Origin of the sequence: Streptomyces rishiriensis, assembly GCF_003112535.1 — a bacterium.
GTDB lineage: Bacteria > Actinomycetota > Actinomycetes > Streptomycetales > Streptomycetaceae > Streptomyces > Streptomyces rishiriensis.
The window spans coordinates 113,443-225,453 of record NZ_BEWA01000004.1 but is presented as its reverse complement, the minus strand read 5'-3'; the positions used below and the strand labels follow the sequence as shown (position 1 = coordinate 225,453).

Below are 112,011 nucleotides of genomic sequence, written 5' to 3'. Positions count from 1 at the left end.
CGAGGTGCGCGCCATGCTCGGCGTCCTCGGTCTGGACCCGCTCGACGCCCACTGGGCCGGCGAGGAGAGCCGGGGCGAGGACCTGCACGGCGTGGTCGACAGCCTCGTACGCCTCGTTCTGGACCAGCGCCAGTCGGCCCGCGCGCGCAAGGACTGGGCGACCGCGGACGCCATCCGCGACCAGCTCACCCAGTCCGGCCTGACCATCGAGGACGGCCCGCAGGGCCCGCGCTGGACCCTGGGTCCGCGCTAGGACGGCCACGGGCCCGTCCTTGATCGACTGTGCCGCCCGGCCCCCCGGGCGGCACACTGCATAAGACGTTTGTACGAAGCTCACGGAGACGAGTGACTCATGGCAGCCAACAACCGCCGCATGTCCGGCAAGAAGGGCGCGCAGGTCGGCAGTGGCGGCCAGCGACGCAAGGGCCTGGAGGGCAGGGGTCCGACCCCGCCCGCCGAGATGCGCAAGAAGCACAAGGCGAACCGCATCGCGAACGCCAAGGCGAAGCAGGCCGCACGCCGGCCCGCGCCGCGCGGCCGCGGCGGCAAGGGCACGTCCGAGATGGTCGTCGGCCGTAACCCCGTCGTCGAGGCGCTGCGCGAGGGCGTCCCGGCGACGACGCTGTACGTCCAGCAGTTCATCGACAACGACGAGCGGGTGCGCGAGGCGCTCCAGCTCGTCGGCGAGCGCGGCGGCATCCACCTGATGGAGGCCCCCCGCCCCGAACTGGACCGCATGACCAACGGCCTCAACCACCAGGGCCTGGTCCTGCAGGTCCCGCCGTACGAGTACGCCCACCCCGAGGACCTGGCCGCCGCGGCCTACGACGGCGGCGAGGACCCGCTGATCGTCGCCCTCGACGGCGTCACCGACCCGCGCAACCTCGGCGCCGTCGTCCGCTCCGTCTCCGCCTTCGGCGGCCACGGCGTCGTCGTCCCCGAGCGCCGCGCGGCCGGGATGACCGCCGGCGCCTGGAAGACGTCCGCCGGCGCCGCCGCCCGCACCCCGGTCGCCCGCGCCACCAACCTCACCCGCGCCCTGGAGGCCTACAAGAAGGCCGGCATCGCGATCGTCGGCCTGGCCGCCGACGGGGAGCACGAGGTCGGCGAGCTGCCGGCCCTCGACGGTCCGGTCGTCATCGTCGTCGGCAGCGAGGGCAAGGGGCTCTCCCGGCTCGTCGGCGAGACCTGCGACTTCCGGGTGCGGATCCCCATGCCGGGCGGCGCCGAATCCCTCAACGCGGGTGTGGCGGCGGGCATCGTGCTCTACGAGGCGGCCCGGCGCAGGAGCTGACCGCGGTCCGGGGGAGCTTGCGGTCCGGGTGGGCTTGCGGACCGGGTGGGCTTGCGGACCGGGTGGGCTTGCGGACCGGGGCGCACGGATGTCCGCAAGCTCACCCGAACGGGTCAACCCCGGCGCGTAGTACAACCTTGACGGAGTCCGGACAGATCCGCCGAGTCAAAGCAGTGTCCTAACCACACGTCACTCGGTTAGATGAGTGTGGACACCAGAACACCCCGCACACCCACGGGGGACCGCTCGTCGGGATTCGACGACGCTCCCGCGCTGAGCATGGTGAAGGTGCCGAGCGACCCGGCGCAGATCATCGTCAGCCACGCGAGCTTCCGCGTGCAGCTCGGCGCGTCGGCGCGGCGTAACCAATCCCCGCGGATCGCCCGGCACGTGAGCGCCATCGATGACACCGCGCGCATGCCCCTCGTCGGGGCGGCGGGCAGAGCGGGCGCCGCTGCCGGAGGCCGCCGGCGGGCCGTCGTCTGGAGCGGCAAGTCCGCCCCGGACGACACCGGCGCCCACCGACTGCTGCAGGCCGTGCGGGCAGGCAGCGTCGGCCACGGCGAACCGCCGACGGCCGACGCCGGGGCCACCCAGGTCATCCCCCGCGTCGGCGCCGACGGCCGGGGCTACGACGGCCGACTCGCCGCCCAGACCCTGGAGACCCCGCTCGTCGGAGCCCAGCGCACGCCCGCCGCCGGCGAACACCGCCTCCTGCCGAACATGCGCACCGTAGGCAGCGCCTACGACGAACCCGCCTACGACGACGCCCAGTTCGAGGACTTCGGCGAGATCGGCCACGGCCGCGGCCCGGACGCCGAACCGACCCGGCGCAGCCGCCGCCAGAGCGACGACCCCGCCCGGCACGCCTACTACCCCGGCCGCCGGATGAACCTCGGCGTCGTCCTCCTCCCGCTGCGCGTCTTCCTCGGCTTCATCTCCATCTACGCCGGCATGGGCAAGCTGTGCGACCCCGTCTACTTCGACGGCGGCAAGCGCGGTTCCATGGTCAAGTGGCTCGACACCCTGCACCCCTGGGAAGTCGCCGAGCCCATGCGCCAGTTCGCCCTGCACCACCCCGTCGGCTCCGGCCTCGTCATCGCCTTCCTCCAGGTCGTCGTGGGCGTCCTCACGGTCCTGGGCTGCTGGCAGCGCGTCGCCGCGGTGCTCGGCGCCGGACTCTCGGCCGCGCTCATCGTCACCGTCAGCTGGAAGACCGTCCCGGTCTACGACACCCCCGACATCATCTACCTCGCCGCCTGGTCGCCGCTGATCATCGCCGGCGCCCCCGTCTACTCCGTCGACGGCCGGCTCGCCGCGGGCGCCTGGCGCCGTCTCGGCCCCCGCACCGACCTGTGGGAGCTGCGCCGCTACGTGCTGCGCCGCGGCGCCCTCGTCACCGCGATCGCCGTCGGCCTCACCCTGCTCGTCGGCTCCCTGCTCGGCGGCGCCGTCCGCGACGCCGACCGCGTGGTCGTGCCCGGCCCGGGCGAGCCCCCGCGCAACGAACTGCCCGGCTCGCCGCTCCCCGAGCAGTCCGGTTCGCACAAGGCCTCCCGGCAGCAGCCCTCCGCGTCCACCTCGCCCACCCACGGAGCCGCCTCGGCGTCCCCGACGGCCGGCACGGACAGCGAGCCCTCCAAGACCCACGACTCCGGCACCGCCGGCGGCTCCGGCGCGGGTGCGCCCAGCCAGACCCAGGGCACCGCGGGCGAGGCCCCGCACGAGCGGTCCACCCCGCAGGAGCACGCCCCGGCCACCGGCTCGGGCCCCTCCTCCGGCGGCTCGGCCTCCTCCGGCGGCTCCACGCACGGCGGCGGCAGCGGCTCTGACGGCGGCTCGTCGTCCTCGGGCCAGCCGGGCCTGGTGGGCGGCCTGCTCGGGTAGGGCGCCTGCTCGGGCAGAGCGGACGTCCAAGACGACCTGGGTGCCGTGCGCTGCACAGCGCACGGCACCCAGGTCGTTTTCACGCGGAACGCGGAACGCGGAACGCGGAATGCGGAATGCGAGGCGAGGCGCGGAACACGGGATTACGGGACGCGGGGCTGTGCCGATGTGCGGCATGGGGCGATGCGCGGCTCCGCCACGCGGCGGCGACCGGCCCCCTCACCGGACCGGCAGCCGAACACGACCCATCCCCCTCGACCCGCCCCCCGACCCGCCCCCCTCAAGGCCCGGCAGGGCGACGCTCAGCGACGAACCGCGGCCAGCTCCTTCGCCGCCTCGGTCAGATCCTTCGCCGTGTCGATGGCCCGCCAGTACGCCCCCTGCGGGAGCGGGAAGCCGGCCAGCCGCCGCACACGGGCCAGATGCGGGAACGTCGTCCGCTCATGATCGCCGCGTTCGGGCAGCAGCCCCGCGAACTCCGGCGAGAAGACGTACACGCCCGCGTTGATCTCGTACGTCGTGGGCGGCGCCTCGATGAAGTCGGTGATGTGACCGAACCCGTCCGTCTGCACCGCGCCCCACGGGATGCGCGGACGCGCCAGCGCCAGGGTCGCTATGGCGTCGCGCTCGGTGTGGAAGTCGGCCATCTCGCGCAGCGAGAAACGGGTCCAGATGTCGCCGTTGGTGGCGTACCAGGAACGGTCGGGGTGCGGGAGGCGCGCGGCCGCGTACTTCAGACCGCCGCCGCGGCCCAGAGGCTCGGTCTCCACGACGGTGGTGACCGCCACGGGTAGATCGGCCGACTTCAGCCAGTCCTGCAGCACCTCGGCGAGATGGCCGCAGGAGACGACGACGTCGGTCACGCCCTCCTCGGCGAGCCAGCGCAGCTGATGACCGATGATCGGCGTCCCCGTACCGGGGATCTCGACCATCGGCTTGGGCCGGTCGTCGGTGTACGGGCGCAGCCGCGACCCCTGGCCACCGGCCAGGATGACGGCTTGCGTGGGGCGGGACGCGGTGTGCGGATCGGTCATGCCCGCACTGTACGTGCCGCAAGAGCGGGACGTACGGTTCCCCCGGTGGATGAGGAGCCGCACGTCCCGGTACGGATGCCAGGGCCCGGCGACCGGGCCCTCTGCCTGGGATTCCTGCCTGGGATTCCTGCCTGAGCCGGCGCTTCAGCCCTGGACCCGGCCCTGCGCCCGGCCCCATGTCCGGCGCGCTGTCCGGGCTCCGGCCCCGCGCCTCAGCCCCGCGCCGCCAGAACGCCCGAGGCGAAGGCCGTGTCGCACACCGGGCGGGCGTACGACTGGGCGCGCGAGGGACCGTACATGCGGACCGCGGCGCGACCGAGGGCACGGGCGATGGAGGAGCAGTGTCTGGCCAGCGACGGCTTGCCGTTCACGGCGGCCTGGAGATGGGTCAGGGCGACGCCCGGATCCTTCTCCTGGAGCTCGGCCAGCAGCTGGTCGCGCAGGACGTCCTGCGGGGCCTTGGCGGCCTGGTGCGAGGACTGGTGCGCGGTGGAGACGTCGGAGGCGGTGAGCACCGAATCCGAGGGGTTCCCCGACCAGTTGACCCGGGTGACCGCGAGGGTCCCGGAGAGCACCATGACGACGGGCAGGACGAGGGCGAGCGAGCGGCCGATCCGGCGGGCTGGGCCGCCCCGGCCGCTGCGCGTGCGCTGGGTGGTGGAGTGGTTCGCGGAGTGCTTCACGCGTGAGAGGGTAGCGTGCAGTAATGATTTGGCGACATTTAGTCACCCGGACGGGGGATGATGTCGTGCCCTCCATTGGGTAAGGGGTTGACGAGCGCCCGGCGAAATGTCCGCTGTGCCGGGGATTCTGCGGACGCGGAAGAGGGCCCCGCAGCAGGCTGCGGGGCCCTCTTCGTCAATCCGGGTGAATCACCCGGATTCAATCCTGTGCGTCAGTCCGAAAGACGCGCGCCCGTCGACGTCGAGAACACGTGGGTCTCGCCCGCACGCGGGACGACGTGCAGCGTGCTGCCCTTCTCCGGGACGTCACGGCCGCCGACCCGGACCACGAGGTCCTTCGACTCGTCGCCCACCTTGGCGGTGCCGTACACGAACGCGTCCGAGCCGAGCTCCTCGACCACGTTCACCACGACCGCGAGACCCTGGTCCCCGTCGGGACCGGCCACGTCGAAGTGCTCCGGGCGGACGCCGACGGTGACCGTCTTGTCCGTGGCCGCGGACAGCGCGTCACGCTGCACCGGCACCACCGAGTTGCCGAACTTCACGCCGCCGTCGGCGATCGGCACCTCGACGAGGTTCATCGCCGGGGAGCCGATGAAGCCGGCCACGAAGAGGTTCGCGGGCCTGTCGTACATGTTGCGCGGGGTGTCGACCTGCTGGAGCAGACCGTCCTTGAGGACCGCCACACGGTCGCCCATGGTCAGGGCCTCGACCTGGTCGTGGGTGACGTACACGGTGGTGATGCCGAGACGGCGCTGCAGCGACGCGATCTGCGTACGCGTCGACACACGCAGCTTGGCGTCCAGGTTGGACAGCGGCTCGTCCATGAGGAACACCTGCGGCTCACGCACGATCGCACGGCCCATCGCCACACGCTGACGCTGACCGCCGGAGAGAGCCTTCGGCTTGCGGTCCAGGTACTCGGTGAGGTCGAGGATCTTCGCGGCCTCCTCGACCTTCTGCCGGATCTCCGCCTTGTTGACGCCGGCGATCTTGAGCGCGAAGCCCATGTTGTCGGCGACCGTCATGTGCGGGTACAGGGCGTAGTTCTGGAACACCATGGCGATGTCCCGGTCCTTCGGCGGCAGGTGCGTCACGTCACGGTCGCCGATGCGGATCGCACCGCCGTTGACGTCCTCGAGCCCCGCGAGCATCCGGAGCGAGGTGGACTTGCCGCAACCGGACGGACCGACCAGGACGAGGAACTCGCCGTCCGCGATCTCGATGTCGAGTCCGTCGACGGCGGGCTTGGTGGAGCCCGGGTAGACCCGGGTCGCCTTGTCGAAAGTGACAGTGGCCATGGCTCGAAGGCCCCCTTCTACCGGCAGGAACGTGCCGGACGATCCGTTGTAGGAAGGTGGTTGGTGTAGTCCACATGAGCGAACTGGGTCAGGACGGTACCTGGCGTTTCCCGGTCTGTCAGCACTTGAGGACATGTGAACTTCAGGGGAACTCCCGAACGAGGCAGAGCGCCGCACCTTTGCTGAGGGAGAAGTGCGTGGCCCGATGAACGGGGGCCTGTGTACAGTGGAGCCGCCTCGCGCGCGTGATGGCGTGCGGTGCCTCCTTAGCTCAGTCCGGCCCAGAGCGGCTGTCTTGTAAACAGCAGGTCGTCGGTTCGAATCCGACAGGGGGCTCGACGGGAAAGTCCAGGTCAGAACCTTTCTGGCCTGGGCTTTTTCTGTCTCTCTCCTTGGCTTTCCGTGGGCCGGTGCGGCTCTTGCCCCCGTGGGGGCGGATGGCGTCGGTGGTGAGGGCGGCCGGCGGGGCGGGCTCGCTGTTCTTTACCCGTTCTGTCGTCAGGGTGCCCGGAATGTCGGAATCTTCCGGACGATACTGGCTGGGTGAATCGGCTCACGGGGGTTTCCCGGGTTCGGCGGGCGGTGTGGGCGTACGTGCGCCGTGCGCCCGGCACCCATGTGTGGCTGGCGGTGCTGTTCGTCACGACGGTGGCGCTCCATCACATGTCCCCGGAGTTCGAGCAGGACTTTCTGCGGCAGCGGTCGACGAACATCCATGAGCTGTCGCGGCATCCGGTGCGGGTGCTGGTGGCGAGCGCGATGTGGATCGACGGCGGGCACTGGGTGCCGTATGTGGCGCTGTACTCCGTCTTCCACGCGCAGGCCGAGCGGTGGCTGGGGACGGCGCGGTGGCTGGCGGTGTGTGCGGCCGCGCATGTGCTGGCGACGTTGATCAGCGAGGGTGCGCTGGCGGTGGCCATCCAGGACGGACTGGCGCCGCGGTCGTCGGTCAACTCCTTGGACGTGGGGGTGAGCTATGCGCTGGCGGGGGTGGCGGCGGTACTGGTCTACCGGATCGGTTCGCCGTGGCGGTACGGGTATCTGGCGGGGCTCCTCGTCTTCTACGGGATTCCGCTGGCGGTCGCGCCGACCTTCACCGACTTCGGGCACTTCGTGTCCGTGCTGATCGGGCTGGGGTGTTATCCGCTGGTCAGGGGGCGGGAGACGGTGCGGGATCCGAAGGAGGCGGGGGCGGCTCCGACGGGTGGCTTCCGGCCATGAGCAGCCGGGCGGCCGGATGCGTCGGTGCTGGGGTCGCGTCTGTCGCGGGGGTCGCGGGGCTGCCTTCGCGGCGGGGATTGTCAGTGGTGGGGTGCAGCATGGGGGGCATGGCGAGGACTGGGGCCGGGAGGACCGGCGACACGGGCAGGACCGGGGGCAGGGCGGGTGCGGCCGTGAAGGGCGCCCGGCGTCCGGAGGTGCGGTTGCCTGCGTTGGAGCCGTTCGGGGGCGGGGGGCTGGAGCCCGACGGGGATTACGACGGTGTGGAGTGGCGCGATCTGGATCTCGCCGGGCAGGACGGCGGGGGAGCGCGCTTCATGGACTGCGCGCTGACGGGCTGCGCGCTGGATGGGACGAGACTGCGGCGCGCGCGTTTCCTCGACTCGGTTCTGACCGGTCCGCGGGGGGTGGGCACGGATCTGGCGGAGGCGACCCTGCGTGACGTCGAGCTGCTCGACGCGCGGCTGGGGGGCGCTCAGTTGTACGGGGCGGTGCTGGAGCGGGTCGTGGTGCGCGGTGGCAAGATCGACTACCTGAATCTGCGTCAGGCGCGGCTGCGGGACGTCGTCTTCGAGGGGTGTGTGCTGGTCGAGCCCGATTTCGGCGGTGCCCGGCTGGAGCGTGTCGAGTTCGTCGACTGCGCTCTGAAGGCGGCGGACTTCACGGCGGCGACGCTGACGGACGTGGACCTGCGCGGTGCGGCGGAGCTGGGGCTCGCGGGTGGTGTGGACCGGTTGTCGGGCGCGGTGATCAGTCCTGCCCAACTGCTCGACCTGGCGGCGGTGCTGGCGGCCGAGCTGGGGATCAGGGTGGAGGGCTGAGGCGGGCGGTGGTCCGTGGGTGCGGCGCCCGGCGCCGTCCGGCGCTCATCCCACCCGGGGGAAGCGTGCCTGCAGGGTCCAGACGGCCGGGTTCTCGCCGAGGTCCTCGTGCAGGTCGGTGAGGTCGGCGAGGAGGTCGTGGAGGAAGTCGCGTGCCTCGCGGCGGAGTTCGGCGTGGGAGAAGGTGAGCGGGGGTTCCTCGGGCGGCATCCAGTCGGCTTCGATGTCCACCCAGCCGAAGCGGCGCCGGAAGAGCATGCGGTCGGTGGACTCGGTGAAGTCCAGTTCCGCGTACTGGGGGCGGGAGGCGCGGGAGCCCGCCGGGTCCTGGTCGACGTTCTCCACGATGTCGCACAGCGCCCAGGCGAAGTCGAGCACCGGCACCCATCCCCAGGCTGTGGACAGCTCGCGGTCCGCCTTGGTGTCGGCGAGGTAGACGTCGCCGCAGAACAGGTCGTGGCGCAGGGTGTGGACGTCTGCGCGCCGGTAGTCCGTCTGGGGCGGGTCCGGGAAGCGGTTGGAGAGGGCGTAGCCGATGTCGAGCACGTAGGCGATGGTGTCACGCCCTCGCGTGGGTGTTGTCGGACGTCGCCATAGGATCGCCGGCATGCCCCGATCCGCACGTCTCGTCCCGGTCGCCGCGTTATTGGTCTGCGGTCTCGTCCTCGTCGCGTGCGATGGTGGCTCACCGGGCGGTTCGGGTGGCTCCGGGGGGTCCCGCGGCGCGGTCGGGGTCGGCGACCCGTATTTCCCGAAGGCGGGCAACGGCGGCTACGACGTCTCGCACTACGGTCTCACCCTTTCCTATGTGCCCGAGGGCGGCCGTCTGAGCGGAACCGCGGTCGTCACGGCCCGTGCGACCCAGGATCTGTCCGCGTTCGATCTGGATCTGGTGGGCATGGAGGTCGAGGAGGTGCGCGTCGACGGCGTCGGCGCGGAGTTCCGCCGGGACGGCCAGGAGCTGATCGTCCGCCCGTCGGAGGTGCTCGCCGGCGGGGAGACCTTCGAGGTGCGGGTCCGTTACTCCGGAAGCCCGCTGACGATCACGGATCCGGACGGTTCCGAGGAGGGCTGGCTGCGCACGGAGGACGGTGCGCTCGCTCTCGGCGAGCCGACGGGCTCGATGGCCTGGTTCCCCGGCTCTCATCACCCCGCCGACAAGGCGTCGTACGACGTCGCCGTCACCGTTCCGAAGGGGCTGACGGCCGTCTCCAACGGCGAGTTGCGCAGCGTGCGGGCCACGTCGGACGGGCGTACGACGTTCGTCTGGCACACCGCGGAGCCGATGGCGAGTTATGCGGCGACGCTGGCGATCGGCCGTTACACGGTCACCCGTCCGTCGATGGGGGACGGCCGGCCGGCGTATGTCGCGGTCGACCCCTCGCAGGCGGGCGCGAGCCGTGCGGTGCTCGCCCGGCTTCCCGAGGTCATGGAGTGGGCGCAGGAGAACTTCGGCCCCTATCCCTTCTCCTCCGTCGGCGCGATCGTGGACGGTCCGGACGATGCGGGGTACGCCCTGGAGACGCAGAACCGTCCCGTCTTCCCCGGGGCTCCTGACATGAGGACGTTCGTCCACGAGATCGCCCACCAGTGGTTCGGGGTCTCGGTCACGCCGAGGACCTGGCGGGACATGTGGCTCAGCGAGGGCCTCGCGACGTACGCCGAGTGGGTGTGGACGGAGGACGAGGGCGGGGCGACGGCGGAGGAGTCCTTCACGGAGCTGTACGAGGACGGCACGGAGACGTACGAGGACCTGTGGGACTTCCCGCCCGCGAAGCCCACGGGTGCCGCGTACATCTCGGAGTCCCCGGTCTACCAGCGGGGCGCGATGGTGATCCACCGCATCCGTCAGGTCCTCGGCGACGACGACGCCTTCTACGACCTTCTGTGGGGCTGGGCCGCCGCGCACCGTCACGGCAACGCCGATACGGACGACTTCACGGCGTACGTCGAGAAGCGGGCGCCGGATGTGGACTTCGGCGAGGTCTGGGCGGACTGGCTGTACGGGGAGGGAAGGCCGCCGCGCCCCTGAGGGCTCACGCCGGGTCGGGTCGGCGGCCCGTCTCCCACTCGTCGAGCAGCCGGGCGAGGCGGGAGGGCCATACCGGCTCCGGTTCCTCGGCGAGTTCCTCGCGGGTCCACCAGCGCCAGCCGAGGATGCCGTCCGTGGCGTGGGCGGCGGCCAGGCCGGGGCCGGCGGGTTCGCGGCGCGGGCCGGGGGTGACGTAGACGTCCTCGTTCTGGCGGACGACGACGCGGAGGGGCGTCCCCGTGCTCGTGCGAAGCCGGGCGTGGGTGCGGGTGAAGTCGTGTTGCCATGTGCACAGCAGGGGACCGGGCTCCAGGTCCGTCCACCCGGTCTCCTCGCGCAGTTCCCGCAGGGCGGCCTCGCGCGGCGACTCGCCCTCGACGAGGCCGCCGCCGGGCAGTGCCCAGTGCACCCCGGTGTCGTCGTTGTCGTAGCGGAAGAGGAACACGGACCTGTCGGGGGCGACGACGGCGATGCGGGCGGCGCGTCGGGGGATGACGAGCTGTTTGCGCAACACGGCGCAGGGGCGGCCGAGTTGCAGGTCGGGCCGGTGGTCGATGACCTCGTACCCGAGCGCGGTCCAGAACGCGAGGCCTGCGGGGTTGGCGTCGAGGACGGCGAGCCGGACGGCGTCGTGGCCGGCTGCGCGCAGGCGTTCCTCGACGCGCTCGGCGATGCGGCGTCCGAACCCCTGGCCCTGTACGGCGGCGTCGACCATCAGCAGCCCGATCCAGGGGTCGGGGTCCGCGCGGTCCGGGTGCTGTGCGAGCGTGACGGCGATGCCGACGAGCTGTCCGCGGCTGCGGGCGAGCAGCACCTCGGCGTGCGGGTCGGTGAGCTCCCCGGCGAGGGCCGCGGCCACCTGTTCCGGCCGGATGTCGTCCGGGTCCGGAAAGTCGCCGCTGAGGGCGTGGAACGCGCGGTGGGAGGCGTAGAGGGCGGTGAGTTCGGTGAGGAGGGGGGCGGGGATGTCGTGGTCCGGGGTGAGGCGCAGTGCGTCGAGGAGCATGGCCGCAGGCTAGGGGCATCGGTTCCGGGGCGGGGCCCGGACGCGGGCCGCCCCGCCCGGCGAGGTGCTGGGCGGGGCGGTCCGGGTGTCGCTGTGCGGCGGTGTCGCTGTGTGGCCTCGGGTGTCAGACGTTGACGCCGAAGTCCTGCGCGATGCCGACGAGGCCGGATGCGTAGCCCTGGCCGACCGCGCGGAACTTCCACTCGGCGCCGTTGCGGTAGAGCTCGCCGAAGACCATGGCCGTCTCGGTGGCGGCGTCCTCGGAGAGGTCGTAGCGGGCGATCTCGGCGCCGCCGGCCTGGTTGACGATGCGGATGTAGGCGTTGCGGACCTGGCCGAAGTTCTGCGAGCGGTTCTCCGCGTCGTAGATCGAGACCGGGAAGACGATCTTGTCGATGTCGGCGGGGAGGCCGGCCAGGTTGACGTTGATCGCCTCGTCGTCGCCCGCGCCCTCGCCGGTGCGGTTGTCGCCGGTGTGGACGATGGTCTGGTCCGGCGTCTGCTTGTTGTTGAAGAAGACGAAGTGGGCGTCGGAGTAGACCTTGCCCTGGGGGTTGACCGCGATCGCGGAGGCGTCGAGGTCGAAGTCCGTGCCGGTGGTGGTGCGGACGTCCCAGCCGAGGCCCACGGTGACGGCGGTCAGGCCCGGAGCCTCCTTGGTGAGCGAGACGTTGCCACCCTTGGACAGGCTTACAGCCATGGTTGGGAGTCCTTCCCTCGTTATGTACGGCTTCGCGGGCACGAAGCTACAGCTATCCCTATGAACGCAGCGGAGGCCGGTCAAGGTTCCCGGCGACCTGGCGTTTCTTTACTTTCTTTACCAAGGGATATTCGCGTGACTCGGGCCGGGCCGGAGCGGGAACATGGTGGGCATGTCTGGTCCCTATGTCGTCCGCGGCTCCGTCTCCCTTCCCGAGGCCGAGCTCATGTGGCGTTTCTCGCGGTCTTCGGGGCCGGGTGGGCAGCACGTCAACACCAGCGACTCGCAGGTGGAGCTCCGCTTCGACCTCGAGCGCACCGAGGCGCTGCCCGAGGTGTGGAAGGCGCGGGCGCTGGAGCGGCTGGCCGGGCGGCTCGTCGACGGCGTCGTCACGGTCCGGGCCTCCGAGCACCGCTCCCAGTGGCGCAACCGGGAGACCGCCGCGGTGCGCCTGGCCGCGCTGCTCGCCGAGGCGACCGCACCGCCGCCCAAGCCGCGCCGGCCGACGCGCATCCCGCGCGGGATCAACGAGCGCCGGCTGCGGCAGAAGAAGCAGCGCTCGGAGACGAAGCGGGGGAGGACCGGGCGCGACTGGGGCTGAGCCGTGTCCCGTCCGCCGCCCCCTGGGTTTTCTCGGTCCGTCACCTTTCATCCGTCACCTTTCATCCGTCACATTTCAGGAGCGCCGTGCGTCATCCCTGTGACTGACGACCACGCCGGCCGGGTTCGACGACCGCTGCCGGCGCCCGAACCGTGACGAGGGATGCGACCGATGACGACGACGGGCGACGACGACTTCCTCGCCGACTCCTTCGAGGCGCACCGCGGGCGGCTGCGCGCCGTGGCGCACCGCATGCTGGGCTCCGGCGCCGAGGCGGACGACGCCGTGCAGGAGGCGTGGGTGCGGCTCAGCCGGAGCGCCGGCCGGGGTGAGGCCGAGGGCATCGACAACCTCGGGGGGTGGCTGACGACGGTCGTCGGCCGGGTGTGCCTGGACATGCTGCGCTCGCGTCGTTCGCGTGCCGAGGAGCCGCTGGAGAGCTGGACGCCTGCCGCGTCGGCCGTGCCCGATCCGGCGCAGGACGCGCTGCTCGCGGACTCCGTGGGGGTGGCCCTCCTCGTCGTCCTGGACACCCTGACCCCGGCGGAGCGGCTGGCGTTCGTCCTGCACGATCTGTTCGGGGTCCCGTACGAGGAGGTGGCGGGGATCGTCGACCGGACCCCGGAGGCGGCCCGGCAGCTGGCCAGCAGGGGTCGGCGGCGGGTGCGCGGGGCCCGGGAGCCCGATGTCGACCCGGCCCGGCAGCGCAGGGTCGTGGACGCCTTCCTGGCCGCCGCCCGGGACGGGGACTTCGACGGGTTGCTCGCGGTGCTCGATCCGGACGTCATGGCCCGCTCGGGGGCCGTGGTGACCACGGGGGCGGCCGCGGTCGCACGCGGCGCGTCGGGCTTCGCCCGGCTCGCCGTCGTGGCCCGGCCCGCCCTGGTGGACGGGGCGACCGGAGTGGCGGTGCTGGTGGAGGGCCGGGTGGAGCGCACGCTCGCCTTCACCTTCGTCCGCGACCGGATCGCCCTGATCGACGTCACGTCCGATCCCGCGCGCCTGGCCCGGCTGGAGGTGACGCTGCTGCGGCCCGACGGCGGCCCCGACGGGGTCTAGTTCCTAGGACCCGAGCCGGTCCAGGGCGAGGACGCCGACGGCCTCGCCCTCGCTCCTCTCGCCGGTCTTGCGAAAGCCCAGCCGCAGATAGAAGTCCTCGGGGCCGTGCTCGCCCTCGTGCCAGGTCACGTACATCTCCGTGGCGCCGCGGCGGCGCAGTTCCGCGGCGACGGACTCCACGGCGAAACGGCCGTAGCCGCAGCCCTGTTCGGCGGCGGCGATGTTCAGCCGCCACAGGCCGGAGCGGATCAGGCTGCCGTCGCCGCGGCCGTTCCAGTCGATGTCGAGGAACGCCATGAGGAAGCCGACGGGCCGGTCGCCGTCCATGATCAGCCGCGGCCAGGCGACGCCCGGCGGATGGACGTAGGCCTCCGCGAGGGATTTCACGACCGGGCAGACCGCGAACTCCTGGTCGGGGTGGACGCGAATGCCCGTGGCCGCCTCGAAATTGCCGGGGGTTATCTCCACGAGGCGCAGGGGTGAACCCGTGGTGATCGCCTGGGCGCCGTCGACGCCTGTCATGCCTGTCATGCCCGGCACCCTAGGCGCGTCGTTCCCGGACCGGCCACGGCATTTCCGGCGGCGTCAGCCCAACTGCCGGTAACGGCCCCGGAAATAGACCAGCGGGCCGCCGTCCGCGCTCGGCGCCGACGCGGTCAGCACGCGGCCGATCACCAGGGTGTGGTCGCCCGCGGACACGCGTTGTTCGGTACGGCACTCCAGGGTGGCCAGCGCGCCGCCGACCAGGAGCGCGCCGCCGGCCTCGCCGCGGACGCAGGGGAGGTCCTCGAAGAGGAGCCGGTCGCTGATGCGTCCCTTCATGGCGAAGCGGCCGGCGATGTGGCGCTGGTTCTCCGAGAGCACCGACACCGCCCACAGCGGCTGTTCGTCGAGCAGGTCGTCCATGCGGGAGCCGGTGCGCAGCCCGACCAGGACCAGCGGCGGGTCGAGGGAGACCGACACGAAGGACGTCGCTGTCATGCCGACGTCCTCGCCGTCCGGGGCTGCGGGGTCGTCCGGGTCGAGGGAGGGTTCGCGCGCGGTCACCAGGACCACGCCGTCGGCCAGCCGGGACATGGCGGCGCGGAACTCGTCGTTGCTCACCCCCTCAGCATGCCCGGAGGGAGTCTTCGGCACGGTCTTGAGCACGTCGGGAGACACATCGAGGGACACACGGGGAACGCTAGTGTCCGATCGATGCGCCCCGCATCGGACCTCCGCCCGAGTAGGGTCTTAGGACCGCGGACCGATATCCGGTCTCTGTCCGTGTTCAGGAAACGCACAGGAAAAACGCGGAAACTCCACTCAAATGTTCATGTTCATCTGTGACTTGAGTCACAAGACGCATTAATTGTTGACCCTGTGTACCGAGTGAGCAGCGCGCTGTGATTCAGTGGCGGAGGCGTCACAAGGAGACACACACCGACAACAGAGCACCAGAAACGACGTTGCGCCGAAGACAACCCTTGATTCGCTGCGAAGTCTCGGGGGGAGGGCGAAACACATGGAGACCGAGTCGGAGCCTTACGTCCGTCTTGCGTCCCTGCGACAGCTGCACCAGGTCATGGCCGACATGAACACGGCCCGCAGCCTGGCCGACACACTGCAGACCGTCGCCGACGGCGTGGTCACGGCACTCGGGTACGAGCTGGCCTGCGTCAACCTCGTGCGTCCCGACGGCGATCTCGTGGTCGCCGCCTTCTCCGGCAATCCGGCCGCCGAGGCCCTCATCACGGGCCGGGTCGGCTCGCGCGACTCCTGGGAGCGCCGCCTCGCCATGGGCGAGACCTGGGGCGACCTCATCTTCATACCCCACACCGAGGGCTGGGTCCTCGACGACGACGACGTCCCGCAGTGGTACACCGACGGGCCCGCGCCCCGCTTCGAGGACGAGTGGCACCCCTCGGACCGGCTCTTCGCCCCCATGTACACGCCCGCCGCCCCCGGCAGCGGCGGCGCCTGCGGCGAACTGATCGGCGTCCTGTCCGTGGACCGGCCGCGCAACGGTCGTCGGCCGGGCGCATGGGGACGCGAAGCGCTCCAGATGTACACCTTCCAGGCCGCCATCGCGATCAGCAACGCGCGTCTACGTGCCAACATGCAGCGGGCACTGGTCAGGCTCGAACGCGAGCAGCAGGCCCTGCGCGCCAGTGAGGAATCCTTCCGGCAGGCCTTCGAGTACGCCCCCTCCGGCATGGCGATAGCCGAGATGGGCGGCGACCAGCACGGGCGCATACTCCGCACCAACGACGCCCTCTGCCGCCTGCTGGGCCGCCCCGCCTCCGCGATGCGCCGCTACTCGTTCTCCGACCTCGTCCACCCCGAGGACATAGGCACCCTGCTGCGCACCTCGGCGGAGGGCGGGCGCGCCGAACTCCGCCTCGGCCGCCGGGACGGCACCTACCTCTGGGTCAGCCTGCGCAACTCCGTGGTCGCCGACGCCGCCGACGGGCCGCGCTTCCTCCTCACCCACGTCGAGGACATAGAGGACCGCAAGCGCCGCGAGCTCCAGCTCGCCCACCGCGCCTCGCACGACTCCCTCACCGGCCTGCCGAACTCCGCGGAACTGCGCTCGCGTCTGTCCGCCCGGCTCTGCCAGCGCCCTCTGTCCACCCACCCCGCGGCCGTCGACGCCATGGACTCGGCCTACGGCCACGCCGCCTTCGACGCCAACGGCCACGGCTTCGACTACCGGCCCGGCGGCGCGGAAACCTTCGACGGCTACGACCACCATGTGCACACCGCCGCCCCCGAGGACGGCCGCGACGACGGCGCCAAGGGGCTCGCGGTCCTCTTCTGCGACCTCGACGGCTTCAAGTCGATCAACGACCGCTTCGGGCACAACGCGGGCGACGCGGTCCTCATCGAGGTCGCCCGCCGGCTCTCGCGCCAGGTCCGCGACGGCGACACGGTCGCCCGGCTCGGCGGCGACGAGTTCGTGATTCTCGCCGACGGCCTCGGCCGCGCCGACGCCGCCGACCTCGCCGTCCGGCTGCGCAACGAGATCATCCAGCCGATCCGCGCCGAGGGCCGGGCCGTGCGGGTGGGCGCCAGTTTCGGCATCGGCTGGGCACAATGCGGGATGACCGCGGACGAAGTGCTGAAGTCCGCCGACGAGCGCATGTACGTCGAGAAACGATCTCGTCCCAAACAGCACAGACGAGCGGGATGATCACCAGGTCAGCCGCCCCGCCCTCCTGCCGTTGCGATCCGAGTCACCCGTTCGGGGGGTGCGGACCGGGTAGGCTCGCAGTTCCCACACGTATGGATCCGCGTACGCGTGTTGCATCCGCCCCGCACTGTTGAGGAGTACGAAGGGATGACGCCCGGCAATAACGGCGCGAGCACGCCCGAGGACGACGACCCGTTCGGCTACCTCTACGCCGACGGCCAGGCCAACGGCGCGCAGCCGCCCTCCGGCGGCGGCTACGGCTACCCGAACTCGGTCAGCCGGGTGCGCGCGGTCGGCGAGCGCCGCAACGGACAGCAGTCGCAGCAGCAGACCGCGCAGTACGGGCAGCCGCCGACGGTCCCGCAGCAGCAGGGCGCGTACGGCCGGCCGAATGCGCACTACGCCGCGCCCGAGAACTTCGGCGGCGGCGGCCCCTCCACCGGCCGGCAGCCCGTGCAGAACGGCGGCGGCCGCGGTCGAGGCCCCAACACCAAGGGCCTGCTGATCGGCGCGGTCGCGGTGGTCGCCGCGGTCGTGATCGGCATCGCGGTGGCCATGGCGGGCGGCGACGACCAGAAGGACGACAAGGCGGGCGGCCAGCCGTCGTCCTCGGCCGCCGCGTCCGGAAGCCCTTCGCCCAGCCCGTCGGCCTCCGACGACGAGAGCAAGGACGAGCTGCCGAAGGCCGACGCGAAGGCGCTGAACTTGGGAGACGGTCTCACCACCTCTTCCGATGTCAAGGGAGCCAAGGCTGCCGGCGGGATCTACGTGACGGGCTTCAACCACGTGGGCGCCAAGGTCACCTGGACGGTCAACGGGATCGATAAGAAGGGCACGTACCGCCTGTACGTGCGCTACGGCATCCCTGGTGTGGACGCCAACGCCACTCTGGTGGTCAACGGAACCGCGAATGCGCAGGCCCTGAACATGAAGAACTTCGCCAAGTCCCCCCAGGGAGACTTGGAGCGGGGCTGGCAGGAGACCTGGGCCAACGTCAATCTGAACAAGGGCACCAACATTATCGAGATCGCCTGCAACGAAGGCAATCAGTGCGACGCGAACCTCGACCAGGTGTACCTCGTCAACTCCTGAGCCCCGGTTCAGGCCGCGGTGACGTCTCCGGTCACCGCGATCCGGCCCACCAGTTCCCCGTAGGCCGCCCGGTCGAACTCGCCGGCTGTCGGGGTCGGGACCGTCGCCGCGGACAGGGCTGTCGCGCGGGTCAGGCGGTCCGGCCAGGGGAGGCGTTCGACCAGGCCCGACAGCAGGCCCGCGCACACCGAGTCGCCGGCGCCCGTGGGGTTGCCGCGGACACGGGCCGGCGGGGTGGCGCGCCAGCGGCCCTCCGGGGTCGCCGCGACCAGGCCGTCGGCGCCGAGTGAGGCCACCACCGACCGGGCCCCGCGCCTTCGGGCGTCCTGGGTCGCGCGCAACGGCTCGTGGGAGCCGGTCAGTTCGGCCAGTTCGTCGGCGTTCGGTTTGACGATGTCCGGGCGGGCGGCGACCCCGCGGCGCAACGGCTCGCCGCTCGTGTCGAGCAGTACGGGGACGCCCGCGGCCCGTGCCGTGCGGACCAGGAGCGCGTACGCGCCCACCGGCACCCCCGGCGGCAGACTGCCGCACAGGGCCACCGCGTCGGCGTCGGCGAGCAGCCCCTCGTACGCCTCCTGGAAGGCGGACCACTCGGCCGGCGCGACGACCGGGCCGGGTTCGTTGAGCTGGGTGGCGTCGCCCGCGCCGGCGTCGACGACGGCGATCGTGCGGCGGGTCGCCCCGGCGACGGGCACGAGCGCGTCCGCCACCCCGGCGGTGTCGGCGAGCAGTTCCTGCACGCGCCGGCCGGTGGCGCCGCCCGTGAAGCCGGTCACCGTCACCTCGTGGCCGAGGGCGGCCAGCACCCGGGCGACGTTCAGCCCCTTGCCGCCGGGCCGCTCCCGTACGTCGGTCACCCGGTGCGAGGCGTGCGGCCGCAGGGCGGGCACGTGATACGTGAGGTCGAGAGCGGTGTTCAGGGTGACGGTGAGGATCACTGGGCCGACCTCCCTCGACGGGCACGGGTGCAGGGCTCGGATCCGCCGTCTTCGCGATTCCGGAGGCCTGATCATGCCAAAGAGACGGCGACCGGCCCAGTACTCGGGTCGGCCACCGTCCCGGTGCGGGCGGACGTTTCAGGCCAGTTGGGGATCCACCACCCAAACCCCCTGGCGCATCACGCCCTTGACCTCGAAGTCCTCGTCCAGCAGGACCAGGTCGGCGTCCTTGCCGGGCTCCAGGGAGCCGACCCTGTCGTCGATGCCCAGCAGGCGCGCCGGGTTGGCGGACAGGGCCGCGACCACGTCCTCGACCGGGATGCGGTCGATCGTCACCGCGCGCTGGAAGGCGCGGTCCAGGGTGAGGGTGGAGCCGGCGATCGAGCCGCCCTCCACGAGGCGGGCCACGCCCTCGCTGACCTCGACCTCCAGCGGGCCGAGCAGATAGCGGCCGTCGCCGATGCCAGCGGCGTCCATGGCGTCGGTGATGAACGCGACCCGGCCCGGGCCCGCGTGACGGAACGCCAGTTCCAGGGCGGCCGGGTGCAGATGGGTGCCGTCGTTGATGAGCTCGACGGTCACCCGCTCGTCCTCCAGCAGGGCGGCGATCGGCCCGGGGGCGCGATGCCCGAGGGGCGGCATCGCGTTGAAGAGGTGGGTGGCGACGGTGGCTCCCGCCTCGATGGCCTGAACGGTCTGCTCGTACGTGGCGTCCGTGTGCCCGACGGCGGCGATCACGCCGTGTTCGGCGAGCAGACGTACGGAGTCCAGGCCGCCGGGGAGTTCCGTCGCCAGCGTGAGCATCCTGGCCTGGCCGCGCGCCGCGTCGATCAGCTTGCGGACCTCGGCCGGGTCCGGGTCGCGCAGCAGCGCCTCGGAGTGCGCGCCCTTGCGGCACGGGGAGATGAACGGGCCCTCGAAGTGGATGCCGGCCAGGTCGCCCTGTTCGGCCAGCTCGCTCAGCAGGCCGGCCTGGCGGACGAGGACGTCCATGTCGTCGGTGACGGTCGAGGCGACGAGGGTGGTGGTGCCGTGCAGACGGTGGGTGTGGACGGCCTTCTGGACGTCCTGCGCCGAGCCGGAGAAGGAGGCTCCGCCGCCGCCGTGGTTGTGCAGGTCGACGAAGCCGGGCACCAGCCAGTGGCCGGAGACGTCGACGAGGGTTCCTCGCGGGTCCCCGTGCGGGGCCTCGGCGGCGATCTTCGTGCCGTCGATCGCCACGCGGCCGGCGGCCACGGTGCCGGTGGGGAGCACCACCCGGGCGCCGGTCAGCACCTGCCTGCGTGCGCCGGTCGAGGGCAGCGGGTGCGTGGTGGCCGGTCGCGTGCTCGCGGCGGGGCCGCTCGGTGTCGCGTCCCGCGCCCCTAGGGGGGTGGCCATCAGGGGGTTACCTCCGTACGGTCGGTCGAGTCGATGAGATCCCGGGCGAGCAGGCCCGCGCCCAGGCAGCCGGCGCTGTCGCCCAGGGCCGCGGGGACGATCTCCGGAAGTCTCTGGAAGGTCACCCGTCGGCGGACCGCTTCGCGCAGCGGCGTGAACAGGGTTTCCCCGGCCTGCGCGAGCCCGCCGCCGATGACGAGCGTGCGCGGGTCCAGCAGGGTGACGGCGGTGATCAGGCCGTCGGCGAGGGCGTCCACGGCCCGCTGCCAGACCCGGACGGCGTCGGGGTCGTCGGCGGCCACGGCCTTCGCGCAGTGCGCGGCGTCCGCGTCCGGGTCGCCGCTCGCCGCCGCCCATGCCTCGCCGACGGCGGCCGCCGACGCGTACCGCTCCAGGCAGCCGTGCTGCCCGCACGGGCACGGGGTTCCGCCGGGGCGTACGACGACGTGGCCGATCTCGCCGGCGAAGCCGTGCGCGCCCGCCTCCACCCGGCCGTCGACGCCGATCGCGCCGGCGATGCCGGTGCCCAGGGCCACGAACAGGAACCGGTCGGCGCCCCGGCCCGCGCCGATCCGGCCCTCGGCGAGGCCGCCGGTGCGCACGTCGTGGCCGAGGGCGACGGGAACGCCGAGGCGTTCGGCGAGCCGTGCGCGCAGGGGGACGTCCCGCCAGCCCAGGTTGGCCGCGTAGACGGCGACGCCGTTCGCCTCGTCGACGATGCCGGGGACGGCGACGCCGGCCGCCGCTGCGGGTTCGCCGTATTGCTCGACGCCGTGTTCGCGCAGGTCGGCGGCGAAGTCGAGGATGGCGTCGACCACGGCGTCGGGGCCGTGCTCGCGGCCGGTGGTTCGGCGGGCGCGGTGCAGCAGGGCGCCGTCCGCGCCGACGAGGGCGGCCTTCATCCCGGTGCCGCCCACGTCCAGGGCGATGACATGTCTCACGGGAACAGTGTGGCCCGAGGACCCGCAAGAGGTCTAGTCCACTTGCGTGGTGTAGACCTTACTCCGGATAACGGATCCATTGGTATGAGCAATCAATTGCTCTGTCCATACAGACGGTCACGAGGAGCGGTTCGGTGCAGCGGGCACGAAAGTCAGGGACGATCGCGGCGGCGTCCGCCCTCGGCATGGCGGCGGTCCTCGCCGGCTGCGGACTGACCGGAGGCTCCGACGACGTCACCCTGAGACTCGTCGCCGCCGACTACGGCGACAGCGGCGCCAACAGCTCCAAGAAGTACTGGGACCAGCTCGTCAAGGCGTACGAGAAGGATCACCCGGGCGTCACCGTCGACGTCACGGTGTACTCCTGGAACGACGTCGACGCCAAGGTCAAGGCCATGGTCGACAAGGGCGACGCCCCCGACATGGCGCAGATCGGCGCGTACGCGGACTACGCGGCGGCCGACCGGCTCTACAAGGTCGGCGACGTGGTCTCCATCCCCGTCGAGGCCGACTTCGTGCCCCGGCTCGCCGACGCGGGCAAGGTGCGCGGCGTGCAGTACGGCATGCCGTTCGCCTCCTCCACGCGGCTGCTGTTCTACAACAAGACCCTCTTCGCCCGGGCCGGCCTCACCCCGCCGACCACCTGGGCCGAGCTGGCCACGGACGCCAAGGCGCTCAAGGCGAAGGGCGTGAAGTACCCGTACGCGCTGCCGCTGGGGCCCGAGGAGGCGCAGGCCGAGACCCTGCAGTGGCTGCTCAGCGGCGGGGGCGGCTACAACCAGACCGTCAGCAGCTACAGCCTCGACTCCGCCGAGAACGTCGACACCTTCGACTGGCTGAAGGACGAGCTGGTCGGCAAGGGCCTCACCGGGCCGGTGGCCCCCGGCAAGCTGAACCGGGCCGCCGCGTTCTCCGCGTTCACCGCAGGCGACGTGGGCATGCTCAACGGGCATCCCTCGCTGATGAAGGCGGCCGAGAGCAAGGGCGTGAAGTTCGGCATGGTGCCGATGCCCGGTCGCGACGGCCCGAGCAAGAGCTCGCTGGGCGTCGCCGACTGGATGACCGCCTTCAAGCAGAACGGGCACGGCGAGCAGATCGGCGACTTCCTCGACTTCGTCTACAGCGAGAAGAACGTCCTCGCCTTCTCGCGCGAGTACGACCTGCTGCCCGTCACCACCTCCGCCTCCCTGGTGATGGGGGCGGCCCCGCAGGACGCCGACCTCCAGCCGTTCCTGGAGGAGCTCCCGCTGTCCGAGAGCTACCCCGTCGGACGGACCTCGTGGGCGAAGGTCAGTGCGGAGATCAAGAAGCGCATCGGCAGGGCCGTGGCCGCCGACGGCAAGCCGGCCGACGTGCTGGGCGCGCTGCAGACGACGGCCACGACGGAGGAGACCGCCGCCGGCGAGTGAGCCGGATGTCGGTGCGGGGCGCTACCGTGCGGGCATGGAGCGGCGAGCGGACACGGACGGGCTGGGGGCGCGGGAGCGGGGCGTCCTCGCCCTGGAGCGGCGCGGCTTTCCCGGACCCGGCGCGAAGGAACGGGCGATACGCGAGGAGCTGGACCTGTCCCCGGTCCGCTACTACCAGCTCCTCAACGCCCTGCTCGACGATCCCCGGGCGCTGGCCCACGACCCGGTCACCGTGAACAGGCTGCGCAGGGTGCGCGAAGCGCGGCGGGCGGAGCGGTAGCCGGGCCGCCCGTTGGCTATGGTCGCCGTATGGGCACCCAAGAGACGCACCACGGGACGCACTCCACGGCACCCGGATCCCCTCCCCCCGGATCCCCTCCCCCCGGATCCCCTCCCCCCGGATCCCCTCCCCCCGGATCCCCGCCTCTTCCCGTTCCCGCCACCGCGGCGGGCCGCACCGCGCTCGACGCGATCGTGGCACGGCCGTCGGCCGCCCTGGTCGCCCTCGACTTCGACGGCACCCTCGCGCCGATCGTCGAGAACCCCGAGGACGCCCGGGCCCATCCCGGCGCCGTCCCCGCGCTCGCGGCCCTCGCGCCGAGGATCGCCGGGGTGGCCGTGATCACCGGGCGGCCCGCCGAGGTCGCCGTGCGGCACGGCGGCTTCGCCGGGGTCGAGGGGCTGGCGCACCTCGCCGTCCTCGGCCACTACGGCGCCGAACGCTGGGACGCCGGCACCGGCGCGCTGAGCGCCCCCGCCCCGCACCCGGGAGTGGCCGCCGTGCGCGCCGAGCTCCCCGCCGTCCTGGCGGCGGCCGGCGACCGGCCGGGGATCTGGATCGAGGAGAAGGGCGGCCGCGCCGTCGCCGTCCACACCCGCCGCGCCGACGACCCCCAGGCCGCCTTCGAGGCCCTGCGCGCCCCCCTGACCGACCTCGCGACCCGGAACGGCCTGATCGTCGAGCCCGGCCGCATGGTCCTGGAACTGCGCCCGCCCGGCATGGACAAGGGCGTGGCGCTGCTGGAGCACGTCCGCGAGACCGGCGCCGGCTCGGTCCTCTACGCCGGCGACGACCTCGGCGACCTGCCCGCCTTCGCCGCCGTGGAGAAACTCCGCGCCGACGGCGTCCCCGGCCTGCTGGTGTGCAGCGGCAGCGCCGAGGTCACCGAGCTGGCGGAACGCGCCGACCTCGTCGTGGACGGACCGGGCGGGGTCGTGGAGCTGCTGCGGGCCCTCGCCGCTCAGCTGGGCTGAGGCTCGCGCAGGGCGTTCAGCTGGTCCAGGAACCAGCGGGCCGGGGGGAGCGCGGTCGCGGCCGCCGACAGACGTCCGGTGCGCTCGGCCCGCTCCTGCGGCTTCATCGTCAGCCCCTCGTGCAGGGCCCGGGCGGTCTCCAGGACGTCGTAGGGGTTGACCACGATCGCGTCGTCGCGCAGCTCCCAGTACGCCCCGGCCTCCCGGGACAGGACCAGCGCACAGCCCTCGTCGGAGACGACCGGGACCTCCTTGGCGACCAGGTTCATGCCGTCGCGGATCGGATTGACCAGCGCCACGTCGGCCAGCCGGTAAGCGGCCAGCGAGCGGGCGAAGTCGTCCTTGAGGTTCAGCAGGACCGGGGTCCAGTCCGGGGTGCCGTAGGCGGAGTTGATCTCCTGGGTCACCCGCTGCACCTCGGCCATGTAGTCCCGGTAGACGGCCAGGTCCTGGCGCGAGGGATAGGCGAAGGCCACGTGCACCACCCGCTCGCGCCACTCCGGGTGGTCGTCGAGCAGCTGCCGGTAGGCCAGCAGCCCGCGCACGATGTTCTTGGACAGTTCCGTGCGGTCGACGCGGACGATCGCCTTGCGTCCCTCGCCGATCTCCGCGCGCAGGGCCGCCATGCGCTCCTCGACGTCCGGCCGGTGCGAGCGCTCCCGCAGGAACTCCCCGTCCGCGCCCAGGCCGTGCACGCCCACCCGCGTCTTGCCCGTGCCCCCGGCGAACTCGGTGCAGCACGCGCTGAACGCGTCCGCCCAGCGACGGGTGAGGAAGCCCAGGCGGTCCGCGCCGAGCATGCCCGTCAGCAGCTGTTCGCGGATGTCGTCGGGCAGCAGGCCGAAGTAGTCCACCGGCGCCCAGGGCGTGTGCGAGAAGTGGCTGATGCGCAGGTCGGGACGGAGCTCACGGAGCATTCCGGGGACCAGACACAGGTGGTAGTCCTGGACCAGGACCGCCGCTCCCTGCGCCGCCTCCTGGGCCAGCGCCTGCGCGAACGCCCGGTTGTACGTCTCGTAGGCCGCCCACTGGCGGCGGAACTCCGCGTCGAAGACCGGCTCCAGCGGCGTCTGGTAGAGCAGGTGGTGGACGAACCACAGCACCGAGTTGGCGATGCCGTTGTAGGCGTCGGCGTGCACGTCGGCCGGAACGGGCAGCATCCGCACCCCCTCCTCGCCGACCCCGCGCGCGACGGCCTCCCGGTCGCCGTCGGTGAGCGCGGAGCACACCCAGAGGGCGCCCGCGTCCGGGCCGATGGCCGACAGGCCGGAGACCAGCCCGCCTCCACCGCGTTTCGCGTGCAGCGAGCCGTCCTCGCGCACCTCGTAGGAGACCGGGCCGCGATTGGACGCGACCAGTACCTGAGCAGTACCCCGAGCAGCCGATTCGTGCGTGGTAGCCATACGCCTCAACCTAGCCCGGCCTCGAAACGCCCAAACGTTCGCACGGAGCGGGTCCGGGTGTGGATCAGGCCACCCTGCGGGTCGCGTACTCGGCGATCTGCGTCATCGGCGGGCGTTCCTCGGTGTCCACGGAGTAGGTGCGCGGCTCGAAGCCGTCCGCGCCGCGCTCGAACTGGGTGAGGGCCGGACGGACCAGGTGGCCGCGGGCCAGCCGGAGCTGAGCGGTGCGGTAGATGGCCGCCGCCATGCGGCCGAGGGCCTGGCCGTCCTGGTGGCGGTGCTTGCGCACCCCGACGTCCACCTGGGCCAGGGCGTCCAGACCCACCAGGTGCAGGGCGTCGACCAGCATGCCGAGCTCCACGCCGTAGCCCACGGGGAAGGGCAGCTGCTCCAGCAGGGCGCGGCGGGCCGCGTACTCGCCGCCGAGCGGCTGCACGAACCCGGCCAGCTGCGGCCAGTGCATGTTGAGCAGCGGCCGGGCCATCAGCTCGGTGACCCGTCCGCCCTGGCCCGCGGCGCCGCGCAGCGGGCGGTCGTACATGGCCTTGACCAGGTCCACGTCCGGGTCGGTGAGCAGCGGGCCGACGATCCCGGTGACGAAGTCGGAGGAGAACTCCCGCAGGTCGGCGTCGACGAAACAGACGATGTCCCCGGTGGTGACCAGCAGCGAGCGCCACAGGACCTCGCCCTTGCCGGGCGCCGCCGGTATGCGCGGCAGGATGTCGTCCCGGTGGACGACCCGTGCGCCGGCCGCCGCGGCGACCTCCGACGTGCGGTCGGTCGACCCCGAGTCGACGACGACGATCTCGTCGACGAGCGGGACCTGGTGCATGAGGTCGTGACGGATGACCGCGACGATCTCACCGACCGTCTCCTCCTCGTTCAGCGCGGGCAGGACGACGGACACCGTCTGGTGGGAGGCGCGCTTCGCGGCCAGGACGCGGTGCAGCGGGCGATCGGTCACCGACCAGGAGCGGGTGGCCAGCCAGCGCTCGACTTCTTCCAGCACAGTCCACGGCTCCTCACTGTCATGATCACACCCGGTGCACGGCAGGTGACCGTGTGATCCATCTCGCGGTTCGGACGACTATCTCAACTGTCCTGGCCTTCGGTTACAGTCTTGAACAACGCGGATGACCATCGCATGTCCGAGGTCGCTCCCGTTCACAACTTCACACCGCTCATCCAGAGGGGCAGAGGGACACGGCCCGATGAAGCCCCGGCAACCCTCCAGCCGGTCTCGTGACGCTCACCGATCCACCAGGTGACCGTTCCGCGAGGCTCCCGGCTCGGGAAGGTGCCAAATCCGTCTCACGGCGAGATGCGTCGTGAGGAAGATGAGGAGAAAGGGCCTCGCCTCACATGGCTGCGCAGACTGTTGCAAGCACCACCGACTCTACGCCGACCTCTTCCGTGGACCTCGGTCCCGCCGCGGCGCTGAGCTGCCGCGAGTGCGGTCACCGCGTCCCCCTCGGCCCGGTCTTCGCGTGCGAGGAGTGTTTCGGCCCGCTCGAGATCGCGTACGACTACTCCTCCTACGACACGGAGGAGCTGCGCAAGCGCATCGAGGCGGGACCGGCGAACATCTGGCGCTACGCGCCGCTTCTGCCCGTCCCGGCCGACGTGGCGGACAAGCCGAACATCAACCCCGGCTGGACCAAGCTCGTGCAGGCCGACAACCTCGCCCGCGAGCTCGGCGTCGACGCCGGCAAGCTGTTCGTGAAGGACGACTCCGGCAACCCGACGCACTCCTTCAAGGACCGGGTCGTCGCCCAGGCCATCGAGGCCGCCCGCGCCTTCGGCTTCACCACCCTGTCCTGCTCGTCCACCGGCAACCTCGCCGGCGCGGTGGGCGCCGCGGCCGCCCGCGCCGGCTTCCGCTCCTGCGTGTTCATCCCGCACGACCTGGAGCAGGGCAAGGTCGTCATGGCCGCGATCTACGGCGGCGAGCTCGTCGGCATCGAGGGCAACTACGACGACGTCAACCGCTTCTGCTCCGAGCTCATCGGCGACCCGGCGGGCGAGGGCTGGGGCTTCGTCAATGTCAACCTGCGGCCGTACTACGCCGAGGGTTCCAAGACGTTGGCGTACGAGATCTGCGAGCAGCTCGGGTGGCGGCTTCCCGACCAGCTGGTCGTGCCGATCGCCTCCGGCTCGCAGCTCACGAAGATCGACAAGGGGCTGCAGGAGCTGATCAAGCTCGGGCTCGTCGAGGACAAGCCCTACAAGATCTTCGGCGCGCAGGCCGAGGGCTGCTCGCCGGTGTCCGTCGCCTACAAGGCCGGGCACGACGTGGTCCGCCCCCAGAAGCCGGACACCATCGCCAAGTCGCTGGCCATCGGCAACCCGGCGGACGGCCCCTACGTCCTCGACATCGCCCGGCGCACCGGCGGCGCGGTGGAGGACGTGAACGACGAGCAGATCGTCGACGCGATCAAGCTGCTGGCGCGGACCGAGGGCATCTTCGCGGAGACCGCCGGCGGGGTCACGGTCGGGGTGACGCGCAAGCTGATCGAGAACGGCCTCCTCGACCCGACCAGGACGACCGTCGTCCTCAACACGGGCGACGGCCTCAAGACCCTGGACGCGGTGGCCGGCACCGGCCTGACCGCGACCATCCGTCCGAACCTCGACTCCTTCCGAGAGGCCGGCCTCGCGTCATGAGCGGGCGGCTCCGCCATGAGACCGTAAGCGCGCCGCGGGCCGGTTCGGGCCGGTCGCGCCCAGGCGGCGGCAGCCGCACGGGCGACGCGGCCCGCGTCCCCGAGGCCGACTATCTGACCGGAGATCACACACCATGAGCGTCAACGTCCGCATCCCCACCATCCTGCGCACCTACACGGGCGGCAAGGCCGAGGTCACCGCCGAGGGGACCACGCTCGGCGAGGTCATCTCCGATCTGGAGAAGAACCACACCGGCATCGCCGCGCGCGTCCTGGACGACCAGGGCAAGCTGCGCCGGTTCGTCAACGTGTACGTGAACGACGACGACGTCCGTTTCGAGCAGGGCCTCGAGACGGCCACTCCGGACGGCGCGGGCGTTTCGATCATCCCCGCCGTGGCCGGTGGCTGACCGTTTGTCAGTACCCGCCGGTAGTAACCGTCGGTAACAGTGATTACCGAGTGTTCATCGAATTGCCCTCTCCGCGATAGAAGCGGAGGGGGCAATTCAGTGTGGTTGAGCGCGGTACAGTTGGGGAACCCGGTCCGGATCACCGGATCCGGAGCCTTTGATTTCTGCCTTGAGCCCGACAAGAAGTAGCCAAAGTGCGTGCTCCTTCCGTGGCTTTTGTGGCTTTTGCAGGGCCCGACTTGCCCTGAATTCAGGCGAATTGTCGCCACATTCCGGATCCTTTGCGTCCAGAATTCTCGTCCGACTGACCTGTTGCAGAGGGCAGTTGGACAGATACATTCGGCCGCGGTCGACGCGTTCCGGCGCACGCCCCCAACCAATGGGGGGTGAGGTCTGACCCGGATCCGCGAAGTGTGGATCTGTGCAAGGGCCAGTAATAGGGGAGTTAGGCATGGCTCAGGGCACCGTCAAGTGGTTCAACGCGGAGAAGGGGTACGGCTTCATCGCGGTCGACGGTGGTGCGGATGTTTTCGTCCACTACAGCGCGATTCAGATGGACGGCTACCGCACCCTGGAAGAGGGTCAGCGGGTCGATTTCGAGATCTCGCAGGGCCAGAAGGGGCCGCAGGCGGACATGGTCCGTCTCGCGACCGGCTGAAGCGCGCGCCGACTGACAGCGTCGTTCTTCTCATTGTCGAAGGGCTCGCACCTCCTGGGGGTGCGAGCCCTTCGGCCTGCCCGGGGCCGGGCGCCCGTTCCCGGGCGGACCGCCCGCGCGATGCCCGCAAGCCGCCCGCGCGATGCCCGCAAGCCGCCCGCGCGGTGCCCGCGAGGCGCCCGTGACGCGCCCGCGGGACCCCCTCGCGGGCGGCCGCGCGGGTGTCCGGAACGACGCCGGTCTCGCGGAGGCGCTTGCACTCTCATGGGTCGAGTGCTAATCATTGGCGTTAGCACTCTGAAGGTGAGAGTGACAACTAAGGACCGGGTCGGTGAGGCCCGCAGGCCAGGTGGGGCAAGGAACCACGAGGCCGGCGAGCCGTCCGTCGCGGGCGCCAGCGCGGTCCGGAGCAATCCACCCCAGTCCGGGAGGACCACTTCACATGGCCAAGATCATCGCGTTCGACGAGGAGGCACGGCGCGGCCTCGAGCGCGGCATGAACCAGCTCGCGGACGCCGTGAAGGTGACGCTCGGCCCCAAGGGCCGCAACGTCGTCCTCGAGAAGAAGTGGGGCGCCCCCACGATCACCAACGATGGTGTGTCCATCGCCAAGGAGATCGAGCTCGAGGACCCGTACGAGAAGATCGGCGCCGAGCTGGTCAAGGAAGTCGCGAAGAAGACGGACGACGTAGCCGGTGACGGCACGACGACCGCGACCGTCCTGGCCCAGGCCCTGGTCAAGGAAGGCCTGCGCAACGTCGCGGCCGGCGCCAACCCGATGGCCCTCAAGCGCGGCATCGAGAAGGCCGTCGAGGCCGTCTCCGGCGCCCTGCTGGAGCAGGCCAAGGATGTCGAGACCAAGGAGCAGATCGCTTCCACGGCCTCCATCTCCGCCGCCGACACCCAGATCGGCGAGCTCATCGCCGAGGCGATGGACAAGGTCGGCAAGGAAGGCGTCATCACGGTCGAGGAGTCCCAGACCTTCGGTCTGGAGCTCGAGCTCACCGAGGGCATGCGCTTCGACAAGGGCTACATCTCGGCGTACTTCGCCACCGACATGGAGCGTATGGAGGCCGTCCTCGACGACCCGTACATCCTGATCGCGAACTCCAAGATCGCGAACGTCAAGGACCTGCTCCCGCTCCTGGAGAAGGTCATGCAGTCGGGCAAGCCGCTGCTGATCATCGCCGAGGACGTCGAGGGCGAGGCCCTGTCGACCCTGGTCGTCAACAAGATCCGCGGCACCTTCAAGTCCGTCGCGGTCAAGGCTCCGGGCTTCGGCGACCGCCGCAAGGCGATGCTGAACGACATCGCCATCCTCACCGGCGGCGAGGTCATCTCCGAGGAGGTCGGTCTCAAGCTCGAGAACACCTCCCTGGACCTGCTCGGCAAGGCCCGCAAGGTCGTCATCACCAAGGACGAGACGACCATCGTCGACGGCTCCGGCTCCTCGGACCAGGTCGCGGGCCGTGTGAACCAGATCCGCGCCGAGATCGAGAACAGCGACTCGGACTACGACCGCGAGAAGCTGCAGGAGCGCCTGGCGAAGCTCGCCGGCGGTGTCGCGGTCATCAAGGCCGGCGCCGCCACCGAGGTGGAGCTCAAGGAGCGCAAGCACCGCATCGAGGACGCCGTCCGCAACGCGAAGGCCGCCGTCGAGGAGGGCATCGTCGCCGGTGGTGGCGTGGCGCTCATCCAGGCGTCCGCCGTCTTCGAGAAGCTGGAGCTCGAGGGTGACGAGGCGACCGGCGCGAACGCCGTGCGCATCGCGCTGGAGGCCCCGCTCAAGCAGATCGCCGTCAACGGTGGTCTCGAGGGTGGCGTCGTCGTGGAGAAGGTCCGCAACCTCCAGGTCGGCCACGGCCTGAACGCCGCGACCGGCGAGTACGTCGACATGATCGCCGAAGGCATCATCGACCCGGCGAAGGTCACGCGCTCTGCCCTGCAGAACGCCGCCTCCATCGCCGCGCTGTTCCTGACCACCGAGGCCGTCATCGCCGACAAGCCGGAGAAGGCGTCCGCGCCCGCCGGCGGCGGCATGCCGGGCGGTGACATGGACTTCTGATCGACCTCACGGCCGATCGCCTGTCCTTCGACCGAGGGCGGCACTTCCCGGAAACGGGGGGTGCCGCCCTCGGGCGTTTCCGGGGTGCGCCCCGGACTCCCATCCGCGCGAGCGCGAACGGCCGCGGCGGGGAGAGGGGCATGAGGACGCGTAGGCGCATGTTGGCCCCGGCAGCCGCGACACACACCCCCCGGGAGGGCTTCCGGACGCCCGGAGACCCCGCACTCCGTGCACTCCAGCCGGCGGCGGGGAGGGGGTGGGGCGGGGCGCTCCGGCGGGAGCTTGTCCGTCAGGCGGCGGCGGAGCAGGGCTGCCGGGCTGTGGACGGGCGTGGGCAGACCGGCGGTGAGGGCGGTGAGGAGCGTCTCCTGCGTGGCTCCTCGCGCGAACCACTCCTCCACCAGCGGGGCGAGCTGCGCGCAGTCGGCGGCGGAGAGGGAGAGGGCGGGGGTCGCGCGGCCGAGGGCGGCCAGGAGGATGTGGGCTCGGGTACGGGTCGGGGCCGCGTCGGGCGGCCGCTCCGGCGGCTGTTCGGACTCCGGGACGTCACCCCGCGTGAAGCTCGCCCACCAGCTGTCGTCGCGTGCGGTACGGGTGAACCACGATCGGGTGATCCAGCGGAATTCACCCGAGGCCGTTTCCAGCCGTTCCCGGCCCCGCCTCAAATGCTCCGCCCGCTGGATGCGGTTGAGGGCGGTGCGCAGGGCGCACTGTCCGTACGGGAGCTGCTTGGCCAGCGTCTTCACCGAGATGTCGGTGCCGTCGGGGAGGCGGTCGAGGTACGCGGCGATGGCCGCCTCGCGGGGTGGGAGGTGCGCGAAATCGTGACGGGTGCGGGGGAGTTGGCCCGGCGCGGTGCGTTTTCCGTAACCCGGATTGGCCATCGGGTGCGGGGACGCCTGCGCGGGGAGGGGAGTCGCACTGAGCTTGGCTTCAGCCACGGATCGAGTCCTGTCGATCTTGTAGGTCAAGCCCCCGTAGGTGTTGGCGCACCGGCGGGGGCTGTTTCGGTATGCGCACGCTAAGAGCGTGGTGACCTTCCGTGGCAAGTCGGTCGCTCCGCGTCAACTCGCCGGGTGGGAGGGTGGGTTGGGACCCTCCCGCCCGTTCCTTGCAAAGAGGGCTCGGGGCTGGGTGCTTGAGCTTCCGGCCGGTGCGGATCAGCTGCCCTTGAGGTGCTCCACGAACGCGGACCATGCCTCGACCCGGAACACGAGCTTCGGGCCGAGGGGGACCTTGGAGTCCCGGACGGGGACGAGGGTGGGGTGGCCGGGGGCGAATTCGAGGCAGTCACCGCCGTCGCCGGCGCTGTAGCTGGACTTGTGCCAGGCCGTTCCGTGTTCAGAGCTGGGTTCCATGCTCGTAATCCTGCGCCACGGACTCAATGAGGACCAACGAGTCCTGGGGCGAAAGCGCGGCTGCCTGGAGGAGGTTGAACGTCAGGGTGTGGCGAACGACCGTGGCCGGGTCGTCCACCAACTTCCCCATGTCCAGCCCTTCGACGAAGCAGAGCGGCGGCGCGTCTGCGAACTCCATGAGCTTCAGGGAGCCTCCCATCCCCGCGTGCGCCCCGGCGTGGAACGGCAGCACCTGCAAAATGATCCGTCGACGACGGCTCAGGGCCGCCACATGGCGCAGAGTGTCCGCCATCACCGTCGTGCCGCCGACCGGTCGCCGGAGCGCAGCCTCGTCCAGGACGACCCACAACAACGGGCTTGTTGGATCGTCGAGAAGGCGAGCGCGCTCCATCCGGATGGCGACCAGTTCATCGATCTCGCGGTCACCGACGGTCGGCCGATATGAGCGGAACAGCGCCGCTGCGTAACCGGGGGTCTGCACCAAGCCCGGGATCAACAGGGGTAGATAGTGCCTGATCACCGTGGCGACCGCCTCCGCCTCCGCCGCCTCCACGAAGTGGTCCGGGTACTTGGACTTGGCCAGGGCCCGGCAGTTCCGCTCGAAGAAGCCGCCCGTGTCCAGGATCTCGTCTATCTGGACGGCGTATTCGAGCTGCATGCGCCGGGTGCCTGCCTCCAGCTGGCCGATGAACGAGCCGCTGACGAAGAGCGGCTCGCCCAGCTCGGCCTGGCTGAGCCCCTTCCGTTCGCGCGCGTGGCGCAGCTCCGCGCCCAGCAGCGCGCGCGGCGACGATGACGGGTCGAGGTCCTTCGGGCCTGACACGGGCAACCCCCTGTCCTGCAGACGTGGTTGTTGGGACGCCGACTCTGGCCAGGTTAGAAGCGGAGCGACCACGCTGTGTGGTGAACGTGAACACTCAGCGTGGAGGGACGGGCATGGTGGAGACGACGACGGGCGACCGGCCGGCGCGAACGGCTCAGGAGGCCGTCGAGCAGTTGCGGGCCGCCCTCGGCGAGGCGGGGGTCATCCTGCCGTCGCTGCGGATCGACCCGGTGTCGGGCGCGCACGGAGACCCGTACGCCCTGGTGGACCTGGGTCGCTGCAACCTCGGGGTGGCCTCGCGTATCGCGGCCGTGCTGCGGCGGGCGGGAGGCGAGGCGTGAGGCGAGGCGTGAGGTACGTCCTGGACACGCGCACCGGCCGGATCGGCGAGGTCATGGAGCGGTCGGAGGGTGCGGTGGTGCTGCGGCCGGTGGGCGGCGGGCGGGAGTGGGACTGTCCGCCGGAGGACGTGGGGGAGGTGTCCGCGGACGAGGTGCTGCGGGAGCGGGTGCGTCGGCTCAACCGTGACGCCCGGTCCCGGGAGTCGGTCGGTCAGGGGGAGGTGTAGTAGGAGGCGACGGCGGGCTGGCCCGTGTAGTTGGGGCCCGCGGTCGGGTCGGCGCCGAGGTAGTGGAACGGGAGGCTTGCCGCCCGGCCGCCTCGGAGGGTGAGCCGGTGGTGGCGGGAGCTGTACGCGTAGCCCGCCGTCCGCAGGGCCGACACCGCCGCCTTCGCGGCCGTCGCCCCGTCGGCACGGCGTATCGACTCCGGGTCGAAGTGCGCGGCGAGCAGGCCGTCCTCGGTCAGCCAGGACGCCGCGCGGGCGAGCAGACCGAGCTGGTCGCCGACGTAGTGCAGGCCGTGGACGCAGGTGACGAGGTCGTACGTGCGGGTCGGCGCCCAGGAGGACACGGAGGCGACGATCTCCTCCAGGGCGGGCGGGACGGGCCGGGGAACGAGCGGGCCCACCAGGTCGACGGCGGTCAGGACCGCCCCGGCGGGCAGGACGGCTGCGGCCTCGCGCAGGGCGCTGCCCTCTCCGCTGCACAGGTCCAGCCAGGCGGGTGCGGGGCGGCCGGCGAGGTGCGCCAGGACGTCGATGCCCAGTTCGCGGGCGTAGCTGTTCACGCCGGTGAGGCCGCGCTCGCGGTTCATCGTGTTGTTGGCGACCACGGAGGAACGTTCCAGGTCGGGCGAGGAGAGCAGCGAGGGTTCGGGCATGGCGTCATTCTCGCGGCCCGGTGCGGAAACCGGGCCGCGTGGCCGGGATCACAGGGGCGGGCTTGCGGGTCTCGGAATGGCATGGGGGCCCGGGGAGTTCCAGGGGAGAGGCACTCAATGCATGTGCACATACCCGTCGGTCGACCGATCTGAGGAGTCCCCCACGTGAGCGTCACCCAGCCCGCCTCTTCCCGCGCCGCCGAGATCCTGTCCCGGCCGGTCTCCATCAACGGACTGACCGTCCCGAACCGCATCGCCATGGCCCCCATGACGCGCATGTTCTCCCCGGACGGCATCCCCGGCGAGGACGTCGTGTCGTACTACGGTCGCCGGGCCGCCGCCGGTGTCGGTCTCATCGTCACCGAGGGGACGTACGTCGGGCACGAGTCCGCGGGGCAGAGCGACCGGGTGCCCCGGTTCCACGGTGAGGAGCAGCTCGCGGGCTGGGCGAAGGTCGCCGAGGCCGTGCACGCGGGCGGCGGGACGATCGTGCCGCAGCTGTGGCACATCGGGATGGTGCGCAAGCAGGGCGAGCCGCCCTTCGCGGACGCGCCCGCAGTGGGCCCCTCCGGTATCCGCGTCGACGGCACCGAGGGCGCAGGAAAGGCCATGACCCAGCGCGACCTGGACGACGTCATCGGCGCGTTCGCCGAGGCCGCGGCCGCCGCCGAGCGCATCGGCTTCGACGGCGTGGAGCTCCACGGCGCCCACGGCTATCTGATCGACCAGTTCCTGTGGGCCGGCACCAACCGCCGCACCGACGCCTACGGCGGCGACCCGGTGGCCCGCGCGAAGTTCGCGGCCGAGGTCGTCGCGGCCGTCCGGGAGACCGTCTCGGCCGAGTTCCCGGTCATCTTCCGCTACTCGCAGTGGAAGCAGGAGGCGTACGACGCGCGGCTCGCCGAGACGCCCGAGGAGCTGGAGGCCGTTCTCGCCCCGCTCGCCGCCGCCGGCGTCGACGCCTTCCACGCCTCCACCCGCCGCTACTGGGTCCCGGAGTTCGACGGCTCCGACCTCAACCTCGCGGGCTGGACGAAGAAGCTCACCGGAAAGCCCGCCATCACGGTCGGCTCGGTCGGTCTCGACGGCGAGTTCCTGAGGGGCTTCGCGGGCGAGGGCGCCCCGGTCAAGGGCATCGACGACCTCCTCGACCGGCTGGAGCGCGACGAGTTCGACATGGTGGCCGTCGGGCGGGCGCTGCTTCAGGACCCGGAGTGGGCCGCCAAGGTGCTCGCCGGGCGCTTCGACGAGCTGAAGCCCTTCGACGCCGCTGCCCTGCGGAGCCTCAGCTGAGCGTCAACTCGCGGGTGTGGTCCGGGAAGCGGGCGCCCGCGCGGGTCAGCCCCTAGAGGTTGCCGAGGGGCTCGATGTCGACCTTCACCGGGGTGCCCCAGATGCGCAGCACCTCGTAGTCGGTGAACTCGTGCACCAGCCGGTAGGCCATCGCGGGCCGGGAGCCGCGGCGCAGGGCGGCGATGTACAGCTCCGCCTCGCGGCGGTCCCGCCGGGGCGTCCCGCACAGCTGCCACTCCTGGCCGGTCCACAGCTCCGCCAGCCACCGCTGCTGGGGCTGCGGGCGGTCGGCGCGGGCGCCGTACCGGGACGGGGCGGGGGCGGTGTACGGCGCCTGCGGGGCGGGCCCGTTGAACTCGGCGCGGCGGGCGGCCCGGCGGCGTGTCTCGCACAGTAGGCACAGGTCGTGGGCCGCCTCGTCGACCGGACCGTTGGGGTGCTCGGCGCAGCGGGTGGTGGGCGCGGCGCCGACGACGCTGTCGTCCAGCAGCTCCAGAGCCCGCCGCAGATCGGCCTTGACCTCGTGCAGCCGGGCGTCGGGCGTGTCGGCGGTCAGGGCCTCGCCGTGCTCCCCGAGCAGCCGGAGGGCACGACCGAGAGCGGTGAGCTGGGCGTGGTTCATGGCACCAAGGGTAGGGCGGCGGCTCCGGACGGAAGCGCAGGGCGGCGGCCAGGGGTCAGGAGGTGGCCGGGGGCGGGGGCGGCAGGTCCGCTCGCCGTCCGCGCCCGGCTCCGGTCCCGGGGGCGCCGGGACCCGGCGGACCAGCGCCGGGCCGCGCTCCGGGGTCTTCGGGGGCTTCGGGATCGTCGCTCACGACCGCGAAGGCCCCGGCCGGCACCCCGGGCAGCGCGGCCGCACGTGCCGCCGCCTCCAGCAGGGCCGGCTCCGGAGCGCCCGTGACGAAGAAGACGTAGTAGCCGCCGTGCTCCACTCCCTCGTCGAAGATCTCCGCCTCGCCCGCCTCCTCCAGCCCGGCCAGGAAGTCCTCGATCTCCTCGATCCAGGGGTACGGGTAGGTGTCGTCCGGCAGGTCCGGCGCGGGTGACAACGGCACGTGGATCTCGATGACGAGCATGGTCCGTCCGTCCTTCCTTCCTCAGGCGTCCGGCAGGTCACGGGCGGCGGCGGGCGCGACCGCGGCCGTCACTCCGCCGAAGGCGTAGGTCGCGGCGAACCCCACCGCGTACCCCGCCAGCAGCCCGCCCGCGTAGACCGCGGCCGTCGTGCCCAGTCCGCGGTTGCCCGCCAGCAGCGGGAACAGCGCCCAGCCGGACGGGCCGATCGCCGTCGCCCCCACCCGGTCGCCGAGCATCGCGAAGAAACCGACGAAGGCCCCGCCGGCCGCCCCGCCCGCGCAGGCGGTCAGGAAGGGGCGGCCCAGCGGCAGCGACACCCCGTAGATCAGGGGCTCGCCGACGCCCAGCAGTCCGGCCGGGAGCGCCGATCTGATCGTCGTGCGCAGGGGCGCGTCGGGGCGCAGCCGGACGTACACCGCCATCGCCGCGCCGACCTGGCCCGCGCCCGCCATCGCCAGCACGGGCAGCAGGACCGAGTAGCCCTGCTGCTCGATGAGCGTCGCGTGGACGGGGATGAGGGCCTGGTGGAGACCCAGCATCACCAGCGGCAGGAAGAGGGCGCCGAGGACGAGTCCGGCGAACGCGCCCGTCGTCGCCAGCAGCCAGTTCGCCGCCGCGCCGACGGCCGAGGACACCGCGCCGGCCGCGTACATCAGCCCGTACAGCGTGCCGAGGCCCGCGACGAGGACCGTCAGGGCCGGGGTGAGGAGCACGTCCAGCGTCTCCGGGACCCGGCCGCGGCACCATTTCTCGACCCGGGTCGCCAGCAGGGCCGCCGCCAGCGCGCCGAGGACCCCGCCCTGGCCGGGGGAGAGCGGCACCCCGAACGCCGTCACCTTCGCGACCCCCGGGTGGACGACGATCGCCGCGACCGCGCCGCCCAGGACCGGGGTGCCGCCGAACTCCTTCGCCGTGTTGTAGCCGACGAACACGGCGAGCAGCGCCATGAAGCCGGAGGCGACGACGGTCAGCGCGGGGGTGAGACCGGGCAGCAGGCCCGCGTTCACCAGGAGACCGTCGACGCCCGCGAGGATCCCGCAGCCGATGAGGGCCGGGATCAGCGGGAGGAACACCGCGGCGAGCCGGCGCAGCACGGCCTTCACCCCGGCCGCGTCCGCCCTGCGGGACCCCGGCGTCGGCCCGGCCCCCCGCCCGCCGGGCGCGCCGGACGTCTCCGGCAGGCCGGGCACGCCGGGCGCGTCGGCGGCGGGGGACGAGTCGGCGGCGGGGGCCGGACGAGCCGCGTGGGGCGCGTCGGCGGCGGGGGCGCCGGCGATCAGCTGCTCGAACGCGGCCGTCACCCGCGTCACCGCACCCGGTCCGAGGACCACCTGGTACGAGCCGTCGTCCACGACGAGTCCGAGCACCCCGGGCACGGCCCGCAGCGCCGTCTCGTCGGCCCGGGACGGATCGGCGAGGCCGAGGCGCAGCCGGGTCATGCACTGGGCGACGGAGGTGACGTTCGCGGGGCCGCCGACCAGGGGCAGGATCGCGGCGGCTGTGGAGGAGGAGTCGATGCGCACCCGTCGAGCGTGCGGCTCAGCCGCCCGCGGCGCCGAGCGCGGCGCGCAGATGTCCCCCGGACTCCTCCAGAAGGCGGCGGGCCGCGGGCCCGTCCACCCCGGCCAGCACGACCAGAATGGCGTTCTTCACCTCCCCGTCGGCGGCGGCGAGGGCCGCCTCGACCGTGTCGTCCGCCGCGCCCGTCGCCAGGGCGACGATCCGCCGGGAGCGGGCGCGCAGCTTGTCGTTGGAGGCGCGGACGTCGACCATCAGGTTCCCGAACGTCTTGCCCAGCCGGATCATCGTGACCGTCGAGATCATGTTCAGCACCAGCTTCTGCGCCGTGCCCGCCTTCAGCCGGGTGGAGCCCGTGAGCAGTTCGGGCCCCACGACCACCTCGATCCCGTGGTCGGCGGCCGAGGCCAGCGCACTGCCCGTGTTGCAGGCCAGAGCGACGGTCAGCGCGCCCCGGGAGCGCGCGTACTCCACGGCCCCGACGGCGTACGGGGTGCGGCCGGAGGCGGAGACGCCGATCACGGTGTCGTCGGGCGTGAGGGAGAGGGCGGCGAGGTCCGCCTCGGCCAGCTCCCGGGAGTCCTCGGCGCCCTCGACGGAGGTCACCACGGCCGACGGCCCGCCGGCGATCACCCCGACGACCTGGCCGGGGGCGGTGCCGAAGGTCGGCGGGCACTCGGAGGCGTCGAGCACGCCGAGCCGCCCGGCCGTGCCGGCGCCGGCGTAGACCAGCCGTCCGCCGCGCGCCATCCGCTCGGCCACGGCGTCGACGACGGCGGCGATCGCCGGCAGCTGCGCGGCCACGGCGGCGGGCACGCCCGCGTCCTCGCCGTTCATGAGGCGGGCGATGTCCAGGGTGGGCAGTCGGTCGATCTCGGAGAGGTCGGGGCGGAACGCCTCGGTGGTCAGCGTTTCGAGCGCGGCGCGCAGTTCCTGGGGATCCGGGCTGGAGGTCATCGGGGCGGGCTCTTTTCCGGTGCGGGGGGCGTCTGACGTGGGGGCGCGGGCGGCCGGGGTCCGTGCCCCCGGGCCGCACGAGCACCCCTACGGTCTACCGGTGACGAGGGGCCGGCGCCCCGTACGACGCGGCCGGCGCGGGTCCGGCGGTCGGGTCCGGCGGTCGGACACCTCCGTCGCGCCACGCCCGCGAAGAGGCAGTCGCGTCGTCGACGGCGCTGCCGGTGGTGAGGGCCGACGCCCGCCCGGACCGCTGGTAGAAACGTATTTTCTGGCCGGGTACCGGGCAGGAGTGCGCACAATGGGGGGATGGACGACCCCAACACCCCCGTCGACCCGCTGGAACGAACACTGCACACGGCACGCGCCCTGGTGCTGGCCGACCTCGCCTCGGGCGAGGTCGCCGCGGCGGACGTGGTGTCGATGGTCGAGGACTCCGTGGTGCAGCGGCGCTGGTGGGTCGAGCAGTGGCCCGAGGGCGCGGCGTACGTCGCCGGTCTGGTGGCCCAGGACGTGCAGGACGCCCTGCTGGAGAGCCATGGCCGCTGGCCGCTGTGCCCGGTCTGCGGCTCCGGCGACCCGCACGCCCTCGACGTCGAGCCCGAACTCGGCCCGGACCCGCACTGGGTGTGCCACAAGGCGGGCGTGAAGGTCGCGTCGGTCGGCTCGCTGGGAGCGGCCACGGGAGGCGCGGCGACCTCGTGAGCGGCTCATGACCGTCTACATCGACCCGCCGGAGTGGCCGGGCCACGGCCGGATGTGGTCCCACCTCGTCAGCGACGTCTCGTACGCCGAACTGCACGCCTTCGCCGACCGGTCGGGCGTGCCGCGGCGCGCCTTCGAACGCGACCATTACGACGTTCCCTCGCACCGGTACGCCGAGCTGGTGGCGGCCGGCGCGGTCGAGGTGAGCAGCCGGGAGGTGGTGCGGCTGCTGACGGCGGCCGGCCTGCGACGGCGCAAGGGCGGTGGCGTCAGCGGGTGAACACCGGCTCCATCGTGTGCCACCAGGCGATGAGCCGCGCCCGGTCGGCGCCGCTGATCTGGACCAGCGCCGGGCGGTCGTAGTAGCTGCACAGGAAGACGTACTGGCCGGTGTCGGACAGGAAGCAGACCACGTCCCCCGCGGAGTTCCCGGTGTTGTTCTCGCGCCAGGTGCCGTAGACGCCGTTCTGCGCGTCGCAGTCGCCCGGCTGGAGCCGTCCGGCGTAGGACTGGAAGACGACGTCGCGGTCGTACTTGGTGTCGTACATGACGACGCCGGCCTTGCCGACTCCGGGCACGCCGTAGGCGTCCACCGTGGTGACCGTGCAGAACAGGGCGGCCTGTGCGCCCTGCCACTGGGCGTGCGAGCAGCTCTCGCGCGACCACTGGTCGGCGTTGAGCGAGTCCCTCAGGTCGTGCTCGGCCGCGGTCAGCCCGTCGGACGCACCGGACCCACTGGACCCACCGGACCCGTCTGTGCCGTCACCGTCCGGGGAGGCGTCGCCGTCGGGCGTCCCGCCCGAGTCGGAGATCTCGGTGGCGCCGGAAGCGGAATCCGTCGGTGAGGGGGATCCGGGATCCGGACCGGGCCCGGAGCCGCCGCTCCAGCCGGAACCGGAGCCGGAGCTGGAACCGGCGCCGCCGTCCGTCGCGCCTCGCCCGCCGCCGTGGGACGACTGGTACAGCCCCGCCAGGGCGAGCAGAGAACTGACGACGACCCCGATGACGGCCCATCGCACGCTCTGCCGGGCCAGCCGGTGGGCGTCGGGATCCGGCCCCGGGGGACGGGGCGGCTCCGGTGGCGTGGACGGGCCGCTGCTGCTCATGACGTTCCCCCGTTTCCCCCCGGCGCACGCGACCGCGCGAGGCGCGGCCGTGCCGGAATTATCCGAAGCGTGAGCGGGGCGGCGGGGGGCGAAGCGACGAAGATCGCCCCCGGCTACGTCAGGTGAGGCCGGCCGCGCAGCTCATACGCGTACTCGCCCTCGGCTCCGCCGACCCTGACGAAGCCGGTCCGTTCGAGTACGGCCCGGGACGGGGCGTTGGCGTGTTCGACGACCGCGAACAGGCGCCGGACGTCGTCCCGGGCCAGCGCCCAGCCGGCCAGCGCGCGCAGCGCCTCGGTGGCGTAACCCCGGCCGCGGGCGGCCTCGACGAGGTCGTAGCCGATCTCCGTGCGGCCGTCCTCGTCGGGAGCGGCGTGGAAGCCCATGCTGCCGACGGCCAGACCGTCCGCCCGGCGTACGAGGACGTAGAGGCCGAACTCCGGCCGGTGCACCCCGCGCGCGTACGCGGTCGCCGTCATCCCGGCGGCTTCCCGGGTCCCTTCGAACGGTTCGCCGCCGAGCCAGGCGAAGCCTCCGCCGCCGCCCGCCCGCAGTCCGGCGGCGGCGGCGGCGGGGGAGACGCCTTCGAGGGTGAGACGTCCGGCGGGGATGCGCGGGGCGGGTGCGCGGGGCCCCGGCGGTGACGAGGGCGGGGGCGTGGCGGCGGTCATGAGGTCAGCAGCTCCAGTTCGCCCCGCACGTTGTACCGGGCCGTCTCCTCCCACGCCCTGCTTCCGTGCGGCGTCCTGAACAGGCGTGGCAGGGCGAGGAGTTGGCGCAGGACGTCCGCGCGGCCGGCGCGGAAGGCGTCGTTCGGGACGAAGTGGTACTCCTCGCGGACGGCGGCGGTGTAGGCGGCGTAGGCGGCCGGCGGGGCGGCGAGGATCGCGAGGTCGGCGTCGCACAGGACCTGGCCGTCGGGGTCGTCGTCGGCCGGGTCGTGGGTGACGGTGAGCCGGACGAGCCGCGCGACCTCGGCGGTCCGCTCCGGCTGCGCCCCCGCCTCGGTCAGGGCGCGTTCGGCGAGCCGGGCGGAGCGCTCCTCGTTCTCGGAGCGGTCCGGCAGGTAGACGGCGTCGTGGAACCAGGCGGCCAGCCGGACGACGTCCGGGTCGGCGGCGTGGTCCACGAGCTCGTCGACGTGGTCGAGGACCGCGGTCAGATGCGTGAGCGTGTGGTAGCGGCGCTGCGGCTCCTGCCAGCGGGCGAGGAGGGCGTCGGCGTAGGGCCCGGGGTCGGGACCGCCCGCGGAGGTCCGGACGCCCTCCAGGGCGTGGCTGAAACGGGTGCGCAGGGCGTCGAGATCGGCCATGCCTCATTGTCGCGCCGGGCGGCGTATTCTTAAATTGGACTAGACCTGTAGCCGAAGAGCGTCGATGAACGCCGACGAATGGGGTCCCATGAGCAAGCGTGCAGTTCTGGAGGTGATCGCCCTCGACGTCGAGGACGCGGTCGCCGCCCAGGCCGGAGGCGCGGACCGCCTCGAAGTGGTCACGGACATGGCCGCCGACGGGCTCACCCCGCCGGCCGCCGTGCTCACCGGCATCCGGGCCGCCGTGGACCTCTCCCTGCGCGTGATGGTGCGGCTCGCCGACGGCTTCGCCGCGGGCGCCGCGAAGGACGTCGACCGTCTCGTGCGGACCGCCGGCGAGCTGCGCGAGGCCGGCGCCGAGGAGTTCGTGCTCGGCTTCCTCGACGCGCAGGGCTCCGTGGACCTGGCCGCGGTGGAGCGGATCGTCGACGAACTCGACGGCTGCCCCTGGACGTTCCACCGCGCCCTCGACCACGCCGCCGACCGCGACGCCGTGCGCAAGCAGCTGGACGGCCTGCCCGGACTGGACACCTACCTCACGGCGGGTTCCGCCGCCGGCGTCGACGCCGGGCACCCCACCCTCCTCGCCGAGGCGGCCCGCCGCGCGGAGCCGGGCTACGAGCAGCAGCTCCTCGTCGGCGGCGGCCTGCGCCTGGACCACGTGCCGCTGCTGCGCTCCGCCGGCCTGGACGCCTTCCACATCGGCGGCGCGGCCCGCCCCCACGGCTGGACCGGCCCGGTGTCGGAACGGTCCGTGCGGGAATGGCGGCGAACGGTGGACGCCGCCCAGCCGAACTGACGCGAACCCGACCCCGGACCCGAACCAGGACCGGACCCGAACCCCGCCTTCCGCAGCCGGATCCGGCCAACCGACGCCGGCCCGGGACGGGTGAGGTACCGCGGGACGGGTGAGGCAGAGCGGGACGGGTGAGGCGGGGCGGGACGGGTGAGGCGGGGCGGGACGGGCCCGGGGGCTCGGCGGGGGCGGTCCTGTCAGCCGAGTTCGGCCGGCAGGGCGGTCGTGTGGGTCACGGTCAGGCCCGACACGGCGCGGGTCAGGGCCACGTACAGCCGGCGCAGGCCCGTGCGTTCGTCGGGCTCGCCGTCGACCACGGCTCGAGGCTCGTCGAGGACGACGTAGTCGTACTCCAGACCCTTGGCGAGCGAGGCCGGGACCAGGGTGAGGCGGTTCTGGGCCGTCGTCTCCTCGCCGGGCGACAGATGGGCGACGCCGGCCGCCGTCAGCGCCTCGGCCAGCGCCGGGATCCGCGCGTCGGCCGCGATCAGACCCGTCGAGCCCTCGTGCCGCAGCGACTCCTCGCACGCCGCCACGACCTCGGCGTCCCCGGAGACCGGCCGCAGCTCGAAGAAGCCCGGGTTCTCCCGGACGGAGGCGACGGGGGCCAGGCCCGGCGCGATGTGCGGCAGCAGCCGCGAGGCGTACGTGATGACGTCCGTCGGCACGCGGAAACCGGCCGTGAGCTCCTCGATCACCGCGTCCGCCTTGCCCAGGTGGGCGAGGGCCTCCTCCCAGCTCCGGGTCGCCCAGGGGGTGGTGCCCTGCGCCAGATCGCCCAGCACGGTGGCCGAACCGGTCGTGCAGCGCCGGCCCACCGCCCGGTACTGCATCGGGGACAGGTCCTGCGCCTCGTCCAGGACCACATGGCCGAGCGAGTGGGTGCGCTCGACGAGGTCCGTCGCCTCGTCGATCAGCACCGCGTCCGCCGCCGACCACCTGGCCGACTTCACCGACCGCACCGGCTTCGCCCACAGGATCGTCTTCTGCTCCTCCTCGCTCAGCACGCCCTGCGCGTGCGCCGCGAGGAACTCCGCGTCCGTGAGCAGCCGCAGCACCAGCTTCGCCGGGTCGACCGCCGGCCACACCTGCTTCACGGCCGCCTTCACCGCGCTGTCGCGGGCCACGGCGTCCTGCACACGGTCGTCCGGAGCCTCGCCCGAGCGTTCCATCTGCACCAGCACGGCGTGCGCGATGCGCTGCGGCAGCGCATCGCGGGCGGCGCCGTACCGGATGTCCCGGTCGAGCAACTCGCCGACCATCTGCTGCAGTTCGTACGCCGGAACCCGCCAGCGCCGGGAGCCGCGCACCACGACGACGGGCTCGTCCGGCGTCCCGACGTGCGCGTACAGCGCCCGGCGCAGCACCTGCGCCATCCTCGCGTCGCCCTTGACGACCGCCGCCGCCGCGTCGTCCGCGCCCCGCACCTCCACACGGGCCACCAGGTCGTCCACCGTCGCCTGGCGGACCGTCAGCTCCCCCAGCGCGGGCAGCACCTGCTCGATGTACTGCAGGAAGGACTTGTTCGGCCCGATGACCAGCGTGCCCGTGCGGGCGAGCCGCTCGCGGTGGGCGTAGAGCAGATAGGCCACCCGGTGCAGGCCGACGGCCGTCTTCCCGGTGCCCGGCCCGCCCTGGACGCAGACCGTTCCGCCCAGCCCGCTGCGCACGATCTCGTCCTGCTCGGGCTGGATGGTGGCGACGATGTCGCGCATCGGGCCGACGCGCGGCCGCTCGATCTCCTGCTGGAGCAGCTTGCTGGTGGCGGCGGTCACCGACGGATCCCCGGGGTCGGAGAGGTGCTCGTCCTCGTACGCCGTGATGTCCCCGCGGGTGTAGCCGAAGCGGCGGCGCAGCCCCACGTCCATGGGGTCTTTCTTGGAGGCCCGGTAGAACGGCTGCGAGACCGGCGCACGCCAGTCGATGACCATCGGGTCGCCGTCCCCGTCGTGCACATGGCGCCGCCCGATGTACAGCTTCCGATCAGCGGCCTCCGGCCGCGGGCGCTCGCCCCCGGCCCCCTCCGCCCGGTCCGCCCGGTCCACGCCGGGAGCGTGCAGGTAGTCCAGCCGCCCGAAGAACAGCGGGGTGTCGCTGAGGTCGGCGAGCGCCTTGATGCGCTCCCCGATCTGGCGCTCCAGGATCTGCGCGTTGACCCAGTTCGCGGTCACGTCCCGGATGTCGAGGGACTCCGCGTCCTCGCGCATGGCGCGCAGGGCGGTGCGCGAGGCGGACAGATGGGAGCGTTCGCGGGCGAGCGGGTCGTCGTCGGCCTGCGTGGACGGCGTGGACAAGGGGGTGCCTCCGGACCGGCTGAGAGGGCTGCGGTGAGGGCCGTCCGGTTTCCGTCCGGACGGCGGCGCTCCGGCGAGGGAGGCGGGCAAGAGCGGAGATTCTAGACGAGCGCCGACGGCACCGGCCAACGCTTTTCCGTGCGCCCGCGGGCACGGCGCGCCACACGCCCCACGTTTGCGGGGTCGGGGCCCCCAGGCGCCGCCGGACAGAACCTGGGGGTTGTCCTCAGGGGCGGCCTCCGTCCGGAGGCGTACGAGGGGAGGCGCGGCTTCGTCCGCGGGACCGATGCTCCCTTTATCCCCCATCTCCCATCATGGAGACATGAGTGCAGCGACCATCACCCCAGTCCCCGGTCGCCCGTCCGGCGCGACGCCCCTGTCCGACGGGCACCGCCACCGCCTCGGCGACGCCCTGCGCGCGATCAAGGTTTTCGCGGTCGCCGCCTTCGAGGTGGTCATCCTCGGCGAGTACGGCCAGGAGGCCGGCGTCCGCCGCAGGTGAGACACCGTGTCCCCGGCCCGGCCTGAGTACCCGCGGGCGCACGGGATGAGTATCCGAGCCGATGCCCCGCGCCCCTGCCGGCGGGTTCACTCGGGGGCATGACGACACCCCGCCCGCTCCACGACCACCGTGACCCCCGCGCCTGGGTGGCGCCCCTCGTCGCCACGGTCCTGCTCGTCCTGCTGGTCCCGTTCGTTGTCGCCCTGGGCGGCCTGTCCGCCATGGCCACCGACTCCTGCGGACCCGACTCCTGCTCGCCGGCGCTGATGACGTCACTGACCCTGATCTACGGACTCCTCGTGTACGGCGGGTTCTTCACGTTCCTCGCGTACGTCGCCCTGTGGGCCCTGCCCCGGACGCGCCGTTTCGCGGCTCCGCGGGCCTGGCTGGCGGCCGCGGCCGTGACGCCGCCGGCCGCCGTGCTGTTCCTGGTGCTCACACTGCCCCGGCCCTAGCTAGGTGTGCTGTCCCGGGCGGCGTTCGGACCGTCAGGCCCCCTCCGTCAGCAGCTCGTCCGCGTCCATGATCCGGTAGGCGTAGCCCTGTTCCGCCAGGAACCGCTGGCGGTGCGCCGCGAAGTCCTGGTCGAGGGTGTCCCGCGCCACCACCGAGTAGAAGTGGGCCTGGTGGCCGTCCGCCTTGGGACGCAGGACCCGGCCGAGGCGCTGCGCCTCCTCCTGGCGTGAGCCGAAGGTGCCCGAGACCTGGATGGCGACCGTCGCCTCCGGCAGGTCGATCGAGAAGTTCGCGACCTTCGACACCACCAGCACGCTGATCTCACCCTCGCGGAACGCGTCGAAGAGCTTCTCGCGCTGGGCGTTGGAGGTCTCGCCCTTGATCACGGGGGCGTTCAGATGCTCGCCCAGCTCGTCCAGCTGGTCGATGTACTGGCCGATGACCAGGATCTGCTGCCCGGCGAAGCGCCGGACGATCGCCTCCGTCACCTTCCGCTTCGTCGCCGTCGTCGCGCAGAAGCGGTACTTCTCCTCCGCCTCGGCGGTCGCGTACGCCAGCCGCTCGGAGTCGGTCAGGTTCACCCGGACCTCCACGCAGTCCGCGGGCGCGATGTACCCCTGCGCCTCGATCTCCTTCCACGGAGCGTCGAACCGCTTCGGCCCGATCAGCGAGAACACGTCCGACTCACGCCCGTCCTCACGGACCAGGGTCGCCGTCAGACCCAGCCGCCGGCGCGCCTGCAGGTCGGCCGTGAACTTGAAGACCGGGGCGGGCAGCAGATGCACCTCGTCGTAGAGGATCAGCCCCCAGTCGCGGGAGTCGAACAGCTCCAGGTGCGGGTAGACGCCCTTGCGGCGGGTCGTCAGCACCTGGTAGGTCGCGATCGTGACGGGACGGATCTCCTTCCGCGTCCCGCTGTACTCGCCGATCTCCTCCTCGGTCAGCGACGTCCGCTTCACCAGCTCGTGCTTCCACTGCCGGGCGGAGACCGTGTTCGTCACGAGGATCAGCGTCGTCGACTTCGCCTGCGCCATGGCACCCGCGCCGACCAGCGTCTTCCCGGCCCCGCAGGGCAGGACCACGACCCCGCTCCCGCCGTGCCAGAAGTTCTCCACCGCCTGCTTCTGGTACGGCCGCAGCGCCCAGCCGTCCTCGTCCAGCTCGATCGCGTGCGCCTCGCCGTCGACGTACCCCGCGAGGTCCTCGGCGGGCCAGCCCAGCTTGAGCAGCGTCTGCTTGATCTGGCCGCGTTCGGAGGGGTGCACGACGACCGTGTCCGGGTCGATCCGGGCGCCGACCAGCGGAGCCACCCGCTTGGAACGCAGGATCTCCTCCAGCACCGGCCGGTCGGTGGTGGTCAGCACCAGCCCGTGCGCCGGGTCCTTGCTGAGCGTCAGCCTGCCGTAGCGGTCCATCGTCTCGGCGATGTCCACCAGCAGCGCGTGCGGCACCGGATAGCGGCTGTACTGCACGAGCGCGTCCACGACCTGCTCGGCGTCGTGCCCGGCCGCCCGCGCGTTCCACAGGCCCAGCGGCGTAAGCCGGTAGGTGTGGATGTGCTCCGGCGCGCGCTCCAGCTCCGCGAACGGCGCGATGGCCCGACGACATGCGTCGGCCTGCTCGTGGTCGACCTCCAGGAGCAGGGTCTTGTCGGATTGGACGATTAGGCAGGACACGCATACCTCCGCGGATAGGGTTGTCACCGTGACGGGCGTCACACCTGTCACGGCTCGGGCCATGCCCCGTGCCCAGCGCCGGAAGGGCGTACCGGCCGACGCGCCGGGGATGCGCGCCGCTATCTATGGTCGCCTATCGCGAGAAACGGACGAGACGACTCCTCCTGAGCACCGGAGAACGGCATGCGAGGCGTTGTGTGAGGCACGCGGCTGGACGTCGTGGCCGCCGAGGAGGACCGCTCGACCTCACGTCGTCCATGGGTCGGGCCATGGCGAAGGTGATCGCGGTCTTCGCCGCGCTGGAGGGGGGTTCCGTCGAAGACGGGAACGAGGTCGTGACGGCGCGGCTCACGCATGATCGATGCGGCAGAGGCCTGCCACTGATTCTCCGCCGGGGCTGCTCGTCAGCGATCAACTCGGAGGAAGCCGGAGCCCCTGCAGCCGAGGTCGCTCGATCCGATCGCCCCAACGGCTGAAAGCTCCTGGTAGGCGGCGGAAGTTGCTCACGTCCTGCCTACCAGGAGCTTCATGTATCGCGCAGCACCTCAAGCGTTGCCGGCGCCATCCAGCCGAGGGAGGCCGGGCTCGGCGCGGCGGATTTTTATGAAGTGACCTTGTAGACGTCAGAGCAGGTGAGTCCCGCGCTGTTGCTTCCGATGCAGGCCCAGAACGTGTAGCTCACGTTCTCGGTCAGGTCCCTGTGTGCGGTGTCCGTGTACGGAGACGCGTGCCCCGCCGTGTCTGCAATCAGATAAGGATTGGCCGTCACGTATCCGGAAATGCCGTAGCCGTCAGCCTTGGAATCGGTCGCCGTGAGTGTGTCCCCGTTGGCTGTCCACTTCACGGTGCCGGCGGTGGTGCCGCCGGTCTTGATGACAATGGTGCGAGAGCCGTCGCTCTGCAGGGACCCGACGTCGAACGTGGCGCTCGGGCCTGCCGACGCGGAGCCCGCGCCCATTGTCAAAGCGGCGCCCGTCAGGACAGCAGCAGTGGTGAGAACGGTCGCCGCGCGCTTGCGAAAGGAAGTGTTCACTTACCCCCCAAAAAATAGGTCATCGATGATCAAGCGAAGATGATCGTACTCGAACCCGCGTGCGACGGCGAGGGAATAAGAAAAGCCAATAATAGTCTGAATTAAGGTGTTTAAAGGCCCTCTGTGGTGAAGCAGGTGCTCGGCTTGGCGGCGGTCCGGTCGGTGTGCGGTTCGCGCAGTCGAACGCCTGTGGATGGCCGGCGAGGCGGTTCGGTGGGTTCGATGTCGGGATGGGGTCCGATCGCTTTGAATGAAGACCGCAATCGAGGGGCCGGCTGGTTTGCTTTTCGTTGATCGGGGGGTCGATCATCTTTGCAATTCGGTACCGTCGATCCCGCCGAATTCCCTGGCTGCTGTTTTCCCTGTTCGGGACGTGCCGGAACGGCGGGCCGCGGCCTGCTTCGGGCCTGCTTCGGGCTCTCGGTGGGCGGCGTCTGCGTGCGGGCAACCCTGTACGCCCTCCGGGTGTCTGACCGGGGGAGCAGCGCGGTGGGCGCGACGCGGTGGGGGGTTCACGGTATGTCGGTCCTGTCGTTCCGCAGAGGCGCGGTCGGCGTCGCAGCATCGGCGGTCCTGGCGGCCACGGGCACCTGGGTGATGTGGCCGGCGGGCGTCGACGAGGGACTGTGGGCCGAGGTGCGGCCGGTGATCGAGGCCCGGATCGCCGCGGAGTCGCGGGGCGGCGGCCTCGCCGACGCCGTGCCCGCCCGCGGCGCACGCTGGTTCTGCCGTGCGGAGGCCCTCGAACTGGAGGAGCGAGCCGGCGAGGTACGGGCCGGCGTCAACGCGCTGTGCGTGGAGTACGGCGTGCGGGACGACACCCTCGTGGAGTGCGGGGCGGGCCAGTACCCGCAGGTGGTGCGGCTGGAACGGGACCGCGCGGCCGACGGCGGCTTCCGCGTCGTCGGCCGGGACGAGCCGCCGGACGGCGAGGGGTACGAGCGCTGGACCGAGTCCCACTTCGGTGTCTTCACCCGGCCCGCCCTCCGGAACCCGATGTCCCCCGCCGAACTGGAGACCGAGGCCCGCGCCCATTTCGGCCTGCCCGCGGACGCCTCCGTGGGGGAGTGCTGAGAGCGCCCGCGGCCGTCGCGCCGAGCACGCGGACGGTTGAGCCGGGAGCGTCGGCCGTCGTCAGTCGTCGGCCAGTTCCGCCACGCCCGTGATCCGGTGCAGCGGGTAGGTGCGCACCTCGTCGGCCGTGTGGTCGTACGCCGTCACGAAGCCGCCCTCCACCCGGACCGGGGCGATGACCCGCTGGCTGGCGGCCCCCTCGGCGTTGACGTAGCCGATCCACAGCGCCTCGCCGGTCAGGACGGCCGCCTGCATGGTGGCGAGGGTCTCCGCGGAGCTGGTGCGGGGGAGCTGACCGGGGCCGAGCGGCGCGGCGTCCTCGGCCGGCTTGCGCGGCGCCGTGGCGGCCAGATCGCCGGCCCGGATCGCGCGGATCGCCGCCGTCAGGAGGGTGCCGTCGGGCACCGGCGGGCCGTCCGGCACCGGCTCGGGGGCCGTGCGGGGCGGGGTGCGGTGGGCGTGCGCACGGGTGATCAGGACATCGCCCTCGGCGGACTCCGCGGCGGGCGCGAAACCCATGGCGCGCAGCCCGTCCAGGAGCGTCGCCGGGTCGGCCTGGGCCGCGAGCACCGTGGGCGCCAGCCGGCGCAGACGCAGGGCGCCGGCCCGCTTGTCGGCGAGGATCTCGTTCAGGACCGACTCGTCGTCGCAGCGCACATACGCCGACGCCGCGCCCACCCGCAGATGGCCGTGCCGACGCGCCACGTCGTCGATCAGGTACGCCAGCGGCTGCGGCACCGGCGTACGGGAATGCTCGGCGAGGAAGGCGTGCAGGTCGGAGGCGCTGCGCCCGGCGTCCAGCGCCCGGCGCACCGAGCCGGGCGTGAAGCGGTAGACGGTCGCGCCGCCCTTGGACTCGACGTCCGCGAGGACGCTCAGCACATCGGCCAGCGGACGCCTCAGCGGACCGGGGGCGACCGCCGTCAGGTCCGCCTGGAGCAGCACGTGGTCCAGCGGCTCGGGCAGCAGCGGCGCCAGCAGCCGGGCGGCCGCCGCGGTGGCCACCGCCTGCTCCGGGGCCGCCAGCGGGGCCGTGGCGGCGGGGGCGACGAAACGGTGGTGGGCCGGCAGCCTGTCCCCCGGGCCGGCCGGCGCCGGGTCACCCGCGGCGGGTCTCGCGGCCGCCGCCGCGCCCGCCCCCAGCAGCGCCCGGCCGTGCGCCGACAGCGCGCCCCGGCCGGTCACGCCGAGCAGCTCGGCCTCGGTCAACGTCCAGCGGGCGAGCCGGGACCGCAGATCCTCGTCCCCCCGGGAGCCGTGCGAGCCGTGCGAGCCGTAAGGGCCGTGGGCTCCCGGGGCGGGCGGGGAGCCCTGCGGGCCCGCCGCGCCCTGCGGTTGCGGTCCGCGCAACGGATGCTCCCAGCGCAACCGGGCGAGCACCGCCTCCGCATCCGGCACGGCCCCCTCCGGCAACCCGGCCAGCAGCGTCAGCACCCGACGCCGCACCTCCGGCGCGGCCGACCGGTCCAGGCCGGGGCCCAGCGCCGACAGCGCCCGCTCCTTGAGGTCCCGGCCGCCGACCACCCCCGGTGTCCGGGTCGCCGCCAGCCAGGCCTCCGCCAGCTGTCCCCACCGCTCGGCGGGCGGCCGCTCCAGCCAGTCGTCGTACTCCGGGGTCGCCGCGTACCGCTCGTCCGCCTCGCCGTCGGAGGCGAGCAGACCGGCCGCGTACGCCAGCTCCACCCAGAACGCGGCCACCGGCTCGGACACGTCCAGCGCGACGGCCGTCCGCTTGAGGTCGCGCAGGCTCAGTCCACCGGCCCGCAACACCGCCGGACCGCCCTCGTCCCACTCCTTCAGCAACTCCTCGACCGTCGTCAGCGCCGTGTACGCCTGCCCGGCCGCCGTCGCGTCCACCACCTGGGGACGATGCGTCACCAGCGGCTGCACCGCGGGCGGCGTCGGCTCCGGCCACCGGTGGGCGCGGCCCGCCCGCAGATGCAGGGCCACCTCGCGCGGCAGGACGACCGTCCCCGGCGCGGTCGGCAGCAGCAGCCCGCGATCGAGGAGCCACCGCAGATGCGCCGCCGGTTCGGCCGTGACCTGCCCGTACGGCGGCCCCCACACCAGCCGCTCCAGCACGTCGAGGGAACCGGCGGGCGCCTGGGCGAGCAACGCGGCCATCTTCCGGCGACGCGAGAACAGCGAGGAGAGCGCGGAGACGGCGGACACCGAGTCGTGCGTGGACGGCAGCCCGGCGTTCGCCACGAACTCCTGGATCCGGCCCGGCGACATCCCCGCCGTCGCCTCCCGCACGCTCGGCCCGAGCCCCGTCGGCGACGGGTGCTGCGGGGACGGCGCGAGCAGCTCCCGGGCGGTCCGCACGAGCCGCAGCCGGTCGTCCGCGCCCCACACCAGCGCCTGTTCGCGCAGGGCGGTCAGCGCACCGGGGAGTGCGGACGCGACGGCCGGGTCGCGTGCGTCGCCCGCCATGAGAGCGAGCAGCTCGTCCCAGGTCGCCGGATCTCCGGCCACGGCCAGCGCCTCCGCGGTCTGCAGGGCGAACGCGTCGAGCCGCTCCAGCGCGCGCACCACGGAGGCACGGGTGCCGGCCCGGGTGGCGAGCTGGGTGAGGTCCGTGGGGACCGGCGTGATGAGGTCGGGGCGGGCGCGCAGCAGCGCGGCCAGGGAAGCGTCGTCCCGGGCGCGGAGCGCTTCCGCGAGGGACCGGGGGGCCTGTTGGTCCGCGGTGCTCATCTTGCCCACGGTAGCGGTAGACGCCCCCGGGGGCCGCGCCCCCGGGCCCCACTGCCGCCCTCGAAAGCCCCCGCACCGGCCCCCGGCGGGCCGCACCGTGCGGCCCGTCGCCGACGACGAGTACCCGGCGGCGGCAGGCGGAGGCGGTAGCTTCTTCCCGTGGGGATCGAGAGCGACCAAGTCGTCTACGAGTATCTGAGCCGCGTCGGCGACGTCGCGCAGCAGCGGCAGTTGTCGTCGGCCACCCGGATGCGGCTGGTCTCCGAGCTGCGCGACGAGATCGACCGGCGCCGGGCCAAGGCCGCCGTCGACTCTCCCGCCGCCGTCCGCCGCATCATCGACCGTCTCGGCAGCCCCGACGACATCGTCGCCGCCGCGGCCGACACCGGCGCCGCCGGCGTGCCGGAGCCGCCGGCGCCCGCCGTGCCCGTGCAGCGCGACCGCGAGGAGACGCCGCGTCCGGCGAAGGGGATCCGGCGCGTCGTGCCCCGGCCCCGCAGCGGCGCGCCGCCGCCCGCCGCCCCTTCCTCCGACGTGCCGTCGCCGCCGCACCGCGCCCCGGCGCACGAGCTGGGGGACAGCCGGGAGACGCCGGACTGGTGGCTGAGCGAGCCGACCCCGTTCGGGCCCGGCGAGGACGTGCACGGGTTCGTGGGCGGCGTGGAGATCCCGGACCTCCTCAAGCCCCCGCAGCGCCGTGACCCCGAGAAGGAGGCCGCCGAGCGGACGGCCGCCGAGAAGCAGTCCGCCGGGACGGCCGCCGACGGCGACGAGACGGCCGACGACGGGGGCGCCGCCCGCCCGCGCCGCCGGCTCCCCTTCCTCAGGGCGACCGGCGCGCAGGCCCGGCGCTGGAGCAACCCCCTTTTGCTGATCGCCGCCGGCTGCCTCGTGGTCGGCGCGGTGCTCGGGAACTGGTTCGCGCTGCTCCTGGGCTGGCTGATCGCCTACGCCTCGCGCCGGCTCACCGACCGTGAGACGAAGCTGGCGGTCGTCTGGCTGCCGGGGCTCGCGCTCACGGCCGGGCTCGTCTGGCTGTGGGGGCGCTCCGAGGGCCGCTGGGGCGAGCCCATCGCCGAGGGGCACATGAACGAGGCGGTCGCCGAGACCTGGCCGTGGGTGATCCGGGGCGCGGCCGTGGCGTCGGCGCTGTTCCTGGTCTGGCGCTCACAGCGGCAGAGGTGACGACGCCCGCGGCGACGCAGGCAGAGGACGCAGGCGGACGAGGCAGGCGGACGACGCCCGCGGCGACCCGGGCGGACGGCGGCGCCGGCGGACGCGCGCTCCCGACCGGCGACAATGGCGGACATGACCGTCACCCCCGGCCTCACCGTCGGCTTCGACCTCGACATGACCCTCATCGACTCCCGGCCCGGCATCCGCGCCTGCTGGCAGGAGCTGTCCGCACGGACCGGGACGTACGTCGACGCCGATCTGGTGGTGACACGGCTGGGGCCGCCGCTGGCACAGGAGATGGCGCACTGGTTCCCGTCGCGGGAGATACCGGCGATGACCGATCTCTACCGCGAGATCTACCCGGAGTTCGCCGTCGCGGGCACGCTCGCGATGCCCGGCGCCCACGAGGCCGTCGACGCGGTCCGGGCGGCCGGCGGACGGGCGATCGTCGTCACCGCGAAGTGGGAGCCGAACGCCCGGCTGCACATGGAACACCTGGGCATGCGGCCCGACGCGGTGATCGGCGACCTGTGGGCGGCGCAGAAGGCGCAGGCCCTGCGCGAGCACGGCGCGTCCGTCTACGTGGGCGATCACGTCGGGGACGTGCGCGGGGCCCGCGCGGCCGGGGCGTTCTCGGTCGGCGTGGCCACGGGGCCGTGCAGCGCGGCGGAGCTGACCGAGGCCGGCGCGGACGTCGTCCTCGACGGTCTGACGCGGTTCGCGCAGTGGTTCGCGGCCTACGAGGGCTGACCCCCGCCCCGCGCCCGGCGGCGTCCCTCGGCGGCCGACCGCAGGACGCCCGCGGCGGCCACCAGGAAGCCGACGCCCATCAGCATGCTCAGTCCGAACATGAACGTCGGAAAAGGCGACGTGCCGAGCAGCAGCGGGGCGACCGTGACGAGGGTGGCCACGGCGCCGACGAAGAACACGACGGCCCCGGCACGGATCAGTCGGTCACCGGCAGCGGCGGAATTCGTTTGGGTTTTGTCACGCACCCGACCAGGGTAGTTCCCAGCCCTGAGGAACAACCGGGGGACGTCTTGTCACCGGCCCGAAGACCATTAGCCTTGGTACCGGCGGGTCGTGGACGACCCGCCCAAGTGCTATCAAGAGCCGTCCCGCAGCGGTTCAGAGCTCTTTCCGACGCAGTTTCCCGACGAGTACGAGGACGAGGACAGACGTGCCTACCGGCAAGGTCAAGTGGTTCAATTCAGAGAAGGGCTTCGGCTTTCTCTCCCGCGACGACGGCGGTGACGTCTTCGTGCATTCCTCGGTCCTCCCCGCCGGAGTCGAGGCACTGAAGCCGGGCCAGCGAGTGGAGTTCGGCGTCGTCGCCGGGCAGCGCGGCGACCAGGCGCTCTCCGTCGTCCTCCTCGACCCGACCCCGTCGGTCGCCGCCGCGCAGCGCAGGAAGCCCGACGAACTGGCCTCCATCGTCCAGGACCTGACCACCCTTCTCGAGAACATCACCCCGATGCTCGAGAAGGGCCGTTACCCGGAGAAGACCTCCGGCAAGAAGATCGCCGGTCTGCTGCGCGCGGTCGCCGACCAGTTGGACGTCTGAGCCGACCCCCGGCGACCGGTCGAGCGGCCGGTCACGGGAAGTCGAGCGCACCGGGGCCGAGGGGCGGCAGCAGTCCCTCGGCCGCGGCGCGGGTGAGCAGGCCGCGGACCGCCGCCCGGCCGTCCTCGCCGAGATCCGCCGTGAACTCGTTGACGTACAGGCCGATGTGCTGGTCGGCGACGGACGGGTCCATCTCCTGGGCGTGTTCCATCACGTACGGGCGGGAGACCTCGGGCTCGTCCCAGGCGGCCCGTACGGAGGCGCGGATCGAGTCGGCCAGCCGGGTCAGCGCGGCCGCCCCCAGCGAGCGCTTGGCGATGATCGCGCCGAGCGGGATCGGCAGACCGGTCGTGGACTCCCAGTGCTCGCCCATGTCCGCGAGCTTGTGCAGCCCGTAGTTCCGGTAGGTGAAGCGGGCCTCGTGGATGACCAGCCCCGCGTCGACCTTGCCGTCCCGCACCGCCGGCATGATCTCGTGGAACGGCATGACGACGATCTCGCCGACGCCGCCGGGAACGGTGTCCGCCGCCCACAGGCGGAACAGCAGGTAGGCCGTCGAGCGCTCGCTCGGCACGGCGACCGTGCGGCCGGTGAGGTCGGCCCCCGGCTCACCGGTGAGGACCAGCGGTCCGCAGCCCCGGCCCAGCGCACCCCCGCAGGGCAGCAGCGCGTACTCGTCGAGGACGTACGGCAGCACGGCGTACGACACCTTCAGCACGTCGAACTCGCCGCGTTCGGCCATGCCGTTGGTGAGGTCGATGTCCGCGAACGTCACGTCGAGCGCGGGCGCGCCCGGCACCCGGCCGTGCGCGAGGGCGTCGAAGACGAAGGTGTCGTTGGGGCAGGGGGAGTACGCGATCTGCAGCGCCGGCTCAGTCGTGGTCATGTGCCTTCCAACTCTCCAGGACGGGTGCGAGCTTCCCGAAGGCCTCGGTGAGCGCGTCGAGCGCCTCGCCGATGCGCCAGGCGGCGCGGTCGCGCGGGCCGACGGGGTTGGAGACCGCGCGGATCTCCAGCACGGCCGTGGCGTGCGCGGCGGCCGCCTCGGCGACGCCGAAGCCCTCCATCGCCTCGGCCAGCGCCCGCGGGTGGCGGGCGCGCAGGGCGGCGGCGCGGGCGGCGGTGCCGGTGACCGTCGACACGGTCAGGACGACGCCCGGACGGGCGCCGGTGACGGCCGCGGTCTCCCGTACGAGGGATTCGGGCGGACGGTGGGTGACGGCGCCGAAGCCCAGCTCGGTCACCGGCAGGAAGCCGTCGGCGGTCTCGGCGCCCAGGTCGGCCGCGGTGATCTCGTCGGCGACCACCAGGGAGCCGACGGGCGCGGCGGGCACGAAGCCGCCCGCGATGCCGGCCGAGACGACGAGGCCGTAGGGCGCGCCCCGCAGCGCGGCGGCGGTGAGGGCGGCGGAGACGGAGGCCGCGGCCAGGGCGGGGCCGACGCCCGCGGCGAGCAGGTCGCAGCCCTCGCCGACGCGGTGCAGCGTCAGACCGGGCAGCAGGGTCTGCCGGGCGGGCTCGGCCGGCCATGCCCGTGCCACCGCGTCCCGCTCGGCGGGGACCGCGGTGGCCACGAGGACGCGTGGGCGGGACGTGGTCAGTCGTCCTTCTTGAGCTTGAAGGACCACAGGCCGGTCGCCGCCCGGCTCTGCTTCTTGCCGTCGCCCGCCTTGATGGTGACGAGCGTGGAGTTGCCCTGGGCGCCGTACTGCGCGTTGAAGAACACGCTGCCCGGGATCGTCCGGTAGGTCTTGTCGCTGTCCTCGGTGAGCGGCTGACCGTTCATCAGGATGGTCCAGCGCTTGTCGGCCACGTCGGGGTCGACGCCGATGCGGACGGTCTCGTCCGGGTCGACGCTGATGGACTTGATGTCCTTGTCCCCGAGGCACTTGGTCAGGGCCGCGGCCTGGAGGGTGTCGCCCTCGCCACCGCAGGTGGCCTCGGAGCTGACCGAGTCGCGGCCGACGGTGATGGTGGACAGGGGGGTCGGCTTGTCGCAGGCCGACAGGACGAGCAGTCCGGCACAAACGGCGCCGGCGGCGGCGACGGCACGGCGGCGTCGCACCACGCCGAGGACATCAGCGGCTCCGCCGCGGGGCATCGTGGTCATGGCGGAAGGCTATCGGGCACGTCGGGTGGTCCCTTTACGCGGGGGGCGGCGCGGCTGTGTGTTAGGCCACGCGGGGCTTCGCGCCGCTCCCGTGCCGGACGGAGGAGAGCAGCCCGCGGACGGTGGCCAGCCAGCCCAGCGCGACCACGCCGGCGGCCACCGACAGGCCCAGCGAGCCGTTGAGCGGCATGACGATGCCGACCGCGCCGCCGAACACCCAGCACACCTGGAGCAGCGTCTCGGAGCGGGCGAACGCCGACGTGCGCACGAGTTCCGGCACGTCCCGCTGGATCAGCGCGTCCAGGGACAGCTTGGCGAGGGCCTGCGAGAACCCGGCGACGGCCGCGAGGCAGGCCACGAGGAACGCGCCGAAGAACACGGCGGCCACGAGCACGGCGCCCAGCACGACGGCGACGACCGTCACGATGATCAGCTCGGGGGCCTTGGAGCGCAGCCAGGCCCCGACCGCCGTCCCGAGCGCGTTGCCGAGGCCCGCCGAGACGGCGACCATGCCCAGCGACACGGCCGCGCTCTGCCCGGTGAGCGGGTGCTCGCGCAGCAGGAACGCGAGGAAGAAGGTCAGGAACCCGGACAGCCAGCGCAGCGCCGCGTTGGCGCCGAGGGCGTGGGTGACGGCGATGCCGACCGTCCGCAGGCCGGGGCGCTTGACGGGATGGCGGTGGGGGCCGTGCAGGTGCTGTTCGTCGGCGGCGAGGAGGGCCACGTCCTCGCCCTTGGCGGAGTCGACCTTGCGGGGCAGGGAGAACGACAGGAAGGTCCCGGCCACGAAGATCAGGAAGGCGCCGTAGAGCGGGTAGCGCGGGCCGAGGGCCTGCAGCCCGGCGCCGATGGGCGCGGCGACGCCGGTGGCGAGCAGGCCGCCGAGGGTGACCCGCGAGTTGGCCTTGACCAGGGAGAACCCGGGCGGCAGCAGCCGGGGCACGACGGCGCTTCTGACGACTCCGTAGGCCTTGGAGGAGACCAGCACGCCCAGCGCGGCCGGGTACAGCTCGATGCTGCCGGTGGCGACGGCCCCGGACAGCACCAGTGCGAGCAGGGCCCGGGCGAGCATCGCCCCGGCCATGGCGGCGCGCCGGCCGTGCGGGAGCCGGTCGAGCAGGGGGCCGATCACGGGGGCGAGGACGGTGAAGGGGGCCATGGTGATGGCGAGGTAGAGCGCGACGCGGCCGCGGGCCTCGTCGGTGGGCACGGAGAAGAAGACGGTGGAGGCGAGCGCGACGGTGATCATGACGTCGCCGGCGCCGTTCACGCCGTGCAGCTCGATCAGCTTGCCGAGGCCGGACTCGCCGGCGCCGTGCGCGTGCGTGACCTTCCTGATGCCTCGGGCGGCGCCGGTGAACGGGAGGTTCAGGGCGCGGCCGACCGCGCGGACGGACCCGCTCATCCGGCCCGAACCGCTCACCTGGCTCCTCCCCCTGTTCCCCTTCGTCGCACCGGTCCCGGTGGCGCCCTGGGGTGTCCTTGCGGCTGCCACCCCGTCATAGTGCCCCGGAAACGCCGTGCATAGTGCGGTTACCGCGCGTATGGCCGTGTGACCGTCGGCGCCCGGCACCGGTCCGGCAACGGTTGCGATGCGATTGTGCCGCGACCCGGAGACGGCGGGGGAGGCGGGGGGAGGCCGGGGGGAGGCCGGGGGCGCGGAGGGGGCAGGGGGAGGGAGGACGGCCGGGGGTGGCCGGAATGCGGTGGGGGCGGTGTCACAAGGGCCTGGAGAGGCCGCGGGGCGGCCGCTGGAAGGCCGCGGGAGGGCCGTGGGAGGCGGCTCCGGCGCGACGGCGAGGGGGGCGGGCAGGCCGTCCCGAGGCTGCCGGAAGAGGGGGCCGGGACGGGCCCGGAGCTTTTCGAAGGGAGGGAAACGTCCCGTCGGTGTAGGCCGAGCGCGCGGGAACAGGTAGCGTGCGTAGCGCGCCGTGGCGATCGTTCTCGGCCGCGCGCCTCCCGGACATCCCGCAGAATGGATGACAGCAGGTGCGCCCGAGCGCGATCGGGCGCGGACGTCGACGCGGTCCAGTGGTCCGCTCCGTCCGCACCCGCCGCCTTCAGGCAGGCGCACCGAGAGACGGCGTAGGAGAGAAGCGATACCTGTGAGCGCAGCGACCACGCGAAGCCGCACCCCCGACCGCCTGTGCGCCGAGGCCGTCGACCTCGCCCGCGCCGCAGCCGAGGAGGCAGCCGCCCCCGGCGTGGTCGGCGAGCACGCGGGCGTAGTCTCCGAGGGCGACCGTGTGGTCACCCACTACTTCGAGTGCAAGGAACCGGGCTACCGGGGCTGGCGCTGGGCGGCGACGGTGGCGCGGGCGTCCCGCGCCAAGATCGTCACCCTGGACGAGGTGGTCCTGCTGCCGGGCCCGGACGCGGTCCTGGCCCCGGAGTGGGTCCCGTGGAGCGATCGGCTGCGCCCCGGCGACATGGGCCCGGGAGACCTGCTCCCCACGGACGCGGAGGATCTCCGTCTGGAGCCGGGCTACACCGGCGAGGACGACCCCCGTCTGCAGCCGGGGTACTTCGACGCGGACGAGCCGACGCCGAACTCGCCCCTCTCCGAGGAGATGGCCGAGCTGGTGGAGGCGGAGGACGCGGAGGTGACGGCGGCCCCGCCGGCGGCCCTCCCCGCGGCCCCGCGCCGGGGCACGATCGCGGCCGTCGCGGAGGAACTGGGGCTGCGCCGGGCCCGGGTCCTGTCCCGCTACGGCCTGCACACCGCCGCCGACCGCTGGGAAGAGGGCTTCGGCGCCAAGACGCCCATGGCGCAGGCGGCCCCCGCCTCCTGTGTGAGCTGCGGTTTCCTCACTCGCATCGGGGGCTCGCTGGGCCAGGCCTTCGGTGTCTGCGCCAACGAGTTCTCCCCGGCCGACGGCCGGGTGGTGTCCCTGGCCTACGGCTGCGGCGGCCACTCGGAGGCGGCGGTGATGCCCAAGCCGCCGCGGCCCGCACCGCCGGTGATCGACGAGACCCGGGTCGACCCGTTCCCGCTGCGTCCGGCGGCGGACTCGGGTTCGGTGCCGGTCGTCTCCGACGAGGAAACCGCGGAGCTCGGCCACTCCTAGCACCCGGCCCACCCTGCGCCCGGCCTGCCCCGGGCCCGCGCCCGGCCCGCCCCGGGTCCCTCCGGGGGGTTCGGGGAGGGCAGGGGCGGCGGGGGCGAAGAACATCTCGCGGTACCGTCGACTCCCGTCGACGAGGAGAGCCAACGTGAGCAAGTTCGTGCGGCCGGCGCCCGAGGGCGCGGATCCCTTCGGCACGGCGCGCCTGCGCCGCGGGGTCCTGGACGCCTGGGCCACCAGTCCGGCCCGTTTCCGGGAGGACGCCAACGCCGAGGAGGACCTCGTCCTCGGCGGGTACCGGGACCGGCTCGTCGTCGAGCTCGCGCAGAACGCGGCCGACGCGGCCGCCAGGGGCGGGGTGCCGGGACGGCTGCGGCTCACCCTCCGCGACGGCGTGCTGGTCGCGGCGAACACCGGCGCACCGCTGGACGCGGCCGGCGTGGAGTCCCTGGCCACGCTGCGGGCCTCCGCCAAGCGTGAGGCGCAGCAGTCGGGCGTCGCCGTCGGACGGTTCGGCGTCGGATTCGCCGCCGTGCTCGCCGTCACCGACGAGCCGGCCGTCGTCGGTCGCCACGGCGGCGTCCGCTGGGATCTGGCCGAGGCCCGCGCGCTCGCCTCCGAGACGGCCCGGCACAGCCCCGGCCTCGGGGACGAGGTCCGGCGGCGCGACGGCCATGTGCCCCTGCTGCGGCTCCCGTTCGCCGCCCAGGGCACCGCGCCCGACCCCTACGACACGGCCGTCATCCTCCCGCTGCGCGACACCGCCGCGGCCGACCTCGCCGAACGGCTCCTCACCGCCGTCGACGACGCCCTCCTCCTCGCCCTGCCGGGCCTGGAGGAGGTCGTGATCGAGATCGGCGACGGCGCCCCGCGCACCCTGCGGCGTTCCCTCGACGGCGCCCACACCGTCGTCTCCGACAGCGAGCACGGCACGACCCGCTGGCGGACCGCCTCCGCCCACGGCGACCTCGCCCCGGACCTGCTCGCCGACCGCCCCATCGAGGAGCGGCTGCGGCCCCACTGGTCGGTCACCTGGGCCGTGCCCGTCGACGACGACGGCGCTCCCGTCCGGCCGCGCACCACGCCCGTCGTCCACGCGCCCACCCCCAGCGACGAGCCCCTCGGCGTCCCCGCCCTGCTCATCGCCTCCTTCCCGCTCGACACCACCCGCCGTCACGCGGCCCCCGGCCCGCTGACCGACCATCTGGTGCGCCGCGCCGCGGACGTGTACGCCGAACTCCTCGCCGGCTGGCGGCCGGTGGGCGCCGGGATCATCGACCTGGTGCCCGGCCCGCTGGGCAAGGGGGAGCTGGACGGGGCGCTGCGCCGAGCCGTCCTGGAGCTGCTGCCGCGCACCGCCTTCCTGCCGCCCGCCGTCCCGCCCGTGCCGGAGGACGCGGCCGAGGGCGGGGCCGAGGGTGAGGTCGAGGTCGGGGACACGGTCGCGGTCGGGCTCCCCGAAGCGCTCCGCCCCCGTGACGCCGAGGTCGTCGAGGGCGCCGGCGCGGACACCGTGCGGGTGCTGGCGGAGGTGCTGCCCACGCTGCTGCCCGCCGGGCTGGAGCGGCGCGTCGAGCTGCGCACGCTGGGCGTCGCCCGCATTCCGCTCGCGGACGTCGTCGACCGGCTGGCCGGTCTGGAGAAGGACCCGCAGTGGTGGTACCGGCTCTACGACAGCCTGGCCGGGGTCGACCCGGACCGGCTGACCGGGCTGCCGGTGCCCCTGGCCGGAGACGCCTCGCAGGGGTTCGGCGCCGGGGGATTCGGCGCCGGGGGACCGCGGACCGCCGTCGGCCCGCGTCAGGTGCTGCTGCCCACCCCGGACGCGGCCGTCCTCGACCCGGACGTCCTCGCCCGGCTCGGCCTCAAGGTCGCCCACCCGGACGCCGCGCACCCCCTGCTGGAGAAGCTCGGCGCCCTGCCCGCCACCCCGCGCGCGATCCTGACCACTCCGCAGGTGCGGGCCGCCGTCGCGGCTTCCCTGGACGACGACGGCGGCGCCTGGGACGACCAGGGCGCGCTGGACGCGGAGGAGCTCGCCGACACCGTGCTCGCGCTGGCCCGCGACGCGGGTCTGGAGCCCGGCGACGAGCCCTGGCTGGGCGCGCTCGCCCTGCCGGACGAGGACGGCGAGCTCGTCCCCGCCGGTGAACTGGTCCTGCCGGGCAGCCCCTTCGCCTCCGTCATCCGCGAGGACGAACTCGCCTGCGTCGACGCCGGGCTCGCGGCGAAGTGGGGCGAACAGCCGCTCGCCGCCTGTGGCGTGCTCGCCGGCTTCGCGCTGGTGCGGGCCACGGACGTCGTCCTCGACCCGGACGAACTGGAGCCGCGCGAGGGCGACTTCGCCGAGCCCGACGACGCGGGGCTGCTGGACGCCGTGGACGTGTGGTGCGAGGACATCCTCGACCGCTTCCCCGACAGCCCGGTGCCTCCCGTCGCCACCGAGCTGGTCGCCGTCCGCGACCTCGACCTCGTCGACGAGGACTGCTGGCCGCAGGCCCTCGCGATGCTCGCCCGGCCGCCGCTGCGCGACGCCCTCACCCAGCCCGTCCGCGTCCTCCTGCCCGACGGCACCCACGAGGTCGTACGGTCCTACACCGCCTGGTGGCTGCGCGGGAACCCGGTCCTCGACGGCCGCCGCCCGGCCGGACTGCTGGCGGCCGGCGGCGACCCGCTGCTGCACGGTCTGTACGACGAGGCCGACGCGACCGGCTTCGACGACGAGCAGGTGCTGCGCGCCCTCGGCGTGCGGACCTCGGTGGCCGCCCTGCTCGACGAGCCCGGCGGCGCGGCGGAACTGCTGGACCGCCTCGCCGACCCGGAGCGCCCTGTCGCCCCCGCCCAACTGCACGGCCTGTACGGGGCGTTGGCCGAGCTGGATCCCGAACAGGTGACCCTGCCGGACGAGCTGCGGGCCGTCGTCGACGGCCGCGTCGAGGTCGTGGACGCCGCCGACGCGGTGGTCGTCGACTCGCCCGACCTGCTCCCCTTCACCCAGGGCGTCCCGCTGCTCCCGGTACGCCCCTCCCGGGCCGCCGAACTCGCCGAGCTGTTCCAGGTGCGGCGGCTGAGCGAGTCCGTGACCGGCGAGGTGGACTCACAGGGCGCGGAACACGAGGTCCCGGAGCCGGTGCGGGTGCTGCTCGGCCCGCGCACGCCCGCCACCTACGTCGAGCACGAGGAGCTCGTCGTCGACGGCGTGGAGATCGACTGGCGCCTGACCGGCGACGGCGTCCTGCACGCGGCCACCCTGGAGGGCGTCGCGGCCGGCCTCGCCTGGGCGGCCCGCCAGTGGCCCCGCCGCTTCGAGGTCGCCGCCCTCCTGGAGGACCCGTCCAGGACAGCGGAACTGGCCCGCGACCGCTGGTTCGACTGACCCCGAGGGGCCGCCCGACCGGACGGCCCCTCCCCGTCCCGTCAGTGAATCTTCTCCGCCTCGCACAACCATCCGACCCCGACAGCCCTCTGAGCAACTGAGTCAGAAGACTCCACGATCACTTGGGCCCCGGATGTGATGCGGGCCGTGCGAGCGGCGGCCGGCCGGGCCCCTTCTCTCTGGGGGAACGCATGCGCGTACGCGCCACCGTGGTCGCCGTCAGCGGCGCCATGGCTCTGTCCGCCCTCGCCGTGCCGGTCGCACAGGCGGCGGGAAGCGGCTCGCACCACCGCGTCGACACCCTGAAGGCCCTGCACGCGGCCGCCTCCGGCGGGAGCGCCTTCGCCGGTGCGCGCCCCGCGGCGGGCGCCCCGTACCGGCTGGACGCCAGGTTCGGCAGCGTCAGAGTCAACAAGGGCCGGCCGATCGTGGCCGGAGCAGGTGGCAAGGTCACCGTCCCGGTCACCTTCAGGATCACGCACGGTGCGGGCGTCGACCTCGCCGCGGAGGACGTCGAGCTGGACCTGGTCCTCTACCGCGGTGCGTCGTTCGCCCACCCGGACCACGTCCTGATCGGCGATTTCCGGCCGACCTGCGGTAACGCCTCCGCCACGGTCGCCTCCTGCACGGGCACCATCGACGTCTCCCCGTCCGTCGAGCTGGACGACGCCGACGCCACGGTGTGGAAGGCGGCGGGCTACGTCACCGACTGGAACGACGTCGACCCGGGTTCCGACGACGTCGACTGGACCAAGGTCGGATACGCCGAGGGCGACGCCCTGGCCACCGTCAGGCTCCAGCGCTTCGCGAAGCTGACGGTGAACGCCGCCCCCGAGCCGGTGAAGAAGGGCAGGACCCTCACCGTCACGGGTGCGCTGACCCGCGCCGACTGGGACCGCAACAAGTACGCCGGTTACTCGGCCCAGCCGGTGCAGCTGCAGTTCCGCAAGAAGGGCAGCAGCGCCTACAGCACCGTGAAGACCGTCAGGACCGGCTCCGCCGGCGCTCTGAAGACCACCGTGAAGGCGTCGGTGGACGGGTACTACCGTTTCGCCTTCGCGGGCGACGCGACGACTGCGGCGGTCAGCGCCGCGGGGGACTTCGTCGACGTGCGGTGAGACCGGGCGAGGGGGGGCTCGTCCGTGCGCGTCACCGGATGCGGTGGGCTTCCCAGAAGGGGCCGAGGTCGACGTCCGTCAAGGACTGGGCGGCTCGTACGAAGTCCTCGGTGGTGGAGACGCCGTACCAGTGCTCGCGGGCGTACTCCTTGAGCAGGCGTGCCATCGTGGCGGCGCCGAGGGTGTGTTCCAGGTCGGCGAGGGCGCAGGGCCCGGCCGTGTAGACGAGGTGGTACTGACCGCGGTGCCGCGACCAGTAGGCCATCGAGGCGGTCAGCGCGGCGCTGTCGTCGGGCCAGGAGACGTCCGACCAGCAGTCGCGCATGTCCCAGCCCTGGAAACGGGCGTTGGCGTACTGGGCGAAGCTCTCGTCCAGCCACGGTGAGGAGTACTCGTCGTCGCCGACGATCCCGTACCACCACTGATGTGCCACCTCGTGGACGACGGCGCCGCCTTCCTCGGTGATGCCGAGGAGGACGAGGCCGGGGTATTCCATGCCGCCGCCGAACTGCGGGGTCATCACGACGTCGAGCTCGCCGTACGGATAGCGGCCGAACTCCCGGCCGAACCGGTCGATCGCGGCGTCGGCGTCCGTGCGGGTCAGCTCCACGCCCGCGGCGGGGGCGCCGGGCGCCCAGTACGACCTGACGCGCACGCCCCCGGGCGTGGTCCGGGTCGCCGTGCGGAACGGACCCGCGGCCCAGGCGAAGTCCCGCACCCGGTCGGCGACGCTGAGCGTCACGGTGCGGCCGGGGGCGCCGGGCAGGCTCCGGGTGCTGCCCGTCGCCGGCACTTTCAGGGCCGACGGGTGGTCCAGGCGGACCCGGAAGTCGCTCGCCAGGGCGTAGAAGCTCTCACCGAGCGCCACGTAGGGGTCGAGGTGCCACCCCTTCGCGTCGTGCACGGCGAGCACCGGCAGCGCGTTGCCGAGGAAGCGGGTCGCACCCTCACGGCCGAAGCGGGCGTTGCGGCCGGGCACGGTGAGGGAGACGTCGAAGGCGACGGACGTCCGCTCGCCGCGCGCGAGCGGCTTGGGCAGCAGGATGCGCAGGGCCGTGCAGCCCACGGTCAGAGGTCCCGGTCTGCCGCCGACGACGTGCGACACGGTGACGGGGGAGGGCGGTGCGCCGGGCGTGCCGCACGGGTCCTCGCCGTTGCCCCAGAGCCGCAGGTACACCTCACGAAGCGGTGCGGGGGAGGCGTTGCGGAACGACACCCGCTGCCGCCCGGCCCAGTGCCCGCCGTCGGCGTCCGCACGCAGAGTCACGTCGTAGCGGGCGCGGTCGGGCGTCGCCGCGGCCTGCGGCCCCGCCGGCCCGGATGCCGCGTGGGCGTCACCCGCACCCACACCGGCGCCGAGCGCCGTCAGCACGAGGACCAGCACGACGAGCAGCACGACGAAAAGACGACGACGAGGCACGGGCGACCACGCGGCTGACGGTGACATGCCAGCCGATACTGCCACAACGCGCCGACGGGGAAACCGAGTTGGCGGACAGGCTCTTTTTTTTACTTTCTCCCGTACAACTCACCGGATTCGTCGGTGATCTCACCTCGTGAGTCAACAGACTCCGAGATCACTCCTCTCCATCTGGGGAACGCACATGCGCATACGCGCTCTCGTCGTCGCCACCGGCGCCGTCGCCCTCTCCGCCCTCGCCGTCCCGGCCGCGCAGGCCGCTCCGACCACGGCGCCCGGCGTGACCTTCTCCCAAGTGAAGATCAACGCGGGCAAGGCGGTGGTGGTCGGCCCCACGGCCAAGGTCACCGTCAACGCGACCTACACCGTGACCAAGCCCGCGAACCTCAACGCGGCCTCCATCGACACCGGTCCGCTCCTCTACCGGGGCACCCAGCTCAACGCCCAGGCCGACATCATCGGCGGCGACGACCCGGGCGTGTGCTCCGCCGTCTCCACGACGGTCCTGCACTGCACCGCCAAGATCCAGTTCCGGCCCGTCGGCTCCGACGAGTACGAAGGCCTCGCCAACACCCAGGCGGGCGCCTGGAAGGTCGGCGCGCTCGCCGTCCCCCGGAACGCCACCGGCCTCGGCGACTTCACGTGGCAGAGCAACCTGGGCGCGATCAACGTGCAGCGCCAGGCGAAGCTGACGGTCAACGCCGCCCCCGAGCCGGTGAAGAAGGGCAAGACCCTCACCGTCACGGGCGCGCTCACCCGCGCCAACTGGGACACCCACAAGTACGCCGGTTACTCGGCCCAGTCGGTGCAGCTGCAGTTCCGCAAGAGCGGCAGCAGCACCTACAGCACCGTGAAGACCGTCAAGACCGGCTCCACCGGCGCTCTGAAGACCACCGTGACGGCCTCGGTCGACGGTTACTACCGCTTCGTCTTCGCGGGCACCTCCACCACCCCGGCGGTCAGCGCCGCGGGTGACTTCGTCGACGTCAGGTAATCCCGCCCGCGGCCGGTTCGCCCGGCCGCGTCAGCCGGGGTAGCGGCGGTCGACCCATCGCCAGGAGAACTCCAGGGCGACCGCCGCCACCACCGCCACGCCCACCGCGATCCACGGCATCGTCAGCCCGACCAGCTTCAGCGCGAAGAAGTGCTGCAGCGACGGGACCGCCAGCACCAGCAGGAACGCCCCGCCCATCGAGGCCACCAGCAGCACCCGCCACCAGGTGTAGGGGCGGGCGATGATCGCCAGTACCCACATCGACGCCAGGAACAGCGTGAGCGTGGCCGCGCTCGTCTCGGCCTCCAGCGCGCCGGCTCCGGTGTAGTGGTGACGGGCCAGCAGATAGGTCACGAAGGTCGCGACGCCCGCGATCACCCCGCCGGGGACCGAGTACCGCATCACCCGGCGCACGAAGTGCGGGCGGGCCCGCTCGGTGTTGGGGGCGAGGGCGAGGAAGAAGGCCGGAATGCCGATCGTGAGCGTGGACAGCATCGTCAGATGCCTCGGCAGGAACGGGTACTCCACCTGCCAGCACACCACCAGCAGGGCCAGCAGCACCGAGTAGACCGTCTTCACCAGGAAGAGGGTCGCCACCCGGGTGATGTTGCCGATGACCCGCCGGCCCTCCGCCACCACCGACGGCAGGGTCGCGAAGCTGTTGTCCAGCAGCACGATCTGCGCGACCGCCCGGGTGGCCTCGGAGCCCGACCCCATCGCCACGCCGATGTCCGCGTCCTTCAGCGCGAGGACGTCGTTGACGCCGTCCCCGGTCATCGCGACGGTGCGCCCGCGGGCCTGCAGCGCCCCCACCATGTCCCGCTTCTGCTGGGGGGTGACCCGGCCGAACACCGTGCCCTCGTCCAGCGCCCGCCCCATGCCGTCCTGGTCGGCGGGCAGCCGGCGGGCGTCCACGGCGTCGCCCTTGAGCCCGAGCTTCGCGGCCACCGCCCCCACCGACACCGCGTTGTCGCCGGAGACGACCTTGGCCTGGACGTTCTGCTCGGCGAAGTAGCGCAGCGTGTCGCCCGCGTCGGGCCGCAGCCGCTGTTCGAGCACCACCAGCGCGACGGGCCGGGCCCCGCTCGCGGGCTCGGGATCGCCGAGGTCGCGCGCGGCGCGGGCCAGCAGCAGCACGCGCAGCCCCTGCTCGTTGAGCCGCTCGGTCTCGCCGAGGGCGGGATCGTCGTCGTCCAGGAGCACGTCGGGCGCCCCCAGCAGCCAGGTGCTGTTCCCGCCGCCGTTCTCGCCGTCGCTCTCGTTGAAGGCGGCGCCGCTGTACTTGCGCGCCGAGGAGAACGGCAGGGACTCGGTGCAGCGCCAGCCCTCGACGTGCGGGAAGGCGTCGATGACGGCCTGGAGGGAGGCGTTCGGCCGCGGGTCGGACTCCCCGAGCGCCCCGAGCACCCGCCGTACGTAGCCCTCGTCGGCGCCGTCGAGGGTGCGCAGCCCGGTGACGTCCATGCCGCCCTCGGTGAGGGTGCCGGTCTTGTCCAGGCAGACGGTGTCGACGCGGGCGAGGCCCTCGATGGCGGGGAGCTCCTGCACCAGGCACTGTTTCCGGCCGAGCCGGACGACGCCGATCGCGAAGGCGACGGAGGTGAGCAGGACGAGCCCCTCGGGCACCATCGGGACGATGCCGCCGATGGTGCGGGCGACCGAGTCCCGGAAGCCGTTGTTCTTGACGAACAGCTGCGTGACGACGAGACCGATCGCCGCCGGGACCATCATCCACGTGACGTACTTGAGGATCGTCGAGATGCCGGAGCGCAGCTCGGAGTGGACGAGCGTGAAGCGTGAGGCCTCCTCGGCGAGCTGGGCGGCGTAGGCCTCACGGCCGACCTTCGTCGCCCGGAAGGCGCCGCCGCCCGCCACCACGAAGCTGCCCGACATGACCCGGTCGCCCGCCCGTTTGACGACGGGGTCCGCCTCGCCGGTGAGCAGCGACTCGTCGATCTCCAGCCCGTCGGCCTCGACGCACGCCCCGTCCACGGCGATCTTGTCGCCGGGCCCGATCACGATGAGGTCGTCCAGGACGAGCTCGGACGTGGAGACCTGGACCGCCGTGCCGTCGCGGCGCACGGTGGGGCGGGCCTCGCCGACGACCGCGAGGGAGTCCAGGGTCTGTTTCGCCCGCCACTCCTGGACGATGCCGATGCCGGTGTTGGCGAGGATCACGAAGCCGAACAGGCTGTCCTGGATGGGGGCGACGGCGAGCATCACCAGCCACAGCACGCCGATGATCGCGTTGAACCGCGTGAAGACGTTCGCCCGGACGATCTCGCCGACGGAACGGCTGCTGCGCGCGGGCACGTCGTTGACCTGACCGCGCGCGACGCGGTCCGCGACCTCGGCGGCGGTCAGACCGCTCGCCGTCGGCGCGAGGGCGCGGGCGTCGGTGTGGGCCATGGGATCGACGGTACGTGCGGTTCGGGGGCTTCACCCCCTGAAGCCCCCGAAGATCCGACCTGGGGAGGACGGGGCGGGGACGGGGGTGCTACGACGGTCGTACGGCTGCGCCGCCGCCCGGCGGGGCGGCTACTCGGCGGCTTCCGTCGTCCCGGTCGCGGCGGCCCGCTTGAGCGCCGCGTCGCGTCCGCGGACGTACCAGATGCCGATCAGGCCGAGGCCGGCGCCCGCGAGGCAGGTCCACACCCACCAGGCCCGGCCGTGGTCGTCGAACCAGCCGTAGAAGGGGAGCTGGACGAGGAAGAGGACGAACCAGAGGATCGTGCCGCCGGTGATGGTGGCGACGACGGGGCCCTCCAAGGGCTCCGGCGCCTCGTGCTGGGGTGTCCACTTCGCCATGGGGACAGCTTACGAGGTGGTCACGTCTACGCGCGGAGATGGCTGAACCTCACGTTATATGTTCATACTGAAACGGTTTGATGTTGACCACTTCTCTTCGTAGGAACCGCCAAAAACATGCCCACCTCGGCCCCCGCCAAGACCCCCGCCCCTGACGAGCCGGGAGCCATGTCCGCCCACGGCGCCCTCGATCGCTACTTCAAGATCTCCGAGCGGGGCAGCACCCTGTCCCGGGAGATCCGCGGCGGCTTCGCCACGTTCTTCGCGATGGCGTACATCATCGTGCTGAACCCGATCATCCTCGGCAGCGCGAAGGACATGTACGGGCATCAGCTGGACAACGGCCAGCTGGTCACCGCGACCTGTGTGACGGCGGCCTTCACCACGCTCCTCATGGGCGTGATCGGCAACGTGCCCATCGCGCTGGCCGCCGGCCTCGGGGTGAACTCCGTGGTCGCGCTCCAGCTCGCGCCCCGGATGTCCTGGCCGGACGCCATGGGCATGGTGGTGCTCGCGGGTCTCGTGGTCATGCTCCTGGTCGCCACCGGTCTGCGCGAGCGCGTGATGAACGCGGTGCCCTTCGGCCTGCGCAAGGCGATCAGCATCGGCATCGGCCTGTTCATCATGCTGATCGGGCTCGTCGACTCCGGCTTCGTCAGCCGCATCCCGGACGCCGCCCACACCACCGTCCCGCTCCAGCTCGGCGCCGACGGTCACCTGAACGGCTGGCCGGTCCTCGTCTTCATCCTGGGCGCGCTGCTCACGCTGGCCCTGATCACCCGCAAGGTGCCCGGCGCGATCCTGATCTCCATCGTCGCGATGACCGTCCTGGCGCTGATCATCAACGCGGTCGCCACCGTGCCCTCCTGGGGTCTGACCACCCCCGAGTGGCCCGGCAACCCGGTCGAGGCCCCCGACTTCGGGCTCATCGGCCAGGTCAGCCTGTTCGGCGGCTTCGGCAAGGTCGGCGTGCTGACCGGCGTCCTGTTCGTCTTCACGGTGCTGCTGTCGTGCTTCTTCGACGCGATGGGCACGATCATGGGCGTCAGCGACGAGGCCAAGCTGACCAACGCCAAGGGCGAGATGCCCGGCATCAACAAGGTCCTCTTCGTCGACGGTCTCGCGGTCGCCGCGGGCGGCGCCAGCTCCTCCTCCGCCACCACCGCGTTCGTGGAGTCCACGGCCGGCGTCGGCGAGGGGGCCCGCACCGGCTTCGCGAACCTCGTCACCGGCGCGCTGTTCGCCGTCGCGCTGTTCCTGACCCCCGTGGCCACGATGGTCCCGTCCCAGGCCGCCACCCCGGCGCTGCTCGCGGTGGGCTTCCTGATCCTGTCCGGCTCGGTCCGGGAGATCGACTGGGCCGACCCCACCATCGCCATCCCGGCCTTCATCACCATGGTGATGATGCCGTTCACGTACTCGATCACCAACGGCATCGGGATGGGCTTCATCGCCTTCGTCCTGCTGCGTCTCGCGGCCGGCCGCGGCCGGGAGGTCCCGGCGCCGATGTACGTGGTCTCGGCCGTGTTCGTCTTCTACTACCTGATGCCGGCCCTCGGCCTGACCTGAGCCTCGGCTTGACCTGAGCTTCGGCTTGACCTGAGCCTCGGTTTGACCTGAGCCTCCGCTCGGCCTGAGCCTCGGCCTGGTCCGGTCCCTCGGCCTCACCTGAGCCTTCGGCGGCACCCCGGTCGGGGCAGCGCCGGCCGGGCTCAGGTGAGGCCGTAGAACTTCCCGGTCTCGTCGACCGCGGTCTTGAACCGCTCGTCGAAGTCGTCGCGGATGAGCGTCTGGACGACATAGTCCTGGACGCTCATCCCCCTTTTGGCGGCATGCTGCCGGAGCCGTTCGAGCAGCTCCCCGTCTATCCGCAGGCTGAGCACACTGGTCCCCATGAGACGAGGGTCGCGGGCCTGTAGCGCAGTCCGGTCACTTTCCGCTGCCGACTCACCCGTTCGAGTGATGGCCGGGTGTCCGTGGCCGGTGTCACGGGAATCGCGGCGCGCCTCAGCTTGTTTAGCCAGAGTAATGAGTTACGCTAAAGAGATGTCTGACCTCACCCATGGCGACGACGCTGCCGCCGTGAACTCCCTCCGCTCGGCCGTGATGCGGCTGTCCCGCCGGCTCAAACACCAGCGGGTCGACGAGTCGCTGAGCCCGACCGAGATGTCGGTGCTCGGCACCCTCTCCCTCTGCGGCAGCGCCACACCCGGCGAGCTCGCCCGCAAGGAGCACGTGCAGCCCCCCTCGATGACCCGCATCGTCGCGCTGCTGGAGGCCAAGGGTCTGGTCCGGCTGGAGCCGCACCCCGAGGACCGCCGCCAGAAGGTCGTCACCAAGACCGAGCAGGCCGAGGCCATGCTCGCGGAGAGCCGCGCCAAGCGGAACGCCTTCCTGGCCACCCTGGTCGACGGCCTCGACGAGGACGAGTGGGCGAAACTGCGCGCCGCCGCCCCCGTGCTGGAGAAGCTCGCACACCTGTAGTCCGTCCCCGAGGAGGCGAACCTGTTGAGTACGGGACCCGGAGCACACTCCGCACCCGCACCGGCCACCCACGACACCCCGCCCGCTCCCCCACCCGCCCGCAGGTCCTCGATGTTCGCCTCCCTGCGGGTCCGGAACTACCGCCTGTTCTTCATGGGCCAGGTCGTCTCGAACATCGGCACCTGGATGCAGCGCATCGCGCAGGACTGGCTGGTGCTCAGCCTCACCGGCTCCGCCACCGCCGTCGGCGTCACGACGGCCCTGCAGTTCCTGCCGATGCTCCTCTTCGGCCTCTACGGCGGCGTCCTCGTCGACCGTCTGCCCAAGCGCCGGACGCTGCTGTTCACCCAGTCGGCGATGGCCCTCACCGGCATCGCGCTCGCCGTCCTGAGTCTGTCCGGGCACGTCCAGGTCTGGCACGTCTACGTCGCCGCCTTCGCCGTGGGCCTCGCGACCGTTCTGGACAACCCGGCGCGGCAGACGTTCGTCTCCGAGATGGTCGGCCCCGACCAGCTCCAGAACGCGGTCAGTCTGAACTCGGCGAACTTCCAGTCGGCCCGGCTGATCGGCCCGGCCGTGGCCGGCGTGATGATCACCGGCGTCGGAACCGGCTGGGCGTTCCTCTTCAACGGTCTGTCCTTCGTCGCCCCCCTCGCCGGTCTGCTGCTCATGCGCTCGCGTGAGCTGCACGTCGTCGAGCGCGCCCCGCGCGGCAGGGGACAGCTGCGGGAAGGCCTCCAGTACGTCGCCGGCCGCCCCGACCTGATCTGGACGATCGTCCTGGTCGGGTTCGTCAGCACCTTCGGGTTCAACTTCCCCGTCTACCTCTCGGCCTTCGCCGACGACGTCTTCCACGCGGGCGCCGGCTCCTACAGCCTCTTCAACACGCTGATGGCGGTGGGCTCCCTGGCGGGCGCCCTGCTCGCGGCCCGGCGCGGCACGGCCCGGATGCGGGTGCTGGTCGCGGGGGCGGTGGCCTTCGGCGCGATGGAGGTCGTGGCCTCCACAGCCCCGTCCCTGTGGCTGTTCGCCCTGCTCATGGCCCCGATCGGCATGTTCGGCATGACGGTCAACGTCACCGCGAACAGCAGCGTTCAGATGAGCACCGACCCGGCCATGCGGGGCCGCGTGATGGCCCTCTACATGATGGTGTTCATGGGCGGGGCCCCGGTCGGCGCGCCGATCGCCGGCTGGGTCACCGACGCGTACGGCGTGCGGGCGGGGCTGGCGTCGGGCGGTGTGATCTCGGCCACGGCGGCCGTCACCGTCGGCCTGGTCCTGGCCCGCATGGGCAACCTCCGCCTGTCGGTCGGCTGGCACCACGGCCACCCGCGCGTGCGGTTCGTCCCGCGCGAGGACCGCGAGCTCGCCACCGTCGCCTGACCGGCGGACGTCACCCGGCGGAGGGTGCGGGGAACCCGCACCCTCCCGGCCGGCACCTGGCCGGGCCACTCGTGCTCCCCGACGGTGTACGTCTGTGTCGGGGTGAACCCGTCGGCCTCGTAGGAGGCGACGGGTCCGCGGTCGTCGCCGGCGTGGCAGTCCACCCGCGGGAGGCCGACGCCCGCCTGCCGGGTCGCCCAGGCCGCGTGTTCCAGCAGGGCGATGCCGATGCCGCGGTCCTTGAGGCGGCGGTCGGAGGCGAGCCAGTGGATGCCGTCCGGGCTCGCCGGCCGGGAGAATCGGGCCATGAGACTCTTCGCCGCCGTGCTCCCCCCGGACGACATCGCCGACGAACTCGCCGCGCAGGCGGCCGGGTTGCGCGCACTGCCGGGCGCGGACGCGCTGCGCTGGACGGCCCGGTCCGGCTGGCACTTCACCCTCGCCTTCTACGGCGAGGTCGACGACGTCCTCCTCCCGAGGCTGTCGGCGCGGCTGGAGCGGGCCGCGCACCGGGGTGCGCCCTTTCCGCTGGCGGTGCGCGGCGGCGGACAGTTCGGGCACGGGCGGGCGCTGTGGGCCGGGGCGGCCGGAGACGTCCCGGCGCTGCGGCTGCTGGCCGACCGGGCGGAGGCGGCGGGCCGGAAGGCGGGCGTGGAGATGGGCGAGCACCGCCGCTACACGGCGCATCTGACGCTGGCCCGCAGCCGCGACGCCGTGGACGTGCGGCCCTGCGTCGAGGCGCTGAAGGCCTTCGAGGGCCGTGCCTGGACGGTGGAGGAGCTGGTGCTGGTGCGCAGCCGCCTGCCGGCGGCCGGGGTGCCCGGCGAGCAGCCCCGTTACGAGCCGGTCGGGCGCTGGGCGCTCGGCGGGGCCGGTTAGTCTCGACGCGTGGACCCGAAGACCCGGAACCGGATCATGGCCGGTGCCCTTGTGCTGATGTTCGTGGTGGTGTTGTTGGCGGCGGTCGGCAGATAGCCCGGGCTGTCCGACCAGGCCGTCGGACCGGCCCCGCCGCGGAGCCCTGCCCGACGGGGCGGACGGCCTCCGCCGCGGGGCCCTGCCGGCGGGGCGGACGGCCTCCGCCGCGTGGGCGCGCCGCTACCAGGCGAAGGCCTCCGGGGACGGCCCCGGGCCGGGGAAGACCTCCTCCAGGCCGGCCAGCAGCTCCTCGCTCGGCTCCAGCTCGACCGCGCGCAGCGCCGAGTCGAGCTGCTCGGCGGTGCGCGGTCCGACGATGGGTCCGGTCACGCCGGGCCGGGTGAGGAGCCAGGCCAGAGCCGCCTCGCCGGGCTCGACCCCGTGCTTTTCGAGAAGGTCCTCGTAGGCCTGGATCCGGGCGCGGGTCGTGGGGTCGGCGAGGGCGTCGGCGGCCCGTCCGGAGGCACGGCGGCCGCCCTCGGCCTGCTTCCTGATCACCCCGCCGAGCAGTCCGCCGTGCAGCGGCGACCAGGGGATGACCCCGAGGCCGTACTCCTGCGCGGCCGGGATGACCTCCATCTCGGCGCGGCGCTCGGCGAGGTTGTAGAGGCACTGCTCGCTGACCAGGCCCATCCGGCCGTGCCGGGCGGCGGTCTCGTTGGCCTGGGCGATCTTGTAGCCGGGGAAGTTGGACGACCCGGCGTAGAGGATCTTGCCCTGCCGGACCAGCACGTCGATGGCCTGCCAGATCTCCTCGAAGGGAGTGCCGCGGTCGATGTGGTGGAACTGGTAGACGTCGATGTGGTCGGTGCCCAGCCGCTTCAGGCTCGCGTCGACGGCCCGCCGGATGTTCAGCGCGGAGAGCTTGTCGTGGTTGGGCCAGGCGTCGCCGTCGGCCATGTTGCCGTAGACCTTGGTGGCGAGGACCACCTTGTCGCGCCGCCCGCCGCCCTTCGCGAACCAGCCGCCGATGATCTCCTCGGTACGGCCCTTGTTCTCGCCGAAGCCGTACACGTTCGCGGTGTCGAAGAAGTTGATGCCCGCACCGAGCGCCGCGTCCATGATCGCGTGGCTGTCGGTCTCGTCGGTCTGCGGGCCGAAGTTCATGGTGCCGAGGACGAGGCGGCTGACCTTGAGTCCGGTACGTCCGAGCTGCGTGTACTTCATGGAGCACAAGCCAACGACCTGGAGTGCGCTCGATGCAAGGGGGCCGGCCGACGGGTCAGTCGCGGGGGAACTCGTCGGTCTTGAGGGTGAGGCCGACGACGGTGCCGGTGAGGTCGACGTCGTCGCCGAAATCGATCTTCGTCCGCGTGACGTAATCACCGTCCTTGGGGCGGGTGTAGAGGTAGCACCGGCCCTTGTAAGGGTCGGCGATGACGTAGACCGGTACTTCGGCCGTGGCGTAGGCGGATTTCTTCGGTCCGTAGTCGTTCGCTGCCGTGTCCTTGGAGATGACCTCGGCCACGAACTCGACGTCCTGGTAGCGCCAGCGGCCCTTGCCGTCCTTCACGGAGCGCTCGGCCATGGCGGCCAGGTCGCATGCGAACCCGTTCAGATGACCGGGGAAGTCGATGCGGACGTCGGATGCCAGACGCTTGCGGGGATACTTGGCCCGCAGCTGCTCGAAAATAGCGGAGATGATCTCCCAGTGGTGCTGCCGCTGCGGTGACATGAAGATGTTTCCCCCGACGATCTCAACCTTCGTTCCCTCGGGGACCGGCATCTTCTCGAGCCACTCGAACATGACGTCCAGAGACAGCTCGACGCTCTCCTCGGCCATGGTGATCCTGTCCTCAGTGACGGTCATCGTGGCGCTCCTCCCCGGCCGCCCCCACTCGGGTGCCGCCGCGCAGTACAACGATACGCACGGTGACCGGGTCACGGCGTGGCGCGCATATGCCGGAAGCGGCCGGTGCGCCCCTCAGCCCGCGTACTCCCCGCCCAGTTCCCACCCCTGGTACATCGCCTCTGCGAAGGCCGACGCCAGCTGGTGTTCGCCCTTGGCGTTGGGGTGGGTGCCGTCGTAGGTGTCCGTGTCGATGTCCCAGGTCGGCGGGACCGAGGCCAGCAGGATCGGGGAGGCCGGTTCGTCCAGGTCGGCGGCGGTCTTCGCCAGGAGCTCGTTGAAGCGGGCGACCTGGGCGGCGAAGGGCTCGTCGTTCGCGGCCCGGACGTTGTGGATGACCGGCAGCCACACCATGGCGATCCGGGGGTTCGCCGCGCGGGCCTCGGCGGCGAAGACGCGGGCGTTCTCCGCCGTCTGCTCGGCGTTCGTGTAGAAGCCCAGGTCGATCAGGCCGAGCGAGACCAGCAGGACGTCCGCCCGCGACGTGCGGACCGCCTCGCCGATCAGCGGCGTCATGTGCGCCCAGCCCTCGCCCCAGCCCGCCAGGTGGCCGCGCGGGAAGTCGGGTTCGGCGTAGGCGTACGACGTGGGGCTGTCCGTCGCCTTGTCGTAGAGCGTCTCGCGGGGGCCGACCAGCGTGAAGGGGCCGCCGTACGCGGCGCACAGGTGCTGCCACAGGCGGTAGCGCCAGGTGTGGTCGCCCGTGCTGCCGATCGTCATCGAGTCGCCTACGGGCATGAACCTGAGCATCCGCTCATGATGAGGGATCCGGAGTCGATCACCGCGGCCGGGGGCGTGTGAGACCGGCCACGAACGGTGAACCGCCGGGCGGGATGGCAGGCTTGGGAGCATGCGCCGACCTTTCGCCGTCCGAGCCGGAGCCCTGGTGACCGGAGCCCTGCTGCCCGCGGTCCTCCTCTCGGGAGCCCTCGCCGTGCTCGCGGGGCCCGCCGCGGCTCCCGCGTCCGCGGCCGACGGCGACAAGGGGTTCACCATCGACGACCCCCGGATCACCGAGTCCAGCGGTCTCGCCGCCTCGCGGCGGCACCCGGGCGTCTACTGGACCCACAACGACAGCGACGACGGCCCCTACCTCTACGCCGTCGACAGCGCCACGGGAAAGACCGTCGCCCGGGTCACCCTCACCGGGATCGGCGCCCCGCGTGACGTGGAGGCGATCTCCATCGGCCCGGACGACCAGATCTGGGTCGGCGACATCGGCGACAACCTCGGCGGCACCTGGAAGTACGTGTGGATCTACCGGCTGCCCGAGCCGAAGAAGCTCGTCGACCAGAGCGTCAAGGCCACGCAGTACGTCGTGAAGTACTCCGACGGCCCCCGCGACGCCGAGTCGCTCCTCGTGCATCCCAGGACCGGGCGCGTCTACATCATCGACAAGAAGGAGGACGGCGGGCACCTCTACGAGGGCCCGGCGAAGCTCTCCGCCTCCGGGGCGAACGTCTTCCGGCCGATCGCCCCCGTCGACCTGTGGGCCACCGACGCCGCCTTCTCCCCGGACGGCTCCCAGCTCGCCGTGCGCGGCTACTTCGGCGGCATCTCCTACGCCTGGAACGGCGGCAAAATCGAACGCGAGGGGCGGCTCGACGTGCCGCTGCAACGGCAGGGCGAGTCCGTCAGCTACTCCGCCGACGGCGAGAAGCTCCTGTACGGGAGCGAGGGCTCGCACAGTCCCGTGGTGGCCGAGGACGCGCCCCGGAGCACCTCGTCGGGCTCCGCGTCCTCTTCCGGCGGCGGGAGTTCCAGCGCCTCCGGCAAGGGCGGCGGGTCCTCCGCGACGGGCGGCGTCAAGGTCGGCGCGCTCGCCGTGGTCGCGGTGTGCGCCGCCTTCTTCGGCATCCGCCGGCTCCGGCGGCGCGGCTGAGCTCCGCCGCCCGTGCGCGGCCCCCGCTCCGGGGCCGCCGCTGTCGTACTCCTTGACGCGGTGATGGTGTGTCAGTTACCTGGGGGGGTGCGCGGTGTATGGGAGCGCTCCCATATGTTCCGGGTCCGCGCCTCCCGAGAGGAAGCAGCGAGATGTTCCGCAGCTTGCGAAGAGTGCTGTGCGCTGTCGCCGCCGCGCTCCTGATACCCCTGGGCGCCGGTGCGCAGGCGGCCCACGCGGCCGACTCCGCCGCGGCCGGCGCCGGTTACTGGCACACCAGCGGCCGGCAGATCCTCGACGCCGCCGGCCGGCCGGTCCGGATCGCCGGGATCAACTGGTTCGGCTTCGAGACCGGCAACCACGTCGTGCACGGTCTCTGGTCGCGCGACTACAAGAGCATGATCGACCAGATGAAGTCGCTGGGTTACAACACGCTCCGCATCCCGTACAGCGACGACGTCTTCAAGTCCGGGACCGTCCCCAACAGCATCGACTTCTCCAGCGGCAAGAACGCCGACCTCCAGGGCCTCAACTCCCTTCAGGTGCTGGACAAGCTCGTCGCGTACGCGGGTCAGGACGGCCTGAAGGTCATCCTCGACCGGCACCGCCCGGACTCCGGCGGGCAGTCGGCGCTCTGGTACACGGCCGCCGTGCCCGAGTCGACCTGGATCGCCAACCTCAAGGCGCTCGCCGCCCGTTACCTCGGTCAGGACACCGTCGTCGGCATCGACCTGCACAACGAGCCCCACGATCCGGCCTGTTGGGGCTGCGGGGACATGGCGACGGACTGGCGGCTCGCCGCGCAGCGCGCGGGCAACGCGGTCCTGTCCGCCAACCCGAGCCTGCTGATCTTCGTCGAGGGGGTGCAGACCTTCAACGGCGTCTCCGGCTGGTGGGGCGGCAACCTGATGGGCGTCGGCCAGTACCCGGTGCAGCTGAACGTGGCCGACCGGGTGGTGTACTCGGCCCACGACTACGCGACCAGCGTCGCCCAGCAGAGCTGGTTCAGCGACCCGGCGTTCCCCGCCAACATGCCGGGGATCTGGGACAAGTACTGGGGCTACGTCTTCAAGCAGAACATCGCGCCCGTGTGGGTGGGCGAGTTCGGCACGACGCTGCAGTCCACGGTGGACCAGAAGTGGCTGGCGGCCCTGGTGACCTACCTGCGGCCGACGTCGACGTACGGCGCGGACTCCTTCCACTGGACCTTCTGGTCCTGGAACCCCAACTCCGGTGACACCGGCGGGATCCTGAAGGACGACTGGCAGAGCGTCGACACCGTCAAGGACGGGTACCTGGCGAGCGTCAAGGCGCCGGGCTTCCCGGGCGGCGGCGGAGGCGGCGGTGGCGGAGGCGGAGGTGGCGGTGGCGGTGGCGGCACGGCCTCCTGCGCCGCCTCCTACACCGTCGGAAGCGACTGGGGCGGCGGCTTCAACGCCGAGGTGAAGGTGACCAACACCGGGACGTCCGCGCTCGGTTCGTGGAAGGTGAGCTGGACCTGGAGCGGCTCGCAGCAGATCACGAACATGTGGAACGCCTCGTACACCCAGAGCGGGGCCGCCGTGACCGCGGTGAACGCCGCCCACAACGGCACGGTCCCGGCCGGCGGCTCGACGAGCTTCGGCTTCGGGGGCGCGCCGGGCGGCGGGGCGGCGCCCAGCGTGAGCTGCACGGCGACGTGAGCCGGCCGGCCGGCCGGGTGCGGGGCACAGCCGTATGAGGAAGGGCGCCCGGTGTCCACCGGGCGCCCTTCTACTGCCTGTGCTGCCCCTGCGTCCGCGCCTGGGGCTACAGCTTCTCGATCACGTAGTCGACGCACTTCGTGAGCGCCTCGACGTCCGCCGGGTCGATCGCCGGGAACATCGCCACGCGCAGCTGGTTGCGGCCGAGCTTGCGGTAGGGCTCGGTGTCGACGACGCCGTTGGCGCGCAGCACCTTGGCGACGGCGGCCGCGTCCACGTCGTCGGTGAAGTCGATCGTGCCGATGACCTGGGAGCGCTTGGCCGGGTCGGCGACGAACGGGTTCGCGTACTTGACGTCCTCGGCCCAGCCGTAGAGCGTGCGCGCGGAGGTGGCGGTGCGGCGCACCGACCAGTCCAGGCCGCCCTGGCCGTTGATCCACTCCAGCTGCTGGTTCAGCAGGAAGAGGGTGGCGAGGGCCGGGGTGTTGTACGTCTGGTTCTTGCGGGAGTTGTCGATCGCCGTCGGCAGGCTGAAGAACTCCGGGACGTGCCGGCCGGACGCGTGGATCCGCTCGGCGCGCTCGATCGCGGCCGGGGAGAACACGCCGATCCACAGGCCGCCGTCGGAGGCGAAGGACTTCTGCGGGGCGAAGTAGTAGACGTCCGTCTCCGCGATGTCGACCGGGAGGCCGCCCGCGCCGGAGGTCGCGTCGACCAGGACGAGCGCCCCGTCGTCGGCGCCCTGGACCCGCTTGAGCGGGGCGGCGACGCCGGTTGAGGTCTCGTTGTGGGTGAACGCGTAGACGTCGACGCCCGCCTCGGCCGCCGGCTCGGGGTGCGTGCCGGGGTCGGAGGAGATCACGGTGGGCTCGGCCAGCCAGGGGGCGAGCTTGGCGGCCTTGGCGAACTTGGAGCTGAACTCGCCGAACGTGAGGTGCTGCGACCTGTTCTCGATGAGGCCGTGGGTCGCGACGTCCCAGAACGCGGTGGAGCCGCCGTTGCCGAGGACGACCTCGTAGCCCTCGGGGAGGGAGAACAGCTCGGAGACGCCCTCGCGCACCTTGCCGACCAGGTTCTTCACCGGGGCCTGGCGGTGGGAGGTGCCGAGCAGGGACGTGCCGGTGGCGGCCAGGGCGTCCAGCGCCTCCACCCGCACCTTGGAGGGGCCCGCGCCGAATCGACCGTCGGCGGGCTTGATGTCAGCAGGAATCCGGATCTCAGCCACGGGAGCGAGGTTAGCCGGTGGGGGAAACCTGGGTGAAACCTCGTCCGTCGGGTGAGACGGGTTTCCGTCGGCTGAGACGGGTCCGTGTCGCCGTGCGGCGGCCGGTCCGCACGGGCTGTGGGCCCGGACGCATGCTGGTTTGCTGAAGCCATGACGGATCTCGAGGCCGCTCTGCGCAAGGTCGTCCGGGGCGAGGTCGCGTTCGACGCGACCTCCCGGGCGCTCACCACGATGGACGCCTCCAACTACCGCCGGGTCCCGCTCGGGGTCGTCGCGCCCCGGGACGAGGACGACGTGGCGGCCGTGCTGGAGGTGTGCCGGGAGCGCGGGACGCCGGTCGTCGCGCGCGGCGGCGGGACGTCGGTCGCGGGACAGGCCACGGGGACCGGCGTGGTGCTGGACTTCACCCGGCACATGAACCGGCTGGTCTCGCTCGACCCGGACGCGCGGACCGCCGTCGTGCAGCCTGGGCTGGTGCTCGACCGGCTCCAGGAGGCGGCCGCGCCGCACGGGCTGCGCTTCGGACCCGACCCCTCCACCCACAGCCGGTGCACGCTCGGCGGGATGATCGGCAACAACTCCTGCGGCTCGCACTCGGTGGCCTGGGGCACGACCGCGGACAGCGTGCGCGAGCTGCGGGTCGTCACCGCGCGCGGGCGGCGGCTGCGGTCCGGGCGAGGCTGGGCGGGGGCGCCGGACGGGCTGCGCGCCCTGGTGGACGGCGAGCTCGCCCTGCTGCGGACCGGCTTCCCCGACCTGCCCCGCCGTATCTCGGGGTACGCGCTGGACGCGCTGCTGCCGGAGAACGGCGTCGACGTCGCCCGCTCCCTCTGCGGCAGCGAAGGGACCCTGGGCGTGCTGACGGAGGCCGTCGTACGGCTCGTCGAGGCGCCCCGCGCGCGGGCGCTGGCGGTGCTCGGCTACGCGGACGAGGGCGCGGCCGCCGACGCGGCGGCCGGGCTGCTGCCGCTCGGGCCGCTCACCGTGGAGGGGATGGCCGCCGACCTGGTGCCGCCGGGGACGGACGGGCTGCCGCGCGGCGGGGCCTGGCTGTTCGTCGAGGCGGGCGGCGCGTCCTCCGACGAGGCACGCGCGCGTGCGCGGACGATCGTGCGCGCGGCGGACGTCGTGGACGCCCGCGTGGTGACCGACCCGGCGGGGCAGCGGGAGCTGTGGCGGATCCGGGAGGACGCGAGCGGCACGGCGACCCGGATCCCCGGGGATCCCGCCCTGCCCCCGGGGGCAGGAGGGGCCTCCGAGGCCTGGCCGGGCTGGGAGGACTGCGCGGTGCCGCCCGCCCGGCTCGGGGCGTACCTGCGCGACTTCCGGGAGCTGCTCGCGGAGCACGGTCTGCGCGGCGCCCCCTACGGGCACTTCGGGGACGGCTGCATCCACGTCCGCATCGACTTCGACCTGCTGACGCCGGCCGGCATCGGCCGTTTCCGCCGCTTCTCCCAGGAGGTGGCCGAGCTGGTCGTGGCGCACGGCGGCTCGCTCTCCGGCGAACACGGCGACGGCCGGGCCAGGGCCGAGCTGCTGCCGCGGATGTACGGGCCGGACCTGGTCGCGCTGTTCGAACGGGTGAAGGACGTCTGGGACCCGGACGGTCTGCTCAACCCGGGGATGCTGGTGCGGCCCGCGCCCCTCGACTCCGGCCTGCGCTTCTCCGTCCTGCCGCGCGAGCCGGTGGACGTGGCCTTCGGGTACCCGTCCGACGACGGTGACTTCACGGCGGCCGTGCGGCGGTGCGTGGGGGTCGCCAAGTGCCGTACGGCGGCGCCGTCGCCCGGGGCGGGGGTGATGTGCCCGTCGTTCCGCGTCACGGGCCGGGAGGAGCACTCCACACGCGGGCGGGCCAGGCTGCTGCACGAGATGCTGGCCGGCGAGCTGGTGACCGACGGCTGGCGCTCCACGGAGGTCCGCGACGCGCTCGACCTGTGCCTGTCCTGCAAGGGCTGCCGCTCCGACTGCCCGGTCGAGGTCGACATGGCCACCTACAAGGCGGAGTTCCTGCACCACCACTACCGGGGGCGCCGGCGTCCCGCCGCGCACTACAGCATGGGCCGGCTGCCGGTGTGGCTGCGCTGGGCGAGCCGGTTGAGGGCCGCCGCCCTCGTCAACGCGCTCGCCTCGGCCGGCCCGCTGGCGGGCGTCGCCAAGCGGCTGGGCGGGATCGCGGCGGAACGGGCCGTCCCGCGACTGGCGCGGCGGACGTTCACCGGCTGGTGGCGCGCCCGGGGCGCCGCCGCCGGGGCCGTCCCGGGGGCCGCGCAGGGCGGTGAGCTGGTGGTGCTGTGGCCCGACACCTTCACCGAGCACCTCTCACCGTCCGTGGGGCGGGCGGCCGTCCGGGTGCTGGAGGCGGCGGGACTGCGGGTGACGCTGCCGCCGACCTTGCGGATGCGGGGCCGGCCGGTGGGCGACGGCCGGTCGCGGAGTGCGGCGGCGCTGCTCACGGCCCGCCGGGGCCGGGTCTGCTGCGGGCTGACGTACGTCTCCACCGGCCAGCTCGACCTCGCGCGCGGGGTGTTGCGCCGTACGCTCGACCTGATGGAGCCGGTGCTGGAGACGGCCGCCCCGGTCGTCGTCCTGGAGCCGAGCTGCGCGGCGGCCCTGCGCACCGACCTGCCGGAGCTGCTGCACGACGACCCGCGCGCGGCCCGGCTCGCCGCCCGCGTCCTCACCTTCGCGCAGGCACTGGAGCGGCATGCCCCGGGCTGGACCCCGCCCCGGCTGGACCGTCCGGCCGTCGGCCAGACCCACTGCCACCAGCACGCGGTCCTGGGCGACGCGGCCGAGCGGCGGCTGCGCGAGGCTGCCGGGCTGAACGGTGAACTGAGCGGCGGGTGCTGCGGCCTGGCCGGCGACTTCGGTTTCGGCAGAGGCCGCTTCCAGGTGTCGGCGGCCTGCGCGGAGGAGCAGCTGCTGCCGGCCGTGCGGGACGCCCCGGACGAGGCGGTGGTCCTGGCGGACGGGTTCTCCTGCCGGACCCAGCTGGAACAGCTGGCGGGGGTGCGGGGGAGCCATCTCGCGGAGGTGCTGGCGGCCGGGCTGGAGGACGCGGGCGGCTCCACGCGCGCGTAGACGGGCGGAACGCGGAGCCGTCGCCCGGCGGCGCGGGGCTCCGCAGGGAGCGGACGTCTCGCAGCCTGAGACAGTGGCAAAATCAGTTCACACCCCTGACGAAGTCCATTACCGTGGACTGCACAGTGCATCGTGCTGAACGAACCGAGTCGACCACCTGGACCGCCCGTGACCACCCCCGACGCAAGCGCAGTCGCCGCCCCCGTCGTCTCCTCGCAGCCGCGGTCCGACGCGGGAGCGGGCGGTTCCGGCCGGTTCGGCCCCCTCGGTCCCGTCGGGCTGGTGCTCGCCGGCGGGGTCTCGGTGCAGTTCGGCGGCGCCCTGGCGGTGACGCTGATGCCGAGGGCGGGCGCCCTGGGCGTCGTGGCGCTGCGGCTGCTGGTGGCCGCGGTGGTGCTGCTGGTCGTCTGCCGGCCGCGTCTGCGCGGTCACTCGCGCGCCGACTGGGGCACGGTCGTCGCCTTCGGCGTCGCCATGTCCGCGATGAACGGCCTGTTCTACCAGGCGCTCGACCGCATCCCGCTGGGCGTGGCGGTCACGCTGGAGGTGCTCGGCCCGCTCGCCCTGTCGGTCGTCGTCTCGCGCCGCGCGCTGAACCTGGTCTGGGCCGCGCTGGCGCTGGCGGGCGTCTTCCTCCTCGGCGGCGCGGGCGGTGGCGGGGGCCTGGGCGCCCTCGACCCGGTGGGCGTCGCGTTCGCGCTGGGCGCCGGCGTGATGTGGGCCGCGTACATCGTCTTCAGCGCCCGCACCGGTCGCCGCTTCCCGCAGGCGGACGGACTGGCCCTGGCGATGGCGGTCGGCGCGTTGCTCTTCCTGCCCCTGGGGCTCGCGGAGTCGGGCACGAAGCTGGCCGATCCCGTGACGCTCGGCCTCGGGGCGGGCGTGGCCGTGCTCTCCTCGGTCCTGCCCTACACCCTGGAACTCCTCGCCCTGCGCCGCCTGCCGGCCTCCACCTTCGCGGTCATGATGAGCCTGGAACCGGCCCTCGCCGCCACGGCCGGCTTCCTGGTCCTCGACCAGGCCCTGAGCGCCGTCCAGGCCGCAGCGATCGCCCTGGTCGTCGCCGCGAGCATGGGCGCCGTCCGCACGCAGGTGGGGCGCGCGAAGACGGCGGTCCCCGAGGCGTGAACGGGCCCACGGGGCGCAGGTCGGCAACCTCGGGGCGGACGCCCTGATCCAGGACCTTGGCGATCAGGTCGGCGGACGGGCAGCGCGGAGTCGTGCTTCCCCCTTCCTCGGGGGGAAGCACGGCTGGACGAAGAACGCAGACGGCCAGTTCAGTTGCGGTCCGTGATCACTGTTCTGGGGTGTCCGAGGTCAGGGCCGCAGCAACAGCGACGTCGATCGTTCCGCTCTGGGCGCGTTTCGGGTCGCCCAGCCGTGCCCGGATCAGGTACCCGAGCTGGAATCGGCTCTCGGCCCGGAAGCTCTCCATGACATCCGCGATGTGCTTGCGGCAGGTTCGCAAGGACATGCCGAGTCGTCTGGCGATCATCTCGTCCTTCATGCCCTCCGTGAGCAGTCGCACGATCGCCTGCGCGGCCTCCGTCTTGACGACGGGCGTTCCGAAGTGCCCGGGGTTGAGGGGTGTGGCCTGCACCCACGAGTGTTCGAAGACTGCGCACAGGTAGCTGACGGTGGAGGGGTCCTGGACGACGACCACGCCCTCGTGCTCGTCGGCACGGGGGATGAACGCGATCTTCCGGTCGACAACGACCAGTCTGCCGAACAGCTCGGGCAAAGTGCGCACCTCGCCGCCCGACGAGGCGAGATGGCCGACGTAGCCCTGGGTCGCTGCCTCGTGGCGGGCGGCGTGCTGGTAGAGGGTGCGCATCTGGATGCCACGCCGGGCGAGGGCCAGATCGCGCTCGTTGGCCTGCTCCATGCGCCCTGGCGGCAGGTCCCTGCCGCGTTCGCAGGTCAGCACTTCCACCTGGCAGGCTGACATCGCGTTCTCGAGCAGCTCTGTGGCGGATTCGAGTCCGTGCACCTCTTGGATCGGCGTATGCCTGCGCCGACTGCGCTGGGTCTCGGCGTAGAGCGAACCCAGGACGTCGAAGTCACCCTTCAGTTCGTTGATGAGGGCCAGCCGACCGCGCAGCTCGGCCTCGGCCGTGGTGAACATGATCGCTGCCGCACTCTCCGGTGCGACAGGCACCAGCCGCTCGTTTGCGGCGTCTCCGGGCAGGTGCCGGAGCAGGTGCCGGGCCCCTAGTGAGGCCGCGGCCTGCTGAACTTCCTCGACATCCAGGGCGAGGTCGTGGGCAGCTTCACCGATATCGAGATGTCCATTTTGTGCTGCCCAGCGAAAGATTTCGATTTCCGCTTTGTCTAACCGGGCAAAGTCCTCAAGTGTGCGATTTTCCACTGTCCCCCCCCGGGAAGATGCTGCATGCAGCTTAGTGCAGCGTGATCACTCTGGACGGGAGGGCTCGCAGGGGTGAGTCTGAGAGTGCACAAGGAGTTACCGGAGGAACTCTCTCCGGTAACGCGGCAAATGCCGACATGTCCGCTGTGCGGAACCCACCTTCATGAAAGAGGTACTAACGATGGCCATGCTCAAGACCGTCTCGTATGCGATCGCCCGCCGCACGAAGATGACGGCCGTGGCCGGCTTCTACAAGTACTGATCTCACCGAGGTCGATCCGTGTAATCCCTCGGGCCGGGGCGAGGCGCTATCTCGTCCCGGCCCCAGGGCCTTGCCATGCACATCATGGAGGAGCCGATGAACCGACCGCCAGGTCCGCTTGGCGGGCGCCTTGCCGGCAACGGTCCCGTTTACGACCAGGACCGCCTCGGGTTCATGGTGCAGATGTCGGACAAGTTTGGCGCGATCTGGTCGTTTGACCGCCACATAGTCGTCGTGGCCGACCCGGCACTGGCCGGGGAGGTGCTCACGCGCACGAACACTGATTTCGGTGCCGAGGTCGACTTCCTCCACCGCAAACAAAAGGACGATGCGCAGACCAAGCAGCAGTGGGCCTCATCGCGAGCCGCCCGCATGAGGTACATGCGCCCCTCGTCCATGCAGGCAAAGGTCCCCGGGATCGCCGCAGAGCTGGACGCCGGAATCTCCTCTTGGGGAAGTGGCGAGATCGATGTGGTCGATCGTATGCGCGCGCTCACGGCCAGGGTCGGAGCCGTGCTCTGCCTTGGTGAGAACGCGCATCTGGCCTGGGGCGAGACCTCTTCGATGCGCTGACCCCGGTCGTGAGCAGTTCCGTTTCCCTGCCGCTCGGGTTCCCGCTCCCGCGTCACCGCCGGGTCGTACGAGCCAACCGCGCGCTCGAGCAGGCCATCAGCGAGGCGATGGGCCTTCGACGGACCGTGGGTCAGGGCGCCACCGGTGACCTCGTGGATGTGCTGATGCAGCCCACTGCCCGGCACGGCTCACTGCCCGATGCGGTCATCCGCGAGACTCTCGCGGCCACCCTGCTCGCGTCGGAGAACACCTCGGCAGCCGGGTTCGGATGGATCGTCCACGAGCTGACGCGGCATCCGGAGATCCAGAAGACGGTCGCGGCCGAGGCGGCAGCGGTGCTTCCGGCATCCGGGCCCATCACGCATGCTCATTACGAGCGGCTGAGCCTTACCGCCAGGGTGGTCCGAGAGGCCCTCCGCCTCTGGCCGCCGAACTGGATGTTCGCCCGCCACGTCATGCACGAGACGGTGCTGGGCGGCTACACGCTGGAGTCCGGTACCAAGGTGATGGTCCCCGCGTACGTGATGCAGCGGGACGCGCGATGGTTCCCCGACCCGCTGGCATTCGACCCGGACCGCTGGTTGCCCGACGGCTCCGGCAGCGCCGCCCCACAGTTCGCGTACATGCCGTTCGGCGCGGGCCCTCTGATCTGTATGGGAATGTCGTGGAGCCTGATCGAGATGACGCTCGCGACCGCTCTTCTTACGCGCGCTTTCCATCTCGCGCCTTCCTCGGCTGCCAAGGTCGTCCCCGATCCTTCACGCGGTCTTTCACCCGCCGGATTGCGGGTGCGGCTCGCGATCAGATCGGACAGCGGTAACACGGCTGATCTCCCCACGACCGGCGGAACCATGGCGGGATGTCCCATCACCGGCAGGGCGGAATGATGGACGGAACCGTCACGTACGGCCAACTTCTGCGCAATCGCGAATTCAGCGGACTTTTTGCAGCGCATACTGTGTCGATTCTCGGCGACGTGCTGACGAAGGTAGCTCTGTCTGTCCTTGTCTTCGACCGCACCAATTCCGCTTTGATGGCCGCCATTACGTTCGCGCTGGGTTTCATGCCCCAGATCCTCACGGCGGCCCTGGCTTCTGCCGTCGTGGACCTGGTTCCGGCTCGGCGGCTCATGCTGATCGGCGACGCGAGCCGAATGGCCTGTGTGCTGGCCATGACCGTGCCCCGAATGCCCATCGCTGTTCTCCTTGTCCTGGTGACCGCCTCGGGGGCGCTGTCCCCCTTGTTCCGGGCTGCCAGGCAGGTGATGCTCCCCGATATCATCGGCATGAACGGGTATCCGCTCGCCAGGTCCATGTTCTCGGGAACCATCCAGATCGGACAGATAATCGGCTTTGGTCTGGGTGGAGCCCTCCTGATCGTCCTGACGCCCAGGGCGACGCTGTTCGTCGACGCGGCGACGTTCGTCTTCTCCCTCACGATGGTGCTGATGTTCGTCCGGCCGAGGCCAGCGACCGCCGGCGGCACCCGCCGCGAATCGGGCGTCGTCCGCGAGACATTCCGCGGCAACCGGTCCGTTCTCAACGATCCGGTCCTGCGACGGCTCCTGCTTCTCCAGTGGATACCGACCGCCCTCATCGTCCTGCCGGAGGGGCTCGCCGCGCCGTATGCCGCCGAGCTCGGTGGCGGACCCGAGAGCGTCGGGTTCCTCCTGGCCTTCCCCGCGGTCGGCACCGTCATCGGCGAAGCGGCCGTCGCCAGATTTTTGGGACCTCAGGAGCGAGGCCGGTGGGTACCCGCGCTCCTCCTCCTCGCAGGCGCCCCCCTGCTCCTTTTCGCCGTCTCCCCCTCGCTGCCCCTGGCACTGGCGCTGCTGCTCCTCAGCGGTGCCGGAACAGCCTTCGCGCTTCCGCTCGACCAGCTGTACGTGGAACGTGTGCCCGCAGGGCTGAGAGGCCGGGCGATGACGCTCACGGGAGCCGGCTCGATCGCCACCCAGGGAGTCGGCCTGGCAGTCGGAGGGCTCATGGCCGACTGGATGCCCATGCCCTGGGTGTTCACCAGTGCCGGGATCGCCGCGTTGGCGGTGGCCGCACTCATCGGCCGGCACCGACCCTGGCGCATCACTCCGTCCAAGGCAGGTTCAGGAGCAGCCGTGGTCGCCGACGCTCCGGCCTCCCACCAGTCAGCTCGATCTACCGAAGGGTAGGGCTTCCCCGTGTCCTCTCCGTTGGAACGTCCGTCCGACGCCACATGGCATCACCTCCCCCCCGCCGCCCCCCTCGGCCTCAGTTTCGACGCCGCACGGCTCGCAGCCGAGGTGAAGGGCCTCGCCGACCTCACGTGGCGCCCGAACCGCCCGGTCCACCAGAACGGACTGGGCGAGGAGGACACCTTCGACTGGAAGATCATTCCTCTTCGAGGCCCCACAGGGAACGTCAGGCGCACCGACCCCGGCGGCGCAGGGCTCGAGGACCACCTCGACACCCCTGTGCTCGACCGGTGCCCGTACCACGCCGAGGTCCTGGCCGCCGTTCCCGCCCCGCTGCACAGCGCGCGTCTCATGGCGCTCGGGCCCGGCGCGGAGACCCACGAGCACAGCGACGGGCACACCAACTTCCCCTGGGGGTTCCTGCGCCTGCATATCCCCATCGTGACCCAGTCCGGAGCCGAGCTCACCGTGGACGGCCAGACGTACCACTGGGAGGCGGGCCGCCTCTGGTACGCGGACTTCGACCGGCTCCACATAGCCAGGAACCGGGGCGCAGAACGACGGATCCACCTCGTGGTGGACACCGTCCCGACTCCGGAGCTCATGGCGCTCTTCCCGGCCGGTTTCCTCGACGCGCTGCCCTGGAGCGATGTCCTCATGGCCAGGGAGCCCATCCCCCTGCAGCCCTTCGAACAGCTGGCACTGCGCTGTCAGGTCGACATCCCCGCGAACTTCCCCGACTGGTCGGACGACTCCGGAGCCGACCCCGCCGACAGCCTGCCGGGCTCCGTCGAGGTACGGGACGGACGGCTCACGCTCTGCATCGCGGGTGAACCCCGCTTCGGACTCGTGCACATCGGGAACGCCGAGTTCCGGCTCCAGGGCTGGACCGAGGAGCGGACCATCGTCCTCGACCTCGAACGGGCACAACCCGTCGCACGGTTCCGCGTGCGCTGCGGGCGGTCTCTCGACGAATACCTCCGGCCGGCGAGGCCGGTGGCGCACGCCTGCTCCACCCCATGACGGCACCGACTCCCACGCTGCTGGAACTCGGCGTGGAAATGAGACCGACCACTGTCGAGGACGCCGGCTCCCTGTCTCAGGCGCTGCTGCGAAACCGCAGCTACCTGCAGCCGTGGGAGCCGGACCGGCCGGAGGAGTACTACACCGAAGTCGGGCAGCGGTCCTGCATCAAGGAGCAGCTCGCACAGCGCCGGGCAGGCACGTTCATGCCCTGGGTGCTCGTCGAGGTGAAGACCGGCAGGATCGTCGGCGGGGTCTCTCTCTCCAAGATCACTCTGGGGCCCCTGTGCAGTGCAAGCGTCGGCTACTGGACCGACAGCGAGTGGGCAGGCCGCGGTCTTGCTACAGCGGCTGTCGAAGCCGCCTGCCTCTGCGCTCGCTGGGACTTCGCCCTGCACCGCTTGGAGGCGGGCACGCAGCTGCACAACCTGGCATCGCAGCGGGTCCTGAAGAAGGCCGGCTTCCACCAATACGGAACCGCACCGGAGTACCTGCACATCAACGGTGCATGGCGAGACCACCGGTTCTTCCAGCGGATCCTCCACTCCGGTCCTCCCCTCTGACCGGCGTCACCGGCCTGGAACCAGCACCGTCCCCGGCCCGATCCGCCAGGCCCCGCACATCAACGACGACCCCACCATGCGCAACCTCCACGACCCCGATCGACAGCCGCACACAAGGGAGTCGGTCACCCGCTCAAGGTCGCGCTGCTGTCCCTTCCGGCTGCATCTCGGCCGTACCCCCTGACCGCGTCCCACCGCCGCCCGGCCGGCCGGGGAGGGTGTGGCCCCTCGTGCGGTGGCGTATTCATGCAAGCATGCTTGATTGTTTCTCGGTGCGCTGCCATGCTCCACCCCATGGCCGACCCGACCCCCGTGCTCGACGACCTCCGCGCCGAAAGCGACGAACTCGACCGGCTGGCAGCCGAGTTGGGACCGGAGCAATGGAGGCTTCCCACCCCCGCCCCCGGCTGGACCGTCGCCCACCAGATCGCGCACCTCGCGTGGACCGACCACTCGTCCGTGCTGGCCGTGACCGACCGGGGCGCCTTCGCCCGTGAGGTCGAGAAGGCGCTCTCCGCGCCCGGGGACTTCGTGGACAACGGCGCCGAGGAGGGCGCGGCGAAGCCGCCCGCACAGCTGCTCGCCGACTGGCGGGCCGGACGCCGGGCCCTGGAGGAGGCCCTGCGGGCGGCTCCGGCGGGAGCGCGTTTCCCCTGGTACGGACCGCCCATGGCCGCCGCCTCGATGGCCACCGCCCGGCTCATGGAGACCTGGGCCCACGGCCTGGACGTGGCGGACGCGCTGGGCACGGTCCTCCCGCCCACCGACCGGCTCCGGCACATCGTCCGCCTCGGAGTGCGCACCCGCGACTTCGCCTTCGGCGTGCACGGACTGCCCACGCCGTTCGAGGAGTTCCGCGTCGAACTGATCAGTCCCTCGGGCGAGTCGTGGACCTACGGCCCCGAGGACGCCACGGACCGCGTCACCGGCCCCGCCCTCGACTTCTGCCTGCTGGTCACCCAGCGCGCCCACCGCGCCGACCTCGCCCTGCGCGCCGAGGGCCCCGACGCGGACCGCTGGCTGGACGTCGCCCAGGCCTTCGCCGGCCCGCCCGGCGCCGGCCGCCCGCCGAAGGGACCGCAGGGGCGTGCGGACGCGAAGGGGCGCGCGGACGCGCAGGAGCGTGCGGACGCGAAGGGGCCGAGGGGGTCGGGGTCGTGAGCGTGCTGCGCGTCGGCAACGCCTCCGGGTTCTACGGCGACCGCTTCGACGCCCTGCGCGAGATGCTCACCGGCGGCGAGCTCGACGTCCTCACCGGCGACTACCTCGCCGAGCTGACCATGCTCATCCTCGGGCGTGACCGGATGAAGGACCCCGCCGCCGGGTACGCCCGCACCTTCCTGCGCCAGCTGGAGGAGTCCCTCGGCCTCGCCCACGAGCGGGGCGTGCGGATCGTCACCAACGCGGGCGGGCTCAACCCCGCCGGACTCGCCGACGCCGTGCGGCGGCTGGCGGACCGGCTCGGCATCCCCGTGCGCGTCGCGCACGTCGAGGGCGACGACCTCGGCCCCCGCTACCCCGACAGCCTCACCGCCCACGCCTACCTCGGCGGCTTCGGCATCGCCGCGTGTCTGCGCGAGGGCGCGGACGTCGTCGTCGCCGGGCGGGTCACCGACGCGGCCCTCGTGACCGGTCCCGCCGTCGCCCGCTTCGGCTGGGAGGCGACGCAGTACGACCGGCTCGCGGGCGCCGTCGTCGCCGGACACGTCCTGGAGTGCGGGACACAGGCCACCGGCGGCAACTACGCCTTCTTCGCCGACGGCGGGACCCGCGGGAGCGGTCGCGCGGGCGGCCGCGACCTGCGGCGGCCCGGCTTCCCGCTCGCCGAGATCCACGAGGACGGCAGCTGCGTCATCACCAAGCACCCCGGCACGGGCGGCTTCGTCGACGTCGGCACGGTGACCGCGCAGCTCCTGTACGAGACCGCAGGCGCCCGGTACGCCGGGCCCGACGTCACCGCCCGCCTGGACACCGTGCGGCTCGCCCAGGACGGGCCCGACCGGGTCCGTGTCGACGGCGTGCGCGGCGAGGCCCCGCCGCCGACCCTCAAGGTCGGCCGCACCCGCCTCGGCGGCTTCCGCAACGAGGTGGTCTTCGTGCTCACCGGACTCGACATCGAGGCCAAGGCGGCACTCGTGAAGGAGCAGATGGCGGACGCCCTCGCCGAGTCCCGCCCTGCCGGGGTCCGTTGGGAGCTGGCCCGCACCGACCGGCCGGACGCCGACACCGAGGAGACGGCGAGCGCCCTGCTGCGGCTGGTCGTCCGCGACCCGGAACAGGCCGCCGTGGGGCGGGCGTTGAGCGGGGCCGCGATCGAACTGGCCCTCGCCAGCTACCCCGGCTTCCATGTGCTCGCCCCGCCCGGGAAAGGCTCCCCCTACGGGGTGTTCGAGGCCGCCCACGTCCCGCAGGAGGACGTCGAGCACGTCGCCGTCCTCCACGACGGGCGGCGCACCCCCGTGCCGCCCCCGCCGGCCGCCGCCGCCCGCGTCCTTCGACCGACGGCGCAGCCGGACCTGCCGGAGCCGCTGCCCCCGGGGCCGGTGCGCCGGGCGCCCCTCGGGCTCGTCGCCGGCGCCCGCAGCGGCGACAAGGGTTCCGACGCCAACGTGGGGGTGTGGACCCGCACCGACGAGGCCTGGCGCTGGCTCGCCCACGAGCTGACCGTCGAACGGTTCCGGCAGCTCCTCCCGGAGAGCCGGCCGCTGCCCGTCACCCGGCACGCCCTGCCCCGGCTTCGTGCCCTGAACTTCGTCGTCGAGGGTCTCCTCGGCGACGGCGTCGCCGCCCAGCACCGCTTCGACCCGCAGGCCAAGGCGCTCGGCGAATGGCTGCGCTCCCGCTGCCTGGACATCCCGGAGGCCCTGCTTTGACGGTCATCACGTCCGCCTTGGACATCCACGGCCCCGACTACCGCGCACACCGCGAGAGCATGCTCGCCAAGCTGGCCGACCTCGACGCCGAGCACGCGAAGGCGCTGGCGGGGGGCGGGGAGAAGTACGTCGCCCGGCACCGCGCCCGCGGCAAGCTCCTCGCCCGTGAGCGCATCGAGCTGCTCCTCGACCCCGACACGCCGTTCCTGGAACTGTCGCCGCTGGCCGCCTGGGGCAGCGCCTCCCCCGAGTACGCGGTCGGCGCTTCCCTCGTCACCGGCATCGGCGTCGTCGAAGGCGTCGAGTGCCTGATCACCGCCAACGACCCGACCGTGCGGGGCGGCGCCAGCAACCCCTGGTCGCTGAAGAAGGCCCTGCGGGCCGACGACATCGCGCTGGCCAACCGGCTGCCCTGCGTCAGCCTGGTGGAGTCGGGCGGCGCCGACCTGCCCTCGCAGAAGGAGATCTTCATCCCGGGCGGGGCCGTCTTCCGCGATCTGACCCGCCTCTCCGCCGCGGGCGTCCCGACCGTCGCCGTGGTCTTCGGCAACTCGACCGCGGGAGGCGCGTACATCCCCGGCATGTCCGACCACGTGATCATGGTCAAGGAGCGGGCGAAGGTGTTCCTCGGCGGGCCGCCGCTGGTGAAGATGGCCACCGGCGAGGAGAGCGACGACGAGTCGCTGGGCGGCGCGGAGATGCACGCGCGTGTGTCGGGCCTCGCCGACTACTTCGCCGTCGACGAACACGACGCCCTGCGCCAGGCGCGGCGCGTGATCGCCCGCCTCAACCACCGCAAGGCGTACCCGGATCCCGGCCCGGCCGTCCCTCCGAAGTATGACGAGGAGGAGCTCCTGGGCATCGTCCCCGGGGACCTGCGCACCCCCTTCGACCCGCGCGAGGTGATCGCCCGGATCGTCGACGGCTCCGACTTCGACGAGTTCAAGCCCCTGTACGGCACGAGCCTCGTCACCGGCTGGGCCGCCCTGCACGGCTATCCGGTCGGGATCCTCGCCAACGCCCAGGGCGTGCTCTTCAGCCAGGAGTCGCAGAAGGCCGCCCAGTTCATCCAGCTCGCCAACCAGCGCGACATCCCGCTGCTCTTCCTGCACAACACCACCGGCTACATGGTCGGCAAGGAGTACGAGCAGGGCGGCATCATCAAGCACGGCGCGATGATGATCAACGCGGTCTCCAACTCGAAGGTCCCGCACCTGTCCGTGCTCATGGGCGCGTCCTACGGCGCCGGCCACTACGGCATGTGCGGGCGCGCCTACGACCCCCGGTTCCTCTTCGCCTGGCCGAGCGCCAAGTCGGCCGTGATGGGCCCGCAGCAGCTCGCCGGGGTCCTGTCCATCGTCGCCCGGCAGTCGGCGACCGCGAAGGGCCGGCCCTACGACGAGGACGCCGACGCCGCCCTGCGCGCCATGGTGGAGCAGCAGATCGAGTCCGAGTCGCTGCCGATGTTCCTCTCCGGCCGGCTCTACGACGACGGCGTCATCGACCCCCGCGACACCCGCACCGTGCTCGGCCTGTGCCTGTCGGCCGTCCACACGGCTCCGTACGAGGGCGCCCGCGGCGGCTTCGGCGTCTTCCGGATGTGAGGCTCATGATTACTTCCGTTCTGGTGGCCAACCGCGGCGAGATCGCCTGCCGGGTCTTCCGGACCTGCCGCGAGGCGGGCATCCGCACCGTCGCCGTGCACTCGGACGCCGACGCCGGCGCCCTCCACACACGGGTGGCCGACACGGCCGTGCGGCTGCCCGGCGCCACGCCCGCGGACACCTATCTGCGCGCCGACCTCGTGGTGAAGGCCGCCGTCGCGGCGGGCGCGGACGCCGTGCACCCCGGCTACGGCTTCCTCTCCGAGAACGCCGGCTTCGCGCGGGCCGTCCTGGACGCCGGCCTGGTCTGGATCGGACCGTCGCCCGAGGCGATCGAGGCGATGGCCTCCAAGACCCGCGCCAAGCGGCTCATGGGCCTCGCGCCCCTGTCCCCGGACGAGGTGACGGAGGCCGACCTGCCGGTGCTGGTGAAGGCGGCCGCGGGCGGCGGGGGGCGCGGGATGCGCGTCGTGCGCCGGCTGGAGGAGCTGGGGGCGGCGCTGGAGGGCGCGCGCGCCGAGGCCGCGAGCGCCTTCGGCGACGGCGAGGTGTTCGTCGAGCCGTACGTCGAGAACGGCCGCCACGTCGAGGTGCAGATCCTCGCCGACGCACACGGCACGGTGTGGGCGCTGGGCACCCGGGACTGCTCGCTGCAGCGACGCCACCAGAAGGTCGTCGAGGAGGCGCCCGCGCCCGGACTCACGGACGAGATCGCCGAGCGGCTGCGCACGCTGGCCGTGCGCGCCGCCCGCGCCGTGGACTACGTGGGCGCGGGCACCGTCGAGTTCCTCGTCGCCGACGGCCGGGCGCACTTCCTGGAGATGAACACCCGCCTCCAGGTCGAACACCCCGTCACCGAGGCGGTCTTCGGCCTCGACCTGGTGGCCGAGCAGCTCAGGATCGCGGAGGGCGCGGCCCTGCCCGCCGGGCCGCCGCCCGCGCGCGGGCACGCGATCGAGGCCCGCCTCTACGCCGAGGACCCCGCGGCCGACTGGACCCCGCAGACCGGCGTCCTGCACCGCCTGGCCGTCCCGGACGGCGTCCGCCTGGACACCGGCTACGCCGACGGCGACGAGATCGGCGTCCACTACGACCCCATGCTCGCCAAGGCGGTCGCCCACGCCCCCACGCGCGCGGAGGCGATTCGCCGACTGGCGGGCGCGCTGGAACGGGCGGCTGTCCACGGCCCCGTCACCAACCGCGACCTCCTCGTCCGCTCCCTGCGCCACGAGGAGTTCACCTCGGCGCGCATGGACACCGGCTTCTACGACCGTCACCTCGCCGAGCTGACCGAGGCCGCCCCCGACCCGTACGCCCCGCTCGCGGCCGCCCTCGCCGAGGCGGCGGGCGCCGGCTCGCGCCGGGGCGTCGGCGGCTGGCGCAACCTGCCGTCCCAGCCGCAGACGAAGCGGTACGCGGTCGCGGGCGAGGAGAGGGAGGTCCGCTACCGCCACACCCGCACGGGCCTCACGGCCGAGGGCGTCCAGGTGGTGTCGGCCGACGCCGGGCTGGTCGTCCTGGAGATCGACGGCGTACGGCGCCGCTTCGACGTCGCCCGCTACGGCGACCGCGTCCACGTCAACGCCGACGTCCTGACCGTCCTTCCCCGCTTCCCCGACCCGCAGGCCCAGCACGCGCCGGGCTCCCTCCTGGCCCCGATGCCGGGCACGGTCGTCAGGCTCGCGGACGGTCTCGTCACCGGATCGGGTGTCCGGGCCGGTGAACCGCTCCTGTGGCTCGAAGCGATGAAGATGCAGCACGTCATCGCCGCGCCGGCGCAGGGCACGGTGACGGCGCTGCATGTGACCCGAGGGCAGCAAGTGGAGGTCGGCACGCTCCTGGCAGTGGTGGAGAGCGGCTGACGACAAGGGGCGCGGGGCCGCATCGACATGCGGCCCGGCCGTGTGAACGGGACCAGCCAGGACCAGCCAGGACGAGCCGCCAGACGAAGGAGCCACCGTGACCACCCTCATCGAGTCCGACGAGCACAGGGCACTGCGAGCGGCGGTGTCGGCCTTCGCGAGGAGCCGCGCCCACGACGGCGACCACGGCGCCCTGTGGCAGGAGGCCGCCAAGCTCGGCTACATCGGCGTCAACCTGCCCCAGGAGTACGGCGGCGGGGGCGGCGGCATCACCGAACTCTCCCTCATCCTCGAAGAGCTGGGCGCGGCCGGAAACCCCCTCCTGATGATGATCGTCTCCCCGGCGATCTGCGGCACGGTCATCGCCCGCTTCGGCACGGACGCCCAGAAACGGGAGTGGCTGCCCGCGCTGGCCGACGGCAGCCGCCTCATGGCGTTCGGCATCACCGAGCCCGACGCCGGCTCCAACAGCCACCGCATCGCCACCACCGCCCGCCGCGACGGCGCGAGCGGCGACTGGCTGCTGACCGGCCGCAAGGTGTTCGTCTCCGGCGTCGACATCGCCGACGCCACCCTCGTCGTCGGCCGCACCGAGGACGCCCGCACCGGCCGCCTCAAGCCCTGCCTGTTCATCGTCCCGCGCGACGCCCCCGGCTTCACCCGCCGCGCCATCGACATGGAACTCGACAGCGTGGAGCGGCAGTTCGAGCTGGCCCTGGACGACGTCCGGCTCCCCGCCGAGGCGCTCGTGGGCGACGAGGACGCGGGCCTGCTGCAACTGTTCGCCGGCCTCAACCCCGAGCGCGTCATGACGGCCGCCTTCGCGATCGGCATGGGCCGGCACGCCCTCGCGCGAGCCGTCGCGTACGCGCGCGAACGCATCGTCTGGAACACCCCGATCGGCGCCCACCAGGCCATCGCCCACCCCCTCGCGCAGGCCCACATCGAACTCGAACTGGCCCGGCTGATGATGCAGAAGGCGGCCCGCCTCTACGACGCGGGCGACGACGCCGGCGCGGGCGAAGCCGCCAACATGGCCAAGTACGCGGCCGGAGAGGCCTGCGTGAAGGCGGTCGACCAGGCCGTGCACACCCTCGGCGGCAACGGCCTCACCCGCGAGTTCGGGCTCGCCCGGCTGATCACGGCCTCCCGCGTGGCTCGCATCGCCCCGGTGAGCCGCGAGATGATTCTCAACTACGTCTCCCACCAGACCCTGGGCCTGCCCAAGTCGTACTAGGCAGCACACCGCCGTGCCAGGAGGAACCGTGTTCCGCAGCCCGTACGCAGACGTCCCGCCCGTCGACCTGCCCATCCACGACGCCGTGCTGGGCCGCGCCGCGGAGTTCGGCGAGCTTCCCGCACTCGTCGACGGCACGGACGGCACCGCCCTCACCTACGACCAGGTGGACCGCTTCCACCGCAGGATCGCCGCCGCGCTCGCCGAGGCGGGGGTCCGCAAGGGCGACGTGCTGGCCCTGCACAGCCCCAACACCGTCGCGTTCCCTCTCGCCTTCTACGCGGCCACGCGCGCGGGCGCCACCGTCACCACCGTGCACCCGCTCGCCACCGCCGAGGAGTTCGCCAAGCAGCTCGGCGACAGCGCCGCCCGCTGGATCGTCACCGTCTCCCCGCTGCTGGACACCGCCCGCCGCGCCGCCGAACTCGCGGGCGGCGTCGAGGAGATCCTCGTCTGCGACAGCGCGCCCGGACACCGCTCGCTGATCGACATGCTCGCCTCCGACGCCCCCGAACCCCGGGTCGGCATCGACCCGGCCGAGGACGTGGCGGTCCTGCCCTACTCCTCCGGCACCACCGGCGTCCCCAAGGGCGTCATGCTCACCCACCGCCAGATCGCCACCAACCTCGACCAGCTCCGGTCGGCGATCTCCGCCGGCCCCGGCGACCGCATCCTCGCCGTGCTGCCCTTCTCCCACATCTACGGCCTGACCGCCCTGATGAACGCTCCGCTGCGACAGGGCGCCACCGTCGTCGTACTGCCCCGCTTCGACCTGGAGACGTTCCTCGCGGCCGTCCAGGACCACCGCATCACCGCCCTGTACGTGGCCCCGCCGATCGTCCTCGCCCTCGCCAAGCACCCGTCCGTCGCCCGGTACGACCTGTCGTCCCTGCGCCACGTCGTCAGCGCGGCCGCACCGCTCGACGCCGACCTCGCCGAGGCCTGCGCGAAACGCCTGAACCTGCCGCCCGTCGGCCAGGCCTACGGCATGACGGAACTGTCCCCGGGCACGCACGTCGTCCCTCTGGACGCCATGCGCGAGGCCCCCGCCGGCACCGTCGGCAGACTCATCGCCGGCACCGAGATGCGGATCGTCGCCCTCGACGACCCCGGCCGCGACCTCGACGCCGGCGAGGCGGGCGAGGTCCTGATCCGCGGCCCCCAGGTCATGAAGGGCTACCTCGGCCGCCCCGACGCCACCGCCGACATGATCGACGCCGACGGCTGGCTGCACACCGGCGACGTCGGACGGGTCGACGCCGACGGCTGGCTGTTCGTCGTCGAGCGCGTCAAGGAGCTCATCAAGTACAAGGGCTTCCAGGTCGCCCCGGCCGAACTGGAGGCACTGCTGCTCACCCACCCCGGCATAGCGGACGCGGCCGTCGTCGGCGTCTGCAACGACGACGGCAACGAGGTCCCCCACGCCTACGTGGTCCGCCAGCCGACCGCGCCCGGCCTGTCCGAAGGAGAGGTCGCCATGTTCGTCGCCGAACGCGTCGCCCCCTACAAACGCGTCCGCGACGTCACCTTCGTCGACGCGGTGCCGCGCGCCGCGTCCGGCAAGATCCTGCGCCGCCTGCTGCGGGAGCGCCCATGACACCGGCGCAGGCCTCCCCGGTCGGACACTCCCGCGAGCGCGGCGTCCACACGCTCAGCCTCGACTCGCCCGCCACCCGCAACGCCCTGTCCTCGGCGCTCGTCACGCGGCTCGCCGCATCGCTCGCCGAGTGCGCCGAGGACACCGACGTGCGCGCCGTCGTCCTCACCCACACCGGCGGCGCCTTCTGCGCGGGCGCCGACCTGCGCGACCCGCCCGACCCCGACGCCTTCGTGGCGCTGCTGCGGCAGATCGTCGAGCTGCCCAGACCGGTCGTGGCCCGCGTCACCGGCCACGTCCGCGCCGGCGGCCTCGGACTGCTGGCCGCCTGCGACGTCACGGCCGCCGCCACCGGGTCGACCTTCGCCTTCACCGAGGTGCGCATCGGGGTGGCGCCGGCCGTGATCTCGCTGCCGCTCCTCCCGCGCACCGACCCGCGCGCCCTCGCCCGCTACTGCCTCACCGGCGAGCGCTTCGACGCCGCCGAGGCCGCCCGGATCGGCCTGCTCACCGACCACGGCGACGACGTCGACGCCGTCCTCGCACCCGTCCTCGACGGTCTGCGCAGAGCGGCGCCCCAGGGGCTGGCGGAGACGAAACGGCTGCTCACGGCTAGGGTGCTGGAGACATTCGACCGGGACGCCGCAGACCTCACCGCGCTCTCGGCCCGGCTGTTCTCCACCGGGCAGGCCCGCGAGGGGATGACGGCCTTCCTCGAACGACGGGATCCCGCATGGGTGCTGTGAGCGCAGCCGACCGCGACCGCCTCCCCAAGCAGGACCGCAGCCGCGCCACCCGGCAGCGGCTCCTGGAAGCCGCCGTGGCCGCTCTCGCCGAACAGGGCTGGGCGGGCTCCACGGTCACGGTCGTCGCCGAACGCGCGGGCGTCTCCCGCGGTGCCGCCCAGCACCACTTCCCCACCCGCGAGGACCTGTTCACCGCGGCCGTCGAGTACGTCGCCGAGGAACGCTCCCGCGCGCTGCGCGCCCTGTTCCCGCAGGGCGCGGCCGGCGGCGCGGCGGCCGACCGGACGGCCGTCGTCGCCGCCCTCGTGGACCTCTACACCGGGCCCCTGTTCCGCGCCGCCCTGCACCTGTGGGTCGCCGCCTCCAACGAGGAACAGCTGCGCCCCCGGGTGACGGAGCTGGAAGCCCGCGTCGGCCGCGAGACCCACCGGATCGCCGTGGAGCTGCTGGGCGCCGACGAGTCCGTGCCCGGCGTCCGAGAGAGCGTCCAGGGCCTGCTCGACATGGCCCGCGGCCTCGGCCTGGCCAACCTCCTCACCGACGACGGAGCCCGCCGCGAACGCGTGGTGGCGCAGTGGGCCGGCCTCCTGGACGAGAAACTGCGCTGAGGACGGAACGGACGGCCGCTCAGGGACTGAGCCGCTCCACCCGCCAGCTCCCGTCCGGCTCCGCCACGTACCGCAGCCGGTCGTGCAGCCGGTTCAGACGGCCCTGCCAGAACTCCACCGACTGCGGCGCCACCCGGAAACCGCCCCAGTGCGGCGGCACCGGCACCTGCTCGCCCTCGGGATAGCGGGCCGCCAGCTCGGCGTACGAGGCCTCGAGGTCCGCCCGCGTGGCGATCACCGAGGACTGGGCGCTGGCCCACGCCCCGAGCTGCGAACCGTGCGGCCGGGTGCGGAAGTAGGCGGCCGTCTCGTCCCGTCCGGTACGCCGGGCCACACCCCGCACGACGACCTGCCGGGCCATCGGATGCCACGGGAAGAGCAGCGAGACGTACGGGTTCTCGGCGAGGTCGCGGGCCTTGCGGGAGTCGTAGTTGGTGTAGAAGACGAAGCCCTGCTCGTCGAAGTGCTTCAGCAGCACCGTGCGCGAGCTCGGCCGCCCCTCGGCGTCCGCGGTGGCGACGACCACGGCGTTCGGCTCGAAGAGATGCGCCTCGACGGCCGCGTCCTTGAACCAGCGGGCGAACTGTTCCACGGGCGTGGCGGCCAGACCGGCCTCGGACAGCCCCTCGGCCCGGTACTGCTTGCGCATGGCGGCAGGGTCGGGGAAGGAGCCGGGGGAGACGGCGTCGCCTTGGGTCACCCGGCCATCTTGCCGCATGGTCCTCCCTCGCGGATCGCCCGCCGACGACAGCACCCTGGTGGCACTGAGTGCCGCGACCACTCCCCAAAGGTGGCACTCGGGGATATGGTGCAGATGCCGAACCAGTTGGATGGTGGGTGGCCGCCCGTCCCACGGGGCACCAGTGGGATGACCGCCCAGGACCGCGAGTCCTACCGAGGACCGCGGAACCGCCGGCGGCCGCCGTCCCGCACCCGCTGTCGTCCGCCCGTCCCGTCGTACACATCACGAGGAGCCGCCCGATGTCCGACTTCGTACCCGGACTCGAAGGAGTCGTCGCGTTCGAGACGGAGATCGCCGAACCCGACAAGGAAGGCGGCGCCCTGCGGTACCGGGGCGTCGACATCGAGGACCTGGTCGGCCACGTCTCCTTCGGCAACGTCTGGGGCCTGCTCGTCGACGGCGCCTTCAACCCCGGCCTGCCGCCCGCCGAGCCGTTCCCGATCCCCGTCCACTCCGGCGACATCCGCGTCGACGTCCAGTCCGCGCTCGCCATGCTCGCGCCCGTCTGGGGCCTCAAGCCCCTCCTCGACATCGATGCCGAGCAGGCCCGCGCCGACCTCGCCCGCGCCGCCGTCATGGCCCTCTCCTACGTCGCCCAGTCCGCGCGCGGCCAGGGCACCCCGATGGTCCCCCAGCGGGAGATCGACAAGGCCACCTCCGTCGTCGAACGGTTCATGATCCGCTGGCGCGGCGAGCCCGACCCCAAGCACGTCAAGGCGGTCGACGCCTACTGGACGTCCGCGGCCGAGCACGGCATGAACGCCTCCACGTTCACCGCAAGGGTCATCGCCTCCACCGGCGCCGACGTCGCCGCCGCCCTCTCCGGCGCCGTGGGCGCCATGTCGGGCCCCCTGCACGGCGGCGCCCCGTCCCGGGTCCTCGGCATGATCGAGGAGATCGAGCGCACCGGCGACGCGGACGCCTACGTCAGGCAGGCCCTCGACAAGGGCGAGCGCCTCATGGGCTTCGGCCACCGCGTCTACCGCGCCGAAGACCCCCGCGCGCGCGTGCTGCGCCGCACCGCCCGCGAACTGGGCGCGCCCCGCTTCGAGGTCGCCGAGGCCCTGGAGAAGGCGGCCCTCGCCGAACTCCACGCCCGCCGGCCGGACCGGGTCCTCGCGACGAACGTCGAGTTCTGGGCGGCCATCGTCCTGGACTTCGCCGAGGTGCCCGCCCATATGTTCACCTCGATGTTCACCTGTGCCCGCACGGCCGGCTGGTCGGCGCACATCCTGGAGCAGAAGCGCACCGGCCGCCTGGTCCGCCCGTCGGCCCGCTACACCGGCCCCGGCTCCCGCGACCCGCGCGACATCGAGGGCTACGACGACATCGCCGACTGATCCGGACGGGCCGTCACGCGGGGCTGAGCAGCTCCGCGTGATGCCGCTCGGCCACCAGCGGATGGGCGCGCAGCTTGCCCTTCAGCTCGTTGAAGCCGTACTCGGCGAACAGCGGGTTGGCCGGGTCGTCGGTCACGCCGGGCGCGGCCGAGGCATGCGGGAAGGGCAGCGGCTCCACGCGCGCGTCCAGCCGGGGGTTGTAGAAGAACGGCACGGAGAACCGCTCGACGGCGCTCGGCGGTGACACCACCCGGTGGTTGGTGGCGACCAGGTACCCGTTGGTCGCCACCTCCAGCAGCTCGCCGAGGTTGACCACGAACGCGCCCGGCAGCGGCGGGACGTCGTGGAACGCGCCGTCCTCCCGCTGCACCTGGAGGCCGCCCACCTCGTCCTGGAGCAGCAGCGTCAGGAACCCGTAGTCCTTGTGGGCCCCCACCCCCTGCCCGGCGCCGTCCCCCGCGCTGCCCGGATACCGCACCAGCTTCAGATGCGGATGCGCCCGCTCCCCGAACACCGGGTCGTAGAAGCCGGCCGGGGCCCCGATCGCCGCGAGCAGTTCGTGCAGCAGTTTCTCGGCGACGGCGCTCAGCCGCTCGATCCACGCGAGCGCGGCCGCGCGCAGCTCGGGCAGCTCGGCGGGCCACTGGTTGGGGCCCTGCAGCCACCAGTAGGCGGGCTCGCCCGGTCCCGGCCTCCGCGCGGGCCGCTCGGCTCCTATGTCGAGCTGGTCGCGCCAGTCCCGCCGGCCGCCGGTGCGCTCGTCGCCGGTCCGGGTGTACCCCCGGAAGTGGGGCGAGTTCACGTTGTCGAGGGCGAGCCTGCGGTCCTCGGGCAGCGCGAAGAAGGCGCGCATGGCGGACAGCAGCGCCTCCGTCTCCCGCTCGCCGACCCCGTGCCCGACCAGCTGGAAGAACCCCACGTCGTGGGCGGCGCTGTGCAGCTGGGCGTGGAGCAGCCCCCGTGCCTGGGGGCCGCGGTCGGCGGCGGCGAGATCGATGATCGGCAGCTGCCGGTAGGACGGGTTCGTCGCGAGGGGTGTCACGTTCGTCATGGTGCGTCCGTGGGTGTGCGGGGGCCCGCCGCCGGCGTCGGGTGGGACGGCGCACGGGTGCCAGGTGAGCGGAGGAAGGAAGAGCGCGTGAACGCGGGCGGCGGTGAACCGCGAGGGGCCGGAGGCTCAGACGGAGCGTCGACAGCCCATGCTCGTGACGCGGACGTAGTCCACGTGGCGGCGTCGAACGAGCGAAAGCATGCGCCCAGAGTACTGCCTGGCGAAAGATCCGTACGTGGCGCGGATCACGCCCCCGCGAAACCATGGATCACGCCCCGCGAAACCTGCGGAAGCACCACCGCACCGAAGAAGCGGGCGGTTCTCGGCGGCCCGGCACGGGAAACGCAGACGACCCGCGAGTCTGGTCCTCCCTGAGGAGGGCCGGCCGGACTTACCGGCGACTCGCGGGTCGGGTGACTGCTGGGTATGGGCCGGCTGCACGCGTGTCTCGCGCACGGGTCCGGCACCGCACAGAGTGTGGTGACGGGCCGCTAGCCCGCAGCCACCTCACGAGTCCGGGAATCACACATCTACCGGATCACCTCCTTTCGCGTGTACTGGAAACCCTAAGAAGCGTTCCCTCGCGAATCAACTGTTTTTTCCTACGTGCCGACCGCGACCGCCGTGGCCGATCGACGCGGGCGGGTTGACGCACGCATACCGGCGAGGTTCGCTGGAGGGGTGAATGATCTTCGTTCTCGCCCGCGGCCGTCGTCGCGGACGGGCTCGGCGCCCCGGCGGTGCGCGGTGGCGGGACGGCCGCACGGGCCGGTCCGCGACTCCTGGCCCGCCGGAGTGGAGGCGCGGTACAACGATTCCCCTGCAATCTTGCGGGAACCAGTGTGGGCTGCGTCACGTTCGAGTTGAATGAGGGCAAGTGAGCGAACCTGCAGGGGGTCCAGGTGAGTGCTTCCCGGCGTAGTGGGACCACCGACGAACTCGGGCCGGACGAGCCCGGGCGGCCCGGGCGGGGCGACGACGGCCCGACGCCTGCGGACGGCGAGCAGCCCGTGGTCGGCCCGGACGGCGCCGACCTGCTCGCCGCGCTGCTCGACGGCATGGACGCGGCGCTGTGCGCCTTCGACGGCGACGGAGTCGTGACCCACTGGAACCGCGAGGCCGAGCGCATCCTCGGATGGAGCGCCGAGGAGGCCGTCGGCCGCAAGGGCTTCGCCGGCTGGGCCGTGCGCGAGGCCGACGCGGAGGACATCGAGGGGCGGCTGATGGCGGCCATGCACGCCCCGGGCCGCCAGGTGCACGAGTTCGCGCTGCTGACCAAGGACGGCGGCCGGGTCCTCGTGCGCACCCAGTCGGCCGCCGTGCCGGGCCCGGACGGCAAGCCCGCCGGGCTGTACTGCGCCTTCAGCGAGGTGCACGCCCAGATCGACCTGGAGCGTTCCATCGCGCTCAGTGAGGCCCTCTTCGAGGACGCCTCCTGGGGAGTCGTCCTGGTCGACGCCGATCTGCGTCCCGCCGTCGTCAACGTGCACGCCGCCCGCGCGCTGGGCACCGGCCGCACGGCCGCTCTCGGCCGCCCGCTGGGCGAGCTGCTGACCCGGGGCGCGGAGGAGCTGGAGAACGCGCTGACGCACGTCCTCGCCGAGGGCGCCCCGCCGGCCCCGGCCGAGCTGTGGGTGGGGGTGCGCACCCCCGACGGCGAGAAGCGGCGCTGCTGGCGCAGCGGCTTTCTGCGGCTGGCCTCGCCGCTCGCGGAGGAGCCGGTGCCGTTGGGGGTCGGCTGGATCTTCCAGGACGTCACGGAGGCAAAGCAGGGTGAGCAGGAGGCCTCGCTGCTGCGGTTCCGCGCCAACCAGCTGCACCGGGCGGCCCGGGCGGCCGCCGAGTGCGAGGATCCCGCGGAGTCGGCCACGGTCCATCTCGACTTCGCGCTCGCCGGTTTCGCCGACCACGCCCTGGTCGACCGGGTGATGGGCGACGTGGAGGGTGCGGGGCCGCTGCGGCTGGTACGGGTCGCGTCGACCCCGGCGGGCGGGCCCGGCCCGAGCACGCTCGCCGGGCACGCGGGACTGCCCGTGCGCTATGCGGAGGGGCACCCGGCGCTGCAGTGCGTCGCGCGGGCCGGTTCGGTGCGGGCGGGCTCCGGTTCGGTGCCGGCCGACGAGGCGCGGGAGTGGGCGCGGGCACGGCAGTGGCCCGAGGACACGGTGCACGCGCTGTGCGCGGTGCTGCGCAGCCGCGGTCGCACCCTGGGCGTGGTGACGTTCCTGCGCGGCGGCGGCCGTGCCGCCTTCGAGCGCTCCGACGCCGTCTACGCCGAGGACGTCGCCGTGCGCATCGCCACGGCGCTGGACCTTGCGGAGCTGACGGCGCCGGCCCCCGGCCGCGGCGACGGCTGACCCGCCCGGCCCTGCGCGGCCCGCGCGGGTGGGGGGCCGTTCAGCGCCGGTAGAAGATGCGGTCCCGGTACTCCTCCATGATCCGGCCGTTCCAGTCGTGGCCGCCGTCGACGTTGCCCGAGCGCAGCAGCGGGGGCTCGATGCCGCGTTCGGCGAGGGAGCCGGCCGCGGTGGCCATGACGGCCTGCAGGAGAGCCGAGGTCACGACGGTGGAGGCGGGGGCGAAGGGCGCGGGGACGGTGTCGAGGGAGAGCTCGGCGTCGCCGACCGCGATCTTCGAGTCGAGGACGACGTCGCAGTGGTCCTTCAGGAAGGTCCCGGTGACGTGCCGGGACGTGGTCTGCGTCGCGTACGCCACCGAGGTCACGCCGATGACCTTCACGCCGAGGGCGCGGGCGTTGAGGGCCATCTCCACGGGCAGGGCGTTGCGGCCGGAGAGCGAGACGACGACGAGGGCGTCGCCCGCGCGCAGCGGCGAGGTGTCGAGCACGGCGCTCGCCAGGCCGTCGACGCGTTCCAGGGCCGAGCCGAGGGTGGCGGGGACGACGTCGACGCCGACGACGCCGGGCACGGCGAGCAGGTTCATCAGGGCGAGGCCGCCCGCCCGGTAGACGACGTCCTGGGCGGCGAGCGAGGAGTGCCCGGCGCCGAAGGCGAAGAGGCGGCCGCCGGCGGCCACGGTGTCGGCGAGGAGTTCGCCGGCGGCGTCGACGGCCTCGGCCTCCTCGTCGCGGACCCGTTGCAGCAGGGCGACGGCGGCGTCGAAGAACTGGGCGGCGAGCTTGCGGTCGCTCATCCGAGGGGCCCCTTTGCCGTGTCGGTGAAGGTGTCGGTGAAGGCGTCGGTGAAGGTGGAGACGCGGGTGTCGGTGTCCGTGTCGCGGATCACCGTGCGGTCTGGACCAGTGCGCTGTCAATACGGCCGGCGCCGGTGGGGCGGCCGGGGCGCGGGACGCCCCGGGCGCGGTCGCCTGCGCCCGGACGCGACCTCCCCGTTCGGACGGCAAGGCACGCTTGTCGGTGGTATCCGGCAGAATTGAGTGCAGGGCCAGCGCACGCGCCGTAGAGCGGTCGAGCTTTTCGGCAGAGCTAATCGAGGGGCACGAATGTCCGGACTGATCGACACCACGGAGATGTATCTCCGCACCATCCTCGAGCTGGAAGAGGAAGGTGTGGTCCCCATGCGTGCCCGGATCGCCGAGCGGCTCGACCAGAGCGGCCCGACGGTCAGCCAGACCGTGGCGCGCATGGAGCGCGACGGCCTGGTCGCGGTGGCCAGCGACCGGCACCTGGAGCTCACCGACGAGGGCCGCCGGCTGGCCACGCGCGTGATGCGCAAGCACCGTCTCGCCGAGTGTCTGCTCGTCGACGTGATCGGGCTGGAGTGGGAGCAGGTCCACGCGGAGGCGTGCCGCTGGGAGCACGTGATGAGCGAGGCCGTGGAGCGGCGGGTGCTGGAGCTGCTGCGCCACCCCACGGAGTCGCCGTACGGCAATCCGATCCCGGGCCTGGAGGAGCTGGGCGAGAAGGACGGCGCGGACCCGTTCCTGGACGAGGGCATGGTCTCGCTGGCCGATCTCGACCCGGGCCTGGAGGGCAAGACGGTCGTCGTGCGCCGGATCGGCGAGCCGATCCAGACGGACGCGCAGCTGATGTACACGCTGCGCCGCGCGGGAGTGCAGCCGGGCTCGGTCGTGAGCGTGACGGAGTCGCCGGGCGGTGTGCTGGTGGGAAGCGGCGGTGAGGCCGCGGAGCTGGTGTCGGACGTCGCGTCGCACGTGTTCGTCGCGAAGAAATAGGGTCCGTCCGCCCGGCGGTCGCCGGCGCCGTGACGCTGAGGGCTGTCGAACTCCTGGGGCCGGTGGGGAAGTTGTGGCGCTTCGTCGATCTCGTCGAATCGGAGATTCCCTGTGTCGAATCGCAGCGCGCCGGCGCTTGTCGTGCCAGGCTGTCGCGTGAGGCATATGACCTGAGGGGGCGGGATGATGTGCCGCGGAGCAAGGGAGAGCCCCGGCGCCGTGCGGCGCCGGGGCCTGTCCTCCCCTGTGCTGACCCGGAGCCCCGAGCTCTCAGGGTCATTCCCCTCGGACCGTTTTCCCCGAGCGGTCCGCCTCCCGCTGAAGATCTCCCCTCGGCAGCGGGGATCATTCCCTGAGGGTGGTCACTCGAACGAGGGGTGTTGTGCGCGGAGAGTGCAATTCTCGAAAGGGCATTCGATAGCCTGCATGTGATCGAAGCGGTACGGAGCATCGGCAGCGCAGCGGTACGACGGCTAGGGGGGTGCCAGGACCTATGGCGCGACGCATCGACGTGACCGGGGCGGGCGGCGTACGTCTGGCGGCCTGGGAGTTCGGGGACCCGCCCAAGGGGATCCCGGCGCAGTCCTCCGGCGGGCGGCAGCGCCCCGCGGAGCCCGAGCGGACCTCCGGGGTCCTGTTACTGCACGGCCTGATGGGCCGTGCCTCGCACTGGGCGTCCACCGCCCGCTGGCTCTCCGAGCGGCACCGTGCGGTCGCCCTCGACCAGCGCGGCCACGGGCAGAGCGAGAAGCCGCCGCGGGCCGCGTTCACCCGCGAGGCCTATGTCGAGGACGCGGAGGCGGCCCTCGAACAGCTCGGGCTCGCCCCGGCCGTCCTCATCGGGCACGCCATGGGCGCGCTCACCGCGTGGCAGCTCGCGGCGAAACGCCCCGACCTGGTGCGCGGTCTGGTGGTCTGCGACATGCGGGCCTCGGCGCTCGGAGCGGCCTCGCAACGCGAGTGGGCCGACTGGTTCACGTCCTGGCCGTTGCCCTTCGCCACTCTCGCCGACGTCCGCAAGTGGTTCGGCGAGGACGACCCCTGGGTGGAGCGGCCGAACCCCTCCCGGGGCGAGTTCTACGCCGAGGTGATGCACGAGTCGCCGGACGGCTGGCGTCCCGTCTTCGATCCCGAGCAGATGCTCAAGTCCCGCGAGACCTGGGTCTACGACGCGCACTGGGAGGAACTCACCCAGGTCCGGTGCCCGGCCCTGGTCGTGCGCGGTCTGGACGGCGAACTGGGCCGCGCGGAGGCCCAGGAGATGGTCCGCGTCCTGCCGCGCGGCGAGTACGCCGAGGTCGCCGACGCCGGGCACCTCGTCCACTACGACCAGCCGGAGGGCTGGCGTACGGCGATCGAGGCCTTCCTGGACACGGTGCTCAGCGCCGACGCTCCCGACGCCTCCTGAGCCCGAGCGCGGCGGCCGCGGGGACCGTCAGCCCTTGCTCACGGCCGTCAGGATCTCCGGCAGCCGCGCCGCCGTGCGCGGCGCGGCCAGCCGCAGCCCCAGCAGCGTGACGCCGGCGCCGTAGACCGCGCCCGCGGGCAGCGAGCGCGGCGGCCGCGGGGACCGTCAGCCCTTGCTCACGGCCGTCAGGATCTCCGGCAGCCGCGCCGCCGTGCGCGGCGCGGCCAGCCGCAGCCCCAGCAGCGTGACGCCGGCGCCGTAGACCGCGCCCGCGGGCAGCAGCAGCCAGGTCCACGCGTCCCCGCCCTCGCTGACGTTGAGCCAGACCGTCACCGCGATCACGGGCGCGCACAGCAGCGCCGCCGAGACCATTCCGCCGAAGACCGCGATCCAGGCGAGGCCGGCCTGCCCCGGGGCGACGTTCTTGTAGCCCTCCTGCGGGATCGAGTAGGGAAAGCGCGCCGAGGTCCACGCCCCCGTCGCGAGCATCGCGCCGAGCAGCGCGAGGGACAGCCCCAGCACCTCGGGCAGCTTCGCCCAGTCGCCGAGCAACGCGGTCGTCAGCACGGTCACCGACGTCGCGTACGGCAAGGTGATCAGCAGCAGGGCCAGCGCCCGGGCGCGCAGCTCGTCGTACGCGTCCCGCGTCGACGAGATCGTCATGGCGACCATCCAGAACGCGGAGGTGTCCTGCCCGAACTGGTTGTACATCTGGATGCCGAGCATCCCGGCGGCGAAGCAGGCGAAGTAGACCGAGCCGGTGCCCTGC

At 72.6% G+C, this 112,011-nt stretch carries 102 protein-coding genes, 1 tRNA gene, 3 pseudogenes and 1 riboswitch (2 of these 107 cut by a window edge); of the genes and pseudogenes, 59 read left to right on the top strand and 47 right to left on the bottom strand.

Translation table 11 applies throughout. The annotated features are described in order from the left end of the window. The 3 genes from cysS to Sri02f_RS08010 form a co-directional block, all read left to right on the top strand. Positions 1–253: the final stretch of a cysteine--tRNA ligase gene (gene cysS, locus Sri02f_RS08020; RefSeq protein WP_109000388.1), read on the top strand. Its footprint begins 1,148 nt before the window's first position; the window shows 253 of its 1,401 coding nt (coding positions 1,149–1,401); its start codon lies off the left edge, out of view; the stop codon is at positions 251–253. 99 nt (positions 254–352) lie between these two features. Continuing rightward, the gene (gene rlmB / locus Sri02f_RS08015; RefSeq protein WP_109000387.1) at positions 353–1,294 is read left to right on the top strand and encodes a 23S rRNA (guanosine(2251)-2'-O)-methyltransferase RlmB; all 942 of its coding nucleotides are present in this window, start codon (positions 353–355) and stop codon (positions 1,292–1,294) included. A gap of 201 nt (positions 1,295–1,495) precedes the next feature. Next, a complete protein-coding gene (locus Sri02f_RS08010; RefSeq protein WP_167467505.1) occupies positions 1,496–3,181 on the top strand; it encodes a DoxX family membrane protein in 1,686 nt (561 codons plus the stop codon). A 302-nt stretch (positions 3,182–3,483) separates the two neighbouring features. On the opposite strand, the gene Sri02f_RS08005 is transcribed toward Sri02f_RS08010, so the two are convergent. The 3 genes from Sri02f_RS08005 to Sri02f_RS07995 all read right to left on the bottom strand — a co-directional run bounded on the left by Sri02f_RS08005 (position 3,484) and on the right by Sri02f_RS07995 (position 6,199). Beyond that, positions 3,484–4,215, bottom strand: coding sequence for a nucleotidyltransferase family protein (locus tag Sri02f_RS08005; protein ID WP_109000385.1), 732 nt, complete (start codon positions 4,213–4,215; stop codon positions 3,484–3,486). A 212-nt stretch (positions 4,216–4,427) separates the two neighbouring features. Further along, positions 4,428–4,898, bottom strand: coding sequence for a hypothetical protein (locus Sri02f_RS08000; RefSeq protein WP_109000384.1), 471 nt, complete (start codon positions 4,896–4,898; stop codon positions 4,428–4,430). 212 nt (positions 4,899–5,110) lie between these two features. Then, positions 5,111–6,199, bottom strand: a complete 1,089-nt coding sequence (locus tag Sri02f_RS07995) for an ABC transporter ATP-binding protein (protein ID WP_109000383.1) — start codon at positions 6,197–6,199, stop codon at positions 5,111–5,113. A 260-nt stretch (positions 6,200–6,459) separates the two neighbouring features. Here Sri02f_RS07995 and Sri02f_RS07990 point away from each other — a divergent pair. The 3 genes from Sri02f_RS07990 to Sri02f_RS07980 all read left to right on the top strand — a co-directional run bounded on the left by Sri02f_RS07990 (position 6,460) and on the right by Sri02f_RS07980 (position 8,241). Further along, a tRNA-Thr gene (locus Sri02f_RS07990) sits at positions 6,460–6,535 on the top strand. Positions 6,536–6,742: 207 nt separating this feature from the next. After that, on the top strand, positions 6,743–7,420 hold the full coding sequence (locus tag Sri02f_RS07985; RefSeq protein ID WP_245970511.1) for a rhomboid-like protein: 678 nt from the start codon (positions 6,743–6,745) through the stop codon (positions 7,418–7,420). 107 nt (positions 7,421–7,527) lie between these two features. Then, positions 7,528–8,241 (top strand): pentapeptide repeat-containing protein, encoded by a 714-nt coding sequence (locus Sri02f_RS07980; protein WP_245970509.1) that lies wholly within the window; start codon positions 7,528–7,530, stop codon positions 8,239–8,241. A 45-nt stretch (positions 8,242–8,286) separates the two neighbouring features. Here Sri02f_RS07980 and Sri02f_RS07975 read toward each other — a convergent pair whose 3' ends face one another. Beyond that, positions 8,287–8,787 (bottom strand): hypothetical protein, encoded by a 501-nt coding sequence (locus tag Sri02f_RS07975; RefSeq protein ID WP_109000381.1) that lies wholly within the window; start codon positions 8,785–8,787, stop codon positions 8,287–8,289. Positions 8,788–8,848: 61 nt separating this feature from the next. On the opposite strand from Sri02f_RS07975, the gene Sri02f_RS07970 reads away from it, so the two are divergent. Continuing rightward, positions 8,849–10,273, top strand: coding sequence for a M1 family metallopeptidase (locus tag Sri02f_RS07970; protein ID WP_109000380.1), 1,425 nt, complete (start codon positions 8,849–8,851; stop codon positions 10,271–10,273). Positions 10,274–10,277: 4 nt separating this feature from the next. Here Sri02f_RS07970 and Sri02f_RS07965 read toward each other — a convergent pair whose 3' ends face one another. Both Sri02f_RS07965 and Sri02f_RS07960 read right to left on the bottom strand, forming a co-directional pair. Next, a complete protein-coding gene (locus tag Sri02f_RS07965; RefSeq protein ID WP_109000379.1) occupies positions 10,278–11,279 on the bottom strand; it encodes a bifunctional GNAT family N-acetyltransferase/NUDIX hydrolase in 1,002 nt (333 codons plus the stop codon). 124 nt (positions 11,280–11,403) lie between these two features. Further along, positions 11,404–11,979 carry a TerD family protein gene (locus Sri02f_RS07960; RefSeq protein ID WP_109000378.1) on the bottom strand — a complete coding sequence of 192 codons (576 nt, stop codon included), beginning with the start codon at positions 11,977–11,979 and terminating at the stop codon, positions 11,404–11,406. Between the two features lie 163 nt (positions 11,980–12,142). Between Sri02f_RS07960 and arfB the strand changes: the two genes are divergently transcribed. Together arfB and Sri02f_RS07950 are read left to right on the top strand one after the other, a co-directional pair. Further along, positions 12,143–12,580, top strand: coding sequence for an alternative ribosome rescue aminoacyl-tRNA hydrolase ArfB (gene arfB, locus Sri02f_RS07955; protein ID WP_069770558.1), 438 nt, complete (start codon positions 12,143–12,145; stop codon positions 12,578–12,580). A gap of 171 nt (positions 12,581–12,751) precedes the next feature. Continuing rightward, complete coding sequence (locus Sri02f_RS07950) at positions 12,752–13,639, top strand: sigma-70 family RNA polymerase sigma factor (RefSeq protein ID WP_109000377.1); 888 nt, start codon at positions 12,752–12,754, stop codon at positions 13,637–13,639. 3 nt (positions 13,640–13,642) lie between these two features. Here the strand turns inward: Sri02f_RS07950 and Sri02f_RS07945 are convergent, their stop codons facing one another. Beyond that, positions 13,643–14,170 carry a GNAT family N-acetyltransferase gene (locus tag Sri02f_RS07945; protein ID WP_373865078.1) on the bottom strand — a complete coding sequence of 176 codons (528 nt, stop codon included), beginning with the start codon at positions 14,168–14,170 and terminating at the stop codon, positions 13,643–13,645. A gap of 54 nt (positions 14,171–14,224) precedes the next feature. Beyond that, positions 14,225–14,812: a flavin reductase family protein gene (locus tag Sri02f_RS07940; RefSeq protein ID WP_373865077.1), complete on the bottom strand. Its 588-nt coding sequence runs from the start codon at positions 14,810–14,812 to the stop codon at positions 14,225–14,227. A gap of 331 nt (positions 14,813–15,143) precedes the next feature. On the opposite strand from Sri02f_RS07940, the gene cdgB reads away from it, so the two are divergent. Continuing rightward, positions 15,144–16,811, top strand: coding sequence for a diguanylate cyclase CdgB (cdgB, locus tag Sri02f_RS07935; protein ID WP_109000376.1), 1,668 nt, complete (start codon positions 15,144–15,146; stop codon positions 16,809–16,811). Positions 16,812–16,958: 147 nt separating this feature from the next. Beyond that, the gene (locus Sri02f_RS07930) at positions 16,959–17,903 is read left to right on the top strand and encodes a CBM35 domain-containing protein (RefSeq protein WP_109000375.1); all 945 of its coding nucleotides are present in this window, start codon (positions 16,959–16,961) and stop codon (positions 17,901–17,903) included. A gap of 8 nt (positions 17,904–17,911) precedes the next feature. On the opposite strand, the gene Sri02f_RS07925 is transcribed toward Sri02f_RS07930, so the two are convergent. The 3 genes from Sri02f_RS07925 to Sri02f_RS07915 form a co-directional block, all read right to left on the bottom strand. Then, positions 17,912–18,841, bottom strand: coding sequence for a 1-phosphofructokinase family hexose kinase (locus Sri02f_RS07925; protein ID WP_109000374.1), 930 nt, complete (start codon positions 18,839–18,841; stop codon positions 17,912–17,914). 138 nt (positions 18,842–18,979) lie between these two features. Next, the gene (gene nagA / locus Sri02f_RS07920) at positions 18,980–20,116 is read right to left on the bottom strand and encodes an N-acetylglucosamine-6-phosphate deacetylase (RefSeq protein ID WP_109000478.1); all 1,137 of its coding nucleotides are present in this window, start codon (positions 20,114–20,116) and stop codon (positions 18,980–18,982) included. A 104-nt stretch (positions 20,117–20,220) separates the two neighbouring features. Further along, positions 20,221–21,162, bottom strand: coding sequence for an ROK family protein (locus Sri02f_RS07915; RefSeq protein WP_109000373.1), 942 nt, complete (start codon positions 21,160–21,162; stop codon positions 20,221–20,223). A gap of 185 nt (positions 21,163–21,347) precedes the next feature. Here Sri02f_RS07915 and Sri02f_RS07910 point away from each other — a divergent pair, with 185 nt between their 5' ends. Genes Sri02f_RS07910 through otsB form a run of 3 tightly spaced genes read left to right on the top strand, consistent with a single transcriptional unit; the run spans position 21,348 to position 23,825 of the window. Continuing rightward, positions 21,348–22,571, top strand: coding sequence for an ABC transporter substrate-binding protein (locus tag Sri02f_RS07910; protein WP_109000477.1), 1,224 nt, complete (start codon positions 21,348–21,350; stop codon positions 22,569–22,571). A gap of 34 nt (positions 22,572–22,605) precedes the next feature. Then, on the top strand, positions 22,606–22,851 hold the full coding sequence (locus tag Sri02f_RS07905) for a DUF3263 domain-containing protein (RefSeq protein ID WP_069770550.1): 246 nt from the start codon (positions 22,606–22,608) through the stop codon (positions 22,849–22,851). 29 nt (positions 22,852–22,880) lie between these two features. Then, the gene (gene otsB, locus Sri02f_RS07900) at positions 22,881–23,825 is read left to right on the top strand and encodes a trehalose-phosphatase (protein ID WP_109000372.1); all 945 of its coding nucleotides are present in this window, start codon (positions 22,881–22,883) and stop codon (positions 23,823–23,825) included. Here the strand turns inward: otsB and Sri02f_RS07895 are convergent. Then, positions 23,813–25,228 carry an alpha,alpha-trehalose-phosphate synthase (UDP-forming) gene (locus tag Sri02f_RS07895; RefSeq protein WP_109000371.1) on the bottom strand — a complete coding sequence of 472 codons (1,416 nt, stop codon included), beginning with the start codon at positions 25,226–25,228 and terminating at the stop codon, positions 23,813–23,815. The genes otsB and Sri02f_RS07895 overlap by 13 nt on opposite strands. A 64-nt stretch (positions 25,229–25,292) precedes the next feature. After that, entirely contained in the window at positions 25,293–26,237 is a 945-nt protein-coding gene (locus tag Sri02f_RS07890; RefSeq protein ID WP_109000370.1) for a glucosyl-3-phosphoglycerate synthase, read from the bottom strand. Between the two features lie 169 nt (positions 26,238–26,406). Next, positions 26,407–26,572, top strand: a riboswitch (SAM riboswitch). An 18-nt stretch (positions 26,573–26,590) separates the two neighbouring features. Between Sri02f_RS07890 and thrC the strand changes: the two genes are divergently transcribed. The 4 genes from thrC to groL all read left to right on the top strand — a co-directional run bounded on the left by thrC (position 26,591) and on the right by groL (position 31,024). Then, the gene (thrC, locus tag Sri02f_RS07885; RefSeq protein ID WP_109000369.1) at positions 26,591–27,892 is read left to right on the top strand and encodes a threonine synthase; all 1,302 of its coding nucleotides are present in this window, start codon (positions 26,591–26,593) and stop codon (positions 27,890–27,892) included. Positions 27,893–28,025: 133 nt separating this feature from the next. Beyond that, a complete protein-coding gene (locus tag Sri02f_RS07880) occupies positions 28,026–28,301 on the top strand; it encodes a ubiquitin-like small modifier protein 1 (RefSeq protein ID WP_069773840.1) in 276 nt (91 codons plus the stop codon). 451 nt (positions 28,302–28,752) lie between these two features. Beyond that, the gene (locus Sri02f_RS07875) at positions 28,753–28,959 is read left to right on the top strand and encodes a cold-shock protein (RefSeq protein ID WP_007493268.1); all 207 of its coding nucleotides are present in this window, start codon (positions 28,753–28,755) and stop codon (positions 28,957–28,959) included. 442 nt (positions 28,960–29,401) lie between these two features. After that, positions 29,402–31,024 carry a chaperonin GroEL gene (gene groL / locus Sri02f_RS07870; protein ID WP_069773839.1) on the top strand — a complete coding sequence of 541 codons (1,623 nt, stop codon included), beginning with the start codon at positions 29,402–29,404 and terminating at the stop codon, positions 31,022–31,024. Between the two features lie 104 nt (positions 31,025–31,128). Here groL and Sri02f_RS42585 read toward each other — a convergent pair. From Sri02f_RS42585 to Sri02f_RS07855, 3 genes and pseudogenes are all read right to left on the bottom strand, one after another. Then, positions 31,129–31,908, bottom strand: a pseudogene (locus tag Sri02f_RS42585) (hypothetical protein); the annotation flags it as partial. Between the two features lie 276 nt (positions 31,909–32,184). Continuing rightward, the gene (locus Sri02f_RS07860) at positions 32,185–32,382 is read right to left on the bottom strand and encodes a DUF397 domain-containing protein (RefSeq protein WP_109000368.1); all 198 of its coding nucleotides are present in this window, start codon (positions 32,380–32,382) and stop codon (positions 32,185–32,187) included. Then, positions 32,366–33,205, bottom strand: a complete 840-nt coding sequence (locus Sri02f_RS07855) for a helix-turn-helix domain-containing protein (RefSeq protein WP_109000367.1) — start codon at positions 33,203–33,205, stop codon at positions 32,366–32,368. The genes Sri02f_RS07860 and Sri02f_RS07855 overlap by 17 nt, the downstream gene beginning before the upstream one ends. A gap of 113 nt (positions 33,206–33,318) precedes the next feature. On the opposite strand from Sri02f_RS07855, the gene Sri02f_RS07850 reads away from it, so the two are divergent. Further along, positions 33,319–33,546 (top strand): hypothetical protein, encoded by a 228-nt coding sequence (locus Sri02f_RS07850; protein ID WP_109000366.1) that lies wholly within the window; start codon positions 33,319–33,321, stop codon positions 33,544–33,546. Further along, complete coding sequence (locus Sri02f_RS07845) at positions 33,543–33,773, top strand: hypothetical protein (protein ID WP_159106675.1); 231 nt, start codon at positions 33,543–33,545, stop codon at positions 33,771–33,773. The genes Sri02f_RS07850 and Sri02f_RS07845 overlap by 4 nt, the downstream gene beginning before the upstream one ends. Here Sri02f_RS07845 and Sri02f_RS07840 read toward each other — a convergent pair. Beyond that, entirely contained in the window at positions 33,758–34,426 is a 669-nt protein-coding gene (locus Sri02f_RS07840) for a class I SAM-dependent methyltransferase (protein WP_109000364.1), read from the bottom strand. The two genes, Sri02f_RS07845 and Sri02f_RS07840, sit on opposite strands and share 16 nt — an antisense overlap. Before the next feature lie 165 nt (positions 34,427–34,591). Between Sri02f_RS07840 and Sri02f_RS07835 the strand changes: the two genes are divergently transcribed. After that, positions 34,592–35,719 carry an NADH:flavin oxidoreductase gene (locus Sri02f_RS07835; protein ID WP_109000363.1) on the top strand — a complete coding sequence of 376 codons (1,128 nt, stop codon included), beginning with the start codon at positions 34,592–34,594 and terminating at the stop codon, positions 35,717–35,719. A 52-nt stretch (positions 35,720–35,771) separates the two neighbouring features. Here Sri02f_RS07835 and Sri02f_RS07830 read toward each other — a convergent pair whose 3' ends face one another. Genes Sri02f_RS07830 through murQ form a run of 4 tightly spaced genes read right to left on the bottom strand, consistent with a single transcriptional unit; the run spans position 35,772 to position 39,271 of the window. After that, complete coding sequence (locus tag Sri02f_RS07830) at positions 35,772–36,341, bottom strand: hypothetical protein (RefSeq protein ID WP_109000362.1); 570 nt, start codon at positions 36,339–36,341, stop codon at positions 35,772–35,774. Positions 36,342–36,396: 55 nt separating this feature from the next. Next, the gene (locus Sri02f_RS07825; RefSeq protein WP_174855606.1) at positions 36,397–36,795 is read right to left on the bottom strand and encodes a hypothetical protein; all 399 of its coding nucleotides are present in this window, start codon (positions 36,793–36,795) and stop codon (positions 36,397–36,399) included. A gap of 21 nt (positions 36,796–36,816) precedes the next feature. Next, positions 36,817–38,319, bottom strand: a complete 1,503-nt coding sequence (locus tag Sri02f_RS07820) for a PTS transporter subunit EIIC (RefSeq protein ID WP_373865076.1) — start codon at positions 38,317–38,319, stop codon at positions 36,817–36,819. A gap of 16 nt (positions 38,320–38,335) precedes the next feature. Then, positions 38,336–39,271, bottom strand: coding sequence for an N-acetylmuramic acid 6-phosphate etherase (murQ, locus tag Sri02f_RS07815; RefSeq protein ID WP_109000361.1), 936 nt, complete (start codon positions 39,269–39,271; stop codon positions 38,336–38,338). Between the two features lie 309 nt (positions 39,272–39,580). Between murQ and Sri02f_RS07810 the strand changes: the two genes are divergently transcribed. Both Sri02f_RS07810 and Sri02f_RS07805 read left to right on the top strand, forming a co-directional pair. Further along, on the top strand, positions 39,581–39,976 hold the full coding sequence (locus tag Sri02f_RS07810) for a DUF8819 family protein (RefSeq protein ID WP_109000360.1): 396 nt from the start codon (positions 39,581–39,583) through the stop codon (positions 39,974–39,976). Positions 39,977–39,983: 7 nt separating this feature from the next. Beyond that, the gene (locus Sri02f_RS07805) at positions 39,984–40,256 is read left to right on the top strand and encodes a DUF4031 domain-containing protein (protein WP_109000359.1); all 273 of its coding nucleotides are present in this window, start codon (positions 39,984–39,986) and stop codon (positions 40,254–40,256) included. On the opposite strand, the gene Sri02f_RS07800 is transcribed toward Sri02f_RS07805, so the two are convergent. The 3 genes and pseudogenes from Sri02f_RS07800 to Sri02f_RS07790 all read right to left on the bottom strand — a co-directional run bounded on the left by Sri02f_RS07800 (position 40,246) and on the right by Sri02f_RS07790 (position 42,394). Then, the gene (locus tag Sri02f_RS07800) at positions 40,246–41,082 is read right to left on the bottom strand and encodes a hypothetical protein (protein ID WP_109000358.1); all 837 of its coding nucleotides are present in this window, start codon (positions 41,080–41,082) and stop codon (positions 40,246–40,248) included. The genes Sri02f_RS07805 and Sri02f_RS07800 overlap by 11 nt on opposite strands. Positions 41,083–41,195: 113 nt before the next feature. Then, a pseudogene (locus Sri02f_RS07795) lies at positions 41,196–41,693 on the bottom strand (GNAT family N-acetyltransferase); the annotation flags it as partial. 56 nt (positions 41,694–41,749) lie between these two features. Beyond that, the gene (locus tag Sri02f_RS07790) at positions 41,750–42,394 is read right to left on the bottom strand and encodes an HD domain-containing protein (RefSeq protein ID WP_109000356.1); all 645 of its coding nucleotides are present in this window, start codon (positions 42,392–42,394) and stop codon (positions 41,750–41,752) included. 88 nt (positions 42,395–42,482) lie between these two features. Between Sri02f_RS07790 and Sri02f_RS07785 the strand changes: the two genes are divergently transcribed. Next, positions 42,483–43,193: a copper homeostasis protein CutC gene (locus Sri02f_RS07785; protein ID WP_109000475.1), complete on the top strand. Its 711-nt coding sequence runs from the start codon at positions 42,483–42,485 to the stop codon at positions 43,191–43,193. 194 nt (positions 43,194–43,387) lie between these two features. Here the strand turns inward: Sri02f_RS07785 and Sri02f_RS07780 are convergent, their stop codons facing one another. Then, on the bottom strand, positions 43,388–45,484 hold the full coding sequence (locus Sri02f_RS07780) for a HelD family protein (RefSeq protein ID WP_109000355.1): 2,097 nt from the start codon (positions 45,482–45,484) through the stop codon (positions 43,388–43,390). Between the two features lie 322 nt (positions 45,485–45,806). Here Sri02f_RS07780 and Sri02f_RS07775 point away from each other — a divergent pair, with 322 nt between their 5' ends. Continuing rightward, positions 45,807–45,986 carry a hypothetical protein gene (locus Sri02f_RS07775; RefSeq protein ID WP_174855605.1) on the top strand — a complete coding sequence of 60 codons (180 nt, stop codon included), beginning with the start codon at positions 45,807–45,809 and terminating at the stop codon, positions 45,984–45,986. Positions 45,987–46,084: 98 nt separating this feature from the next. Further along, positions 46,085–46,441 carry a hypothetical protein gene (locus Sri02f_RS07770; protein WP_109000353.1) on the top strand — a complete coding sequence of 119 codons (357 nt, stop codon included), beginning with the start codon at positions 46,085–46,087 and terminating at the stop codon, positions 46,439–46,441. A gap of 33 nt (positions 46,442–46,474) precedes the next feature. Here Sri02f_RS07770 and Sri02f_RS07765 read toward each other — a convergent pair whose 3' ends face one another. Both Sri02f_RS07765 and Sri02f_RS07755 read right to left on the bottom strand, forming a co-directional pair. Further along, positions 46,475–48,118, bottom strand: coding sequence for a DNA repair helicase XPB (locus Sri02f_RS07765; protein ID WP_109000352.1), 1,644 nt, complete (start codon positions 48,116–48,118; stop codon positions 46,475–46,477). A gap of 601 nt (positions 48,119–48,719) precedes the next feature. Then, on the bottom strand, positions 48,720–49,151 hold the full coding sequence (locus tag Sri02f_RS07755; RefSeq protein WP_159106674.1) for a hypothetical protein: 432 nt from the start codon (positions 49,149–49,151) through the stop codon (positions 48,720–48,722). Between the two features lie 519 nt (positions 49,152–49,670). Between Sri02f_RS07755 and Sri02f_RS07750 the strand changes: the two genes are divergently transcribed. Beyond that, the gene (locus Sri02f_RS07750) at positions 49,671–50,225 is read left to right on the top strand and encodes a hypothetical protein (protein WP_174855604.1); all 555 of its coding nucleotides are present in this window, start codon (positions 49,671–49,673) and stop codon (positions 50,223–50,225) included. A gap of 60 nt (positions 50,226–50,285) precedes the next feature. On the opposite strand, the gene Sri02f_RS07745 is transcribed toward Sri02f_RS07750, so the two are convergent. Next, the gene (locus Sri02f_RS07745; protein ID WP_109000349.1) at positions 50,286–52,922 is read right to left on the bottom strand and encodes a helicase-associated domain-containing protein; all 2,637 of its coding nucleotides are present in this window, start codon (positions 52,920–52,922) and stop codon (positions 50,286–50,288) included. Positions 52,923–53,081: 159 nt separating this feature from the next. Here Sri02f_RS07745 and Sri02f_RS07740 point away from each other — a divergent pair, with 159 nt between their 5' ends. Together Sri02f_RS07740 and Sri02f_RS07735 are read left to right on the top strand one after the other, a co-directional pair. After that, complete coding sequence (locus tag Sri02f_RS07740) at positions 53,082–54,107, top strand: hypothetical protein (protein WP_109000348.1); 1,026 nt, start codon at positions 53,082–53,084, stop codon at positions 54,105–54,107. A 114-nt stretch (positions 54,108–54,221) separates the two neighbouring features. Beyond that, positions 54,222–54,848, top strand: a complete 627-nt coding sequence (locus Sri02f_RS07735; protein WP_109000347.1) for an HAD family hydrolase — start codon at positions 54,222–54,224, stop codon at positions 54,846–54,848. Here the strand turns inward: Sri02f_RS07735 and Sri02f_RS07730 are convergent. Then, the gene (locus Sri02f_RS07730; RefSeq protein ID WP_109000346.1) at positions 54,836–55,093 is read right to left on the bottom strand and encodes a hypothetical protein; all 258 of its coding nucleotides are present in this window, start codon (positions 55,091–55,093) and stop codon (positions 54,836–54,838) included. The genes Sri02f_RS07735 and Sri02f_RS07730 overlap by 13 nt on opposite strands. Before the next feature lie 185 nt (positions 55,094–55,278). Between Sri02f_RS07730 and Sri02f_RS43595 the strand changes: the two genes are divergently transcribed. Beyond that, a complete protein-coding gene (locus Sri02f_RS43595) occupies positions 55,279–55,662 on the top strand; it encodes a cold-shock protein (RefSeq protein ID WP_010985338.1) in 384 nt (127 codons plus the stop codon). Positions 55,663–55,693: 31 nt separating this feature from the next. On the opposite strand, the gene Sri02f_RS07720 is transcribed toward Sri02f_RS43595, so the two are convergent. From Sri02f_RS07720 to Sri02f_RS07705, 4 genes are all read right to left on the bottom strand, one after another. Then, complete coding sequence (locus Sri02f_RS07720) at positions 55,694–56,548, bottom strand: 1,4-dihydroxy-6-naphtoate synthase (protein ID WP_069769464.1); 855 nt, start codon at positions 56,546–56,548, stop codon at positions 55,694–55,696. After that, complete coding sequence (locus Sri02f_RS07715; protein WP_109000345.1) at positions 56,535–57,236, bottom strand: futalosine hydrolase; 702 nt, start codon at positions 57,234–57,236, stop codon at positions 56,535–56,537. The genes Sri02f_RS07720 and Sri02f_RS07715 overlap by 14 nt, the downstream gene beginning before the upstream one ends. Before the next feature lie 23 nt (positions 57,237–57,259). Then, entirely contained in the window at positions 57,260–57,772 is a 513-nt protein-coding gene (locus tag Sri02f_RS07710; protein ID WP_174855603.1) for a DUF2771 domain-containing protein, read from the bottom strand. 61 nt (positions 57,773–57,833) lie between these two features. After that, positions 57,834–59,267, bottom strand: a complete 1,434-nt coding sequence (locus Sri02f_RS07705) for an MFS transporter (protein ID WP_174855602.1) — start codon at positions 59,265–59,267, stop codon at positions 57,834–57,836. 610 nt (positions 59,268–59,877) lie between these two features. Between Sri02f_RS07705 and Sri02f_RS07695 the strand changes: the two genes are divergently transcribed. From Sri02f_RS07695 to Sri02f_RS07685, 3 genes are all read left to right on the top strand, one after another. Then, positions 59,878–60,840: a DUF3027 domain-containing protein gene (locus Sri02f_RS07695; protein WP_109000342.1), complete on the top strand. Its 963-nt coding sequence runs from the start codon at positions 59,878–59,880 to the stop codon at positions 60,838–60,840. Between the two features lie 145 nt (positions 60,841–60,985). Beyond that, on the top strand, positions 60,986–64,213 hold the full coding sequence (locus Sri02f_RS07690) for a sacsin N-terminal ATP-binding-like domain-containing protein (protein WP_109000341.1): 3,228 nt from the start codon (positions 60,986–60,988) through the stop codon (positions 64,211–64,213). Positions 64,214–64,404: 191 nt separating this feature from the next. Then, on the top strand, positions 64,405–65,331 hold the full coding sequence (locus Sri02f_RS07685; protein ID WP_109000340.1) for a hypothetical protein: 927 nt from the start codon (positions 64,405–64,407) through the stop codon (positions 65,329–65,331). A gap of 31 nt (positions 65,332–65,362) precedes the next feature. On the opposite strand, the gene Sri02f_RS07680 is transcribed toward Sri02f_RS07685, so the two are convergent. Continuing rightward, positions 65,363–66,778, bottom strand: a complete 1,416-nt coding sequence (locus Sri02f_RS07680) for a M1 family metallopeptidase (RefSeq protein WP_109000339.1) — start codon at positions 66,776–66,778, stop codon at positions 65,363–65,365. 157 nt (positions 66,779–66,935) lie between these two features. Between Sri02f_RS07680 and Sri02f_RS07675 the strand changes: the two genes are divergently transcribed. After that, positions 66,936–67,745 (top strand): hypothetical protein, encoded by an 810-nt coding sequence (locus tag Sri02f_RS07675; protein ID WP_109000338.1) that lies wholly within the window; start codon positions 66,936–66,938, stop codon positions 67,743–67,745. A gap of 30 nt (positions 67,746–67,775) precedes the next feature. On the opposite strand, the gene Sri02f_RS07670 is transcribed toward Sri02f_RS07675, so the two are convergent. Together Sri02f_RS07670 and Sri02f_RS07665 are read right to left on the bottom strand one after the other, a co-directional pair. After that, complete coding sequence (locus Sri02f_RS07670; RefSeq protein WP_109000337.1) at positions 67,776–70,154, bottom strand: HAD-IC family P-type ATPase; 2,379 nt, start codon at positions 70,152–70,154, stop codon at positions 67,776–67,778. A 129-nt stretch (positions 70,155–70,283) separates the two neighbouring features. Beyond that, entirely contained in the window at positions 70,284–70,553 is a 270-nt protein-coding gene (locus Sri02f_RS07665; RefSeq protein ID WP_109000336.1) for a DUF2530 domain-containing protein, read from the bottom strand. A 117-nt stretch (positions 70,554–70,670) separates the two neighbouring features. Here Sri02f_RS07665 and Sri02f_RS07660 point away from each other — a divergent pair, with 117 nt between their 5' ends. After that, positions 70,671–72,122, top strand: a complete 1,452-nt coding sequence (locus tag Sri02f_RS07660; protein WP_109000335.1) for an NCS2 family permease — start codon at positions 70,671–70,673, stop codon at positions 72,120–72,122. 143 nt (positions 72,123–72,265) lie between these two features. On the opposite strand, the gene Sri02f_RS07655 is transcribed toward Sri02f_RS07660, so the two are convergent. Further along, positions 72,266–72,448, bottom strand: a complete 183-nt coding sequence (locus tag Sri02f_RS07655) for a ribbon-helix-helix protein, CopG family (RefSeq protein ID WP_069769474.1) — start codon at positions 72,446–72,448, stop codon at positions 72,266–72,268. Between the two features lie 151 nt (positions 72,449–72,599). Here Sri02f_RS07655 and Sri02f_RS07650 point away from each other — a divergent pair, with 151 nt between their 5' ends. Next, positions 72,600–73,037: a MarR family winged helix-turn-helix transcriptional regulator gene (locus tag Sri02f_RS07650; RefSeq protein WP_109000334.1), complete on the top strand. Its 438-nt coding sequence runs from the start codon at positions 72,600–72,602 to the stop codon at positions 73,035–73,037. Positions 73,038–73,061: 24 nt separating this feature from the next. Next, positions 73,062–74,420 carry an MFS transporter gene (locus Sri02f_RS07645; protein WP_109000333.1) on the top strand — a complete coding sequence of 453 codons (1,359 nt, stop codon included), beginning with the start codon at positions 73,062–73,064 and terminating at the stop codon, positions 74,418–74,420. Between the two features lie 38 nt (positions 74,421–74,458). Here Sri02f_RS07645 and Sri02f_RS42575 read toward each other — a convergent pair. Continuing rightward, positions 74,459–74,695 (bottom strand): annotated as a pseudogene (locus tag Sri02f_RS42575) (GNAT family N-acetyltransferase); the annotation flags it as partial. Between the two features lie 31 nt (positions 74,696–74,726). Between Sri02f_RS42575 and thpR the strand changes: the two are divergent. After that, a complete protein-coding gene (gene thpR / locus Sri02f_RS07635; RefSeq protein ID WP_109000332.1) occupies positions 74,727–75,299 on the top strand; it encodes an RNA 2',3'-cyclic phosphodiesterase in 573 nt (190 codons plus the stop codon). Between the two features lie 219 nt (positions 75,300–75,518). Here the strand turns inward: thpR and Sri02f_RS07630 are convergent, their stop codons facing one another. The 3 genes from Sri02f_RS07630 to Sri02f_RS07620 all read right to left on the bottom strand — a co-directional run bounded on the left by Sri02f_RS07630 (position 75,519) and on the right by Sri02f_RS07620 (position 77,937). Next, positions 75,519–76,505 carry an aldo/keto reductase gene (locus Sri02f_RS07630; RefSeq protein ID WP_109000331.1) on the bottom strand — a complete coding sequence of 329 codons (987 nt, stop codon included), beginning with the start codon at positions 76,503–76,505 and terminating at the stop codon, positions 75,519–75,521. Positions 76,506–76,560: 55 nt separating this feature from the next. After that, a complete protein-coding gene (locus tag Sri02f_RS07625) occupies positions 76,561–77,148 on the bottom strand; it encodes a Uma2 family endonuclease (protein ID WP_109000330.1) in 588 nt (195 codons plus the stop codon). Positions 77,149–77,262: 114 nt separating this feature from the next. Beyond that, entirely contained in the window at positions 77,263–77,937 is a 675-nt protein-coding gene (locus Sri02f_RS07620) for a GDSL-type esterase/lipase family protein (RefSeq protein ID WP_109000329.1), read from the bottom strand. 100 nt (positions 77,938–78,037) lie between these two features. On the opposite strand from Sri02f_RS07620, the gene Sri02f_RS07615 reads away from it, so the two are divergent. Continuing rightward, positions 78,038–79,069, top strand: coding sequence for a TolB-like translocation protein (locus tag Sri02f_RS07615; protein ID WP_109000328.1), 1,032 nt, complete (start codon positions 78,038–78,040; stop codon positions 79,067–79,069). A 152-nt stretch (positions 79,070–79,221) separates the two neighbouring features. After that, positions 79,222–80,751: a cellulase family glycosylhydrolase gene (locus tag Sri02f_RS07610; RefSeq protein ID WP_109000327.1), complete on the top strand. Its 1,530-nt coding sequence runs from the start codon at positions 79,222–79,224 to the stop codon at positions 80,749–80,751. A gap of 106 nt (positions 80,752–80,857) precedes the next feature. Here Sri02f_RS07610 and serC read toward each other — a convergent pair whose 3' ends face one another. After that, positions 80,858–81,976, bottom strand: a complete 1,119-nt coding sequence (gene serC, locus Sri02f_RS07605) for a phosphoserine transaminase (protein WP_109000326.1) — start codon at positions 81,974–81,976, stop codon at positions 80,858–80,860. A gap of 150 nt (positions 81,977–82,126) precedes the next feature. Between serC and Sri02f_RS07600 the strand changes: the two genes are divergently transcribed. Together Sri02f_RS07600 and Sri02f_RS07595 are read left to right on the top strand one after the other, a co-directional pair. Further along, positions 82,127–85,060: an FAD-binding and (Fe-S)-binding domain-containing protein gene (locus Sri02f_RS07600; protein ID WP_109000325.1), complete on the top strand. Its 2,934-nt coding sequence runs from the start codon at positions 82,127–82,129 to the stop codon at positions 85,058–85,060. A gap of 168 nt (positions 85,061–85,228) precedes the next feature. After that, positions 85,229–86,188 carry an EamA family transporter gene (locus Sri02f_RS07595; RefSeq protein WP_109000324.1) on the top strand — a complete coding sequence of 320 codons (960 nt, stop codon included), beginning with the start codon at positions 85,229–85,231 and terminating at the stop codon, positions 86,186–86,188. Positions 86,189–86,354: 166 nt separating this feature from the next. On the opposite strand, the gene Sri02f_RS07590 is transcribed toward Sri02f_RS07595, so the two are convergent. Beyond that, positions 86,355–87,428: a LuxR C-terminal-related transcriptional regulator gene (locus Sri02f_RS07590; RefSeq protein ID WP_159106673.1), complete on the bottom strand. Its 1,074-nt coding sequence runs from the start codon at positions 87,426–87,428 to the stop codon at positions 86,355–86,357. A 346-nt stretch (positions 87,429–87,774) separates the two neighbouring features. On the opposite strand from Sri02f_RS07590, the gene Sri02f_RS07585 reads away from it, so the two are divergent. The 13 genes from Sri02f_RS07585 (at position 87,775) to Sri02f_RS07525 (ending at position 102,546) form a co-directional block, all read left to right on the top strand. Beyond that, positions 87,775–88,263, top strand: a complete 489-nt coding sequence (locus Sri02f_RS07585; protein ID WP_159106672.1) for a cytochrome P450 family protein — start codon at positions 87,775–87,777, stop codon at positions 88,261–88,263. A gap of 8 nt (positions 88,264–88,271) precedes the next feature. Beyond that, positions 88,272–89,150 carry a cytochrome P450 gene (locus Sri02f_RS07580; RefSeq protein ID WP_159106671.1) on the top strand — a complete coding sequence of 293 codons (879 nt, stop codon included), beginning with the start codon at positions 88,272–88,274 and terminating at the stop codon, positions 89,148–89,150. Continuing rightward, the gene (locus tag Sri02f_RS07575; protein ID WP_109000320.1) at positions 89,123–90,430 is read left to right on the top strand and encodes an MFS transporter; all 1,308 of its coding nucleotides are present in this window, start codon (positions 89,123–89,125) and stop codon (positions 90,428–90,430) included. The genes Sri02f_RS07580 and Sri02f_RS07575 overlap by 28 nt, the downstream gene beginning before the upstream one ends. 9 nt (positions 90,431–90,439) lie before the next feature. Then, positions 90,440–91,456: an aspartyl/asparaginyl beta-hydroxylase domain-containing protein gene (locus Sri02f_RS07570; RefSeq protein ID WP_109000319.1), complete on the top strand. Its 1,017-nt coding sequence runs from the start codon at positions 90,440–90,442 to the stop codon at positions 91,454–91,456. Further along, positions 91,453–92,019 carry a GNAT family N-acetyltransferase gene (locus Sri02f_RS07565; protein ID WP_109000318.1) on the top strand — a complete coding sequence of 189 codons (567 nt, stop codon included), beginning with the start codon at positions 91,453–91,455 and terminating at the stop codon, positions 92,017–92,019. Before Sri02f_RS07570 ends, Sri02f_RS07565 begins: the two co-directional genes overlap by 4 nt. Before the next feature lie 294 nt (positions 92,020–92,313). Continuing rightward, on the top strand, positions 92,314–93,180 hold the full coding sequence (locus tag Sri02f_RS07560) for a TIGR03084 family metal-binding protein (RefSeq protein WP_109000472.1): 867 nt from the start codon (positions 92,314–92,316) through the stop codon (positions 93,178–93,180). Beyond that, the gene (locus tag Sri02f_RS07555; protein WP_109000317.1) at positions 93,177–94,892 is read left to right on the top strand and encodes an acyclic terpene utilization AtuA family protein; all 1,716 of its coding nucleotides are present in this window, start codon (positions 93,177–93,179) and stop codon (positions 94,890–94,892) included. The genes Sri02f_RS07560 and Sri02f_RS07555 overlap by 4 nt, the downstream gene beginning before the upstream one ends. Continuing rightward, positions 94,889–96,496 (top strand): acyl-CoA carboxylase subunit beta, encoded by a 1,608-nt coding sequence (locus Sri02f_RS07550; RefSeq protein ID WP_109000316.1) that lies wholly within the window; start codon positions 94,889–94,891, stop codon positions 96,494–96,496. The genes Sri02f_RS07555 and Sri02f_RS07550 overlap by 4 nt, the downstream gene beginning before the upstream one ends. 5 nt (positions 96,497–96,501) lie before the next feature. Further along, a complete protein-coding gene (locus Sri02f_RS07545; RefSeq protein WP_109000315.1) occupies positions 96,502–98,358 on the top strand; it encodes an acetyl/propionyl/methylcrotonyl-CoA carboxylase subunit alpha in 1,857 nt (618 codons plus the stop codon). 97 nt (positions 98,359–98,455) lie between these two features. Beyond that, complete coding sequence (locus tag Sri02f_RS07540) at positions 98,456–99,595, top strand: acyl-CoA dehydrogenase family protein (RefSeq protein WP_109000314.1); 1,140 nt, start codon at positions 98,456–98,458, stop codon at positions 99,593–99,595. Positions 99,596–99,623: 28 nt separating this feature from the next. Beyond that, positions 99,624–101,192, top strand: coding sequence for a 4-coumarate--CoA ligase family protein (locus Sri02f_RS07535; RefSeq protein ID WP_109000313.1), 1,569 nt, complete (start codon positions 99,624–99,626; stop codon positions 101,190–101,192). Beyond that, positions 101,189–101,938, top strand: a complete 750-nt coding sequence (locus Sri02f_RS07530; protein WP_109000312.1) for an enoyl-CoA hydratase family protein — start codon at positions 101,189–101,191, stop codon at positions 101,936–101,938. Before Sri02f_RS07535 ends, Sri02f_RS07530 begins: the two co-directional genes overlap by 4 nt. Continuing rightward, positions 101,926–102,546 carry a TetR/AcrR family transcriptional regulator gene (locus tag Sri02f_RS07525; RefSeq protein ID WP_109000311.1) on the top strand — a complete coding sequence of 207 codons (621 nt, stop codon included), beginning with the start codon at positions 101,926–101,928 and terminating at the stop codon, positions 102,544–102,546. Before Sri02f_RS07530 ends, Sri02f_RS07525 begins: the two co-directional genes overlap by 13 nt. Before the next feature lie 19 nt (positions 102,547–102,565). On the opposite strand, the gene pdxH is transcribed toward Sri02f_RS07525, so the two are convergent. After that, a complete protein-coding gene (pdxH, locus tag Sri02f_RS07520; RefSeq protein WP_109000310.1) occupies positions 102,566–103,264 on the bottom strand; it encodes a pyridoxamine 5'-phosphate oxidase in 699 nt (232 codons plus the stop codon). 263 nt (positions 103,265–103,527) lie between these two features. Between pdxH and Sri02f_RS07515 the strand changes: the two genes are divergently transcribed. Next, positions 103,528–104,628, top strand: coding sequence for a citrate synthase 2 (locus Sri02f_RS07515; RefSeq protein WP_069769492.1), 1,101 nt, complete (start codon positions 103,528–103,530; stop codon positions 104,626–104,628). Positions 104,629–104,641: 13 nt separating this feature from the next. Here the strand turns inward: Sri02f_RS07515 and Sri02f_RS07510 are convergent, their stop codons facing one another. Next, positions 104,642–105,679, bottom strand: coding sequence for an isopenicillin N synthase family dioxygenase (locus Sri02f_RS07510; RefSeq protein WP_109000309.1), 1,038 nt, complete (start codon positions 105,677–105,679; stop codon positions 104,642–104,644). Between the two features lie 902 nt (positions 105,680–106,581). Between Sri02f_RS07510 and Sri02f_RS07505 the strand changes: the two genes are divergently transcribed. Continuing rightward, entirely contained in the window at positions 106,582–108,036 is a 1,455-nt protein-coding gene (locus tag Sri02f_RS07505; RefSeq protein WP_109000308.1) for a PAS domain-containing protein, read from the top strand. A 40-nt stretch (positions 108,037–108,076) separates the two neighbouring features. On the opposite strand, the gene Sri02f_RS07500 is transcribed toward Sri02f_RS07505, so the two are convergent. After that, positions 108,077–108,832 carry an SIS domain-containing protein gene (locus Sri02f_RS07500; RefSeq protein WP_109000307.1) on the bottom strand — a complete coding sequence of 252 codons (756 nt, stop codon included), beginning with the start codon at positions 108,830–108,832 and terminating at the stop codon, positions 108,077–108,079. 309 nt (positions 108,833–109,141) lie between these two features. Here Sri02f_RS07500 and Sri02f_RS07495 point away from each other — a divergent pair, with 309 nt between their 5' ends. Continuing rightward, on the top strand, positions 109,142–109,834 hold the full coding sequence (locus Sri02f_RS07495) for an iron-dependent transcriptional repressor DtxR (protein WP_109000306.1): 693 nt from the start codon (positions 109,142–109,144) through the stop codon (positions 109,832–109,834). 493 nt (positions 109,835–110,327) lie between these two features. Next, positions 110,328–111,242, top strand: coding sequence for an alpha/beta fold hydrolase (locus Sri02f_RS07490; protein WP_109000305.1), 915 nt, complete (start codon positions 110,328–110,330; stop codon positions 111,240–111,242). 165 nt (positions 111,243–111,407) lie between these two features. On the opposite strand, the gene Sri02f_RS07485 is transcribed toward Sri02f_RS07490, so the two are convergent. Then, positions 111,408–112,011, bottom strand: partial view of a transporter gene (locus Sri02f_RS07485; RefSeq protein WP_109000304.1) — the end only. The gene runs 1,058 nt beyond the window's last position; the window shows 604 of its 1,662 coding nt (coding positions 1,059–1,662); its start codon lies off the right edge, out of view — the gene reads right to left on this strand; the stop codon is at positions 111,408–111,410.

Bases quoted from the DNA above. Each gene is read 5' to 3' on its own strand.
- rlmB (WP_109000387.1), top strand. From the start codon at position 353: ATGGCAGCCAACAACCGCCGCATGTCCGGCAAGAAGGGCGCGCAGGTC.
- Sri02f_RS08010 (WP_167467505.1), top strand. From the start codon at position 1,496: ATGAGTGTGGACACCAGAACACCCCGCACACCCACGGGGGACCGCTCG.
- Sri02f_RS08005 (WP_109000385.1), bottom strand. From the start codon at position 4,215: ATGACCGATCCGCACACCGCGTCCCGCCCCACGCAAGCCGTCATCCTG.
- Sri02f_RS07995 (WP_109000383.1), bottom strand. From the start codon at position 6,199: ATGGCCACTGTCACTTTCGACAAGGCGACCCGGGTCTACCCGGGCTCC.
- Sri02f_RS07980 (WP_245970509.1), top strand. From the start codon at position 7,528: ATGGCGAGGACTGGGGCCGGGAGGACCGGCGACACGGGCAGGACCGGG.
- Sri02f_RS07970 (WP_109000380.1), top strand. From the start codon at position 8,849: ATGCCCCGATCCGCACGTCTCGTCCCGGTCGCCGCGTTATTGGTCTGC.
- Sri02f_RS07965 (WP_109000379.1), bottom strand. From the start codon at position 11,279: ATGCTCCTCGACGCACTGCGCCTCACCCCGGACCACGACATCCCCGCC.
- Sri02f_RS07960 (WP_109000378.1), bottom strand. From the start codon at position 11,979: ATGGCTGTAAGCCTGTCCAAGGGTGGCAACGTCTCGCTCACCAAGGAG.
- arfB (WP_069770558.1), top strand. From the start codon at position 12,143: ATGGTGGGCATGTCTGGTCCCTATGTCGTCCGCGGCTCCGTCTCCCTT.
- Sri02f_RS07950 (WP_109000377.1), top strand. From the start codon at position 12,752: ATGACGACGACGGGCGACGACGACTTCCTCGCCGACTCCTTCGAGGCG.
- Sri02f_RS07945 (WP_373865078.1), bottom strand. From the start codon at position 14,170: ATGACAGGCATGACAGGCGTCGACGGCGCCCAGGCGATCACCACGGGT.
- cdgB (WP_109000376.1), top strand. From the start codon at position 15,144: ATGGAGACCGAGTCGGAGCCTTACGTCCGTCTTGCGTCCCTGCGACAG.
- Sri02f_RS07930 (WP_109000375.1), top strand. From the start codon at position 16,959: ATGACGCCCGGCAATAACGGCGCGAGCACGCCCGAGGACGACGACCCG.
- Sri02f_RS07910 (WP_109000477.1), top strand. From the start codon at position 21,348: ATGGCGGCGGTCCTCGCCGGCTGCGGACTGACCGGAGGCTCCGACGAC.
- Sri02f_RS07905 (WP_069770550.1), top strand. From the start codon at position 22,606: ATGGAGCGGCGAGCGGACACGGACGGGCTGGGGGCGCGGGAGCGGGGC.
- otsB (WP_109000372.1), top strand. From the start codon at position 22,881: ATGGGCACCCAAGAGACGCACCACGGGACGCACTCCACGGCACCCGGA.
- Sri02f_RS07895 (WP_109000371.1), bottom strand. From the start codon at position 25,228: ATGGCTACCACGCACGAATCGGCTGCTCGGGGTACTGCTCAGGTACTG.
- thrC (WP_109000369.1), top strand. From the start codon at position 26,591: ATGGCTGCGCAGACTGTTGCAAGCACCACCGACTCTACGCCGACCTCT.
- Sri02f_RS07880 (WP_069773840.1), top strand. From the start codon at position 28,026: ATGAGCGTCAACGTCCGCATCCCCACCATCCTGCGCACCTACACGGGC.
- Sri02f_RS07875 (WP_007493268.1), top strand. From the start codon at position 28,753: ATGGCTCAGGGCACCGTCAAGTGGTTCAACGCGGAGAAGGGGTACGGC.
- groL (WP_069773839.1), top strand. From the start codon at position 29,402: ATGGCCAAGATCATCGCGTTCGACGAGGAGGCACGGCGCGGCCTCGAG.
- Sri02f_RS07860 (WP_109000368.1), bottom strand. From the start codon at position 32,382: ATGGAACCCAGCTCTGAACACGGAACGGCCTGGCACAAGTCCAGCTAC.
- Sri02f_RS07850 (WP_109000366.1), top strand. From the start codon at position 33,319: ATGGTGGAGACGACGACGGGCGACCGGCCGGCGCGAACGGCTCAGGAG.
- Sri02f_RS07840 (WP_109000364.1), bottom strand. From the start codon at position 34,426: ATGCCCGAACCCTCGCTGCTCTCCTCGCCCGACCTGGAACGTTCCTCC.
- Sri02f_RS07830 (WP_109000362.1), bottom strand. From the start codon at position 36,341: ATGAACCACGCCCAGCTCACCGCTCTCGGTCGTGCCCTCCGGCTGCTC.
- Sri02f_RS07825 (WP_174855606.1), bottom strand. From the start codon at position 36,795: ATGCTCGTCATCGAGATCCACGTGCCGTTGTCACCCGCGCCGGACCTG.
- murQ (WP_109000361.1), bottom strand. From the start codon at position 39,271: ATGACCTCCAGCCCGGATCCCCAGGAACTGCGCGCCGCGCTCGAAACG.
- Sri02f_RS07810 (WP_109000360.1), top strand. From the start codon at position 39,581: ATGGACGACCCCAACACCCCCGTCGACCCGCTGGAACGAACACTGCAC.
- Sri02f_RS07805 (WP_109000359.1), top strand. From the start codon at position 39,984: ATGACCGTCTACATCGACCCGCCGGAGTGGCCGGGCCACGGCCGGATG.
- Sri02f_RS07800 (WP_109000358.1), bottom strand. From the start codon at position 41,082: ATGAGCAGCAGCGGCCCGTCCACGCCACCGGAGCCGCCCCGTCCCCCG.
- Sri02f_RS07790 (WP_109000356.1), bottom strand. From the start codon at position 42,394: ATGGCCGATCTCGACGCCCTGCGCACCCGTTTCAGCCACGCCCTGGAG.
- Sri02f_RS07785 (WP_109000475.1), top strand. From the start codon at position 42,483: ATGAGCAAGCGTGCAGTTCTGGAGGTGATCGCCCTCGACGTCGAGGAC.
- Sri02f_RS07775 (WP_174855605.1), top strand. From the start codon at position 45,807: ATGAGTGCAGCGACCATCACCCCAGTCCCCGGTCGCCCGTCCGGCGCG.
- Sri02f_RS07770 (WP_109000353.1), top strand. From the start codon at position 46,085: ATGACGACACCCCGCCCGCTCCACGACCACCGTGACCCCCGCGCCTGG.
- Sri02f_RS07750 (WP_174855604.1), top strand. From the start codon at position 49,671: ATGTCGGTCCTGTCGTTCCGCAGAGGCGCGGTCGGCGTCGCAGCATCG.
- Sri02f_RS07745 (WP_109000349.1), bottom strand. From the start codon at position 52,922: ATGAGCACCGCGGACCAACAGGCCCCCCGGTCCCTCGCGGAAGCGCTC.
- Sri02f_RS07735 (WP_109000347.1), top strand. From the start codon at position 54,222: ATGGCGGACATGACCGTCACCCCCGGCCTCACCGTCGGCTTCGACCTC.
- Sri02f_RS07720 (WP_069769464.1), bottom strand. From the start codon at position 56,548: ATGACCACGACTGAGCCGGCGCTGCAGATCGCGTACTCCCCCTGCCCC.
- Sri02f_RS07710 (WP_174855603.1), bottom strand. From the start codon at position 57,772: ATGACCACGATGCCCCGCGGCGGAGCCGCTGATGTCCTCGGCGTGGTG.
- Sri02f_RS07685 (WP_109000340.1), top strand. From the start codon at position 64,405: ATGCGCGTACGCGCCACCGTGGTCGCCGTCAGCGGCGCCATGGCTCTG.
- Sri02f_RS07680 (WP_109000339.1), bottom strand. From the start codon at position 66,778: ATGTCACCGTCAGCCGCGTGGTCGCCCGTGCCTCGTCGTCGTCTTTTC.
- Sri02f_RS07675 (WP_109000338.1), top strand. From the start codon at position 66,936: ATGCGCATACGCGCTCTCGTCGTCGCCACCGGCGCCGTCGCCCTCTCC.
- Sri02f_RS07670 (WP_109000337.1), bottom strand. From the start codon at position 70,154: ATGGCCCACACCGACGCCCGCGCCCTCGCGCCGACGGCGAGCGGTCTG.
- Sri02f_RS07665 (WP_109000336.1), bottom strand. From the start codon at position 70,553: ATGGCGAAGTGGACACCCCAGCACGAGGCGCCGGAGCCCTTGGAGGGC.
- Sri02f_RS07660 (WP_109000335.1), top strand. From the start codon at position 70,671: ATGCCCACCTCGGCCCCCGCCAAGACCCCCGCCCCTGACGAGCCGGGA.
- Sri02f_RS07655 (WP_069769474.1), bottom strand. From the start codon at position 72,448: ATGGGGACCAGTGTGCTCAGCCTGCGGATAGACGGGGAGCTGCTCGAA.
- Sri02f_RS07650 (WP_109000334.1), top strand. From the start codon at position 72,600: ATGTCTGACCTCACCCATGGCGACGACGCTGCCGCCGTGAACTCCCTC.
- thpR (WP_109000332.1), top strand. From the start codon at position 74,727: ATGAGACTCTTCGCCGCCGTGCTCCCCCCGGACGACATCGCCGACGAA.
- Sri02f_RS07630 (WP_109000331.1), bottom strand. From the start codon at position 76,505: ATGAAGTACACGCAGCTCGGACGTACCGGACTCAAGGTCAGCCGCCTC.
- Sri02f_RS07625 (WP_109000330.1), bottom strand. From the start codon at position 77,148: ATGACCGTCACTGAGGACAGGATCACCATGGCCGAGGAGAGCGTCGAG.
- Sri02f_RS07620 (WP_109000329.1), bottom strand. From the start codon at position 77,937: ATGCTCAGGTTCATGCCCGTAGGCGACTCGATGACGATCGGCAGCACG.
- Sri02f_RS07615 (WP_109000328.1), top strand. From the start codon at position 78,038: ATGCGCCGACCTTTCGCCGTCCGAGCCGGAGCCCTGGTGACCGGAGCC.
- Sri02f_RS07610 (WP_109000327.1), top strand. From the start codon at position 79,222: ATGTTCCGCAGCTTGCGAAGAGTGCTGTGCGCTGTCGCCGCCGCGCTC.
- Sri02f_RS07600 (WP_109000325.1), top strand. From the start codon at position 82,127: ATGACGGATCTCGAGGCCGCTCTGCGCAAGGTCGTCCGGGGCGAGGTC.
- Sri02f_RS07585 (WP_159106672.1), top strand. From the start codon at position 87,775: ATGGAGGAGCCGATGAACCGACCGCCAGGTCCGCTTGGCGGGCGCCTT.
- Sri02f_RS07575 (WP_109000320.1), top strand. From the start codon at position 89,123: ATGTCCCATCACCGGCAGGGCGGAATGATGGACGGAACCGTCACGTAC.
- Sri02f_RS07565 (WP_109000318.1), top strand. From the start codon at position 91,453: ATGACGGCACCGACTCCCACGCTGCTGGAACTCGGCGTGGAAATGAGA.
- Sri02f_RS07560 (WP_109000472.1), top strand. From the start codon at position 92,314: ATGGCCGACCCGACCCCCGTGCTCGACGACCTCCGCGCCGAAAGCGAC.
- Sri02f_RS07545 (WP_109000315.1), top strand. From the start codon at position 96,502: ATGATTACTTCCGTTCTGGTGGCCAACCGCGGCGAGATCGCCTGCCGG.
- Sri02f_RS07530 (WP_109000312.1), top strand. From the start codon at position 101,189: ATGACACCGGCGCAGGCCTCCCCGGTCGGACACTCCCGCGAGCGCGGC.
- Sri02f_RS07525 (WP_109000311.1), top strand. From the start codon at position 101,926: ATGGGTGCTGTGAGCGCAGCCGACCGCGACCGCCTCCCCAAGCAGGAC.
- pdxH (WP_109000310.1), bottom strand. From the start codon at position 103,264: ATGCGGCAAGATGGCCGGGTGACCCAAGGCGACGCCGTCTCCCCCGGC.
- Sri02f_RS07515 (WP_069769492.1), top strand. From the start codon at position 103,528: ATGTCCGACTTCGTACCCGGACTCGAAGGAGTCGTCGCGTTCGAGACG.
- Sri02f_RS07510 (WP_109000309.1), bottom strand. From the start codon at position 105,679: ATGACGAACGTGACACCCCTCGCGACGAACCCGTCCTACCGGCAGCTG.
- Sri02f_RS07500 (WP_109000307.1), bottom strand. From the start codon at position 108,832: ATGAGCGACCGCAAGCTCGCCGCCCAGTTCTTCGACGCCGCCGTCGCC.
- Sri02f_RS07495 (WP_109000306.1), top strand. From the start codon at position 109,142: ATGTCCGGACTGATCGACACCACGGAGATGTATCTCCGCACCATCCTC.
- Sri02f_RS07490 (WP_109000305.1), top strand. From the start codon at position 110,328: ATGGCGCGACGCATCGACGTGACCGGGGCGGGCGGCGTACGTCTGGCG.